The following is a 113,173-nucleotide window of genomic DNA, read 5'->3' as shown; positions in this document are numbered from 1 at the left end:
GACACAGGTAGAAAAGCCCGCCGGGCAGGTTCAGGGCCGTTGTCGCATGGTGCCAAGTGAAGCCGGTAATCTGCCAGCCGGTCACCAACAGCACGATCAAAAAGATGACGCTCGCCAAAGTGGCCAGACGGCGAATGGCTTCGCGGAACCTGCCGGGTCGAACGATCAGGTCGGTGATCCCGGCCTCAAAATGCGAGCCGCGCGCGAATCCCGAGATGATGCCGATGAATGTCACCCAGACAAGAATAAGTCGTGGCAATTCTTCGGACCAACGGGGCGTCACACCCAGCGCATAACGCGAAAAGACAACCCATGCGACAATCACGGCCAATGCGGCGACGCCGATTCCGCCAAGACTGCGCGCGAACCAATCCAACCTTTCAGAAAGACGTTTCATTCTTTGCCCTTTCCCTTCAGCGGGACACAGAGCTGGCATTCGTCGCAATAAGCAGCAACGACGACCCACTCGTCCGACAGGACCTCGACCTCATGCACGACACCGGGGGGAAGGCGCAGCGCACTCCCCTCGGTCATGAAATACTCCTGCCCGCCTGCGCGCAGCACGGCCTCGCCTTTCAGCGTGAGTGTCACCTCGTCTCGGGGATGGGCATGGGGCACGCTGCGCGCGCCCTTTTTGCCCGTCGTTACCGATAGCTTGATGAACCCCTCGCCCCGTTCCTTTGGTGAGAACAGAACCTTCTGGCTGAAGTCGTATAGCTGGATAGGCTCGACTTGTTCGAGCTGACGAAGTTCGGGCAAGCGCTGACTCATTGGCGATATTTCTCCATCAGTGCCATCAGGTCTTCGCCGAACACGGCCGAGTTCGCGTCCCAGACGGGCTTAACGGCAGCCTCGAAGGCAGCCTTGTCGACATCGTTGAACTCCATGCCCTTTTCCTTGAGCTTGGCGATCATCTCTGCATCTGAATCCGCGACCATCTGGCGCTGCTTTTCGCCCCATTCGTGGGCAGCGGCTTCGACGATCTGCTGATCTTCGGGCGAGATCTTGTCCCAGACCGGTTTCGACAACACCAGCGAGGCTGCGCCCCAAACGTGCTGGGTGTTCGAGACGTATTTCTGAACCTCGAAGAAGGACGAGGACCAGATGATCGACAGCGGATTTTCCTGAGCATCGAAGACGCCCTGCTGAAGCGCCGAGTAAAGCTCACCGAATGCGAGCGGAGCGGGTTGTGCGCCCATCACCTCGAACGTCTCCAGACGAACTTTGTCTGGCGTAACGCGAATCTTGAGCCCTTCAAGGTCAGCCGGGACTACGACGGGCCGCTTCGAGTTGGTCACGTTGCGGTAGCCATTTTCCCACCATGCAAGTACCTTGATGTTTTTGTCTTCGAGCAGCCCCGCCAAAGCAGTGCCAAGTTCGCCATCCAGTGCCGCAAAGGCCTTCTCGCGCGACGCCCATGCATAGGGCATCTCAATGATGCCAAGCTTGGGCTCGATGTTCTGGAAGGACCCTGCCCCAATAATGCCGCCCTGCACTGCACCAAACTGCAACCCTTCGATCATGTCCTTTTCGTTGCCGAGCTGGCCACCGGGGAAGACTTCAATATTGACGCGGCCTGCGGTCTTTTCACCAACTTCCTTGGCAAAACCCTGAGCTGCGACGTTCCAACTATGCCCGTCAGCAAGAACGTGGCCAATGCGGATCGTTGTTTGTGCCGCCGCCGGTCCCGCAAGACAGATGGCGGTAGCGGACAGCATTGCCGCAACGCAACCGGCACGAAAGGCGCTCGAATCTGACATGATCTTCTCCCGTTGGTGTGTGGTTATTCGCCCGTTTCAACCATCACCGACGGCCGATATCAAATAGCCGCAAGCAATGTTTCAAATGCGATTTCACTATGGATCAATATTGATCGCTTAAAATTTAATCAGAATAATCTGCCGGATCTTAGGGCGCCACGCATGGGACTGTGGGAACCACAAAGTTCGTGCAGCCTTTCCTTTTGCGCAAGATGACTAGGCCATACACGTGATCAGTATCGTCCATCGCTCTGTTTGATTCCGTAGCCATAGCAAGAAGCACTCAGAATACTTCTGCAAATCGAATGCTTCCTTCGGTCCGGCGGTCATAACCCTGGCACGAATCCGCAAGGATCACGCTACAGGCAGTATAGTTGTTTTCAGATTTTGCCCGTCACCGCAGGATTGAAATGCTTGTCACCTAGACCCCGTCGCCCCCGCACGTATGGCTATAAAAATCACGCCAAAGCGGGTCTTTTCATGTTCCGGTCGAGATTGAAGATCGATTCTTGCTCCAAACTGTTCAGCAATCTGGCGAACGATAGCAAGACCTAAGCCAGTTCCACCCGCGCCCGCGTCCGCACCGCGCTGGAAGCGCCTGAAAATATTCAGCCGCTCCTGTGGGGGGATGCCTGGTCCGTCGTCTGTCACTGCCAGCTCGACCTCGGTCTCCCTCCGCACAACAGCTACATCAATTACAGTACCCACACCCCCATGACGCATGGCGTTGTCTACCAAATTTAGCACGATTTCACGGCACATGGATTCAGCACCCTGAACGAAGGCCGGTTCAGGTGGCAGAGAAAACCCAATGTCACACCGCTGCCGTTCGTTCATCATCAATAGCTCGGGCACCATACGCTCGACTAAAGCAACGAGATCGAAGCTGGCGAATTCAGCCCCAAACATATCGGCTTCGTTCCGACTGTAGATCAGGAGCTGTTCCGCAAGTCGGGCCAGAGATCGGGTATCCTCGACTAGCGCCGAAACTCGATTACGGATAGGACCGTCGGGCACATCGCGCTGTAGGAGCTGGGCGCGCAGTTGAAGTGAGGTCAGCGGCGAGCGAAGCTGGTGACTGGCATTGTCAATAAATTCGCGCTCATGCTCTATCGCCTGCCTGAGGCGGGAAACCAGCGTGTTCAAAGCCGTTCCGATTGAACGAAGGTCACTCGGCAGCATGGCACGGATAGGTGACAAGTCGGTCGCCGAGCGCATGTCGATCTGGTCTCGAAACTGCAAAAGCGAACGCAGACCGCGGCGCACCGCGATGAACGCTAATCCCGCCGCACCAACAAGCAACAAGCCCAGCCGCACAGCCGATGACGCAACCGTGGCAAGCATGGCTGCGTCGCGCTCGTTCCGGGTCATGCCCACATGAACAGTAATCCAGTCCGGCACCAGTGCATCCGCGCCGTAAAAGCGTAGCGATACCGCCCGCAGGCGCTGGCCGCGATACTCCATATCGCTAATGCGCGGCACGCCGGGCTCCAGCGCCGTCTCGTCGCCCGGAGGATGAAAATCTTCGTATCCGGTCAAGTAGGAGCGACTGGGTCCAATAATGCGGTAGTAGATCCTCTCTTGCGTAGTGTTGCGCAAGAGCGAGATGATCTCATCTTCGACCAAATCCCCATAGGTGCGGTCAACTGCTTCTGAAATGCTGATCGCCGAGGCCACAAGCATCTGGTCGTAGAGACGTTCAGTCGCGCGGCGGGCGTTCACCCAGGCTTCGGCCAGAAACGCCAGCACAACGAGGCTCAATGGCACAAGTAACCACAAAAGCACAGACCAGGTGACTGATAGCCGCCTGCCGTCTTTCATCCTGCATCCAGCATGTAGCCGAGACCGCGCGCGGTGCGCAGCTGACATCCGCTGCCCTCCAGCCGCTTGCGCAGACGGTGGACATAGATCTCTATGGCGTTGAGCGTCAACTCGTCATCAAAACCTGATAGTCTCACGGTGATGCGCTCCTTTGGCACTACACTGCCGGCATTCTCAACCAGCAACTGCAGCAACGCCCTCTCGCGAGCCGGCATATCCAAGACCACGCCATTTACTCGTGCGGCGCGGCTGACAGTGTCAAAGCTAAGCATACCAAGTTGGATTAGCGGCGCATCAACGCCGCCCACCCGACGAGAAAGAGCACGTATACGGGCCTCGAACTCAGCCAGCTCAAACGGCTTGGCCAAATAGTCATCGGCCCCAAGGTCGAGTCCACGCACCATATCCTGAACGCCGCCGCGAGCTGTCAAGATCAACACCCCCACGGCCTTACCTGAGCGACGAAGATGGCGCAAAAAATCCAGCCCGTCTTCATTCCCGAGGTTGAGGTCAAGCACGACTAAATCATAATCCGCGACCGCCGCCATATCGATGGCCTCCACCAAGGAAGCAGCCCAATCAACGCCGTGGCCCAGCCCTTCCAGAGAACGCTGGATGCCTGCAGCAATGCCGGAATTGTCCTCAACGATCAAACTGCGCATCGTTCTCCCTCTTCCGCGCGAGCTGCCTTGCGGCGGGCATTTCTTTATCAGTCATGAAAGCTGGATGAAAGAAACCTTGTGCTATCGAGGTGTCGGAGGAGGACGGCATCGCGATGACACCGCGACCGCCGGCCATGGAGGAACACCGTGGATCGTAGACAATTCATCGCTGCAATTGCTGCCGGACTAATGGCTCCGGCGTGCGCCCGTGCGAACGAGCCCATTGAATGGGTGGTACCCTTTCAGGAGGGCGGAGGCACCGATGTCTGGGCACGTTTTATGGCTGACTGGCTATCGGAAATCTTACCGCACAAGCCTGAAGTGCGGCTGCTTAATGTTTCGGGCGGAAACTCGACACGCGCCGCGAATTTTTTCGCAGCCGAGGCGCGGGATGATGGGCGAATGCTGCTGGGCACCACGGGGTCAACACAGTTTGCCGCACTTCTGGGCGACCGTCGTGTGCAATACGACTATGCCGATTGGCGCATCGTCGCAGCCTCGCCATCAGGCGGAGTAATCTATGTGCAGGCCGCGCTTGGGGTGAGCAGCATGGCCGAATTGGTGGCACTGGGGCGTGACGTGCATTTCGGCTCTATCGGTGCCGCGTCGCTAGATATTGTTCCATTGCTGGCGCTTGAGATGTTGGGTCTGAAGGTCAAAGTGCTATTTGGGTTGAACAGCCGCAATGCCGCCCGCGCCGGCCTTGTCGGCGGTGAGTTTGACTTGGATTACCAGACCACGCCCGGCTATCTGGCCCAGGTCCAGCCGCTTGTCGAGACGGGCCAAGTGGTGCCACTTATGTCTCTGGGTTCGTTTGACCGTCGTGGCCAACTGGCCCGCGATCCCGCTTTTCCGGACCTGCCAACATTTTCCGACGTCTACCGTCAGATCCACGGCAACGAACCCAAGGGAGCCGAATGGCAAGCGTGGCAGGCGTTGTTCCGCGCCGGCTTTACGAGCCAAAAGATGATTTTCCTGCCACGCAACGTGCCCGAGGCCCGTGCCTCGATGTTTCGCGATGCGTTTGCCCGCATGGGCGTCGACCCAAGGTTTCGTGCCGAGGCATCATCAGTACTTGGTCCCTATCCACTACTGACCGGGACTCAGGCGGATGAGGCATTGGAGTCGGCCATGACCATGGACCCTGAAATTCGCAACTGGACGCGCGAATGGCTTGAACGCCGGTTCCGCGTCACACCCTGAACATATCTAGGAGGACATAATGAAACTCAATCGCCGTGCCTTCGGCCTGATGGCCGCTGCCGTGATGACGGCGCTGCCCGCAATGGCAGCTGCGGAATTCCCTGAGCGCAACATTACTCTGGTTGTGCCCTTCCCGCCTGGCGGCGGAAACGACGCAATGGCGCGCATCATCGGCGATGCGATGACGCGCGTGATCGGCGCTAATGTCGTGGTGGAGAACAAGGCTGGCGCTGGCGGCGTGGTGGGAACCCAATCGGTCCAAAATGCCAAGCCGGACGGTTACACCCTGCTTTTGGGGCATTCCGGCACCATGGGCATAAACCCTCACGTCTATCCGGCGGCAACCTATCATCCCACCAAGGACTTCACGCCCGTCGGACTAATCTCGGAAATCCCGATGGCGCTCGTGGTGAACAAAGACCTGCCAGCGCAAGACGTAGCTGGGCTGATCGCACTCGCCAAGGAAAAGCCGGGCGAACTTTCTTATGCCTCTTCGGGCGTGGGCACCGGCTCGCATATGGCGGCCGAACTTTTCGCCCATGATGCGGGGATCGAGATCGCGCATATCCCGTATCGCGGCTCAGGTCCGGCGATGACCGATCTTCTGGGTGGACGAATTGACTTTCTGTTCGGAGTGATCCCGTCGTCCCATGCACAAGTCACGGCGGGCAAGGCGCGGGCGCTAGCCGTAACGGGCACGAAGCGTTCACCCACCATGCCCGAGGTGCCGACCATGCAGGAGGCCAGTGTTGAAGGCTATGAAGCTGCGCTGATTTATGGCCTGCTGGCCCCAGTCGGCACGCCTGATGAGGTGGTCACCAAGATCAATGGGGCGCTGAACATCGTATTGGCGGATCCGACTCTCCAGGAAAAGCTGGCTGTGGATGGTTCGGTTCCTCGCCCCGGCACACCCGAGGATCACAGCAAGGCACTCGACTCCGATCTTGAAAAATGGGGCGCGCTGATCCGCGACGCCAAGATCGAGATCAATTGAACTGACGCGCCCCGCTTTTAGCGGGGCCACCAATGGGAAATCACAATGACTGAGAAACCCTCTTCCGTCGCGGGACTGGGCAAGGTCCGCCTGTCGCAAGACCGCGTCGCCGGGCTGACCCTGATCGCGGTCTCGGCCTTCGCGCTATGGGCATCTTCCGACCTTGAAACCGGCACATTGCGCTTCATTGGACCCGGGATGATGCCGAAGCTTCTGGCCGCACTGGTAGGAGTGACCGGCACTATCCTGCTGGTGCAATCCTTTCTGATGTCTGGCGAAGCGATGCCCCGCATTCCGCTGCGTGGGCCACTCTGTGTGTTGGGTGGTATTCTTGCCTTTGCGCTCACGGTGCAATCGGTGGGCTTCGCGATAGCAGCACCGCTGCTGGCAGTTATCGCTGGGTTGGCCGACCGCGACATGCGCTGGATCGAGCTTTTGGGCTTCGCTGCTTTCATGACTATCGGCTGCATCCTAGTGTTTAAAGTCGGGCTGAGCTTGCCGATCCCAGTCCTGATCATCCCCGGCATCATCCAGTATTGAGGAGGAGCGCATGGATCTCTTGAGCAATCTCGCTCTGGGCTTTTCGACAGCAATGTCGTTACAAAATTTAGGACTTGCTTTCATCGGCTGCCTCGTTGGAACGCTGATCGGCATCCTGCCAGGGGTAGGTCCCATCGCCACCATTACCATGCTCTTGCCAATCACCTTTGGCATCGATCCGGTGGGCGCGCTGATCATGTTGGCCGGCATATACTACGGCGCGCAATATGGTGGCTCGACCTCGGCCATTCTGGTCAACATTCCTGGTGAGGCAGGATCAGTAGTGACCGCACTCGATGGCCACGCAATGGCGAAGAAGGGCCGAGCCGGTGCCGCGCTGGGGATATCAGCAATCGGCTCGTTCATCGCTGGCTGCGTCGCTACCGTCGTCATCGCCGCCCTTGCGTTGCCGCTGACTGACTTGGCACTTCGTTTTGGTCCAACCGATTATTTCGCATTGATGGTCATGGGATTGGTCTTTGCAGTGGTGCTGGCACATGGCTCGGTGTTGAAGGCCGTGGCAATGATCTGCCTGGGCATCCTTTTGTCCACAATCGGCTCGGATCTGGAGACCGGTCAGGCCCGGATGACGTTCGGTTCACTGCATTTGGCAGACGGGATCGATTTTGCGGTGCTGGCCATGGGAATCTTTGGCTTTGCCGAGGTACTTCGCAATCTTGAGGGTGGCGAGCAACGTGACGTGATCAAGGGCACCATGGGTCCCTTACTGCCGACGCGAGACGAGATACGGCGCTCTATCGCACCGATCCTGCGCGGCACTGGGCTTGGTTCGGTCTTGGGCATGCTTCCGGGCAATGGCGCAGTTCTGGCTCCGTTTGCATCCTACACACTGGAAAAAAAGCTTGCGAAACGTCCACAGGATTTTGGCAAAGGTGCCATTGAGGCGGTGGCTGGACCAGAAGCCGCAAACAATGCTGGCGCACAAACCAGCTTCATCCCTCTGTTGACGCTGGGTATTCCCCCAAACGCGGTGATGGCAATCATGGTCGGCGCGATGATGATCCAGGGCATCGTGCCCGGACCGCAGGTGATGACCGAAAGCCCCACCCTGTTTTGGGGCATGATCGCCAGTATGTGGATCGGCAACCTGATGTTGCTCGTCATCAACCTGCCCATGGTCGGCATGTGGGTGCGATTACTGAAGGTGCCCTATCGACTTCTCTTCCCTGCGATCCTGATTTTTTCCTGCATCGGTATCTATTCCATCGACAACAATCCAATGGATGTGGTCTTCACTGGTGCGTTCGCCTTCGCAGGCTACCTGCTGATCAAGATGGGCTTTGAACCGGCTCCACTGCTACTTGGTTTTGTGCTGGGCCACCTGATCGAAGAAAACCTGCGCCGCGCAATGCTGTTATCGCGGGGCGAGTTGTCGACCTTTGCCGAGAACCCAGTCAGCCTAATCCTCTTGATTGTATCGGTCGGACTTCTGGCCCTATCGGCACTGCCGTCGCTACGCGCCAAACGCGAAAAGGTCTTTGTCGAGGACTGAGCGATGGTTGCCAATCCCCACAGGCCATAATCAGCCAAATCGTCAAAATCCAGATCGTCGCGATTACGACTTGTTGGTGGGCCATAATCCAACCAGACAAGCGATCTGTCGCTGATACGCGGCCTGCCCTTTGGAGTCCTGCGGCTAAAGATAAACCCTCCCGGCAACCAAATCGGGCCGGTAGGGTCGCATTAAGACGCGTAATCTGCGGCTGACTTTGCTCCGCACGCGACATGTTATCAGAGCAGACTGATGGGTGCCTACTACTCGTCGTCAACTCCGGGAAACTGGGCATAGATCTTAATCGCGGCTCGACCAGTTCAACGAGAGATATGGGGTCGATTTTTTCGCCTATGATGCAGGGATTGGCCACGCGGTGCCAGTCGTTTAGGCGACCGAACTTCATCTCGATGTGGCTGCGCCGGCGAAATCGGCGTTTGGCATGTTTGACCGGTGCCTATCATAAACTGCATCCTCGGATGCAACACATAATCCGAAGCAACGCCGCCGGACAGGTGTAATCATTCGCCTGTCCGGCACTCAGAAGGAAGCGCTGTGGCATGGGTCTGTGTCGGAGTACCGTTTCGTATTCGGTCCGCCCGTTCTCAGGGAAACGGTCCCCTGGACTATCCTCTGTTCCTCCGAACTCACCCGCAGACTCCTCGCGGACCTATGAGTTCTCAGGTATGTTGCATCAATCATGAGTAATGTCGGATCGGCCGCGCCATCAGCTAAACCAAGCATCCTTCGGGCAAACATCTCAATCTCACTCCACCGTTTCCGGACGTTATAGAGTGTCTTCGCTGCGCCGAATTCCTTGGGGGCGTCATACCAAGGTAAAGCATTGAGCTTCATAAAGATTATCTCACCCAGCACTTTGTGGCCGTCGATGCAGGGCGTGCGGTAAGACTTTGGAAAGAACAAATCGAGCCGCGCCATCTGCTCATCACTGAGCCAGAACAGATCAATCATAATTCACCTCAAGAAGAAGGCGTCCGGAAAAGATGCGATCATTCAGTATTTGGCGCTAAATTCTGCGCCGCCACTCCAAGATCGATCTCCAGACCCATTTGATCCATCTAAGAGAATAGATCCGTTCCGCCAGTCCAATGAAATCGCACCAGTTATTTTTAAATAATCTGAATCCAAAACGGTGCATTCCCCTTTTATAACGCGATCTAGCTCCAACGGACGATTCATAATGACAAAAGAGCCGTTTTGGCAAAAGGAGTCCTCCTTTCCGTCAAACGACGCTTTGATGACATGGTAAATCTCGACACCACCTAATTCCTGCGGAAGCACGGCTTTTTTGTACCCACCATTGTCCACCCAATATGGAATGGCGGCAGAGGCGACCTGATTGTTTGACGATCCATCGGCGGCCAGCCACTCGGAAACCGCGAATGTTCCGCCTTTCGGTCGCGAGACGGCCCTGCCCTCGGGTGTCATTACTCCGACCGCTTGCCCGTCGGAGGAAATCAGAACGTCCGGTCGCTTGGAAACGTCCCACATGATCAAAGCAACAATGATGGCCATCCCGCCAACCATCCGTCGAGCGATTATTTGTCGCGCCCCATAAACCGGCGACAAAACCACCAGAATTGCGCCCACGCCCATCAATGGCAGAACCGAGTGTGGCGGAGCCTTGATAAGTGTGGTCGCACCGCCGGTGTTGGCTACGTATTCGGCGACGACCAGCATCCATTTTGCACCTAATCCCATGCACCACAAGGGAAGGTCCGACAAACCGAAAGGTGCGAGCACCGCTGCAATTGCGCCGCATGGCATCACCACCAGACCAATCACGGGAACGACAAGAAGATTGGCGAAGACTCCGTAATGGGAAACCCGTCCGAAATGAGCGGCGGCGATAGGAGATGTCGAAATACTTGCGACCAGTGACGAAACCAGAAGCAGGGTGACTGGCTTCAGCCACCATGGCAAACGGGGCGCGATTTTCTGCCATGGCTCTGCCGCGAGGATCAAAGCGACCGTTGCCGCGAAGCTCATCTGAAAGCCGGGGCTGACTAATGCCTCGGGCGTTATGACCAGAATAACGACGGCGGCGACGGCTACTGTCCTTAGCGAAATTGCCCTTCGATCGGACATGATGGCGATCAGCATCACGGCCACCATGATGAACGAGCGCGTCGTGGCGACATCGCCTCCGGACAACCAGAGATAGCTGGCGGCGGAAAGGAAAGCGGCAGCGGCGGCGTATTTGTGCAAACGACTGCTCGCAAGGCCAGCCAAACCAAGAACCATCGCGCCCAGATACCGGATTGCCGCGTAAACAAATCCGGTCAACATGCTCATGTGCAGGCCGGAAATCGAAATGATGTGAAAAAGATTGGAGGCCCGCATGACTTCGTTCGTGTGCTCGGCAATGCCCGAACGATCCCCCGTCATCATGGCGGATGACACGGCCCCTGCCTGCCCGCCGATAGCCTCTTTCATCGCTACCGACAGCCTCATCCGCAGTCGATGCAGCGCCAGCGCACCTCCGGCATCGGGCGGGGCGATCGTCATGACGGGTGTCCGAGAGTAGCCAATAGCGCCGAGGTGCTCGAACCAGGCCACGCGCCGGAAATCGAATCCACCCGGCTCGGCCGGTACTTGGGGTTTATCCAGATGGGCGGTCAGCATCACGCGCTCGCCCGGAACCGGCAAAGGATCATCGACGAACAACGACACACGGACGCGGCGCGGCACGCGTTCGGGGGCGACGTCATCCAGAACCAGTTGATCCAGCGTCAGCCGGATTCGATCACGTGACGAGCGATCAATTCCAACCACCCCCCCTCGACCGCGCCATAATAGCGAAAACCCAAAACCGGAGCGGAAACCAGATGGGACCGGAGTCCGATCATTTCCATGCCGAAGGCGACTGACGCAACCGCGAGCAGACAAATCCGCAACCGATCGGCTCGGGTCCATTCGATGCGCCCCGCATTCGCCAGCCCCGACACGATCCGGATCGCGACCAACGTGGCCACGATCAGCAGCAAGCCCCCGGCATAGGTCCGGAAACCCGGTTCGAAACGCAGCAGGAACCAACCGCCGATACCGAGCGACATCCAGAAAGGTATCCACGGCAGCATCCCCGCACGGATGGAAACCGAACTGCGCCAAGGCGTGAACGCATGGCGACGGACCGCGGCATCTTGTCGGGACCGCGTAGGCAATGCCGACCCTGTTTCAACGGTGATGTCCACCGAATCTTGTCCTTATCCGACAGCTTGCGTATCTCTGTCGGCAAGATTGGCGCGCCGTGCTTACCAAAGCCTTAACGGTGATCGCCAAAACCCATGTTTCTTGAATGACTGGCTCTGCTATGACCGATTCCCGTCCCGTTGTGACCCGCTTTGCCCCCTCTCCGACCGGCTACCTGCATATCGGGGGCGCGCGGACGGCCCTGTTCAACTGGCTTTATGCGCGTGGTCGTGGCGGTAAATTCCTGCTGCGTATCGAAGATACCGACCGCGCGCGTTCGACGCCCGAAGCGACCGAAGCCATCCTGAAGGGCCTTGAATGGCTTGGTCTCGACTGGGACGGTGAGCCGGTAAGCCAGTTCGAGGGCCGCGAACGTCACGCCGAAGTCGCGCGCGAAATGCTTGCCAATGGCACAGCCTACAAATGTTTCTCGACCCCCGAGGAAATCGAGGCTTTCCGAGAAGCCGCCCGTGCCGAGGGAAAGTCGACCCTGTTCCTGTCGCCGTGGCGGGACTCGGACCCGGCGACGCATCCCGATGCTCCGTTCGTGATCCGCTTGCGGGCCCCGCGCGAGGGGCAAACCGTCGTGCGCGATGCCGTTCAGGGCGACGTGACTTTCGGTAACGACCAGTTGGATGACATGATCCTGCTGCGCTCGGACGGGACGCCGACCTATATGCATGCGGTCGTGGTCGATGACCATGATATGGGCGTCACGCATATCATCCGCGGCGACGATCACCTGACCAATGCCGCGCGCCAGATCCAGATCTATCAGGCCATGGGCTGGGAGATTCCGACCTTCGCCCATATCCCGCTGATCCACGGCCCCGACGGCAAGAAACTGTCCAAACGTCATGGCGCCGTTGGTTTGCACGAATATGCGGCAAGTGGCTATCCTGCAGCGGCAATGCGCAATTATCTGGCGCGTCTGGGCTGGAGCCACGGCGACGATGAATTGTTCGGTGACGCGCAGGCGAAAGAGTGGTTTGACCTTTCTGGAATCGGCAAGGCTCCTGCCCGGCTTGATTTCAAGAAACTGGAACATGTCAGCGGTTATCATATCGCCGGGATGGATGACGGGCAGCTCATGCAGGAAATCACGGCCTATCTTAAAGAAACCGGCGCTCCGGCGCTGACCGAGCTGCAGGCTTCGCGGCTTGTTCCCGCGCTTTCCTCCCTGAAGGCGAAAGCCAAGACCCTGCCCGCGCTTCTGGATCAGGGCCATTTCGCATTGACCCAACGTCCAATGGAAATTGAAGAAAAGGCCGCAACGTCACTTGATACGGTATCCCGTGGTATACTGTTTGAATTGACTGCCGCACTGCAGAATGCTAGCTGGAGCCGCGACGACCTCGAGGCAACCGTCAAACAGATTGGCGAGTCGCACGGGCTGGGTCTTGGCAAGATTGCGGCGCCGCTTCGCGCCGTCCTTGCCGGTCGCAGTTCGACCCCGAGCGTATTCGATATGATGTTGGCACTTGGCCGGGAGGAAACCCTGGCCCGGATGCAAGATCACGCGGGCTGATTGCCCGCCCCATTTTCCGGTGCCAACCGGAGACAGGCGTAGAAGGAGAGAGGGATATGGCAGATAGCAAATCCGCGAAACTGCTGGTCGAGGGAAAAGAGATCGAGCTACCGATCCTCAGCCCGACCGCAGGCCCGGATGTCTTGGACATCCGCAAACTTTATGGTCAGGCGGATGTCTTCACCTATGACCCCGGCTTCACCTCGACCGCGTCCTGCGACTCGACCATCACCTATATTGACGGTGACAAAGGTGAATTGTGGTATCGCGGCTACCCGATCGAGCAACTGGCTGCTGAATCGCATTACCTCGAAGTCTGCTATCTGCTGCTTTACGGGGAACTGCCGACCGAAGCGCAGCTGGTCGATTTCGAGACCCGCGTCACGCGCCACACCATGGTGCATGAGCAGATGCACAACTTCTTCCGTGGTTTCCGCCGGGACGCGCACCCGATGGCGACGATGGTCGGTGTTGTGGGTGCGATGTCGGCCTTCTACCACGACTCGACCGATATCGCGGACCCGCTGCAGCGCGAGATCGCCTCGATCCGCCTGATCGCGAAGCTGCCGACGATTGCGGCCATGGCCTATAAATATTCGATCGGTCAGCCCTTTGTCTATCCGCGCAACGATCTGGATTACGCGTCGAACTTCCTGCATATGTGCTTCGCCGTTCCGGCCGAGCCGTACAATGTCGATCCGGCTCTGGCCCGCGCCATGGACCGCATCTTCACGCTGCATGCCGATCACGAGCAGAACGCCTCGACCTCGACCGTCCGTCTGGCCGGTTCGTCAGGCGCGAACCCCTTCGCGTGCATCGCCGCTGGCATCGCCTGCCTCTGGGGTCCGGCACATGGCGGCGCGAACCAGGCATGTCTGGAAATGCTGCGTGAAATCGGTTCGGTTGACCGCATTCCGGAATACATCGCCAAGGCCAAGGACAAGAACGATCCGTTCCGCCTGATGGGCTTCGGTCACCGCGTCTACAAGAACTTCGACCCGCGCGCGAAGGTCATGAAGGAATCGGCGGACGAAGTTCTGGAACTGCTGGGCGTCCACAACAACCCGACCCTGCAAGTCGCCAAAGAGCTTGAGCGCATCGCGCTTGAGGACGAATATTTCGTCTCGAAAAAGCTTTATCCGAACGTCGACTTCTATTCCGGCATCATCCTCGAGGCGATGGGCTTCCCGACCTCGATGTTCACGCCGATCTTCGCGCTATCGCGCACCGTCGGCTGGATCTCGCAGTGGAAGGAGATGATTGGCGATCCGCAAAACAAAATCGGTCGTCCGCGCCAGCTTTATGTCGGCGCTGACAAGCGCGACTATGTCGATCTCGACAAGCGCTGAGTTCAAAACAAACCTAATGACGGCCCCGGATATTTCCCGGGGCCGTTTTACATTCACCGGCGAATACAGGGCCTTGCGCGGGAACATCCTCAATGCGACACATCCGGCATGACTGACGCATCGAAAATCGCGCTGATCACCGGCGCTTCGCGCGGCATTGGTGCCGCAATGGCAGAACTTCTGGCCGTGCGTGGCTGGCACATCATCGCGGTGGCCCGAACATCCGGTGCGCTCGAGGAACTGGATGACCGCATCCGCAAGGTCGGTGGTTCGGCCACGCTCGTTCCCATGGATGTGGGCCAGCCCCAGGCAATGGTCCAGATGGCCGAGGCCATAGCCGGTCGCTGGGGCGGCATCGACCTTTGGGCGCATTGCGCGATCCATGCGGCACCGCTGGCGCCTGCGGGTCATATCGACGCCAAGGACTTCCAGAAATCCGTCGACCTGAATGTGGTTGCCACGCGGGGGTTGATCACCTTGTTCGAGCCCCTTCTGCGCGAACGCAAGGGAACGGCATTGTTCTTCGACGACCCGCGCGCAGGGCAGAAGTTCTTTGGCAGCTACGGCGCAACGAAGACCGCGCAGATCGCGCTTGCCCGTAGTTGGCAGGCCGAATCCGAGTCCGTCGGACCTCGCGTTGTGATCGCGAAGCCAGCCCCCATGCCTACGGCGACACGCGCGCGATTCTTCCCCGGCGAGGATCGCGCCCGACTGAGCCCCTGTCGGGTCGAGGCCGAACGCATCCTGGCCGAAACCCTGTAATCCCGTCTCCGGCTTGCGGCATATCGTCTGAAAAAACCGCAGGCCGATCACCAACAACCCGCGACCTGCCGCGCACGCTTGCCAATCTTGCGCGCGGTGACTAGATAGGCGCGTCGCAGAATGAAAGGCCCCGTGGTGGAAAACGTCGTCCTTACCGTGCATCTGATCCTTGCTGTCTTGCTGATCGGGGTCGTGCTGCTGCAACGGTCCGAAGGCGGCGGCCTTGGCATGGGCGGTGGCACCGGTGGTGTCATGACCGGCCGTCAGGCTGCAAACGCGCTGTCGCGCGCAACCTGGATCCTTGCCGGTGCATTCCTTGTCACCTCGCTGACTTTGACCATCATCGCGGCAAAGAACTCGTCGGGCGGCTCGATCGTCGATCAGCTGAACATTGGCGGTGAGCGTCAGGAACAACCGACAACCAACCTGCCGGGAATTGGCGATTATGCCCCGCCGCCGGCGGCTGGCCAGCCCATCATGCCGCCCGTTCCGGGTGGTGTTCCGGCTCCTGCCGAAAGTGGTGCGGCGACGACCGAACCGGTGACTCCGCCTGCCGCTCCGGCTGCGGAAACACCCGCCCAGCCCGCTCCGGCGGCAGAGGCTCCGGCAAAAGCCAACTAACACAATACATTGGGGTGCATCGCGCACCCCACCACGACAGCTAGCGGTCCGTTGCGGCCACAGGACTTTTCGGTTATAATTCGAGTCCCGTGATGCCGGCCAGATTCGGGCCGCGTTTTCTATTTTTTTACTCACGGGGGCCTCGATGGCGCGCTATATCTTCATCACCGGCGGTGTGGTTTCTTCCCTTGGAAAAGGGCTGGCATCGGCGGCGCTGGGGGCCCTGTTGCAGGCACGCGGTTACACGGTTCGCCTGCGCAAGCTTGATCCCTACCTGAACGTCGACCCCGGTACGATGTCGCCATTCGAACATGGCGAGGTTTTCGTCACCGATGACGGCGCGGAAACCGACCTTGATTTGGGCCATTACGAGCGTTTTACCGGCGTTTCGGCACGCAGGACGGATTCGGTTTCGTCGGGCCGGATCTATTCGAACGTGCTCGAAAAGGAACGCAAGGGTGCCTATCTGGGCAAGACCATTCAGGTCATCCCGCACGTCACCAACGAGATCAAAGACTTCCTGTCCGTCGGCGAGGACGAAGTTGATTTCATGCTGTGCGAGATCGGCGGCACGGTCGGCGATATCGAGGGCCTGCCTTTCTTCGAAGCCATCCGCCAGTTCTCGCAGGAACGTCCTCGCGGACAATGCATCTATATGCACCTGACGCTGCTGCCCTATCTGGCGGCCTCGGGCGAGTTGAAGACCAAGCCGACGCAGCACTCGGTCAAGGAACTGCGCTCGATCGGCCTGCAGCCTGACGTTCTGGTCTGCCGCAGCGAGCATCCGATCCCGGAAAAAGAACGCGCCAAGATCGCGCTATTCTGCAATGTCCGCCCCGATGCCGTCATTCCGGCTTACGACCTGAAGTCGATCTACGAAGCGCCGCTGGCCTATCACCGCGCCGGTCTGGATCAGGCGGTTCTGGACGCGTTCCAGATCAGCCCCGCTCCGCGCCCCGATCTGACCCGTTGGGAAGACGTGATGGATCGCCTGTCGCATGCCGAGGGCGTGGTCAAAGTGGCCATCGTCGGCAAATACACCCAGCTTGAAGACGCCTATAAGTCGATCTCGGAGGCCCTGACCCATGGCGGCATGGCCAACCGCGTCCGCGTCCGGACCGACTGGGTCGATAGCGAGAAGCTGGAAGGCGAAGGCGCGCATCTGCTGGACGGCTATAACGGCATCATCGTGCCGGGCGGCTTTGGCGAGCGTGGCACCGAAGGCATGGTCGCTGCAGCAAAATATGCCCGTGAGAAAAAAGTCCCCTATCTGGGGATCTGCCTTGGCATGCAGATGGCGGTGATCGAGGCAGCGCGCAACCTCGCCGACATGCCCGACGCTGGCTCTGAGGAGTTCGATCATGAAGCAGGCGAGACCCGCTTCACCCCCGTCGTTTATCACCTGAAAGAATGGGTGCAGGGCAACTACACCGTCCAGCGCAAGCTGACCGACGACAAGGGCGGCACCATGCGTCTAGGCGCCTATACCGCCGTTCTGAACCCCGGCTCGAAGATCTCGGAGATCTATGATGGCGCGCTGGAAATCGAGGATCGCCATCGTCACCGCTACGAAGTCGATGCGAAATACCGCAAGCAACTCGAAGATGCGGGTCTGAGCTTCTCGGGCATGTCCCCCGACGGTCGCCTGCCCGAAGTGGTCGAATATGCCGATCACCCGTGGTTCATCGGCGTCCAGTCGCACCCCGAACTGAAGTCGAAACCTTTCGAGCCCGCCCCTCTGTTCGCCGGTTTCGTCCGCGCGGCGATGGAAAACGAACGTCTGGTCTGACCAGCGCATCTGGGCCAGAATGTCGGGACCAAATTAAGGTCCCGACCATGCGCCTCGCCCTGATCCTTGCCCTTTGCGCCGGCCCAGCCTTGGCCGACGCGCCCTTGTTCCTGCTGGACCAATCCAGTCTGCCATTCGATCTTGGCCCCGGCGCGCCCCAAAATTCGCCGGCGCGGCAAAGCAATTCGCCCAACTCGGCAGCGAATTCCTCGGCCAATTCGGCGAACGCTTCCTCAAGCTACGCAAACTCTCCCCAAAACCCCGCCAATGAGAAGCGTGTGATCTTTACCGGCGACGGAGACGTTGTCGGCTATTACGCACCCAGTTCGCAGGGCACGCTGAACCTTTTCGACATCAACGGAAAGCGGGTTGCCTATCGTCCGCGCGGCAGCAAAAGCCTGTTCTCGAGCCAAGGCAAATGGTGTGGCACGGTCGCTGGATCGCAAGGCGGCGGCTTTGCCTTCGGAATTATACGTTCTTGCTCGAACCTGTTCTGATTACACGGTTTTGACACATGAATGTCACATCCTACCGATAGATCGCGCCTAACTGATCAGGAGAATGTAATGCAGGACGAAACCCCCACCGATTGGCTGCGTGCCGAACTGCAAGATACACTCGACGAAGACTACGAGATCGAACTCGAGGACGCCGCCCTGTCGCTCGAAATCTCGCGCATCTACCGCGAGAAGCATCCCAACCAGATGATCCGCGCCGATTACTTCCGTGAACTGCTGCGCCTGCAATCCGAACTGATCCGGCTGCAGGACTGGGTCAGCTATCACAAGGAAAAGGTCGTGGTGATTTTCGAGGGCCGCGACAGCGCAGGCAAAGGCGGCGCGATCAAACGCATCAGTCAGCGCCTGAACCCGCGCGTCTGCCGCGTCGTCGCATTGCCCGCGCCCTCGGATCGCGAAAAATCGCAATGGTATTTCCAGCGCTACGTCTCGCATTTGCCTGCGGGTGGTGAAATCGTGCTATTCGACCGCAGCTGGTATAACCGCGCCGGTGTCGAGCGTGTGATGGGCTTCGCCAGCGAAACCCAGGTTGACCAGTTCTTCGACGACGTTCCCGAATTTGAGCGGATGCTGGTCCGTTCGGGTATCCGGCTGGTGAAATACTGGTTCTCGATCACTGATGAAGAACAGCAGATGCGCTTCCTGATGCGTATCCACGACCCGTTGAAACAGTGGAAACTGTCTCCGATGGATCTGCAATCCCGCGTCCGCTGGGAGGATTATACCAAGGCCAAAGAGGAAATGTTGATGCAAACCAACATTCCCGAGGCGCCCTGGTATATTGTCCCCGGTAACGACAAGAAACGCGCTCGCCTGAATTGCATCAGCCACCTGCTGGATCAGTTCCCGTACGAGGACGTCCCCCACGAGGAAGTTGCCCTGCCGAACCGCGTCTTCAATCCGGACTATGAACGCGACGTTCTGCCGCCCGAGCTTTTCGTTCCCCAGCGTTACTGATCCCCTTGTCCTTGCCCGCCAGACTGGCATGCTGGCGGCAAGGATTAACGCAGGTTCACCATGCCCAAAGCCTATTGGATCGGCCACGTCACTGTAGATGACCCCGCCGCCTATCAAGCCTACCGACATGCCAATGCGGCCGCCTTTGCAAAATTCGGCGGTCGTTTTCTGGTTCGCGGCGGTGAACAGGAACCGCTCGAGGGTAAATTGCGCCCCAGAAGTGTCGTGATAGAATTTCCCGATCTGGTCTCGGCCCGCGCCTGTTATTCAAGCCCGGAATATCAAGCCGCATTGCGGTTGAGACAGAATTGCTCGATTGCCGATCTCGTCATCGTCGAAGGCTATGACGGTTGACCTTGGGTTATCCACAGATAAAGGCTAAATGGACTTTTATTGTCTTTAGCTCTGTAGCCTAGTCATCTAATATGAAGGCATGTTTCGAAATCTACTGAGCCGTCTTTTTTCAGATGCTTCCGATCGCGCCTCACTTCCGTCCGAGGATGCCGAGGTCGCCGTTGCGGCATTGCTTGTGCGTATCGCACGCTCGGATGATCGCTACTCCGAGAATGAAAAAGGCCGTATCGAAACTGTCCTTGCCCGTCGTCGCGGTCTGGATCACGCCGAAGCCGCCGAACGTCGCGCCGCAGCCGAGATGATCGAGGCCGAGGCCCCCGACACCGTCAGGTTCACCCGCTCGATCAAAGACCGCGTCGCCATTGACGACCGGCAGAACGTCATCGCCGCCCTGTGGGAAGTCGCCTATGCCGATGGCCGCCGCAGCGCCGAGGAAGAATCAATGATTCGCCTGATCGCCGGCTTGCTCGGGGTGAATGACCGCGATTCAGCCTTGGTCCGTCAGCGGGTGCTGGACGACTTGGGAATTTCAGGCCAATAGCAAGGCACGCTACGTCTTGGCCCGCTTTTTAAGCAGGTAATCGTTGCAAACCTTCTCCAGATCACGCCTCATCGAATATATGAGCCAAGACCAGACCCATCCCAAGAATATGAGCCAGAACCAAGATTCCGAAGTCCCGGTCATCGAGATCCGGAACCTGCACAAGGCCTACGCCCAGCTCGAAGTCATTCGCGGCGTGGACCTTGTCGCCAAACGCGGCCATGTCGTCAGCCTGATCGGATCGTCCGGTTCAGGAAAATCGACGCTTCTTCGCTGCTGCAACCTGCTCGAGGACAGCCAGCAGGGCGAGATCGTCTTTTCCGGCGAACCCGTGCGCTGGAAGGGTACGGGCGCGGCCCGTGTGCCAGCCGACCGCGCTCAGGTCACCCGCCTGCGCACCAATCTGTCGATGGTGTTCCAGCAGTTCAATCTTTGGTCACACCTGACCATTCTGCAAAACGTCATGGAAGCGCCGGTGCATGTGCTCAAGCGCGATCCGGCGCAGGTCGAAGAGCGTGCCCGCCAGTTGCTGGCGAAAGTCGGGATCGGCGACAAGGCCGATGCATGGCCTGCCCAGCTTTCGGGCGGTCAGCAGCAACGTGCAGCCATTGCCCGCGCCCTGTGCATGGAGCCCAAGGCCCTGCTACTGGACGAACCGACCAGTGCGCTTGACCCCGAATTGCAGCAGGAAGTCGTGCGCGTCATCAAGGATCTCGCCGCCGAACATCGTACCATGTTGCTTGTCACCCATGACATGCGCCTTGCCGCCGATGTCAGCGACCACGTTGTCTTCCTCCATCAAGGCCGGATCGAGGAAGAAGGACCGCCAGCGCAGCTGTTCAGTGCGCCGCGGTCCGAACGTCTGCGCCAGTTCCTTAGCGCGACCATGGCCAATTAAGAATCCAACAGGAGAATAAAGAGTGAAAAAACTGATGCTTGCAGCGGCTGCACTGGCCCTGACCGCCGGTATGGGCATGGCGCAGACCGTGCGTATGGCAACCGAGGGCGCCTACCCTCCCTACAACTTCGTCAATGACAAAGGCGAGTTGGACGGGCTGGAAATCGAGCTTGGCAACGAACTTTGCAAGCGCGCCCAACTGGAATGCACCTGGGTCAAGAACGACTGGGATTCGATCATCCCGAACCTTGTCAGCTCGAACTATGACACCATCATGGCGGGCATGAACATCAACGAAGAGCGCAAGAAAGCGATCGACTTCACCGATCCCTACACGCCCCCGATGCCCTCGGCCTATATGGCGCTGAAAGCCGATGCCGATATCGAAGGCGGCGTGGTCGCGGCGCAAACCAACACCATTCAGGCCAGCCATGTCGCCTCGACCGGCGCGACCCTCCTGGAATTCGCCACCGGCGAAGAAACCATCGCGGCTGTCCGCAACGGCGAAGCTGACGCGGTCTTCGCCGACAAGGACTTCCTTGCGCCGTCGGTTGCCGAATCGAATGGCGAGCTTGTCTGGGTCGAAGGTCAGGACAATGTCGAGCTGGGTGAGGGCATCGGTATGGGTGTGCGGAAATCCGACACCGAGCTGAAGGAAAAGTTCAACACCGCCATCAAGTCGATGAAAGAAGACGGTTCGTTGAACGCCATGTTGAAAAAATGGTTCGGCGAGAGCGCGCTGCAGTTCTAAGCTGAAGCGGAAACGAATAGGCCTGCGCGACCGACGCCGCGCGGGCCCGATTGGAGTGCCCGATGTTCGCCACATGCGCCGACCCTAAGACGCTCGAAGGGCTTGCATGGCTGTTGTGCTACCTGACCTCGGGTAAGCATATGCTTTTCTACCTTTCCTTCGGCACCGTGATCCTGCTTCTGGCGATCACTGCCCCCGTGGCCTTGCTGTTCGGCTTCGGCGGGGCCCTCGCTTCGCGCTCACGCATCGCGCCGCTGCGCTGGTTTGGTAAAACCTACACCTCGATGGTGCGGGGCGTTCCTGACATCATCTTCTTCCTGTTCGTGCCGATCGCACTCGATCAGGCATTCGAATGGATGAGGGCCAAGGTCTATTGCGACCCGAGCGTGCCGATCCGTCAGGGCAATGACTTCGTGGTCTGCCCTGCGGCCAAGCTGCCGCTATCAAGCTCGGCCGAATGGGTGCATCAATCCTACGGCGTATTTCTGGCCGTCATCGCCTTTGCCATTGTCTTCGGCGCATTCGCAGCGAATGTCCTTTACGGTGCCATGAATGCCGTACCCAAGGCGCAACTGGAAACGGCCGAAGCCTATGGCATGTCTCCGCGGCAGGTCAGCCGCCGCATCCTGATCCCGCAAATGTGGACTTACGCCCTGCCCGGCCTCGCGAACCTTTGGATGATCCTGATCAAGGCAACGCCATTGCTGTTCGTGCTGGGTGTCGAGGACATCGTCTACTGGGCCCGCGAGTTGGGCGGCGCCAAGACCAGCGCCTACAGCTATCCCCATCCGGACTGGCGGCTTTATTATTTCCTTGGAATTCTTGTGTTCTACCTGTTGATGACATGGGGCTCGGAGCGGTTCTTCGACCGGATCCGCGCACGACTATCCGCCGGACAGGCCACGATGGCTGGCGAGGCCATGCGAAAGGCCCCGCAATGAGCCAATGCCTTCAAACGCTGCACGATTACGGCCTGCGCGCCATCGGCATCGGCGAGCGACTGCTGCCACGCACCGATTTCACCCTGTGCGAACAGTTCGTGCTGATCGGCTCGGGGCTGATCTGGAACGTCTATTTCGGTGCATTGGCGCTGTTTATCGGGTTCTTTCTTGCCAATGCCTTGGCCGTCGCAAAGGCCAGTTCGCATCCGTGGCTGCGCAAACCCGCCGAGTGGTTCATTTTCCTGTTCCGCGGCAGTCCGCTGTTCATCCAGTTCTTCATCGCCTACGAGGCCTTGGTGCAACTGCCCCGTGCCGGCATCGATATCTTCGGCATCACCGTCCAGACCAGTTGGATGACACGTGCATGGGCTGGCGCGCTTCTGGTGTTGGTCCTGAACACCGCCGCCTATTCGGCCGAAATCTTCTACGGTGCATTGCGCAACCTGCCCAAAGGCGAACTTGAAGCAGCGGACGCCTATGGCATGACCGGTTGGACCCGCTATCGCCGCGTCGTTTGGCCGACCGCCATGCGGCTTGCTTGGCCCGCCTATACCAACGAGGCGATTTTCCTGTTCCACGCGACGACGCTGGTGTTCTTTTCCAGCTTCCCCGCGTTCCAGCAACAGGGCGACAGCCTATATTACGCAAGCTATTTCGCCGATAAGACCTTCAACCCGTTCGTGGCTTATCCCATCGTCGCCGGTTATTTCATCCTGCTGACCCTGTGTCTCATTTTGCTTTTCGGAATCGTCAATCGGCGGCTGAACCGCCATCTGCCCGGCGCGGTGCGGAAGATCCGTTACCGGCCAAATCTTATCAGGTGATCCATGGACTGGTTGCGTGACCATCCCGAAGTCAAGACAATCCGCGTTGCCGCCGCCGATCTGAACGGAGTCGCCCGCGGCAAACGCACCCCAGCAAGATTTGCCGACAAGCTATTGACCGAAGGAACAAAATTTCCGTTCTCGGTTCTGAACATGGACATCTGGGGCGAAGATGTCGAAGACAGCCCACTTGTCTTTCAGGCCGGAGATCCGGACGGGCTTCTTCTACCGACCGAGCGCGGCTTCATGCCGATGCCTTGGCTCGAAGCTCCGACCGGACTGCTGCCGCTCTGGATGTTCCACACGGATGGCACGCCCTATGACGGCGATCCGCGTCAGGCATTGGCCCGGGTCGTTGACCGCTACAAGGCCGCAGGCCTAACCCCCGTCGTCGCGACCGAGCTTGAATTCTTCCTGATCGACGATTCAGGCGGGCAATTGCGCGTCCCGCCAAGCCCGCGCTCTGGCAAACGCCGCACCGGAGCCGAGACGCTCAGCCTGCGCGCTCTGGACGCTTTCGACAGGTTCTTCACCTCGCTTTATGATGCCTGCGAGGCAATGGATATCCCTGCCGACACCGCGATCTCCGAGGCCGCTCCGGGCCAGTTCGAGATCAACATGATGCATCAGGCCGACCCGCTGAAAGCTGCCGACGATGCATGGCTGTTCAAACTGTTGGTCAAGGGGCTTGCCCGCCGTTACGGCTTCGCCGGTTCTTTCATGGCCAAACCCTATGAAAGCTGGAGCGGCTCGGGGATGCATATGCATTTCTCGATCCTTGATAAGGACGGAAAGAACATCTTCGACAACGGCGGCGACGAAGGCTCTGACCAGCTTCGCCATGCCGTTGCGGGCTGTCTGGCGGCAATGCCGGGTTCGACGCTGGTATTCGCTCCGCACGAGAACAGCTACGACCGGCTTGTGCCGAACGCCCATGCACCGACCGGCATCGGCTGGGCCTACGAGAACCGGACTTCGGCAATCCGCATTCCCTCCTCGGGTCCGAAAGCCCGCCGGATCGAGCATCGCGTCGCAGGCGGAGACGTAAACCCCTATCTTACGGTCGCCGCAATTCTCGGGGCCGCTCTGAACGGGTTGGAAGACAAGATCGACGCACCGCCCCCCATCAAAGGCAACGCCTATCAGCAGGGTCTGGCCCAATTGCCGACATCATGGGGCGAAGCCATCGACGCTTTCGATAACTGTCCACAGATCAAGCGTATATTCCCGGCACATCTGATCGAAAACTTCGTCATGACCAAACGGCAGGAACTGCATTACATGGCAGAACTCTCGGACGACGAGACCGTGGAACTTTATCTGGATACTGTCTGACAGTTCCGGCCAGTTCCGCGAAATTGGGATGGCGACCCCGCCAGGACTTGAACCCGGAACCATCCGCTTAGAAGGCGGATGCTCTATCCAGTTGAGCTACGGGGCCGTGCCGCCTTGATAGCGGGTCGGGGCGGGCTGTGCAACTCGGTTGCTGTTGCAATCCGAGTTACCATTATCCCGCCTTTACAACCGCTTGGCCAAACGTTTATGCGGCCCGCGAAAGCGAAAGGGTCATGTAGACGCTGTTCGGGTCCAGTCGGTAGCTACCGAAGGGGCCGCATTCGACAAAACCCACGCGCTCGTAAAGCTTTCGGGCAGGCAGGAACATCGGTTGCGATCCTGTCTCGAGGCTAAGGCGTGCAAAGCCCGAGCGACGCGCGTGATCGATCATCCGCTCGACGACAATGCGGGCAAGGCCGCGACCGCGTTCCTCGATCAGGACATGCATGGATTTGACCTCGCCGTGATCCGGACCCAGACGCTTGATCGCCCCCATGCCGACAGCGCGCCCACCATCGCGCAGGACGAAAAATGCGATGTCCGGATGCACCAGATCTTCGCGCGGCATCATGTGGATGGATTCAGGCGGGGTGTCCGCGTGCATATCCAAAGTATGCCGCTGGAACAGCAGTTCCAGATCGTCGGTCAGCGGACTCTCCAGCGCCAGAATCAACGCACCATCCTGTTCGATTTGCTCGCTCATCGTCATTCCCCGTTTCTCTCGAACTGCCATAGCAGAGGCCCATCCGCCGCAGAAGCCCGCTATGCGATGCCTTTGGCTAGTCCACCGAAAAATAAGGATATCCGCCGCGTAACAGACAAGTGAGGCCGAAGATTTTCCCCGTCTCATCCCCGACAAGGGAAATCCGGTTCACAAGCTGACCCAGCGCGGAAAATCCTTCGGGCCAAGACCGCCTCGCGCGACGGCGGTGAACTTGCCGGTTCGGCGGTCGAACGATACCTCTGGCCCGAACCGGGGAGATGCCATGTCGATCGCTATCGAAAACATGACCAAAAGCTTCGGCGGCACTTCGGTGTTGCGCGGGATCGACCTGACCGTCGAAACCGGCGAGCTGGTTGCGCTGCTTGGTCCTTCGGGGTCCGGTAAAACCACGCTGCTGAAAATCATCGCCGGTCTGGAATGGCCGAATTCGGGCGGATTGAACGTGAACGGTCAGGACTGGCTTGGCCTTGCCGCACAGGACCGCCGGATCGGTTTCGTCTTCCAGCATTACGCGTTGTTTCCGCATATGAGCGTGCGTGACAATATCGCCTTCGGCCTGACAGTTCGTCCGCGGGCCGAACGTCCGGGAAAATCCGTGATCGCGGCCAAGGTCGAAGAACTTCTGCACTTCCTGCAAATAGATCATCTGGGCGACCGCTATCCGGCACAACTCTCGGGCGGGCAACGCCAGCGGGTAGCGCTTGGACGTGCATTGGCGATCCAGCCGACCGTCCTGCTGCTGGACGAACCGTTCGGCGCTCTGGACGCCGCTGTTCGCCGCGACCTGCGCGCTTGGTTGCGCCGCGTCCACGAGGAAACCGGATCGACGACGATCTTTGTGACCCATGATCAGGAAGAGGCCTTTGAACTGGCCGACCGCGTCGTGGTCATGGGCGAAGGCCGGATCGAGCAGATCGGCAATGCCGATCAAATTCACGACCATCCCGCCTCGCCCTTTGTCGCCCGCTTCATGGGGGCAACAATCGAACTGCCGATCATGCTGAGCGCAGGTCGGGCCGAAGCCGTGGGCCTTGACGCGAGCCGCCTGCCCCGCCGCGCCTTGCCCGACGGACCGGCGACCTTGTTCATCCGTCCCGCCGACCTGACTCCGGTCAGCGATCCGTCGGGGCGTTGGCAAGTCAGCCGTTGCGCCAGCAATGGCGCGATCCTGCGGCTGGAACTGACCGACGGCGCTCAAACCATCCCCGTGGACCTGCCCCGCCGCGCACCCGAGGCCAAGGGGCTGGAGCGCGGCGTCCACGTCACGCTGCGACCCGAGGCGGCCGCTATTTTTTCCGGTCCCCGCCAGATGCAAACGCAGGCTCAAACAACCGAATTCGCCCGCAAGGAGAAGTCCCTATGATGATCACGAAACTCCGCGTTGCCGCGCTGGCGCTGATGGTCGGCGCGACGCCCGCATTGGCGCAGGACAAGATCCTGAACGTCAGCTACGATATTGCCCGCGAGTTGTTCGAGGCGCTGAATCCGGAATTCCAAGCCTATTGGAAAGAGAAAACCGGCAAGGACGTCACCATCGATCAAAGCCATGCCGGTTCGTCCAAGCAGGCGCGCGCAATCCTCGAAGGGCTTCCGGCCGATGTCGTGACCTTCAATCAGGAAACCGATGTGGACGTGCTGGCCAAGAACGGGCTGGTCGCCGAAAACTGGCGCGAGGCCCTGCCGAATGGCGCATCGCCCTATTACTCGCTGCCGGCATTCCTTGTCCGCAAGGGCAACCCCAAGGGCATCAAGGACTGGTCGGATCTGGCCCGCGACGATGTGCAGTCGATCTTCCCGAACCCCAAGACCAGCGGCAACGGGCGCTACACCTATCTGGCGGCCTATGCCTATGCGCTGCAAGAAAACGGCGGAGATCAGGCCAAGGCGCAGGAGTTCGTCGGCAAGATCTTTGCCAATGTGCCGGTCTTCGACACTGGCGGGCGCGCGGCGACCCAGACCTTTGCCGAGCGTAACATGGGTGACGTCCTAATCACCTTCGAGGCCGAGACCCGCGGCATCGCCAAGCAATATGCCGATCAGGGCTTCGAGGCCGTCACCCCCGCGACCAGCCTTTTCGCCGCTTTCCCGGTCGCCGTCGTGACCGAGAACGCCGAAAAGAATGGCTCGCTCGAGGTTTCCACCGAATACCTGAAATGGCTCTATTCGCCCGAGGCGCAGGAAACGCTGGCCGAGAATAACTTCCGCACCACCGACAAGGACGTCTCCGCCAAACATGCCGCCGACTTCCCCGAGGTCAAGCTTCTGACTGTCGATGACGTCTTCGGCGGCTGGGCCAAGATCAACTCCGAGCATCTGGCCGAGGGCGGGATTCTGGACAAGGTCTTCGTCAACAAATGACCGTCGCGGCCATCAAGCCGAAGCGCGTCCTGCCGGGGTTCACCTTGAGCCTCGGCACGACGCTGCTTTATGTGGCGCTGGTCATCCTTATACCGGTGATCGCGCTGATCCTGAAAGGCGCCCAGATCGGGCCTGCGCAATTCTGGGCCATCGTCACCTCGCCGCGCACATTTGCGGCGCTGCGCGTGACGGTGACAGCCGCAGCATTGGCCACGATCTTCAACGCCTTTTACGGTTTGCTGATGGCTTGGGTGCTGACCCGTTACGAGTTCCCCGGCAAGCGCATTCTGGATGCGCTGATGGATATTCCCTTCGCCCTGCCGACCGCTGTCGCGGGCATCTCGCTGACCGCGCTTTATTCCGCAAACGGCTGGTTCGGCACATATCTGGCCGGGACCGGTATCGAGGTCGTCTACACGCTGGCCGGGGTTACGCTGGCCATGGCTTTTACCTCGACGCCATTCGTCGTTCGCGCGATCCAACCCGTGCTGGAAGACCTTGATCCCGCCTTGGAACAGGCAGCGATGACGCTGGGCGCAAGCCCTTGGCAGATCTTCCGCCGCGTGGTGCTGCCTGCAATCTTTCCGGCATGGCTGGCGGGATCGACCGTCGCCTTTGCCCGCTCGCTTGGCGAATTCGGCGCGGTCGTCTTCATCGCGGGCAACCTGCCCTTCAAGACCGAGATCGCCGCGCTTCTCGCCTTCATCCGGCTCGAGGAATACGACTATCAGGGCGCGGCCGCCATCGCGCTGGTCCTGCTTGCGCTGGCCTTGGTGCTGCTGATCCTGTCGAACTGGCTGCAATTCCGGTCCGCGCGCCATCTGGAGGCCCGCTCATGAGCGTGACTGCCCTGACCCATGCCCCCGGCCAAAGTCGGACTGTCCCGCGCCTGTTGATCGGTCTGGCCTTTGTCCTGACCGCGATCTTTGTCGTGGCTCCCCTTGTTTTCATCTTCTGGCGCGCCTTCGCCGAGGGATGGGGCACTTATGTCGCCAATATCACCGATCCGACAACGCTTCACGCCATCGGTCTGACCACGTTGGTGGCGCTGATCGTCGTGCCGGTGAACATAGGCTTCGGCATCGCCGCCGCATGGGCCATCGCGCGCTTCCGCTTTCCCGGTCGCAAATTGCTGATGACGCTGATCGAGATCCCCTTCTCGATCTCTCCGATCATTGCGGGGATCTGCTACCTGCTGCTTTACGGTCGGCAAGGGTTGCTTGGCCCGTGGCTGGCCCATCACGACCTGAAGATCATGTTCGCCCTGCCCGGCATTGTTCTGGTCACCATGTTCGTCACGGCGCCCTTCGTCGCGCGCGAAGTTCTGCCCTTGATGCAGGCCCAAGGATCAGAACAGGAAGAGGCCGCCGTCACGCTGGGAGCCAAGGGCTGGCAGGTCTTTTCGCGCGTCACCTTGCCGAATATCCGCTGGGCCCTGCTTTACGGGGCTGTGCTTTGCACCGCACGCGCCGTGGGCGAATTCGGCGGCGTCTCGGTCGTGTCGGGGTCGATCCGCGGGCAGACCAATACCCTGCCCCTGCAGATCGAATTGATGTTCAACGACCTGAACACGACCGGAGCCTTCGCCGCCGCCTCGACCCTGACGGTGATCGCACTTGTCGTACTTGTGATCAAAGCGACGCTCGAGAGCCGCCGTTAAAGCAATATCTTGCGCCGCTTTGCCTGTGGACTTGAATCCCTCGCACGCCTAGGCTGTTTTCATGGACGCCGCGACCAAGGAACACCTCTCGGATTGCCCCGAACTGCCGAAGCCACGCAGCTTTTGGCAGCGGATAGCTGATCGTTTGGCGGCGATCGTGGGCGCGCGCCGCGCGGTCACGCCGCCGGAAAGGTCGGTGGCTTTCACCATCGCCGTCATCGCGCTTGGCGCAAAGCTCGCGAAAGCTGATGGTGCCGTCGCCCGATCAGAGGTTGCCGCCTTCCGGCGCGTCTTCATCATCCCCCGCGCCGAGGAAAAAAACGCCGCCCGCGTCTTTGATCTGGCGCGGCAGGACGTCGCAGGCTTCGATGCTTGGGCGCAGCGCATCGCAGCGATGTTCCCCGCGGGTGATCCGGTTCTGACCGACGTCATCGAAGGGCTCTTCGTCATCGCCGTCGCCGATGCCGACCTTCATGAAGCCGAAATCATCTTCATCGACGAGGTCGCCCGCATTTTCGGGCTAAGTCCCGCACAAGTCGCGACAATTCGCGCCCGCCATGATCGCAGCAACGGCTGCCCCCCTTGCGAGGTGCTGGGAATTTCGCCTGAAACGCCCCTGCCCGAGGCCCGCAAACGCTGGCGCGATCTGATCCGCGAGGCCCATCCCGACCGCGCCATTGCCCGTGGTTTACCCCCCGAAGCCATCCGCTTGGCCGAGGCCCGCACCCGCGCCCTGAACGAGGCATGGGACGCATTCCGCAATATGCACAGCCTGCGCACCGCCTGAGGCAGGGAACCGCGGCCACCGCTTTGCCGTTTCCAGATCACTCGATCGAGGAGACTACCCATGCAGAAACTCGCCGCGTACATTCTTGCTGGCACAATGGTTGCAGGTCTGGCCGTGGCCCAGACACCCTACGAGCCGCCGCCGTCGGATGAGCCGCAGAGCAATCTGGAAAGCGATATCGAAAGCGGCATTCAGGGCTTCATGGAGAAGTTGCTGAACGAAGTACAACCGCATCTTGACCAGCTTGGCCGCGATCTGAACGACACGGTCAACAGTTTCAGCCCGGTGCTGGATCAACTTGGCGGGCTGATGGATGATGTCGGGAATTATCAGGCCCCCGAGCGGCTGGCGAATGGTGATGTCCTGATCCGCCGCCGACCGGATGCCCCGCCTCCACCGCCGATCGGTAACACGCTGCGCGATCTGATGGCCCCGCATCATGGCGCGCCGCCGACCGAAGCCGCACCGTCCATCCCTGAACAGCCCCAACCCCAACAGGACGAGCCGAAAGAGCCGGATATCGAGCTTTAGGGCGTAAAGCTTTCAACCCATTCGACAAGTTTCGGAAGGCTATCAGATTTCTGGTCATAGCCGTCCAGAATTGTCTGCCGCGCCGCTGATCTGAGGCGCGCAGAATCTTGGGTCAAGGCTTCGATCAAGGCTGTCTCCAGCGCAGGCTGATCGAAGAACGGCACCAGCCGGCCGTTTTCTCCGTCGCGGATCAGTTCGCGCACAGGCTCGGTATCCGAGGCGACGATATTGCAGCCCGCAGCCATTGCCTCGGTCAGTGACCAGCTCAGGACGAAGGGATAAGTCAGATAGCAATGCGCGCGCGCGATCTGCAATAACGACAGATATTGCGGATAAGGCACGCGACCCAGAAAATGGATGCGCTCAAGATCCAGTTGGCCGTCGAGTTCGGCCAGCATCTTGGCTTTCCAGCTTTCGGCATCGCGCGGCAAGCCGCCATAGCTGACGCCGTCACCGCCGATCAGAACCACCTGCGCGTCGGGCCTCACGCGCATGACCTCGGGCAAGGCACGCATGAACCGGTGAAAGCCTCGATAGGGTTCCAGCGAGCGCGAAACATAGCTGAGCACCTCGTCCTGCGCGGACAGCACCCTGCCATTGGGCAGTTCCAACCGTGCCGAGGGATCGGGCCGCACCTTGTCCGTGTCGATCCCGTCATGGATCACGGTCAGTTTTTGACGCAATTCGGGCGGAAAGCTGTCGGCCTGATATCGCGTCGGTGACAGTCCGGCATCGGCCTGAACCAGCCCCTGAATCAAATGGGCCGAACGCGCCAAAGTGCTGACCCGACCTTCATCGCTATCGGGCGTGATCTCGGGATCGAAGCCGACATCCTGACCTCGGGTGCGGTACAACAGTTCAGCATAGACCAGAAGCTTCGCTTCGGGCCAGATCTCGCGCAGAAACAGGGTTTCGCCCCAGCCGGAGTGACCGAATATCAGGTCGGGAACGTAGCCGTGCCGATCCCGTAAGGCACGACACCCACGCGCCGCAAGCCAACCGCGTTCGGAATATTCCGCATAGGTTCTGGCCAGACCGCGTACCGGATTCTCCGCAGGCGGTGCCTTGTAGCGCACCGTCCGTACTGGCGAGGGCCGGTTGTTGCGCTCATCCGTCAGGGCAAGGACTTCGTGGCCGCGCGCAACAAGGGCCGGAGCGAGATGCAGGAATTGCCCCGGAAAATTCTGATGAACCAGTAGGATCTTCATCAGCCTTGCCCAAGAAACGCGGCTTCCATCAGATGACGGGTGTAATCGCTTTTGGGTGCGTCAAAGACCTCATCCGTGGTCCCCTGCTCGACAACCTCGCCCGCGCGCATGACCATGATCTGGTGCGACATGGCGCGAACCACGCGCAGGTCATGGCTGATGAACAGGAAGGCCAGACCGTGTTTACGCTGCAAACGGCGCAGTAATTCGACGATCTGGACCTGCACAGTCATGTCAAGCGCACTGGTCGGTTCGTCAAGGACAACCAGTTTCGGGTTCAGGATCATCGCCCGCGCGATGGCGATCCGTTGGCGCTGGCCGCCGCTGAACTCATGCGGATAGCGGTGCATGGTGCCGGGGTCCAACCCCACCTCGCGCATGATATGATCGACCATTTCGCGGCGGTCCCGCCCCTTTTCGACTCCGTGGACACCCAAACCTTCCGAGATGATCTGCTCAATGGTCATACGGGGCGATAGGCTGCCGTAAGGGTCTTGGAACACGATCTGCATGTCCCGCCGTAGCCCGCGCAACTCTCGTCCAGAAGTAGCCGAGATGTCACGACCCATATACAGGATCGGCCCGTCGCTTTCGATCAGACGCATGATCGCCAGCGCCAGCGTCGTCTTGCCCGAACCGGATTCCCCCACTACCCCCAATGTCTCGCCCGCACGGACAGACAATGTGGCCCCGTTCACCGCTTTTACATGTCCGACCGTCCGGCGCAGGAAACCGCGCTTGATCGGAAACCAGATTTTCAGATCGCGCGTCGCCACAACCTCGGCTGCATCGGGCGCAATGGGATCCGCGCGACCTTGCGGTTCGGCGGCCAACAGCATGCGGGTATACTCGTGCTGCGGATTGGCAAAGATCTGCTCGACCGGACCTTGCTCGACGATCTCGCCACCCTTCATAACGCAGACGCGGTCGGCTATCCGACGCACCAGACCAAGGTCATGGCTGATGAACAGCATCGACAACGCCTCGGCAGCCTTCAACTCGGCCAAAAGGTCCATGATCTGGGCCTGAATGGTCACGTCCAATGCCGTCGTCGGTTCATCCGCGATCAGCAGTTCGGGACCGTTTGCCAAGGCCATCGCGATCATCACGCGCTGGCGTTGCCCACCCGAAAGCTGATGCGGATAATCGGCCAGCCGCGTTTCGGGATCGCGGATACCGACCCGCGTCAGCAAGTCGATGATCCGCGCCCGCGATTTGTCGCCCCGCAGGTCCTGATGCAGCTCAAGGCTTTCGGCCAGTTGCTGTTCCAGCGTATGCAGCGGGTTCAGCGAGGTCATCGGCTCTTGGAAGATGAAGCTGATGTCGTTGCCGCGCACGTTGCGCAGGTCGGTTTCCGAGGCCCCGACCAGTTCGCGTCCGTCATAGCGGACCGAGCCGGAAAGCTGCGCCGCCTCTCCCAGCAGGCCCACCGTCGAAAGCGCGGTAACCGATTTGCCCGAGCCGGATTCACCGACCAGAGCCACCGTCTCGCCCTTGCCAACGGTAAAACTTACGCCTTTGACAGCCGGCACCACGTTTCCGTCCTGCCTGAAGCCGATCCGCAGGTCTGTTACGTCAAGAACCGGCGTCATCGGAAGGTCTTTCTTGGGTCAAAGGCGTCGCGGATACCTTCGAAGATGAAGACCAGAAGCGACAACATAATGGCGAATGAAAAGAACGCGGTGAAGCCAAGCCACGGCGCTTGCAGGTTCTGTTTCGCCTGCAACGCCAACTCGCCCAGAGACGGGGCCGAGGTCGGCAATCCGTAGCCAAGATAATCCAGCGCCGCCAAAGACGAGATCGTTCCGGTGACGACGAAAGGCAGCATCGTCAAGGTCGCGACCATCGCGTTCGGCAGGATGTGGCGGAACATGATCGTTCTGTCCGTCACGCCCAAGGCACGCGCCGCGCGGACATATTCGAAGTTGCGCGCGCGAAGGAACTCGGCCCGGACCACCCCGACCAATGCGGGCCAGCCGAACAGGATCGAGACAAAGACCAACAGCCAGAAGCTTCGGCCAAGGATCGCGAATAGGATGATAATCACGTAAAGCGAAGGGGTTGAGCCCCAGATCTCAAGCATTCTCTGGAAGATCAGGTCGGTGCGCCCGCCGAAATAGCCCTGCACCGCGCCCGCCGAAATCCCGATGACGGAACTGACAACAGTGACGATCAGCGTGAACAGGATCGACAACCGGAAGCCATAGATCACACGTGCCAGAACATCGCGCGACGTGTCATCCGTACCCAGCAGATGCGTGCTGTCCGGCGCACTTGGGGCAGTCCCGACATTGTTGATGGTGCGATAATGGAACGGGATCGGCGGCCATAACATCCAGCCTCTATCGACCTGCTCACCAGCGATCATGCCGGTTTCGCGGGCTTCTTTCTCGACCGCTTCGGGATCGTCCCAGCATTCCTGCCGTCCGCCCGTACGGATCAGGCATTGTACGCCGGGATCGGTATAAATCGCTTCTGTGCCGAAATCGCCGCCGAAGTTGGTCTCGGGGTAAAAGCGATAGGCCGGAAAATAGAAGCTTCCCTTGTAATTCACCACGATGGGTCGGTCGTTGGCGATCAACTCGGCGAAAAGCGAGGCGACGAAAAGGATCGAGAACAGGATCAGCGACCAGAACGCGCGCTTGTTCCGGCGGAAACTGCGCAGCCGACGCCGGTTGAGTTCGGACATCGCCATCAGCCTGCCCTCTTTTCGAAGTCAATTCGCGGATCGACCAGCACATACATCAGGTCGGACAGGATGCCGATCAGCAGCCCCAGCAGACCAAAGACGTAGAGCGTGCCGAAAATCACCGGATAGTCGCGTTGGACGGCGGCTTCGAAACCTAGGCGGCCCAGCCCGTCCAGCGAGAATATTGTCTCGATCAGGATGCTGGAGCCGAAGAAGACGCCCAGAAACAGCGCCGGAAAGCCCGCGATCACGATCAGCATGGCATTGCGGAAAACGTGACCGTACAGCACCTTCCGCTCGGTCAGGCCCTTGGCGCGGGCGGTCATGACATATTGCTTGTTGATCTCGTCAAGGAAGCTGTTCTTGGTCAACAGCGTCAGGGTCGCGAAGCTGGAAATCGAGGTCGCGATCACCGGCAGCGTGATGTGCCACAGATAGTCCTTTACCTTCCCGAACAGGGAAAGATCGGCAAAGTTGTCGCTGGTCAGGCCGCGTAACGGGAAAATCTGCCAATAACTTCCGCCGGCAAAGACCACCATCAGCAGCACCGCGAACAGGAAGGCGGGGATCGCGTAACCGATAATAATCGCGCCCGAGGTCCATGTGTCGAAGGGCGTGCCGTTCTTGACCGCCTTGCGAATACCCAGCGGGATCGAGATGATATAGGCGATCAGCGTGGACCACAGACCAAGCGTGATCGAGACGGGCATTTTCTCGATGACTAGATCCACCACCGAGATCGAGCGGAAGAAACTGGTTCCGAAATCGAAGCGCAGGTAATTGCCCAGCATGACCATGAAGCGTTGAGCCGCTCCGATCTTTTCCTTGGTGCAATCGGGTGATTTCAAGTCAGGCTCACCCTGATGGTCGGCCGTGCAGGTGATGCGGGCAAAACCCATCTGCACTTCCAGCTGATCCAGAAGTTCGGGCGGGATGCCGCGCGCGCCGGCATATTCGGTGGCCTGCGATTGCTGCGTGTCTCCGCCTGCCCCAGCGATGTTGCGAAAGGCATCGCCTTCGCCCTGCACACGGGCGATGACTTGCTCGATCGGGCCTCCGGGGACAAATTGAGTCAATGTGAAGTTGACCAGCATGATGCCGATCAGCGTTGGAATGATCAGCAGCAATCGCCGCAGGATATAGGCTGCCATGCGCCTTTCTCTTGTCTTATTCTGCCGGGCCGGATCAGCGCATCGCGCCGGATTGTTTCAGCTTTTCAGCCTTATCCGCGTCATACCACCAGAAATCAAGTTCACCCAGCGCATAGGCCGGCATGTTCTGGGGATGGCCGAAAATATCATAGTAAGCCAGCGTATAATCCGCTTTGTACCATTGCGGCACCCAGAAACGCAGCGCCCTGAGCGACCGGTCCAGCGCGTGGATGGTCGTATCCATCTGCTCCTGCGTCGTCGCTTCGATGCCTTTCCGGATCAGCGCGTCGATCGCGGGATTGGCCAACCCCATCGGGTTGAACACGTCGCCGGTATTCTCGGAACCAAAGACCTGCTCGGTCCCGCCGCTGATATAGAAGCTTTGGCCCAGACTATCGGTCACCATATCGAAATCATGGCTGCGGGTGCGGTTGGTCATCTCGGCGTCGTCGACACGCGCGTTGACGGCATCCACACCCAAGGCGCGCAGGTTCTGCACATAGGGGTTGATGATCCGGTCGAAACTTTGGTTGTCGTTCAGGATCTCGAGTTTGAGAATTTCACCCTTTGAATTGCGACGCAGCCCGTCAGGACCGACCTTCCAGCCGGCCTCATCCAGCAAAGCCGAGGCCTTGCGCAGGTTGCCGCGATCAAGCTGCGTCTTGCCCGCGACCGGCTGGAGCACCGCATCATCGGTCAGCACGCTAGGCGGCAGGTCTTTCGCCAAGGGCTTCAGCAGTTCCAACTCGGCTTCCGAGGGCTTGCCGGTCGCGGCCAGATCGCTGTTATCCCAGAACGAGTTGACGCGTGTGTTCAACCCGTAGAACAGGGTTTCATTCGACCATTCGAAGTTGAAGACCAGCCCGATAGCCTCGCGGACACGGACATCTTGAAACTTCTCGCGGCGCAGGTTGAACACCCACGCTTGCCCCGTCGCGATATCGCCGCGCGGCAGCATCTCCTGCTTGACTGTGCCGTTCTTCAGCGCTGGAAAGTCGTAGCGTGTCGCCCAATGGATCGAGGACACCTCGTTACGGAAGGTGTAGACGCCCGCCTTGAATGCTTCGAAGGCGCTGTCGTAGTCGCCGAAATATTCCAGCCGGATGCGGTCGAAATTATGCCGCCCGACATTGATCGAAAGATCCTTGCCCCAATAATCGGGGTTCCGCTTGACCGTCATCGAGCGGCCCATCTCGGCCGTGTCGAATACGTAAGGCCCCGATCCCAGATAGGGCTTGTCCGAGGACTGCTCGATGTCGCGCTTGTTCTTGCGGAAATCCTCGCGCGAGAAAACGATCTGGCTGCCGACCTGCTGGATCACGTCGCGGCGGGGATAGCCGGACTGGAACATGAACTTGATGGTGTGATCGTCGATCACTTCGGCCTTGGCGACCATCTTGGCTATGCCGGTGCGGTAGGATGACAGACCCTTGTCGCGCAGCAACTCGAACGAGAACAGCACGTCATGAGCCGTCAGCGGCGTCCCGTCCGAGAACTTCGCCTCGGGGCGCAGATGGAAGATCACCCAATCGCGGCTTTCGGGGTATTCGATGGTTTCGCAGAGCAGGCAATAGGACGAACCGCGCTCGTCCGATGCATCCTCCATCAGCCGTTCCAGCATGATCACGGACAGGGAACCGGCGCGGCCGCGATGGGTGAACGGGTTGTAGCTGTCAAAGCCGCCCATCGCCCATTCCGAAATCTCGCCGCCCTTCGGCGCGTCCGGATTCACATAACGCAGGTGCTTGTAATCAGCGGGCAGTTCGGGCGTGCCGAATGTGGCGATCCCGTGCGACACGATGGTTTTCGATTGGGCGGGCTGCGTGGTTGCTGCGGGGGTTACGGAAGGTTGCTGCTCCTGCCCCATCGCAAAGCCAGGCAATAGCGCCAGAAGCGCAACCATCGGGGCATGTCGCAGCATATGCATCGTCATCGGGTCTTGCTGATCCTCTTGTCTTGTCCGGCCCGGACCTTGGGCCGACTTGCCGACAGGCTATCAGTCGGCCCGCATGGTTCAACATGCAAATGCGTGATCCGCGTAGCAAATTCCGAGAATAGCAAAAGGGCGCCCATAAAGGACGCCCTGCAAATGCCCTGTCCTGATGCAGTTACGGCATGGATTGCAGATAGGCGATCAGATTTGCGCGATCTTCGACCTTGGGCAATCCGGCGAAGGCCATCTTGGTGCCTTTGACGACGGATTTGGGATTGGTCAAGAATTCTTGCAGCGCTTCGGGGGTCCAATCGCCGCCATGGGCTTTCATGCCATCCGAATAGCCGAAGCCGCCGATGCTGGCGACCGGACGACCGACGACGCCGTTCAGGTGCGGTCCGGTGCCGTCCGAGCTGTCAAGCTTGTGGCAGGCCTTGCATTTGCCAAAGACCTTCTCGCCCGCTGCAGCATCGGCCGAGGCCAGAACGGTCGCAAAATCCGGCCCCTCTTCCTTGGCTTCGCCTTCTCCGCCTGCCGCGGCCTCGACCGGAATGGTATAGGCCTGCGCGTGCTCTTCGCCCTCGACATGGTGGCCCGAGGGGCCGACATGGAAAATGCCCGATGCTGCCCAGTTCATCAGCAGAAGGAACAGAAGTGCCCCAATAAACGCTCCGGCTGTCTTCGTGATGGTCATCGTATCGAACATATCTGCGGATCCCTGTTGCGGTCTGTCCGTGGAACAGGGGTATCTAGGCGCTTTTGTTCTATCCGATCAAGGTATAGTTGTGCCTTCGCATGGAACGGCCGGAACTGTGTGCATTGCCCGCAACGGCCCGAATTGAGGCTTCGACATGACCAAAAACGTGATCGCATTCCAGGGTGAACCCGGCGCCTACAGCCATCAGGCCTGCCGATTCTATCGGCCCAATATGGAGGCAATGCCCTGCCGCACGTTCGAGGACACGATCGACGCCGTCCGTCAGGGCCGCGCCGAGCTTGCCATGCTGCCGGTCGAAAATTCGACCTATGGCCGCGTCGCGGACATCCACCACCTTCTGCCCGAAAGCGGGCTGCACATTGTCGATGAGGGCTTCGTGCGGGTCCGAATCGGACTGCTGGGCGTTCCCGGCACCCGAATCGAAGACGTGACCCAGGCCATGAGCCATCCGGTCCTGCTGGGGCAATGCCGCGGCTTCCTGCGCGAACATGACATCCAGGGCATCGTCGGTGCCGATACCGCCGGTTCTGCCATGGAGGTCGCGCGCCGTGGCGAGAAATCTCTGGCCGCACTTGCAGCGCCGCTGGCGGCCGAAATCTACGGACTGGACGTTCTGGCCTCGGGCATCGAGGACCGCCAGAACAACACGACCCGCTTCCTGATCATGGCGCGGGAGCCCGACTATTCGCGCCGCCAGAATGCTCAGGGCGGCGACGTCATGATGACGACCTTCGTGTTCCGCGTCCGCAACATTCCCGCCGCGCTTTACAAGGCGATGGGGGGCTTTGCGACGAATGGCATCAACATGACCAAGCTGGAAAGCTACATGGTGAACGGCATTTTCACCGCGACGCAGTTCTACGCCGATATCGAGGGTCACCCCGAGGATCCGCCAGTCGCCCGCGCGCTGGAGGAGTTGCGTTACTTCACCTCCAGCCTCGAGATTCTGGGCGTATATCCGTCCGACCCCTTGCGGGCCGAACAGCAGGCGCTTGGCGACTGATCTGCCCGAACCGACCGGTCAGCCCAGTTGGCCGGTCGCCGCGCGCCCGACGAAATCGCCGATGCGCTGCGCGAATTTCCGATCTATCTGGCCACGGCTCAGTTTCGCCGTCTGAAGCAGCAAACGCGCCTTCATCCCGCGCGGACGGACATCGACTTCGAAGATCAGCCGCGATTTGCTGAGCGACAGGGGAATGACCGTCATCACGATGCCCAAATCGAACATGTCCGATGTGCCGGAAAGCACCAGCTTTTCGGGAGGCGCGTTTTCGACCACCGACAAATCGACATCGCGTTGCTTGCCACGCCAATCAAAACCGATTGCCCATGATTCGGCTCCGGTTTTGCCTGTTCGGCGGACCATCGCACCGCGCCGCAGCAAGAGCCGTTCGAGCTTTGGGAAATCACTAACCGCCGCAAACAGATTCTCTGCGGAGATGTCGGTATCCTCGCGAGTAGAAAACTTCATTATTCACCAAGCCGGAAGGGGAGACGCCTTTGTTAAACGCAATGCGTCGATCCAATGCAAGGCTACGGGGCATGGTGAGGCGATATTCGCCGAAATACAATCTGGGATTGTTCAAAACGGTTCAATCCGGCAAGTACCGGCAACGCACTGCGCAGTTCTTAATCTTCTTTAATTTCCGGCTTAGCCGGTGCGTTTTATGCTAACCCGAGGCAACGACTGACATCTGATCGCCACAGAACGCTCTCGCAAGCCCGAGCGCCGGTACCATGCCAACGCGGAACGCAGGCGTCTTTAGGCGGTGGGGCAGATGGCATGTCTTTCGCGTCCTCGGCCACCTTTCAGCGCGACATTCCCGAGTTCGCCCGCGCGGTTTCCACCTCGATCCGTCAGGCCGATTTCGCCCTTAAGCGTCATGCCGTCCCCAACGCTCGACGTCGTTGCTGCATGTGCAAAGATGCGTCCCGCGACCTTGCCCGATTGATTTGTCACGAGAATGCGATTTTGGCGACGCGGAACCGCTTGCATCCCGCGCGCCACCCGCCTATCTAGGCCCCGAGAGGTTGGCGCGGGCGAGCGCCTCGCCAACTCGGTCAGGTCCGGAAGGAAGCAGCCGTAACGAGTCCCGTTTGGGTCGTTGTCCAGCCTCTCACCTAGATCCCCTTTGCGGATCTCAGCCACCAAGCGACCCAAATCCAGGTCAGAACGAGCGAATCCCATGCCCGATACGCCGCAGATCATTTGCCTCGGCGCAATGTTGTGGGACGTCATCGGCCATAGTCCGGTTTCATTGCGCCCTGGCGACGATGTGGCCGGACGCATCCATCAGCGACCGGGCGGGGTTGCCCTGAATGTCGCCGTTGCACTGGTCCGGCACGGGCTGTCGCCCTCGATCCTGTCGGCGGTCGGGCAAGATTCCCCTGGAGAGGCGCTGATCGCGGATACCCGACGGTTGGGCGTCGCGACCGACCTGCTGTGGCGGGGCGGACCGTTGCCGACCGATCTTTATATGGCAGTCGAAACTCCTGACGGGCTATTCGCCGCAATCGCCGATGCCCATGGCCTTGAGGCCGCCGGTCCTTCGATTCTCGCCCCCTTACAGGACGGACGGCTGGGAAGCGACGACAACCCGTGGCAGGGCACGGCTGTCATCGACGGCAACCTGACCAAGCAAACGCTGGCGATGATGGCAAAGGCCCCGTTTCTGGCACGCGCTTCGCTGCGCATCGTTCCCGCCAGCCCCGACAAGGCCGACCGGCTTGCGCCGCTTCTCGACCATCCCAATGCGGTCTTCTACATCAATCGCGCCGAGGCCGAGGCCATCGCCGGTCGCCCGTTCTCTGGCGCGGTCGACGCTGCCGAGGCAGTCGTGGCGATGGGCGCGGCCCGAGTCATCGTCACGGATGGCCCGCAACCTGCCGCCGATGCAGTGGCAGGGCAGCCAACCGTCAGCCATTGCCCGCCCCAAGTCACCACCCGACATGTCACCGGCGCGGGGGATGCATTCCTTGCAGCGCATCTTGCCGCCGAACTGAGCGGGTTTGACCGCAATGACGCGCTTGATCGGGCCATTCAAGCCGCTGCCGCACATATTACGGCGCCCCCCGAAACTGGAAAGGATACCGCATGAAGGACCTGCTGGTCTTCGCCCCGGAAGTCGCAAACGCCCTGTCTCAAGGCAAACCGGTCGTTGCACTGGAATCGACCATCATCACCCACGGCATGCCTTATCCGCAAAATCTTGAGGTTGCGCGGCAAGTCGAAGCAACTGTCCGCGAAGCAGGTGCAACCCCCGCGACCATCGCGATCATTGCCGGAAAAATCCATATCGGCCTTGATGACGCGACGCTCGAGACGCTGGCATCGACCCCTGGCAGCGAAGTCATGAAACTGTCTCGTGCCGATCTGGCCGCTTGTCTTGCATTGGGCAGAACGGGCGCGACCACCGTCGCCGCAACGATGATCTGCGCCAATCTGGCCGGCATCGGTGTCTTTGCCACCGGCGGTATCGGCGGCGTCCATCGCGGTGCGGAACTCAGCTTCGACATCTCGGCAGACCTGCACGAACTGGCCCGCACGCCGGTTACGGTCGTCGCGGCGGGCGCGAAAGCGATCCTCGACCTGCCCAAAACGCTGGAGGTTCTGGAAACTCTGGGTGTTCCGGTCATCGCCGTCGGGCAGGATCAGCTTCCCGCCTTCTGGTCGCGCGAATCCGGCCTTGCCGCGCCGCTGCGCATGGATGATCCCGCCCAGATCGCCGCCGCCGCGCGGTTGCGCAAGCAGATCGGGCTTGAGGGCGGCCAGCTGGTCGTGAACCCGATCCCTGAAGCCGCCGAAATTCCGCGCTCGGTCATGATCCCCGTGGTCGAACAGGCTTTGGCCGAGGCTGCCGCCCAAGGCATCGCCGCGAAGTCCGTGACGCCGTTCCTGCTGCAACGCATCTTCGAATTGACCGAGGGCCGTTCGCTGGATGCCAATATCGCGCTTGTTCTCAACAATGCTCGTGTAGCAGCACGGATCGCCGCCGCAATGGCCTGACCTTACGCAAACAGGGCTGGCAGATTCACCGAATCGCGCTGGCCCAGATTTGCGGCGTGATACTCCATGAAGCGTTCGGCAGCGCCGCGACCCGCCTCGCGCAGATCGTCCAGCATTCCGGGCTTCGGGATGACCTTGGTCTTGGCGCTTAGCGACGTCATCATGAAGTCGTCCATCACCATGTGAACCAGCACGTTCTTCATCGGTCGTCCGGTCAACCGCCCTTCATCATCCAGCCGCTTGACGAAACTGATCGCCCGCAACTCGCGCAGAAGCGAGGCGTTGAAGCTGATCTCGTTGATGCGGTCCTGTATCTCGACCGGACTTTGCGGAACATTGTCGCGCAGCATCGGATTGATCGTGACGATGACGATATCGCGCGGCAATTCCGGCGAGAATAGCGGAAACAGCGCCGGATTGCCGGAAAATCCGCCATCCCAATAGGATTCGCGCCGACCCGTCATCGGATCATCGATCTCGACGGCCTGAAACAACGTTGGCAAACAGGCCGAGGCGAGAATGGCCTCGACAGTCACCTCCTCGCCGCCAAACACCCGAATCCGGCCCGTGCGGACATTCGTGGCACTTACGAACAGCTTCGGACCCGTACCCCGCCCCAGTTCGGGATGAGGCATGGCGCGCAGGATTGCATCCAGCGGATTGCTGTAGAATGGCCCGCAATCATAGGGGCTGAAAACGCGGGTAAATCCTTCGAGCCACGCCATGGGCGAGATGATCTCGCTAAGACGCTGCATCGCGCGAGGGATGGGGAACAACCCGTCCATCCAGCGCGCCACCCGATTATCGCTGACCTGACCGATCTGCGACCAGACATAGTCCAGATTTTCCAGCGCGGCATCGCGCCCGATCCGTCCGGGTCCACATGCCAGCCCCGCAGCCAAGGCGGCCCCGTTCACCGCCCCTGCCGAGGTGCCGCTAATTCCCGCGATTTCGACGGTCTTTTCTTGCAGCAGACGCTCGATCACGCCCCAAGCGAAGGCGCCATGCGCTCCCCCACCCTGCAATGCCAGATTGATGCGCGTCGTCGCCATGTGACCCCCGCCATTATGCAGATGCAGCATACACCGCTGCATCGCAGCATCAAACGACAGGTTGCGACAATTGCGTGATCGCGCCGGAGATCGTCCGGCGCGACGGGAATAAAGTCAGTCTTCTGCGTTCGCCTCGGCGCGCGATTTACCGGCGACGTCCAGCGCCAGCGTCGCAGCCATGAACGCGTCAAGGTCACCGTCCAGCACGCCCTGCGTATCCGAGGTCTCGTGCGAGGTCCGCAGATCCTTCACCATCTGGTAGGGATGCAGGACGTAGGAGCGGATCTGGTTGCCCCAGCCCGCATCGCCCTTGGCGGCGTGCTGGGCGTTGATCTCGGCATTCCGCTTGTCCAGTTCCATCTGGTAAAGGCGCGATTTCAGCGCGGCCATGGCGTTGGCGCGGTTCTGGTGCTGCGATTTCTCGGACGAGGTCACCACGATTCCGGTCGGAAGGTGGGTGATCCGCACCGCCGAGTCGGTGGTGTTGACGTGCTGCCCGCCCGCGCCAGACGAACGATAGGTGTCGATACGGATTTCGTTATCCGGCACGACGATCTCGATATTGTCATCAACGACCGGATAAACCCAGATCGAGCTGAAGGACGTGTGCCGACGCGCTGCCGAATCGTAGGGCGAGATCCGCACCAGACGATGTACGCCCGATTCCGATTTCAGCCAGCCGTAGGCATTGGCGCCCGAGATCTTGTAGGCAGCGGAACGGATACCCGCTTCTTCGCCGGGAGTTTCGGACAGAAGTTCGACGTTATAGCCTTTCTTCTCGGCCCAACGAACATACATCCGCGCCAGCATGCTGGCCCAGTCTGCGCTTTCGGTACCGCCAGCGCCCGCGTTGATCTCGAGGAAGGTATCGTTGCCGTCGGCCTCACCGTTCAGCAGGGCCTCGAGCTCCTTCTGGGCCGACAATTCGGCCAAGGACTTCAATGAAGCCTCGGCATCGGTCACGATTTCCGCATCGCCCTCGGCCTCGCCAAGCTCGATCAGATCGACATTGTCGGACAGTTCGGTTTCGATGCGGCGATAGGTTTCGACCGCGTCGCTCAGTTTCTGGCGATCCCGCATCAGCTTTTGTGCGCGCGCCGGATCGGACCAGATATCGCCCGCCTCGATCATGGCGTTAAGCTCTTCCAGCCGATGCGGAGCGGTTTCCCAGTCCAAACGCTGGCCGAGCAGCTTCAGCGACTTACGGATCGCATCAATGGTGGCTTGGGTCTCGGCGCGCATGGGCACTTCTCTTTCGGAAACGGAACACGGATCAGGGCAAGACAGATAGCGCGAGGCCGGGCCACCCGCAAGCGCCCGGCCCCAAAAGCTACGCCTAGTAAAGCCCACCCGATGAAAGAGTGCCGAAATCGGCTTTCTTCGGAATGACCTTTTTCTTGCCGGTCGAGGTCGTGACCGCCCTGCCCTGATCTCTGCTCTTTTCGGTGTAAAGCGGCAGCGTTGCCGGATCGGCCCGCTCAAAGCCTCCGTCGACGACCATGCCCAGACCGCTCAGATCCTGACCATCGCGGAAATATTCGGCGATGACATTGTCGCCCTTGGCGTCAGGACCAAGAATCGCGCCGGTGAAACGGTCGATGTTGACGAAATGCCCACCTGGCGGAACGCGGAAGTCGGTACCGCCGAATTCCTTGATGGCTTCCTTCATGAACTCGTTGAAGACCGGCACGCACATCGTGCCGCCATAGGCGCTGTCACCCATCGAGCGCGGCTGGTCGTATCCCAGATAGCAACCCGCCACGATGTTCGAGGTAAAGCCGATGAACCAGACGTCCTTGGCGTCATTCGTGGTCCCGGTTTTGCCCGCAATCGGCACCGGAAGGCTAACGCCGCGACCCGAACCACGCTTGACCACGCCTTCCATCATCGAAGTCAGCTGATAGGCGGTGATCGCGTCCATCACCCGCTCGCGGTTCGACATGATCGAGGGTGCGGCCCCCGCAGGCAGATTGGCATGATCGCAGGTCAGGCAGTTCCGCTGGTCGTGGCGATAGATCGTCCGGCCCCGACGGTCCTGCACGCGGTCGACCAGCGTCGGCTCGACCCGCTCGCCGCCATTCGCGAACATCGCATAGGCCGCAACCATCTTGAACAGGGTTGTTTCCTGCGCGCCAAGACTATTGGCAAGGAACGGTGACAACCGGTCGTAAACTCCGAATTTCTCGGCATATTTGGCGACCGTGCTCATTCCGATATCCTGCGCGATCCGGATCGTCATCAGGTTTCGCGATTGCTCGATGCCGGTCCGCATCGGCGTTGGCCCATAGAAGCGCCCCGTCGAGTTTTTCGGTGTCCACAACCCTTCCGGCGTGTTCACGGTGATCGGTTCGTCGACAATGATCGTCGCGGGGGTAAAGCCGCTGTCCAGCGCCGCGGCATAGACGAAGGGCTTGAAGCTGGACCCCGGCTGCCGTTGCGCCTGCGTCGCGCGGTTGAAGACCGAGCTTTGATACGAGAACCCACCCTGCATAGAGATGACGCGACCGGTGTTCACGTCCATCGCCATGAAACCGCCTTCAATCTCGGGGACCTGACGCAGTGTCCAGCGGATGAAGCTGCCATCGTCATCCCCGACCATGCGCCGCACCAGAACGACATCCCCGACCGAGAGCAGATCCGACGCAACCTTGGCCTTTGGCCCAAGCCGACCATTAGCCTCACGTTTGCGGGCCCATTGCACGTCCTTCGCGGGGATTTCGGCGGTGCCCTCCTCGCCCTCGATCCCGATCTGAGCATCGCTTTTGCCCAGCGACAGGACCACGGCGGGATACCAGCCCTCGATGTCGCGCGGGACTTTGCTGCCCGCCAAGGCGGCGCGCCAGTCCTTTTCCGTGCCCAGTTTGTCTTCGGGAATGCGGACGCGCGTCCCCCTCCAGACACCGCGACCGCGGTCGAAACGCTCCAGCGCGCGTTGCAGCGCACGGGCGGCAATTTCTTGCAGTTTCGGTTCGATGGTCGAGCGGATAGCCAGACCACCGCCGAAGAACTCATCCTCGCCAAATTCGCGCGACAATTGCCGGCGGATTTCGTCGGTGAAGTAGCCACGTGGCGGAAGTTGCTTCTGGAAGGACGGGAAGTCGCCGTTCTGCACCGATTTCAGCGGCAACTCGGCTTCCGAGCGATAGGTCGCCTCGTCGATATAACCGTTCTGCCACATCTCGCGCAGAACGTAATTGCGCCGTTCCGTGACCCGCTGCTTGGCGCGCACCGGATGATACCGCCCCGGAGCCTGCGGCATCGAGGCCAGCGTCGCCGCCTCGTGCGGCGCAAGTTCGGCCAATGACTTGTTGAAATAGGTCTGTGCGGCGGCGGCCACACCGAAACTGTTCTGACCCAGAAAAATCTCGTTCAGGTAAAGCTCAAGGATCTGGTCCTTGGACAACGTCTCCTCGAGGCGGGTGGCAAGGATCAGTTCCTTGATCTTGCGTTCGATGCTGCGATCGGAACTGAGCAGGAAGTTCTTCATCACCTGCTGCGTGATCGTCGATGCCCCGCGCACGCTTGAGCCGCCGGACTTCACGGCCTCGACCATGGCACCCACCATCCCGCGCGGATCGAAACCGTGATGGTGGTAGAAATTCTTGTCTTCGGCGCTGACGAAGGCCTCTTTGACGAGTTCGGGAATTTCGTCGATCGGCACGAAAATCCGCCGCTCTTCGGCGAATTCGTCGATCAGGCGTCCTTCGCTGGAATAGACCCGGCTGATGGTCTTGGGCGAGTATTGCGCAAGCTGTTCGTGACTCGGCAAGTCACGGGAATACATCCACAACACCCCACCGACCGTGAGCGCAATGAACACCAAGCCGGTCACGATCCACGCGAAGATCGCACCGAAGAACGAGAGAACGAAGCGGATCAACGGGGTTATGCCTCTGGGAATTTCTGGAACATCTTAGTCCCGGTAAGCGTCGGCGTCAAAGCGACCTTGCCATTACTGGCGCGAAAGGCCCGCGCGGATGACGTCATCCTGAGCCCAGTCCGATATCGCGCGGGCGATGGATTGGGAAGTATGCCTGCGCCATTCGGGATCGAACAGGTTGGCGCGATCGTTCGGGTCGGTCAGAAAACCAAGTTCGATCAACACCGAAGGTATATCGGGCGATTTCAGGACCGAGAATGCCGCCCCTTGCATCGGACGACGATGAAGCGCCACTCCGGCCTGATTCAGCGCGGCGACCAGAAACTTGGCGAATGTTTCGGATCTGGGTTGGGTTTCAAGCCGCGCCAGATCCATCAGGACCACGGCAACCTCGTCATCCGTGCCGGACAAATCAAGCCCGCTGACAAGATCTGCGCGGTCATGTCGCAGAGCCAGTTCCCGCGCGGCACGTCCGTCGGCATCCTGATTCCAGTAATAGATCGACATGCCCGCCGCCTCTCCGGCAGGCAGGGCATCCGCGTGGAGCGAGATCAGCAGGTCCGCCGACGCTCCGCGCGCAATGGTCATGCGCTGCTCCAGCGGGATGAAGCTGTCATCCGTGCGGGTAGGATAGACCTCGAAACCCGCGCGGGTCAGGACATCCGATAATTCGCGGGCAAATCCCAGCATCACGGCCGCTTCACGGATCGCACCGACCTCGGCACCCGGATCGTGGCCGCCGTGACCGGGGTCAATCGCGATGCGCAAGGGCCGGTCTCCGGTCCGTCTTGCTTCCAGTTTCGCCACATTCGACGGCTGCGGCAGATCACGCAGCGCGGAAAGCGCATTGCCCCGGGTCACGAAATCCTTTTGTGGCACCGGTTCGATCCGCAAGCTGACCAGCGCCCCGCTTGCCCCGCCTTGAGCCGGCTTCTGGATCGCGGTGCGCAAGGCATAAGGTCCGGCCAGTTCGACCACCATCCGCGACCATCCGGTCCGGAAACGCCCCCAGCGCAATGCGCGCACCGCATCCCGCCCAGGAACGGCGTCAGGATCGGTTCCGGAAAAGTCGATTTCGCGGAAATCCACGATCAGACGTGGCGGGCCATCCAGAAAATAGACCCGATACGGCACCGGATGGCTGATCGCCAATTGCAGATCAAGCGGGCGTGGTTTGCCTCGATCCTTGCCCTCGGCGATGATCGCCGAATGGGCAAGGTCCAGCCGCGCAAGGGCCGAGCGTTCCTGCGCCAATGCGGGCAGCGCCAGCAGCAGCAGAAAGGCGGCCCAAAGCCATCTCATCTTGTAGCCATGAATGCTGCAAGGCGGTCCAGCCCCTCCTGAATTCCGGCAGTCGAGGCCGCATAGCTGAACCGCAAGGTCCGCGCGCCGCGTATGGGATCGAAGTCCAGACCCGGCGTCACCGCCACGCCCGCCCGATCAAGGATCTCGGCGGCGAATTTCAGGCTGTCATCCGTCAGATCGGAAACATCGGCGTAGATATAGAATGCCCCCTCGGGCGGAGCGATCCGCGTGAAACCGATCTGTGGCAGGCGCTCAAGCATCAAGCGCCTGTTTTCTGCGTAAACAGAAAGGTTTGCATTGGCTTCCTCTATACATTCCAATGCAGCCAGCGCGGCAAACTGGCTGGCATGCGGCGGGCAGATGAACATATTTTGCGCGATCCGCTCGACCGTGCGGATATGGCTTTCGGGGACGACCATCCAGCCGACGCGCCAACCGGTCATGCTGAAATATTTCGAGAAGCTGTTGATAACGAAAACGTCGTCCGTAACCTCAAGCGCGGAATGGAAGCCCGCGCCATAATCAAGCCCGTGATAGATCTCGTCCGAGATTACCGCCATGCCCAGTTCTGCAGCACGCGAGGTCAGGGCCGCCAACTCATCCTTGCGCAGAACCGTGCCCGACGGGTTTCCGGGCGAGGCAAGGATCAGCCCCTGCGCGTCTTTCGGCAGATCATGCGGACGCGGTTGATAGCGATCCTCGGGGCGGGTCTGGATACCGACCGGCCGTAACGACATGGCGCGCAGGATCTGGCGATAGCTGGGATAGCCCGGCTCGCCCAGTGCGACACGCTCTCCGGCATCGAAAAGCGCCGAGAATGCAAGAATGAACGCGCCGCTGGAACCGGGCGTCACCACGATCCGGGCGGGGTCCAGGTCAAGACCGTACCAACGCCGGTAGAGTCCCGCGATCCCTTGACGCAATTCTGGCAGGCCAAGCGCGACCGTATAGCCAAGCGGTTGATCCAGCGCGGCGGCAAGCGCCTTGCGCGCGCCCAGAGGCGCCGGAGTCGATGGTTGTCCGACTTCCATGTGGATAATGTGGCGACCGGCCGCTTCCGCGCTGCGAGCAGCCTCCATCACATCCATGACGATAAAGGGATCGACCTGCCCCCTGCGCGATTGTCTCATGCCTGCCTCGGTGTTTTTGGGGGTATCACAACTTGGGCGGGCGCGGTCAAGCATCAGCGGTCAACCCCGCGTGAATGCAACCAGCCGTGATGCAAGGATGCTTGCAACCCCTGCCCCAAAGAGACAAGCTTTTGCCGAAATGAAAGGACACCGGATGAAAGCCATTCTGACCGCGGCGGCCCTTGCCGCGACCACCCTGCCCGCCTTGGCATTCGACCCCGCCAGCATGACGGAGACCGAAAAAGCAGCCTTCGGCGAAGCGGTGCGCGAATACCTGATGGCGAACCCGAATGTGCTGGTCGAAGCGATCAACGTCCTTGAAGAGCGCCGCGTCGCTGACGAATCCAAGAATGACAAGCTTCTGGTCACGAACAACCGCGAAGCTATCTTCAACGACGGCCATAGCTGGATTGGCGGCAATCCGGATGGCGACATCACGATGGTCGAGTTTGTCGATTACCGCTGCGGCGTCTGCAAAAAAGTCCATCCCGAGCTTGAAGAGCTGATCGCGGCCGATGGCAATATCCGCTGGATCGTCAAGGAATTCCCGATCCTGACACAGGAAAGCGACCTCGCAGCGCGTTTCACCGTGGCCGTGCTGCAAGAGGCCGGAGCCGAGCCATACAAGAAGGCGCATGATGCGCTGATGGAGTCGCGCGGTCCGGTCAATCTGGAAACTCTGGGCAAGCTGGCCGACGAACTGTCTGTCGACCGAACCGCAGTCCTAAACCGGATGAACACCGAAGAAGTCTCGGCCGTTTTGCGCAAGAACCATCAACTGGCCGAGCAGATGCGCATCATGGGCACGCCGACCTTCATTATCGAAGGGGAAATGCTGCGCGGCGTTCCGGCCGATGGCCTCGACGGTGCGATCGCTCGCGCACGGACCGCAAAGAAGCAAGGCTGAGCCGAAATTTTCGTGCCGCGCCTTTTGCGGGCGCGGCACGGATCGTTCCAGTGGTGTGACGTCTTACTCGGCTGCCTGAGCAGCCTCGGCGGCGGCCAGTTCGGCGGCTCGTTTCTCGACCAGCTCGACGATGTGATCGACCATCTGATCGTTCGACATCTTATGGTCCTGTTTTCCGGTCAGATACACCATCCCCGATCCGGCCCCGCCGCCGGTGAAACCGATATCGGTCATCAGAGCCTCGCCGGGGCCATTCACCACGCAACCGATGATCGAAAGGCTCATCGGAGTCTTGATATGCTCGAGCCGCTTTTCGAGAACCTCGACGGTCTTGATGACGTCGAAACCCTGACGGGCGCAGCTGGGGCAGGAAATGATCTGAACGCCGCGCGTACGCAGGCCAAGTGACTTGAGGATCTCGAAGCCGACCTTGACCTCCTCGACCGGGTCCGCCGAAAGGCTGACGCGGATCGTGTCGCCGATCCCCATCCACAGCAGATTGCCAAGTCCGATGGCCGATTTCACCGTACCGGCGACAAGGCCACCTGCTTCGGTGATGCCAAGATGGATCGGGGCATCGGTCGCGTCGGCAAGTTGCTGGTAAGCTGCGGCGGCAAGGAAGACATCCGAGGCCTTTACGCTGATCTTGAATTCGTGGAAATCGTTGTCTTGCAGCAACTTGATGTGATCGAGGCCGGATTCGACCATCGCATCGGGGCACGGCTCTCCGTACTTCTCAAGCAGATGCTTTTCAAGGCTGCCCGCGTTCACGCCGATCCGGATCGAACAACCGTGGTCCCTTGCGGCCTTGATGACCTCACGCACGCGGTTGGCATCACCGATATTGCCGGGATTGATCCGGAGACAGGCAGCACCAGCCTCGGCCGCCTCGATCGCGCGGCGGTAGTGAAAGTGGATATCAGCGACGATGGGAACGGGGCTTTCGCGGCAGATCTCGCGTAGGGCGCGGGTCGAGGATTCGTCGGGTGTCGAGACGCGAACGATATCCGCTCCGACATCGGCGGCACGGATGATCTGGTCAAGCGTGCCGCGGACGTCGCTGGTGTCCGTGTTCGTCATGGTCTGGACACTGATCGGGGCGTCACCACCCACCGGCACGCGCCCGACCATGATCTGGCGGGATTTGCGCCGTTCGATATTGCGCCAAGGACGGATCGGGTTAAGCGACATGGCGAGGGCCTTTTGCAGCGCGAAATCTTGTTGCGTCAGACATAGGCTGATGCGCGCCGGGGAACAACCCGGCGCGTCGGTTTCACGGCAAGCAAATAAGTGTGCGCCTAGTCCTCGACCTCGGCGGTCGAGGCCGTCGGGGCGGCCGAAGCCACCGCGATCATCGAAGCAAGCTCGGGATCCTTGGCAGGGTCGGCCAATGCGAATTTGGCCGTCACCGCCTCAGGAGAAAGTTCGACATTCTTGACGATCTTAGGCCCCGGCGCAGCAGGACCATAGGTTTGACCGTTCACCGCAAAATAGACCGCGCCGGAATTGCCGGTGCGAAGGACGGGTGCGGCTTCCAGCTTGGGCAACGCGAAGCGTTCGCCCGCATCCATGGTTTTTTCCAGCAGCACCGTTCCGTCCGCCGAGGTAACACGCACCCAGGCCGGTCGGGCAGCCAGCAATTCGACGCCCGCGAGATCCGGAGCCACCGTCCGAACCGCCGCCAGTTTTTGCGGCATTTCCGGTCCAAAGACCTGATCCGCCACCGCCGATTGCGCAGGACTGGTCGCAGCGATCCGTGTTTCGGGCTGCATCGCCGGCGATTTCAGCCCCGGATCGATCGCCGAAATCGGACCGTCACGCGCGACCAGAACCGGCACCTCAAGCGCCTGCGGACGGTAAGTACGGTCGATCCCCTCGGGGCGCGGCAGATTCACCTGCGCCGAATCGACGGTTTCAGGCTCGGCCGCGTCTTGCACGGGATCAAGCGAAGCGATGACGCCGGGCGCTTGCTCACCGGGGGTCAGATTGACCTTCTGGACCTCTTGCAGGACCGACCATCCGCCGTAGCCCAGCCCGCAAGCCAGCACCGCCATGACCAGAAACGAGCCGATTGCGCGCGGCTCGATCGAGGACCACATGCTCTCGGGTTTGGGTAGGAAAATCGGATGCGGGTTGGCCAAAGCCTCGGCCGGATCGGAGGGACGGCGCTGGGGTTTGGGTCCGGACGCCGCCGGAGCCATGCCATGCGTCGGCTTGAAGCCCGATTCCTGACAAAAGCGCCGGAAGGTCCAGTCGGAATCCATGCCAAGATAGCGCGCATAAGAGCGCACGTACCCAGCGATAAAGCTGGGTGCGTCAAAAGCCGAGATGTCGCAATTTTCGATTGCGGCAACATAAGATGCCCGGATCCGCAACTCGCGCTGCACGTCCAATAGCGACTTGCCCATCGTGGCGCGTTCGCCCCGCATCAGGTCGCCGAGCCGAATTTCGGCTTCTTCCGAGCCTGGCGGGTTCACCGCCTGTTCATCATGCTGCATTGGGGAACTCCCCCTCAGCCCGATCATTCCGCCGCCCCATTGTTTTTCTTACTGCCCTAGCCTTCCGAATCGGAAGGTTGCCACAGCTTCATTAATAGAAGGTTATCACGGGCGCGAGAGGTTATCACCCCTCAACAACTCTCAGGCAACGTTCGATGAACGGTTGAGCTTGCACTGCGACCACAGCGCATCCATTGCCCGGACAAGAGCATCAATTTCATCCGGCGTGTGAACCGGCGACGGCGTGAAGCGCAAACGCTCGGTTCCGCGCGGCACGGTCGGGAAGTTGATCGGCTGCACATAAATACCGAAATCGGCAAGAAGCATATCGGACAATGCCTTACAGTGAACCGGATGACCGACATGCACCGGAACGATGTGGCTGCCATGATCCATGATCGGCATGCCCAGACCGCGCAGGCGCATCTTGAGAATGCGGGCGTGCAATTGCTGCTTGTCGCGCAGCGCCTGCCCCTCGGCGGTTTTCAGGAGCGCGATCGAGGCAGCCGCCCCCGCAGCCACCGCCGGCGGTATCGAAGTCGTGAAGATGAAGCCGGGTGCGTATGACCGGATCGCATCCACCATCTTCGCGGTTGCGGCGATATAACCGCCGAATACACCGAATGCCTTGCCCAACGTGCCGTTGAAAATATCGATACGGTCGGCCAGATTGTCGCGTTCAGCGACACCACCGCCACGCGGACCGTACATGCCCACGGCATGAACCTCGTCCAGATAGGTCAGCGCATTGAATTCGTCGGCCAGATCGCAGATCGCGGCGATGGGACCGAAATCACCGTCCATCGAGTAAATCGACTCGAACGCGATCAGTTTGGGGGCGTCCGGATCGTCGGCCTCAAGCAATTCACGCAGATGGGCCACGTCATTGTGACGGAAGATGCGCTTAGCGCCGTCGAAACGCTTGATCCCCTCGATCATCGAGGCATGGTTCAACGCATCAGAATAGATGATCAATCCGGGGAACAACTTGCGCAGCGTCGAAAGTGTCGCGTCGTTGGCGATGTAAGCACTTGAGAAGACAAGCGCGGCCTCTTTGCCGTGCAGATCCGCGATCTCGGCCTCAAGGCGCTTGTGGTAAACCGTAGTGCCGGAAATATTGCGCGTCCCGCCCGAGCCTGCGCCGGTCGCGTCCAACGCCTCGTGCATGGCGTTCAGGACTGCGGGATGTTGGCCCATGCCCAGATAGTCATTGCCACACCAAACGGTGATCTGTGTCTCGGTTCCGTCGGGACGGGTCCAGATCGCATGCGGAAACGCGCCCTTACGCCGCTCGATATCAATGAAAGTCCGGTAGCGGCCTTCCTCATGCAGCTTCCCGATTGCCTGATCGAGGGCGGCCGAATAGTCCATCTGCGTCCCTTGCCTTGCTAGAACGTGCTTGCTTGGGAGATCTTTGCATGATCCCGCGGGTGTTGACTTGATACGTGTCAAACCAACGGAAATATAGAGGCAAAATGTCGCATTACGACCATGGGACCACTGGATTTCTCTGAGAAATTCAATCGAGAAAGGCAAAATATGCAGGATAATACAAGAATCGGCGAAGTTCTTTCAACGCTCGACAAAGGTCTGCCACAGGCCTTGCAGCGGCTGTTGGAGTTCCTGCGCATCCCTTCGATCTCGACCGATCCGGCACATAAAGGCGACGTCCGGCGCGCCGCCGAATGGCTGCGCGACGAACTGGCTTCACTCGGGTTCGATGCCTCGGTCCGCGACACGACCGGCCATCCGATGGTCGTCGCGCATTCGCCAAAAGGTGACCGCAGAGCGCTGCTGTTCTACGGCCATTACGATGTCCAGCCGGTCGATCCGCTGAATCTTTGGGACCGCCCGCCATTCGAACCGGAAGTTCAGGACGCGCCCGCGGGCAAGGTCATCCGTGCGCGTGGCGCGGCAGATGACAAAGGGCAGCTGATGACTTTTGTTGAAGCCTTCCGTGCGTGGAAAGAGGTCCATGGCAGCCTGCCCACCGATCTGGTCCTGCTGTTCGAAGGCGAGGAAGAATCCGGCTCGCCCAGCCTTCGCCCCTTCCTGCACGAGAACGCCGACGAGTTGCGCGCAGGAATCGCGATGATCTGCGACACCAGCATGTATGCGGACGGACGCCCCGCCATCACCACGCAATTGCGCGGCTTGTACGGGGACGAGATCATCATTCGCGCCGCCGACCGCGACCTGCATTCGGGCAGCTTCGGAGGGCTGGCCGCAAACCCGATCCAGTTGCTGGTCAACGCGTTGGCAACGGTCAAGGACGCGAAGGGTCGCGTGACGCTGCCCGGTTTTTACGACGGCGTCGAAGATCTGTCCGACGAATTGCGCTCGGATTGGGATGATCTGGGCTTCGATCCCTCGGAATACCTGTCGCGGGTCGGTTTGAGACATCCCGTCGGCGAAACCGGCCGCACCGGACTCGAAATGGTCTGGAACCGGCCGACATTCGAGATCAACGGCATCACCGGCGGCTATACCGGAGACGGCTTCAAGACGGTCCTGCCCGCCGAGGCACGCGCCAAGGTCAGCTTCCGCCTGACCGGAACGCAAGATCCGCAAAAAATCCGCGAGGCCTTCCGCGCGCACATCCGCAACGCCCTGCCCGATGATTGCACGGTTGAATTCGAGGCTCATGGCGCAAGCCCTGCCAGCCGGATGGACATCTCGGACCCTGCCTTCGGCTTGGCCAAAGCAGCATTGTCGGACGAATGGAGCCGCGAGGCCGCCTATATTGGTGCGGGTGGATCAATCCCCATTGCCGGAGACTTCAAGGAAATCCTCGGTATGGATTCGATGTTGATCGGATTTGGACGCGACGACGACCGCATCCACTCTCCGAATGAGAAATACGACCTCGACAGCTTCGCCAAGGGCGCGCGCAGTTGGGCACGTATTCTGGCCGCGCTGACCTGAAGCAAGCGGCAAACGGTGCAAGACCTAGATCAGCGGCCCATTTCGGGCCGCTTTTCGCTGCAATCCCTACGGCTTTTCCCAAATTCCCGCAGGCATCTTGGGCAAACCTACGGATTGGTCACATTTTTTCTTGTGCAAATTATACAAATAACCAACCTGAGGGCATTGCATTCATGAAAGGAATCACCGCGATGAAATATGGTTTCCTCGCTCTGGGACTGCTTTCTTTCTCGGCATGCTCGAACGATCCGGCGGATTACGAAACGCCGGTCGTCACTGTCAAAACCGAGGCGGGTGACGTGACCTGCCAGCTTTATCGCCGTGACATGGTGCTATGGGATCGCGCATTGACCAAACCCGCCACGCTGAGCGACGAGGCCGCCAACGCAGCCTGCCGAAACGAAGGTGGGCGTGAACGAAATGCCGGAACTCCAGCCGAAGGACCGGCGACCGAGACGACCACGACGACAGCGCCGCTGTAACAGACCAAGATCCGGCTTGCGCGGGCTGATCATCTGAGCGTGTCGGTGACATAGATTTGCCGATTATAACGCTCAACTATGCAAAACACCTCTCGCCCCGTATCGCACCCCATCTATCCGTGGTAACGCCCGCTGGTTATCTAGCAGGCGTAAGGGCGCGGATTTATGAACAACTCGGACAGGACCACTCCGCGTCAGGCAAAGGAGTGGGTGCAGATATTGGCAAAGTACCGAGAGCCAAGCACGCGTCGCAGCATAATCGAGTTGGTGGTAACAATCGTCCCCTTCGTTGCACTTTGGGTGCTGGCCTGGGCCTCGCTGGGCATCAGCTATTGGCTGACCTTCGGCATTGCACTGATCAACGGGCTGTTTCTGGTTCGTCTGTTCTGCATCCAGCACGATTGTGGCCATGCCTCGTTTTTCAAGAACCGTAACGTTCAGGACTGGGTCGGCCGCTGCCTTGGAGTGCTGACGCTGACGCCCTATGACGTTTGGAAGCGCACCCATTCGCTGCATCACGCCCAGCACGGCAATCTTGACCAGCGCGGCATCGGCGATGTGATGACCCTGACGGTCGCAGAATATCACGGTCGCAACAGGCTCGGTCGTTTGATGTACCGGCTGTATCGTCATCCCTTTGTGCTGTTTGTACTGGGGCCAGCCTATCTATTCTTGCTGCAAAACCGCCTGCCCATCGGTCTGATGCAATCAGGACGCCAGTTCTGGATTTCTGCGCTTGGCACCAATGTCGTACTGGCGCTGATTCTGGGCCTGATGTTGTGGCTGGCTGGCCCGATGCCGGTTCTGCTGATCTTCCTGCCGACGACGATACTGGCCGGTACGATCGGTGTCTGGCTGTTCTACGTCCAGCACCAGTTCGAGGACACGCATTGGTCCAAGGGTGACGACTGGCAGTTGCACGAGGCTGCCTTGGCCGGTTCGTCGCATTACGTCCTGCCCCAGCCGCTGCGCTGGCTGTCGGCGAATATCGGCATCCACCATGTCCACCACTTGTATAGCCGCATCCCCTTCTACCGCCTGCCCGAGATCCTGCGCGACCATTCAGAACTTGAATCGGCGCAACGACTGACGCTGCTTGAAAGCCTGCGCTCGGTAAACCTGCACCTTTGGGACGAAAAGCTGTGCCGCCTGATGTCGTTCCGCGAGGCCCGTCAGCTATACGGAGCACGGTAACATATCGGGGCGGTGCCAACCACGCCGTCCGTGTGAACAGTAACGACGCTGCATCGACACCCGCATTCCGAATGCTCGATAAAAGCGGGTGTCGATCCTATGCCTAAGAAAAGTCATGAAGAGTACTGATCTGATCGAAGAGGCCATAACAAAGTGGTGGGGCGAGCGTTGCAAAGAACCGATCACTCCGGATCCAAACGACCCAAGCGACCCCGGATGTCCGACCTGCAATGCCTGGGTCCAGTTTGATGCGCTTTGCGAGGCCGCAGGAGGCAGCCTGCCCTCGAATTGTGAATAAAAAGACGAACCTGCCCTATACAAAGATCATGGTAGCTCGCCGTTCAACTCCTCCCTCAAGACGCCGCACGTCAAAGACGGGACATGCCGGCGACAGGTAAGCTCTTGCAGACGATTCCGTTCGCAAAACAGGCTATGCCCCGCACGTCGCCGGTCAGCGATCCGAAATACTTCTCCAGCCGAGCCATCATCAGCGACGTGACGTATCTGCCCATCAGCCTTGGGGGCCAACCAAGCATGTCCCTGTCCTGCCAGACCAGCAATGAACCACGCCGCTTCAGCGCGTCCGCCGTTGGGCCCGGACCAATGGCGCCTTGACGGCGCACCATTTGATTTCCGGTTTGTCGTCCGGTTGCGGGCAGGTGCGGGTTTCGTCATCCCGTGGCGATTAACCTACGGGGTTCATTTGAGAAATCCCGTAGGTCGGCGAATGTTAAGATAACACCTAGGAAATGAGCGTTCTTGTTGCGTGTAACAAATACGATTTCCAATCACCGCAGTAGTGGATCACATAACGATATGATCTTACGAGATTTAGTGGCGCACCCGAGAGGATTCGAACCTCTGGCCTCTGCCTTCGGAGGGCAGCGCTCTATCCAGCTGAGCTACGGGTGCATCGCCCTCGCTGCTTAGCCGCATTCGTGCGGCGCTGCAATGGGTGTCAGGCGAAAAGCTCGCGACAGAATGACAGTCCGTCCACCAAAGCGTCAACTTCGGCGCGGGTATTGTACATTGCGAAGCTGGCACGGGCGGTGGCGTTGACGCCGTAGAACTCCATCAGGGGCATTGCACAATGCGAACCGGCCCGGACGGCAATGCCGCGCTTGTCCAGAATCGTCGAGATGTCATGGGCATGCGCCCCTTCCATCGTCATCGAGAAGATCGCACCCTTGTCTGCCGCGTCGCCCTGCACGTTCAGCCAGTTGAGGCTGCGCAAACGTTCACGGGCATAGTCGCGCAAGACTTTCTCATGCGCAGCGATGTTCCCCATGCCAAGGTCCATCAGGTATTCCAGCGCGGCGCCAAGGCCGATCTGGTTGACGATGCCGGGGGTGCCTGCCTCGAACCGGAGGGGCGGATCGGCATAATCGACGCTATCGCGCGTGACAGTGCGGATCATGTCGCCGCCACCCATGAAGGGGCGCATCTCGGCCTGACGCGCGCGGCTGATCCAGATCGCCCCCGAACCCGAGGGGCCGTAAAGCTTATGACCGGTGATGCAGTAGAAATCGACACCAAGGCTGGCCACATCGACCGGCATATGGACCGAGGCCTGACTTCCATCGACCAGCACCGGCACATCGGTCCCGCGCGCAATCGCGGCCACATCGACCACGGTGCCGGTCACGTTCGACATATGGGTGACGGCGACCAGCTTGGTCTTGGGACCGACGGCGGCCAGCACCTTTTCGGGCGGCAGTGAGCCATCGGCTTCAGGCTCGACCCATTTCAGCACAACGCCCTGACGCTCGCGCAGGAAATGCCACGGCACGATATTGGCGTGATGCTCCAGCACCGAGACAATGATCTCGTCGCCAGCCTGCAGACGCGGCGCGGCCCAACCATAGGAGACAAGGTTGATCCCTTCGGTCGCGCCCGAGGTGAAGATCACCTCGTCTTCATGCGGAGCATGCAGGAAGCGCGCGATGATCGAGCGCACGCGTTCGTAATTCTCGGTCGCGAGGTTCGACAGGAAATGCAGCCCGCGATGGACATTGGCATATTCGTCGGAATAGGCGCGGGTTATGGCCTCGATGACCTGTCGGGGCTTCTGGGCCGAAGCGCCATTGTCCAGATAGACCAGCGGGCGGCCGTTCACCTGCCGCCCGAGGATCGGGAAATCGGCGCGGATTTTTTCAACATCGAAGCTCATGGCGCAACCTCCGGAAGGATGCCAAATGCGGCGGCGATCACCGACAGAACGGTCGCCACCAGAAAGACCCCGCCGATCAGCCCCAACGCCACCTTGGGCGTGCTGGTGAAGCCGTGCAGGGCCTTGGTCATTGCGATAGTCAGATAGATCGACAGGCCGAAAGCGACCAGCGACATCAACGTGGCGGTCGGCGGCACCAGCAGCATGAGAACCACTTGCATGGCTTGCAGACCGACAAGGATCAACTCGACCCAAGCGATGAGCAAAAGCGCGTCTTCGAACTCACCCTGACCGCCAAAGGCGCGGCCAATCACGGTCACCGCACCCGCCGAAATGGTCATCGCCGCGAATTGCAGGCCAGCCAAGGTCACAGGCGACGACAGAATCGCCGACAAAGCGTCATCCGCAGGAACGGGGAACATGACGCGGGCGAGTCCGGCCAGCAGGCTCGACAACGTCGCCGCCAGCATCAGCACCATCCATCGCTCACCCGAAGTCAGTTCCAATCCGCGCAAGACCTCGACGGCATGGGCGGGGTTCCTGAGCGTCAGGACCATCAGATCGCCAAGATCGGTGAATTTCATCTTGTCCTCGTCAAAGCGCTTATTCCGGCGCCCCATATCACGAGAAAACCAAGGCCCGCCAGCACTCGCGTCAGCATCAAGGCCGTACCCGGCCCGATCAGTCCCGCCACCAACCCCGAAAGCAGCATCGCGGGAGAAACCGCCAACAGCGCCCAGAACAGCGCAAGGCGGGATTGTTGGCCATCAAGCCCCCACGGTGTCAACCGCGACAGGCCCTGAACCAGCGCCGCCAACGCATAGGCCAGCAGCGGCAGCATGAACATCACTGCCAGAAGCGCCCCGCCCATCCGCGCCTGCAACGGAACCGAGGGGTCAAGCTGCGCATCCCGCGCGTGTTGCGGTGCCTGCGCGATCCAAAAGACCAGCATAGCAGTCATCAGGATCGCGATCAGCGCCCGGTCGGGCAGACCGCGCAAGGTGTTGACCACCCTGCCCGGCGCCCACCAGCTTTCGATGATCCGCGGCAGGATTCCTTCGCGGGTCATCGTCTGTCTCAGGCCGAAGCGCGGCTGGTCAGCCACTCGTCCAGACGGGTCAGGATATCGCCGCGCAGGCGGTCATCCTCGATTTCCTCAAGCGCATCGGCGAGGAAGGACAGGACCAGCAGAACCACCGCCTGTTCCTTCGGCACGCCGCGCGAGCGCAGGTAGAACATCGCGGTTTCGTCCAGCGCGCCGGTCGTGGAACCATGCGAGCATTTCACGTCATCGGCATAGATTTCCAGCTCGGGCTTGGCGAGGAACTGGCTGCCCTCATCCAGCAGAAGCCCTTGGCTGATCTGGTAGCCATCGGTTTTTTGCGCGCCGGGCTTCACTAGGATCTTGCCTTGGAAGATGCCGTCCGCGCCGTTCTTCAGCACCTTCTTGAACACCTGACGGCTTTCGCAACGCTCGGCGGCATGGGTGATGAAGACGGTGTCGTCGTGATGGAAGCGGCCTTCGGTGCCGTCGCCCAGAACGGCGGCGGCGATATGGGCCACGGCGTCATCGCCAAGGATCTCGATCACGCCTTCATTGCGCATCATGCTGCCATTGACGGACAGCGTGAAGGATTTGAACAGCGCGCCTTCGCCCACACGGGCGAAGATATGCGCGATACCGATCTTGGCGTCATCCGCGCGTTTGGAAGCGATGTGATGGAAGCGGGCTTCCTTATTCACCTCGACCTCGATCGCGACATTCGAGCGTGCGGCAATGCCACCGGTTTCCAGCAGCGTCAGTTCCGAACCTTCTTCAAGGCGGATGACGTGGCGGATGATGACATCGGCATCCTCGGCCTCGCGGCGATACAGGATATGAACCGGACGCGAGACCTTGCCGGTCACGCGGATCAGCACGCCATCGTTGGCGGCCAGCGTGTTCAGCACGGCGAAGGGACGCTTCACCGGGTTCTGACCCGCCGTTTCCAGCTTGCCGTACAGATCCGAGGCCCAGTGATCGCCCGATGCATCGGCAGCGGCCAGCGTCGAGACCTCAAGCCCCTCGCCTTCCAGCGCGTCCGAAGCAGCCGCGTCAAAACGGCCATCGACGAAGACCAGCTTCAGCTGCTCGATATCATCAAACAGCGTCGATTGGCGCGAGGTGAAGGCCAGCGGCTGCGCCACCGGGTCATTGAAAGCCGCCGGATCAGTATAGCGCCAGTATTCGTCGCGCTTGCCGGGCAGGCCCATCGCGTTCAGGCGTGCTGCCGCGTCAGTACGGGCCGCAGCGGTGAAGCCGCCTTTCGGCAGGTCGAGTTCCGCCAGACGGGCCTCGAGCGCCGTCCCGGCGGGACGGGCTTTGGCCGCGGGCGTCTGGGCGGCAAGAATAGCCGTATCCGCCATCAGCCAACCTCCGCCAGCAGGTCGCCATAGCCGTTCTTTTCGACTTCCAGCGCCAGTTCCGGGCCGCCGGTCTTGATGATGCGACCGTTCGACATGATGTGGACGACATCCGGTTTGATATGGTTCAGCAGGCGCTGGTAGTGGGTGATGACAAGGAAGCTGCGCTCGGGCGAACGCAGCGCGTTCACGCCTTCGGCCACCAGACGCATTGCATCGACGTCCAGACCCGAGTCCGTTTCGTCAAGGATGCACATCTTGGGTTCCAGCATCGCCATTTGCAGGATCTCGTTGCGCTTCTTTTCGCCGCCCGAGAAGCCGACATTGACCGGACGCTTCAGCATCTCGGCGTCGATCTGCAGGGCTTTGGCCTTTTCACGCACGACTTTCAGGAACTCGCCCGAGGACAGTTCTTCCTCGCCACGCGCCTTGCGCTGTGCGTTCACCGCGGTGCGCAGGAAGGTCAGGTTGCCGACGCCGGGGATCTCGACCGGGTATTGGAAAGCAAGGAACAGGCCCGCCGCGGCGCGCTCTTCCGGCTCCATGTCCAGCAGGTCGTGATCGTAAAGCGATGCCTCGCCCTCGGTCACTTCATAGCCGTCGCGGCCCGAAAGGACATAGGACAGCGTCGATTTTCCCGAGCCGTTCGGCCCCATGATCGCATGGACCTCGCCCGCCGGGACGGTCAGATCGACACCCTTGAGGATCTGCTTGTCCTCGTCCTCAAGTTTGACGTGCAGGTTCTTGATGTTCAGCATTATTCTTACCTCAGTCGATGGTGTGGCGGTGCCGGGCCCCGACACCATCAAAATGAATTTCCAGAACGGCCTTGCCGTCCTGCGAGTTGCCGCGTCCCTTGGGGACGCGGCACGGGATCACCCCACGGAACCTTCCAGCGAGATCGCGACCAGCGATTGCGCTTCCATGGCGAATTCCATCGGAAGCGCCTGAAGGACCTCGCGGCAGAAACCGTTCACGACCAGTGCGACGGCCTCTTCCTCGTCCATGCCACGGGCGCGGCAATAGAACAGCTGGTCATCATCGACCTTGCTGGTCGTCGCCTCGTGCTCGACGCGGGACGAGGTGTTCTTGACCTCGATATAGGGCACGGTATGCGCGCCGCATTGATCGCCGATCAGCAGGCTGTCGCATTGCGTGTAGTTGCGGCTGTTGGTGGCCTTGGGGTGCATGGACACGAGACCGCGATAGGTGTTCTGCGCCTTACCGGCAGAAATCCCTTTGGAAACAATGCGCGAGCGGGTGTTCTTGCCAAGATGGATCATCTTGGTCCCGGTATCGGCCTGCTGCATATTGTTGGCGATGGCGATCGAGTAGAACTCGCCTTGGCTTTCCTCGCCGCGCAGGATGCAGGACGGGTATTTCCAAGTGATCGCCGAGCCGGTCTCGACCTGCGTCCACATGACCTTCGCCCGCGCCTCGCGGCAATCCGCGCGCTTGGTGACGAAGTTGTAGATGCCGCCCTTGCCTTCCTCGTCGCCGGGGAACCAGTTCTGGACGGTCGAGTATTTCACCTCGGCGTCTTCCAGAATGACGATTTCAACTACAGCGGCATGCAATTGGGCCACGTCACGCTTGGGCGCGGTGCAGCCTTCGAGGTAGCTGACGTAGCTGCCTTTGTCGGCGATGATCAGCGTGCGCTCGAACTGGCCGGTGTTCTCCGCGTTGATGCGGAAATAGGTCGACAGTTCCATCGGGCAGCGCGTACCCGGCGGGATGTAGACGAAGGAACCATCCGAGAAGACCGCCGAGTTCAGCGTCGCGAAGAAGTTGTCCGATTGCGGCACGACCGAGCCAAGGTATTTCTTGACCAGTTCGGGATGCTCGCGGATGGCTTCCGAGATCGAGCAGAAGATGACGCCAGCTTTCGCCAGTTCATCCTTGAAGGTAGTGCCGACCGAGACCGAGTCGAAGACCGCATCCACGGCGACCTTGCGGGCCTCGGCCGGGGTTTCGTCCGCGCCTTCGACGCCAGCCAGTAGCATCTGCTCTTTCAGCGGAATGCCCAGCTTTTCGTAAGTCGCCAGCAGCTTGGGATCGACCTCGTCCAAGGACTTCGGCTTCACTTCCATGCTTTTCGGGCGGGCGTAGTAATACTGGTCCTGATAATCGATCTCAGGATAGTTCAGCATCGCCCATTTGGGTTCCGTCATGGTCTGCCAGCGGCGGAAAGCCTGTAGGCGCCATTCGGTCATCCATTCCGGCTCTTCGTTCTTGGCCGAGATCAGTCGGACGATATCCTCGTTCACGCCTTTCGGCGCGTATTCCATCTCGATCTCGGTGTCCCAGCCGTATTTGTAGGACCCCATGTTCTGGACGGTCTCGACGGTCTCGCGGTCTACGCCTTCGCGCACCTCGATTTCGTCGCTGATCTCAACAGCCATCTCAAACCCTTCCTGCGGTCGCCCGCGATTCATTCCTTTGCCGCCAGCGCTCATATGCCGCCAGCCAGGCTTCTGCAAAACGCATGACGTCCCGATCATCCGTCGTCGGACCGATCGAGACGCGGATTGCATCGCCCGCCCATTCCGTCGCGATCCCCATGGCCGTCAGCACTGAACTGGGCCGCACCTTGCCCGAGGAACAGGCCGAACCCGCCGAAACGGCAAAACCGGCAAGATCCATCTGCATCACCTGCGTCTCTCCGCGCCAGCCGGGCGTCAGGATCGACAATGTGTTTGGAAGGCGACGGGATTCGCGTCCCGGGAATGTAACCATTTTTGCGCCAGATTCCAGTGCGGCCATCAGCGAATCGCGGATGCCCGAAATTTTTTCTCCGATACCTTGATCCAGATCATGTTGTGCCGCTTTTGCGGCAGCCGCGAATCCCATGATGCCGATCAGGTTTTCGGTGCCAGCACGGCGGCCTTGCTCTTGCCCGCCGCCTTTCAGTTTGGCCTGAATGTCAGTGCCGCGCTTGACGATCAAAGCACCGATTCCACGTGGGCCGCCCAGCTTATGCGCGCTGACGATCCCCGCCTCGATCCCCAGCCAATTGAAGGCGAATGGGATCTTGCCAAAGGCCTGAGTCAGGTCGCTGACCGCCAGTCCCTGCGGCAGGTCCTGAATGACGCCGGTTTCGGGGTTCGCAAGTTGTAGCGCCGAGCGCGCCGGATCGGTCACGGTCACCTTGCCGTCATGGCCTACCGCCAGTTCCGATTTGCACCAAGCCAGAACGGCAGCATGTTCGACACCTGCACAGGCCAGTCCCCGCCCCTCCATCACCAACGCCGCGGATTCCGTCGCCCCCGAGGTAAAGATCACATCCGCCCCTTCGGCCCCCAAAGCCGAAGCGACATCCTCGCGCGCCTTTTCAAGTGCGGATTTCGCCGCGCGCCCCTCGGCATGAACCGAGGAAGGGTTGCCCACGATATTCGTCGCATCCAGCATCGCATCGCGCGCTTCTGGGCGCAGCGGAGCGGTTGCGTTCCAGTCCAGATATACTCGTTGTGTCATGCGTCCACCTCTGCACCGAACAGGACCGGCCCGATCAATGCGTCCGCGATGCGCTCGGCCAGACGCCGCGCCACATCAGCCTTGGCCATACGCGGCCACTCATCCGCGCCACTGTCAGAAATCAGCGTCACGGCGTTTTCGGTTCCCCCCATGATGCCGGTCGCCGGGCTGACATCATTGGCGACGATCCAATCCGCCCCCTTGCGAAGGCGTTTTGCCGTCGCATGGGCAATCACGTCATTCGTTTCCGCAGCGAAGCCCACGACAAGTTCCGGTCGGCCGCATTCAAGCTGGCTGATCCATGCCAGAATATCGGGATTCTCTGCGAATTCCAAAGTCGGAGCCTGCCCCGCCGCGTTTTTCTTGATCTTGCTGCCCTGCGCGTTCAGCACATGCCAATCCGCAACCGCTGCCGCCATGACCGCAGAATCCGCAGGCAAAGCAGCCTCGACAGCCGCACGCATTTCCTTTGCGGTTTCGACCCGGATCACATCGACCCCGTCAGGGGGAGGGATTTCCGCCGGACCGGTTACAAAACTGACCCGCGCCCCCATATCACGCAGCGCCTTTGCGATTGCCGTGCCCTGCGCCCCACTGGAACGGTTCGCGATGTAACGCACCGGATCGATCGGCTCATGCGTCGGCCCCGAGGTCACGATGATATGCTTGCCCGCCAAACGGTGATCTTCGGGCGAAGGGACGACTGCCTCAAGCGGCAAGCGCAGCGGCCTTTCCCGCCCCAGCATCCGCCGGATGGCGTCCATGATCACCTCGGGTTCGGCCATCCGGCCGGGGCCGTATTCGCCGCAGGCCATATCGCCTTCGTCCGGCCCGACGAAATGGATGCCGTCCTGTTGTAGCAGGTCGCGGTTCCGCTGCGTCGCCGGATGCAGCCACATCCGTACATTCATCGCCGGAGCGATCAGGACCGGCTTGTCCGTCGCCAACAGCAATGTCGAGGCCAGATCGTTTGCCATTCCGCCAGCCATCCGCGCTATCAGATCGGCCGTTGCAGGTGCAACCACGACCAGATCGGCGTTTCGCGACAGTTGGATATGTCCCATTTGGGATTCGCGGGTCAGGTCGAACAACTCGGTGTGACACGGAGCCTCGGCCAGACTGGACAGGGTCAATGGCGTCACGAATTGCGCTCCGGCGCTGGTCAGCACTGGTTCGACCGCGATACCCTCGCGCCGCAACAAGCGGATCAACTCGGGTATCTTGAAGGCGGCGATCCCGCCCGCGACGATCAGCAAGACGCGGCTGTCCGGCATGTGGCACCCCTGTGGTTTGGCATTGCCCTGCACATAGGCCGAATGCGCCTGTGCGGCAAGGAATTGCACCCATTGACGTTCCATCAAACGATGGCGCGGCCCAAAAATTCGAAAGCGATCCGTCAGTGTCTCAGCCCTCTGGTCAGCGCGTCTGGACCAAACCTGACAAACCACAGGTCTCGCCTGCACAAACCAAACGCCGACCCGATGGCATTAACCTTCCGTTAAATCCGCCGGACTACATCTTGCGAACGTGTCCGATGCCGGAGAAATCATGGCGGCAATCGCCTATACTGTGGCCTTCGAAGGGGTCGAAGCCCGTTTGGTCGAGGTGCAATGCTCGGTTTCGCCCGGATTGCCCGGATTCGGTATCGTTGGACTGCCCGACAAATCTGTCAGCGAAGCCCGAGAGCGTGTCCGCGCCGCCTTCGCTGCCATGTCGATTGCCCTACCCTCGCGTCGGCTGACCGTGAACATGTCCCCCGCTTCGCTTCCGAAAGAAGGCTCGCATTTCGACCTGCCCATCGCGCTGGCGATACTGGCTGCGCTCGAAATCATCCCCATCGAGGCGCTCGGCGACACTTTGTCGCTGGGTGAGCTGGCGCTGGACGGGCGTCTTTCTCCGGTTGCCGGTGCGCTGCCGGCGGCAATGGCCGCCGCTGAGCACGAACGCGCATTGATAGTTCCCCACGCCTGTGGCCCCGAAGCCGCATGGGTCGGGGCGGTTCCGGTGTTCGCTCCGCGCAGCCTGCGCGAGGCCGTCGATCACCTGAACGAACGCAGCCCGCTGCCCCGTGCCACTCCGGGAGAGGCACACGATCGCGACATTTTCGACGATCTCTCCGAGGTGAAAGGGCAAGAGCGGGCGCGACGTGCCGTCGAAATCGCCGCTGCTGGCCGTCATCACCTGCTGATGGTCGGGCCTCCGGGCGCGACGAAAACCATGTTGGCCCGTAGGATACCCGGCATCCTGCCGGACCTGACGCCACAAGAGGCGCTGGAAACCTCGGTCATCCACTCTGTCGCGGGGCTGCTGAAGAATGGCGGAATTTCGCGCGAAGCTCCGTTCTGCCAGCCTCACCACTCCGCGTCGATGGCAGCTATCGTCGGCGGAGGACGACAGGCCGGACCGGGACAGGTCAGCCTCGCCCATAATGGCGTCCTGTTCATGGACGAACTGCCCGAGTTCGAGCGGCGGGTCATCGACGCGCTGCGCGAACCGATCGAAACCGGAGAAATCCATGTCGCGCGCGCAAATGCCCATGTGCGCTATCCTGCCCGTTTTCTGCTTGTTGCGGCGGCCAATCCATGTCGCTGCGGCAATCTGGCCGACGCGGCGCAGGCGTGTTCGCGCGCGCCGGTGTGTGGCAGCGATTATCTGGGCCGGATTTCAGGACCGATGATGGATCGTTTCGACATGCGGATGGAGGTGCCGCAAGTCTCGCTAGAGGAAATCCAGATGCCCGGTCGCGGAGAAAGCACCGCCTGCGTCGCAAAACGTGTCGCTGCCGCGCGGGAACTGCAATCGCATCGGTTTGCCGAACACCCGCATGCCCGCGTCAATGCGGATGCGAGCGGCGCGGATCTCGAGAAAATCGCGCCGCTCGACGCGGATTGCCGTGAATTGCTGACACGCGCCGCCGCACGATTCGGGATGACGCCGCGCGGCTATCACCGCATTCTGCGCGTCGCTCGAACCATCGCGGATCTAGATGCCTCGCCCGAGGTGAAACAGCCTCATCTGGCCGAGGCATTGTCGTTCCGCCTTGTCTTCGGCAATCCCGACTGATCAGCCCCGCTCGGCCAGACGGCGCTCGATCGCATCCCAGATCAGGGCTGCCGCATTAATGCCGTCAAAGCGTTCGAGTTCCTGAATGCCCGTCGGAGAAGTGACGTTGATCTCGGTCAGCCAACCATCGATCACGTCGATACCGGTAAAGATCAGCCCTTTTTCGCGCAGGACCGGACCGATGATGGCGCAGATCTCATGTTCGCGCTCTGTCAGGCCGATTTTTTCCGGACGGCCCCCGACATGCATGTTCGAGCGCGCTTCGCCTTCGGCGGGCACACGGTTGATCGCACCGACCGGTTCGCCATCGACCAGAATGATCCGCTTGTCGCCCTTGACGACGGCTGGCAGGAACTTCTGCACGATGATCGGTTCGCGGTTGATACCTGCGAATGTCTCGAACAGCGAGGAAAGGTTGGGGTCATTGGGCCGGAGGTGGAAAATCCCTGCCCCGCCATTTCCGTAAAGAGGCTTGACGATAATATCGCCATGCTTGGCGCGGAACGCCCGCATCTGATCAAGATCGCGAGTGATCAGGGTCGGCGGCGTAAGGTCCGGAAAATCCAGCACAAGCAGTTTCTCGGGGCAGTTCCGGACCCAGAACGGATCATTCACCACCATCGGATTGGGATGGACCCGCTCAAGCAGATGGGTGTTGGTAATGTAACCCATGTCGAAGGGCGGGTCTTGCCGCAACCAGACCACGTCGAAATCGGTCAACTCGACCTCGGCCCAGTCACCGAATGTAACGTGGTTGCCTTCCTCGCGGCGAAGGGTGACGGGACGGCCCTTGGCGATGATCTTGCCTTCGACATAGCTCAGCCGGTCGGCAGTATACTGGAACAGCCTGTGCCCACGCGCTTCGGCCTCAAGCCCCAACCGGAAGGAACTGTCCGCATTGATCGAGACATTCTCGATCGGGTCCATCTGGAGGGCAACGTAAAGGGTCATGCTTTCTGCTCCGGCTCAGTTCAGCGCGAGTTGTCGCCTGATGCCGCCAGCTTTGCAAGCGTTCGCCCTCAGGTCAGGCCAAAGGCATTCTCGATAATCCGGACCCGCCCGATCTGGTCAACCGATGCGGCGTCGAAACGCATCGGTGTAAGCGTACCACTGGCTAGCCCCGCGCAAAACTCGGCAGCCGCAGACAGAATACGCTCGACCTGACGGTATTCTATCCGCTCGACGGCAACCGAATGCTGCGCCGATTTCTTGACCTCGACGAAAACATATTCATCGCCGCAACGCAGGATCAAATCGATTTCTCCAGATTTTCCCCGCCAACGCGTCTCGACAAGGGCGTAGCCGCGATCAAGGTAATCCCGACAAACCGCATCCTCTGCCATGCAGCCACTGGCGTGGGCGATCTGACCTTTTGCCTGTCGCGACGGCGATACAACGCGCGCTTTATCCATCCGCCTCCCGCTTCATTTCCAGTGCCAGTGCATAGACTTCGCGCCTTGGCTGACCAAAGCGCGCCGCGACCTGACCGGCAGCTTCCTTGACCGGCATATTGCCCAGCAACCCTGCGAGCGCAGAACGCAAGTCCGTTTCCTCGACCGGTTTTTCTTCAGGATGGCCGAACAGAACCACGACTTCACCCCGAAGCCCTTCTTCAGGGATACGTTCAAGCAATTCCGCCGCCATTCCGCGCATCACTTCCTCGAATTTCTTGGTCAACTCCCGGCAAATGACGGTATCCCGATTCGGCTCAACCTCGCAAATATTCTCCAATAATTGCTTAACCCGACGCGGGCTTTCGAAGGCGATGACCGTGGCCTCGACCGAGATCCAGCTTTCGACCCATTTCTTGCGTGCCGCTGCGGTCGAGGGGGGAAACCCGACGAACAGGAAGCGATCGCTGGGCAGACCCGATACCGAAAGCGCGGCCAGTGCCGCAGACGGACCGGGAAGCGCCCGAACGATAAACCCCGCTTCGGCCACGTCGCGCGCCAGCCGGTAGCCCGGATCAGCCACCAGCGGAGTCCCCGCATCCGACGAATATGCGACAACCTGTCCGGCCTCCAGCGCCTGCATGATTGCCGGACGTGCCCGATCCGCATTGTGGTCGTGATACGAGATCATGCGCCGCCCCCTGACCGCGACCCCATGGATGTCCAGAAGATGGCGCAGATTGCGGGTATCCTCGGCCGCCAGCACATCGGCAGTGTTCAACACATCCAGCGCACGCAGGGTTATATCGCGTGCCGAACCGATCGGCGTTGCCACCAGATACAGCCCCGCCTCGGGCGGCTTGTCCGAGATGCTCAGCGAAATCGCCCGAGGAGCAGCTCCCGTTCCATGTCCGCTTTCGCTCATCCGATCAGCCCTTTCCGATTGCCAGCTGCGCCACTCCGGCACGTTGCCAAGCCCCCGATATGACAATAACCTGCCAAGGTTAACACCCCCAGCCCGCAGCAACAGGGAATCATGCCATGACCGTCACGACTTCGAGCCACGGCAGCTTCGGTTTGCGCCGTCCACTCGCCTGTATCACAGCCTTCGCATCGGCCATGTTCCTGACCGCTTGCGAGCCGATCGCGACGGCCACCTCGGGCCCCTCGACGGGCCAGATGATCGACCCTTCGAAACCCGTTCCGGTTGCAATGCTGGTCCCCGGTGGCGCTGGAAGCGGCGATCTTGACTGGCTTGCGCGGTCGCTGACGAATTCCGCCAAGATGGCTGCTGCCGACGCGCAGGGCGCCACGATCGACCTGCGGATCTACGATTCCGGCCAGGATCCCGGCACGGCGGTCGCCAAGGCCAATCAGGCCGTCGACGAGGGAGCCAAGATTATCCTTGGACCGTTGTTTGCGGAATCCGCCAATGCCGTGGGACTTGCGATGGCCCCGCGCGGCGTGAACGTGATCTCGTTCTCGAACAACGCCGATATTGCTGGCGGCAACGTTTTCGTACTGGGCACGACCTTTGCCAACACGGCCGACCGGCTGGCGAAATACTCGGTCAAGAACGGCAAGCGCCGCATTCTGGTCGTGGCCGAGGATGACGCCGCGGGACAAATCGGCTCGCGCGCGATCCAGCAGGCCATCCAACGCAACCGCGGCACGGTTGCGGGCGTCGCGAACCACGCGCTGTCGCAACAGGGCATCGACGAAGTCGTCCCGAACATCCGCCAGGCAGCGCAATCAGGCAATGTCGATGCGATTTTCATGACCGCCAACCAAGGCGCTGTGCTGCCCTATCTGACGGATTCACTGGCCGATTCAGGGATTACCTCAGCCACGGTGCAGATGATGGGCCTGACCCGCTGGGATCAGCCCGCGTCGCGCCTGTCCCTGCGCGGCGTTCAGGGCGGCTGGTTCGCCCTGCCCGACCACCGCTTGAAACCGCAATTCGACCAACGCTATCGCGCCGCCTACGGCGAGGCTCCGCATGAACTGGGCTCGCTGGGATATGACGGCGTGGCAGCCATCGCCGCGCTTGCCCGCGCCGGTAAACGCAATGCTTTGACCACCGCAGGCCTGACCCAGAACGCAGGCTTCCAGGGCATCACCGGAGCGTTCCGCCTGCGGCGCGACGGCACCAATGAACGGGCGCTTTCCATTGCCACCGTGCGCAACAACAGGGTCGAAATCATTGATCCCGCGCCTAAAAGCTTTGGCGGAGTCGGGTTCTGATTTTGAACGACGCCACTGCTGAAAAGCTTCCGCAAAGTGCTCCGGCCCTGCCCGGAGCACATTCCCTTTTCTCTCCCGAGACGTTCCTGCCCTATCTGACGTCCGAACTGGGCCAGATTTCCGAGCCTCGCGCCATCCGCACTCGGACCGTCGCGATCCTTTCCGAGGCACGGACCAGCGCGATGGCCGATATCGTCGCGGGCTTCCAGTCCCATCCCCGTGCCGCGCGTGAAACAGTTCGCGCCATTGCCAGCCTGACGGACGCCACGGTAGTGGCAATCCACCATGTGGCGACGACGATCTTGCACCCGCAGACCAATCCGACCGATGCCGAGCGTCTGGCGGTTCTGGCTATCGGCGGTTACGGGCGAGCAGAAATGGCCCCGCAATCGGATGTCGATCTGCTGTTCCTGACACCGTGGAAGGTCAGCGGCTGGGCCGAAAGTGTCGTTGAATCGATGCTATACATGCTGTGGGATCTGAAGCTGAAGATCGGGCAGTCGACGCGCTCGGTCGATGATTGCCTGCGCCTTGGCGCGGGCGATATCACCATCCGCACCAGCCTGCTGGAGCATCGTCTGGTCTGTGGCTACGCGACCACGGCCGAAACCCTGCGCGAGCGTCTTTGGACCGAGCTTTTCGACAAATCCGTACCGGAATTCATCGAGGCAAAGCTGGCCGAACGCGCCGAGCGTCACCGCCGTCAGGGCGGTCAGCGCTACGTTCTCGAGCCCAATGTCAAAGAGGGCAAGGGCGGGCTTCGCGACCTGCAAACCCTTTACTGGATCGCGAAATACATCCACCGCGTCGACCGCGCCGTCGAACTTGTCGATCTGGGCTTTTTCACCAAAGAAGAGCACCTGACATTCTGGCAGGCCGAGGATTTTCTCTGGGCGGTTCGCTGCAACATGCACCTGATCGCCGGACGTCCCAGCGACCAGTTGACCTTCGACATGCAGGTCGAGGTCGCAAAGGCCATGGGGTATCGCGATCAAGGCGGACGTCGCGCGGTCGAGATCTTCATGCAGGAATATTTCACCCACGCGACCCGCGTCGGCGAGTTGACGCGGGTGTTCCTTGTCGCGCTCGAGGCGCGCCATCTTTACAAGGCTCCGCTGCTGAACGGCATCTTCAGCCGCCGCAAGCGCTTCAAACCCGGATTCAAGATGGATCGCGGGCGGCTGAACTATGTCGATGAAAAGCAGTTCCTGTCGGATCCGCTGAATATTCTGCGCCTGTTCGAAGAGGCTTTGCGCACCAGCATCCTGCTGCATCCCGACGCGATGCGGGCGGTTGCGGCCAACCTGAACCTGATCGACGACCGCGTCCGCCAAGACCCCGAGGCCGTGCGGATCTTTCTGGATCTGCTGCTGAAGCACGGCAATCCGGAACGATCATTGCGGCGCATGAACGAATTGGGCGTTCTGGCGGCCTTCATCCCCGAATTCGCGCCGGTCGTCGCGATGATGCAGTTCAACGTGTACCACCACTACACGGTGGACGAGCATCTGATCCAATGCGTCGCGGCCCTGTCCGCCATCGAGCGGGGCGAAGAGATCGACGATCTGCCCACGGTCAGCCGGATCATGAAGGGCAAGATCAACCGCCGCGTCATCTATCTGGCGGTGCTGCTGCACGATATCGGCAAGGGCCGGACCGAAGACCACTCGATCCTTGGCGCACGTCTCGCGCGCCGCATCTGCACCCGTTTCGGCCTTGAAGCGGACGAAATCGAAACCATCGAATGGCTGATCCGGAACCATCTTCTGATGTCCGACGTCGCGCAAAAGCGCGACATATCCGACCCCCGAACGCTGCGTGACTTTGCCAAGCTGGTCAAAACCAGCCGCCGTCTGGATCTGCTGACCGTTTTGACTGTCTGCGACATTCGCGGCGTCGGTCCGGGGACTTGGAACAACTGGAAAGCGGTACTGCTGCGCACCTTGCACGGCGAGACCGAACGCGCACTGAAGAACGGCCTAGAGGATCTGAACCGCGACCGCCGCATCGGCGAGGCCAAGCGCTCGCTCAGGCATCTTTTGACCGCCAAAGGCTGGGAACCGAAGGCAATCAAGGGCGAACTGGGTCGGCATTACGAGAATTACTGGCCCAGCCTTTCGACCGGCACCCAGTTCATATTTGCCGATCTGTTGCGCGATCTGGCCGATGATGAAATCCGTATCGACCTGCATCCGGATGTGGACCGCGACGCGACCAGCGCCGCCTTTGTGCTGGCGGACCATCCCGGCATCTTCTCGCGGCTTGCGGGGGCATTGGCACTGGTCGGCGCGAATATCGTCGATGCGCGGACCTATACCACCAAGGACGGATTCGCGACGGCCGTGTTCTGGCTGCAAGACAGCGACGGCCACCCCTATGACGCAGAACGTCTGCCCCGCCTGCGCAAGATGATCGAACGCACGCTGGGTGGCGAGGTCGTCCCGCGCGAGGCCTTGGCGGGACGCGACAAGCCGAAAAAGCGCGACAGCGCCTTCCGCTTCCCGACCCACATCACCTTCGACAACGAGGCATCCGATGTCTACACCGTCATCGAGGTGGACACCCGAGACCGTCCCGGACTGCTTTACGACCTGACCCGTACCTTGGCCGACAACCACATCCAGATTGCCAGCGCGGTGATCGCGACCTTCGGGGCGCAGGTGGTCGACACCTTCTACGTCAAGGACATGTTCGGGCTGAAGCTGCACCAACCGCAAAAGCGCGAGGCGCTCAGCAAGAAGCTGCAACAGGCGATCAAGGACGGAACCGAGCGCGCCGAGAAAGCCCAGCGGGTCCTTGGCGGCTCGTTCTGAGATCACGGAAAGTACAGAATGCAACCGATCAGACTAATCCGGGGCTTCCTCTCGGTCGGAGCCTGGACGCTGGCAAGCCGCGTTGTCGGCTTTATCCGCGATGTGATGATTGCAGCCTATCTGGGCACTGGCCCGGTGGCGCAGGCCTATATCGTGGCCTTCACCCTGCCAAACATGTTCCGCCGCTTCTTCGCCGAGGGTGCGTTCAACACCGCTTTCGTTCCGATGTTTGCCAAACGGCTCGAAGCAAATGACAATCCGAAAGGCTTCGCCGAAGAAGCGTTTTCGGGACTGTTCACGGTCGTTCTGGTCGTCTCGCTGATTGCGCATCTGCTGATGCCATGGCTGGTCCTTGCGATGGCGGCAGGCTTTGAGGGAGACGAGCGCTTCGGTCTGGCGGTGATCTATGGCCGGATCTGCTTCCCCTATATCCTGTTCATCTCGTTGACGGCACTGCTGTCGGGATTGCTGAATGCAGGCGGCCGGTTCATCGCCGCGGCGGCAGCGCCGGTCCTGATGAACTTCATCCTGATTGCGGCGATGCTGCTGGCCGACCGGAACGGTTGGGATATGGGCAAGGCGATGGCCTGGTCCACGCCGATCTCGGGTCTGGCGCAACTGGCAACGGTGTGGTGGGCCGCAAAGCGCATGGGATTTCCCTTGCGGCTTCGCCGCCCACGGCTTTCGCCTGACATGAGGCGTCTTCTTGCCGTGGCCGCGCCTGCCGTTCTGGCCGGCGGCGTTGTCCAGATCAACCTGCTGGTCGGGCGTCAGGTCGGTTCGTTCTATGACGGGGCCATCGCATGGTTGACCAATGCCGACCGGCTATACCAGCTTCCGCTGGGCGTTGTCGGCATCGCCATCGGGATCGTGCTGCTGCCTGATATCTCGCGCCGCCTGAAAGCCGGAGACACCGACGGTGGCCGCCACGCCTATAATCGCGCAACCGAGTTCGCTCTGTTCCTGACCATCCCCGCCGCTGTCGCGCTGGTGATGGCAAGCTATCCCCTGATTTCGGTCCTGTTCAAACGCGGCGCCTTCCTTGAGGCTGATGTCGGCCCGACCGCTCTGGCATTGGCGATCTATGGTCTAGGGCTTCCGGCATTCGTTCTGCAGAAGGTCCTGCAACCGCTCTACTTCGCCCGCGAGGACACCCGCAGCCCGTTCCGCTTTGCGGTCTGGTCGATGGTGGTGAACGCGGCTCTGGCTTTGGGGCTGGCTCCGTTCATCGGCTTCTCGGCAGCAGCTTGGGGAACAACGATTGCGGGTTGGACCATGGCAGCGCAGCTATGGCGCGGCACGCGCGCCTTTGGCGAGGCCGCCCGTCTGGACGAGAGGCTGCGCCACCGCCTGCCCCGCATCGTCCTTGCCTCGGCCATCATGGGGGTTGGGATCTGGGCCACGACGACTGTGCTGAGCGATATGCTTTACCAATCCGGCACACGTTATCTTGCGCTGATCATTCTGGTGGTGGCGGGAATGGCAACCTATGCGATCTCGGCCATCGTCCTTGGGGCTGTGCGCCCCTCGGACCTGAGGGCAGGCTTCAAGCGTCAGCGTTGACGGATCTGTTGCATGACCCGGGCGATCCCGCCCGGGACCAGCACGAACGACATCAGAAAACCGGTACAGAAACCGGCGATTTCGGCGATCCATGTCGTATTGCCGTCCTGAAAGATCACACCAAAGACCAGCTGGAACGCCAGCAGCATCCCGATCAGCGTGAAAGCCCGTAGCCGGTTGGCATTTTCCTGACCAAGCCGCGTCCACAGCAGAAAAGTAAAAGCGCCGACAAACCCGTAGACCGCAGGGTATCCGCCGATCAGCGGTTGAAACCGGAACTGCGGGAAAAGCCCTGCGAACAGGGTGTAGATCAGCGCCGCTCCGACTGACGAACCGAAGAACAAGGCAAGCACAGCCCAGGTCCGGAACTGGTTCGCGATCAGGTTTCCAAGTGCCAAACAAAAGACAATGACAAAAACCGCATGCATCAGCGACAGATGCACGAAGGAATAGGTCAGGATACGCCAGCTTTGGTCGAAGATGATCGTCCGCATCTGCCATAGCTGCAGGACCATCTCGGGGATGAAGGCGGTGCGCTCGGCGGCGACCTGACGCATGGCCAACCCCGCCCCCGGTGCATTTCCACCGACAAAGCCGATCTGCGCCAGACCGAAGACCGCCTCGCAGGCGATCATGGGCAGAACCAATGCCCATACCACGGCAGGAACGGGATTGAGCGGGGATTCGTCGTAACCGGGGCGCATCGTCTTCCTCATCCTTAGCTTGGGCGGTTGCGCCCGGACGGGTCAACGGGTAAGCCAGCCTCCGGGATTTTCCAAGCAGGTAGTGCCATGACCACGAGCTTCGCTCCGCGCATTTTCTCCGGCATCCAGCCCTCGGGCGGCTTGACGCTGGGGAATTATCTGGGCGCGCTGAAACGTTTCGCCGAATATCAGGGCAAAGGCTCTGAGACGATTTACTGCGTTGTCGACCTGCATGCCATCACTGTCTGGCAAGACCCCGAGAAGCTGCGTCACAATACACGCGAAGTCGCAGCCGCTTTCCTGGCCTCGGGCGTGGACCCCGAGGTTTCGATCCTGTTCAACCAAAGTCAGGTTGCCCAGCATGCCGAACTGGCATGGCTGTTCAATACCGTTGCACGGGTCGGCTGGATGTACCGGATGACCCAGTTCAAGGACAAGGCGGGCAAGAACAGCGAGAACTCCAGTCTTGGATTGCTGGCCTACCCCTCGTTGATGGCAGCCGACATTCTCGCCTATCACGCCACCGCCGTTCCGGTCGGCGAGGACCAGAAGCAGCATCTGGAATTGACCCGCGACATCGCGACGAAGTTCAACCATGACTATAACACCGAGTTCTTCCCGATCACGCAGCCGCTGATCGAAGGGACGGCGACCCGCGTCATGTCTCTGCGTGACGGCAGCAAGAAGATGTCGAAATCCGACCCCTCGGACGCGGCACGGATCAACCTGACCGACGATGCCGACGCCATCGCGCAAAAGATCCGCAAGGCGCGCACCGATGCCGAGCCGCTGCCGGGAACGATGGACGGCCTGAAAGACCGTCCCGAAGCCCGCAACCTTGTGAACATCTTTGCCGCACTGACCGGCGAAACCGCCGATCAGGTTCTGGCCCGCTTCGAAGGGCAAGGTTTCGGTGCGTTCAAGCCCGCTTTGGCCGAGGTTGCCGTGGAAACGATGGCCCCGATCACCGCGAAGATGACCCAGTTCATGGCCGACCCTGCCGAGATCGACCGAATCATGGGACGCGGTGCGGATCAGGCCGCAGCGATCGCACAGCCTATCGTCGAGCGCACCAAAGAAATCATGGGCATGATCCGTTCGCGCTAAGCGGTAAGAAAATCAGGCTTTTCCGCGCGGGATGTGCTAGCATCATCCCGTGCGAGAACGGATAGGACAATGACGGACCCCTTGTCCCGGTTGCTCGGCGACCGCCCTTGGCTATTGGCCGATGGCGCGACCGGGACCAATCTTTACAATATGGGCCTTGCCCCCGGCGACGCCCCCGATCTGTGGTGCGAAAGCCATCCTGACCGCGTGCGCGAATTGCATCGCCAGATGATCGCCGCAGGCGCGGACATGATCTTGACCAACAGCTTCGGGGCAAATGCCAGCCGATTGCGCCTGTCCGGCGCCGAGGGACGTGTCGCCAGCATCAATCACGCCGCTGCCCGCCTTGCCCGCGAGACGGTGGCCGAGGCAGATCGTCCGGTCATCGTCGCAGGCTCGATCGGGCCGACCGGCGAGATCATGGCTCCCGTTGGTCGTCTGACCGAAGCCGAGGCGACCCGACTGTTCACCGAGCAAGCCGAAGCGCTGAAAGAAGGCGGCGTCGACATCCTGTGGATCGAGACGGTCAGCGCAGTCGAGGAACTACGTGCCGCCGCCCGCGCTGCGCAAGCGGTTGGCCTGCCCTGGTGCGGCATGATGAGTTTCGAACCCGGTGGCCGCAGCATCATGGGCGTCAGTCCTCCGCAACTCGCCACGCTGGTCGAACGCCTGCCCCATCCCCCGATCGCTTACGGCGCGAATTGCGGTACCGGTCCGGCCGAATTGCTGCTGGCGATCTCGGGTTTTTCCGCGGCGGGTTCCGAGCGTCCGTTGATCGCCAAACCGAATGCCGGTGTGCCGCGTTTTCAGGATGGCGGGCTGATCTATGATGGCACGCCCGAAGTAATGGCCGAATTCGCTGTTCTGGCCCGCGATATGGGCGTCCGCATTATCGGTGGTTGCTGTGGAACAACGCCCGTACATCTGGCGGCAATGCATGAAGCACTCATCAATCGCGTATCCGGCGGGCGCCCGTCGACCGAGACGATCTCATCGCGGATTGCCGGCGCGATGGCCGACCGCTAAGTCATCGAGAAAGTGGTTCGACCACAGCCCGACGACGCGCGTGACCGGACTGTCCTGTGGTATGCGCTTTTCGGCCCGCCTTGGCGGCAGCGCGTCAGGGAACGGCCAATTTCGGTTCCCGACGGCTAGAACAGCGACAGTTGATCTCCGGCACGGGGCGGCGGGCCGAACAGGCTGCAATCCAGAACCGGAGGCTCGCGCTCAAGGCCCAGACGGCGGCGAGCCAGTCGGAACCGCTGGTGTAACAGATCGGCCTCGACCCCCTCGCCGCGCATCCGTGCACCGAATCGCGGATCGTTATCCCGCCCGCCCCGCATCGCCCTGATCCGCGACATCACATGTTCGGCCTTGCCGGGATGGTGACGTTCAAGCCAATCCCTGAACAATGGCGCGACCTCGAGCGGCAGTCGGATCGGAATCATGCTGGCCGAATTAGCGCCCGCATCACGCGCGGCCTGCAAGATCCGCTCCATCTCGTATTCGTTCAGAACGGGGATCATCGGCGCGGCGATCACGCGGACAGGTACTCTGGCTTTTGCCAATGCTTCGACCATCCGCAATCGTGTCGCCGGAGCAGGCGCGCGCGGTTCAAGTTTGCGGGCCAGATCGGCGTCCAATGTGGTGATCGAAACTCCGGTACTGACCAGACGACGGGCCGCCATCTCGGACAGCAGCGCGACATCGCGCAGGACCGTCGCCCCTCGCGTCACCAGACTCAGCGGATGGTTCCACGCCGACAGAACCTCAAGACAGCCGCGCATGATGCCCATCTTGGCTTCAAGTGGCTGATAGGGATCGGTATTTGTTCCAAAGGCAATCGGAGCAACCGCATAGCTGGGGCGACCGATCTCGGCCGCGAGAAGCTCGGGGGCGTTCGGTTTGGCGGTCAGTTTGGTTTCGAAATCCAGCCCCGGCGATAGCCCCAGATAGGCATGGCTAGGACGCGCGAAGCAGTAAATGCAACCATGCTCACAGCCCCGATATGGGTTGACCGACCGGTCAAACGGAATATCGGGCGAGTTGTTGCGGGCGATGATGGATCGCGCCCGCTCGTTTGCGACCTCGGTCCGCAGAATACCCTGATCCTCGGGGATGTCCCAGCCATCATGCTCGCGACTGCTCTGGTAAGGCTCGAACCTTCCTGCGGGGCGGGTATCAGCGCCACGGGCACGCAGGATCTGATCCGGGTTTCTGGGCGGCAGGGTCATGCGTCCAGAATACCGAACCAATGAGAACATTTCAAGAACAAAGATCCTCACCTTATCGTCAGGTCATTGCCCCTTCCGATTTGGCCGGTTCGGTCACATAATCAGGGTATTGGAGGGTGCCATGCCGCTTCCGCATTTCCTGATCCTGATCGTCGCGGTGATCCTGACCGGAGCACTGACCATCTGGATTGCAGCGTCCATCGGAATACCGCTGTATGTTCTGGGCGTTGTCGCCCTGACCGCAGCCGCCATCGTACATTTCGCAACGCGCGTGGATCACTAGCCTTTACGCGCCGCCGCGCGACCATGCCACGACCTGCAGCCATCCGGCTAAACTTGCGATGGCAAAAAAGACAGGTTCACAGTTTCACGCCAGTCTTCACAATGAGCCTAATTCCGCTCGTCCGCAGGTCGCGCCCGAAGCGCCCTGTACACTTGGCACAACTCTTTCGAACCCAAAGAAAGTTAAGTTCAGGTCATGTCTCAACCGCTGAACCTCGTCTCGATCGTCTGCCCTTGCTACAACGAAGAAGATGGCCTGAACGAGTTTGTCTCGAAGATCGGTCAGGTGATGAAGCCGACCGGCCAGCCTTACGAGATCGTTTTCGTCAATGATGGCAGCACGGACGGCACTCTGGGCGTCATGCGCGCGCTTGCTGCAGCCGAGCGCAACATCACCATCGTCAATTTCTCGCGCAATTTCGGCAAAGAGATCGCGCTGACCGCAGGTCTTTGCCACGCGACAGGCGATGCGATCATCGCCATCGACGCCGACCTTCAGGATCCACCGAACCTGATCCCCAAGTTCATCGAGAAATACCTTGACGGTTATGACGTGGTCTATGGCCGCCGGATCGAGCGTCAGGGCGATAGCTGGCTCAAGAAAGCGACCGCGCACGGTTTCTATCGCGTCATGCGCCGTCTTGGTCCGGTCCCCCTGCCCGAGAATGTCGGCGATTTCCGTCTGATGAGCCGCCGCACCGTTGATGCGCTGATGCGTCTTCCCGAAGCGCACCGTTTCATGAAAGGGCTTTTCGCATGGGTCGGTTACCGCTCGTGCGCGGTAGATTATGTTCGCGAACCCCGTTTCAGCGGCTCGACCAAATGGAGATACGGCCAGCTTCTGAACCTCTCGATCGAGGGGATCACGTCCTTCACCACCGTGCCCTTGCGGCTGACGACCTATCTTGGTTTCTTCATCGCGCTGTTTGCCTTCGCGGGCGGTGCCTTTTACCTGATCCGCACCTTACTGTTCGGCGACGAGGTTCAGGGTTTCCCGACCCTGTTCCTGACAATCCTGCTGTTGGGCGGCGTGCAATTGATCGCATTGGGGGTCATTGGCGAATATCTGGGTCGCGTCTTCAACGAAACCAAACGACGCCCGCTGTTCCTGATCGACGAAATCAGCTGGTCCGAGGCGGGTGCGACACGCCGCAAGGATCGGGATGCGTTCCTGTTCGGAATCCCCAGCGTCCTACCGGAAACCACCGTGCCCAACCCCGCACTTATGGGCGAGACCGTGTTACCCCTTCTGAGTGCGGAAAATCGCACGCGATGACAGGATGTAATTGACCACCGAGGCGAGGCCGATGGACAAGGCAAGCGCAATGGACAGCGGCAAGCCAACCATCCCGAATCCTACAAGAAGCACGGCTCGCAATAGATAAACCAGCACGCTCCACAGCATGAAGGCCAGATATTTTCGCGCCAAGCGAGATTGGCCGGCGGATTTGAAGGTGATGTGGTCGTGCCAAAAGAATACCGCCGTCGCGCTGAACAGCATCGCCAATCCCAAGGCGAGTTCAGGCGACATGCCAAGAAACTTGGCAGCCAGCATGGTGATTGCATAATCAACCACCGCCCCCATGGCCGAGCCGCTGGCGAATATTCCGTATTTTTTCAGATGGCTGCTCATTCCGGCCGGTATTTCATTCTTATCGGTTTTCCAACTCGGCATCCCAATAAAGGAAGTCCATCCAAGTCTGATGCAACTGGTCCGCAGCACCAGGTAAACGCATGGCTGCGGCATCAAGCTGATAGGCGGTCGGGACAAAAGGTTCGCGCAACAATTTCAGTCCGGCCTGAGACGGCGTTTTGCTGCCCTTGCGCAAGTTATCCTTGCTGCAGCACGACACGATATTCAGCCAGTTCGACTGCCCGCCTTTGCTGCGCGGCACGATATGGTCAAAAGTCAGGTCGCGGGCCGGAAAGCGTTTGCCGCAATACTGGCAGCGAAATTCGTCACGCAGAAAGACATTATAGCGCGTAAAGGCGACGTGCTTGCGCTTGCGATAGGTCTTCAACGCAATGACTGATGGCACCTCGTAATCGCGTGCAGCCGTGCGGATCTGGACGTTGTCATAGGCTTTCACCTGCACAACCCGATCCTGAAACACCGAGACAATCGCCTGCTGCCAAGTGCAAACCGACAGCGGCGCATAGCTGAGCGGTTGCATGTCGGCATTCAGGATCAAGGTCCGCAGGTTCTGCAAGGGGACGTTCATGCGTCACCTCCTGCGGCTTGCCTGCAGCAATTAAAAAGGCGCGTGAGGAACACGCGCCCGATGGAATCTTCCGGATTTGCAAACGAACTGGATACCCTGATGCGTACACAGATCTCGGCCCATTCGAAGCCAAAGATCGCCTGCCTGCGTAAGCCTAACCGCTCACGCGTTGTGGGAGTTCGGAAATAACCAAGGTCGTCCAGCATGGGCCCTCTGCATTATCTGCCCGGAAACTTGTCGGAACGTCTTGAGGCCGACTATATATCGTGACCGCAAGCTGACAAGCCCCTGAATATATGTCCTGCCGGATGATTAATCCGATTGCGTGACATCGCCGTGACAGGTGTGCAATCGCAAGATCCTAATCTCGCGACGGAAGTCGCAACAGAAACGATCCATTCGCAACGACTTGGCCAAATCAGCCAGCAGCAGATTAGCGTTGATGGGCGTATTCGGCACAAGGCAAGCTGGCACAATCCCCGTTCTGGTGGCAGGATTAATCGCATGAGGCAGCCACCCCCCATCATTGGTACGCTGGAAACCGCACTTTATGCCCGCGATCTGGTTGCCGCTTCAGATTTCTGGGTCAAAATCATGGGATTGCAGCAAATCGCCTACCAACCCGGAAGGCACGTCTTCTTCCGCTGCGGTGCGCAGATCCTGCTTGTGTTTGACCCCGACGCAACCCGCAAGCCGCCTGCGGCTGACAGCCGTCTGCCCGTACCGTCACACGGAACCGACGGCGAAGGGCATTTCTGCATCGCGATAGACGGAGGAACCATCCTGCATTGGCGCGACCACCTGACCGCGAATGGCGTGGCAATCGAGGCCGATTTCGAATGGCCTCAGGGTGGGCGGTCAATCTATTTCCGAGATCCGGCGGGCAATTCGATCGAATTGGCCGAGCCCCGGATCTGGAACAAGGAATGAAGGGGGATCAGCGGCGAGCGCGCACCACGACCTTCTGAGCTTTTGGCTGACGCATCGCTACCACCAGCAAGCTGACGGGAATGAAAGCGGTCAGGGCCACAAAGATCAGATCCATCGCAACATCTCCTCACTACGTAAGGATAAGTTAATCCCCAACTTCCATACTTCAAGGTCAAACTGACCCAAGCGGAAGTTACCCTGCGGAAAGTCGCTCGTTCAGGAATTGCAGCGCCGCCGACAACCCGTCCTGCGAGATGCCATGCGGGGTGTTCTTCATGACATGGGTATAGACGGTGAACCCGTTTGCGACCAACGCATCCGCAGCCAAGCCCATGCTTTCGAACGGCACGACAGGATCCTGATCGCCATGCGCCAGAAGAACCGGCGGGCGGGTCTTGACGTCGCGGGCCAAAGCCTCGGGGTCGAGCAGACGGCCCGAGAAACCGACGACGCCGGCGATTTCCTGTGCGCGACGGGGGGCGACCTCCAGCGACATCATCGTCCCCTGCGAGAAACCGACCAGCGCCAACCGTGCCGGAGCGATGCCCTCGTCGGAGATCACCTTGTCCAAGAACGCATTGATATCGGCAAAGGACTGTTCCGCCGACGAACGCGCCTGCTCGGCGGTCGAGCCGTCCATCCACGGGATCGGAAACCACTGGAAGCCCATCGGATTGTTAATGCAGCGTTCGGGCGCGTCCGGTGCGTAAAAGGCCGTGCGCGGCAGATGCGGCTGAAGCGGATCGGCTAGCCCCAACAGATCGGCCCCGTCGGCACCGTAGCCGTGCAGGAATACCACGACGGAATCCGCCTTGGCAGGCCCTTTGCGTTTCGACTTCAATTCGCGTGTCATCTGACCCCCTCGCGTCCTTTTGCTAAGCGGTAATAGGCCCACAGGGCCCTTGCCGCAACCGCGCGCCAAGGCCGCCACGGCTCGGCCAAGGCGACCAACGCGGCCGGAGCGGGACGTTCGGGCAGGTCGTATAGCAATCGGGCAGATTCCGCCAAGGCAAGGTCGCCAGCCGCAAACACATCCGCCCGACCCAACGCGAATTTCAGATAGATTTCAGCGGTCCAGCGCCCGATCCCCGGCAAGGCGGTCAGCGCAGTGATGGCATCTTCGTCGGGAAGTTCGCGCAAGCTGTTCCAATCCATCCGCGCCTCGGCAATGCCGCGCAGATATCGGATCTTGGGACGGGACAGGCCGACGGCCCGCAATGCATCATCGTCTGCCGCGGCGATCCCCGCCTCGTCCGCAAGTCCGGCTGCCGCCATGCGCGCAACTATCGCATTGGCCGCGTGGGTCGAAATCTGTTGCGAAACGACCGCGTCCCTGATCGAGACAAACCCCTCGTCCCAGCGGCGCAGCGGCAACGGCCCGATTTCCGGCAAGGCACGCGCCCAGACCGGACAGACACGCGCAAGATGCGCCGCGCCTTCCTCAAGATCCGAGGCGGCGCGAATCACGCGCATCACTCGTCGTTGCCAATCTCGCTGGCCAAGCGTGCTTCTTCTTTCAGGCGGGTCTCATAGGCCATCGAGATGTGGCGGCGCAGCGCCGCCTCGGCCCGCTCGCCGTCATGCGCGGCAATCGCATCGACGATTTCCTGATGCTCGCACAAGGTGACGGTATCACGCCCCTTGGCCGCCAGAGTCGTGCGCGCCATCAGCGCCATGCTGCGATGCACAAGGTCAAGCTGCTGAACCAGATAGCGGTTATGCGACGCCAGATGGATCTGATGGTGAAAGCGCCGATTTGCCCGCGACAAAGCCTGCGGATCGCCCAGAATGGCGCGGTCTTCCTCGACCATGCCAGCCAGAACGCGCACCTCCTCGGGGGTGGCGTGGCGGGCAGCCAGACGCGCCGCCAGTGCCTCCAGCTCGGTCCGGACGGTGTAAAGCTCGGCCAGCTGGTTATGATCCAGCGTCGCCACGATCAGGCTGCGCCCGTCGCGCTTGAGCATGGACTGGGTTTCCAGCCGCTGCAAAGCCTCGCGGACCGGCGTGCGCGACACGCCAAAGCGCTCGGCCAACTCGGATTCGACCAGCCGGTCACCGGGACGGTAAGTGCCACTGTCGATGGCGGAAAGGATCAGGGAATAGGCGTCTTTCATACGCGCACGATCTGTTGTCCCGCATGGGATTGCAAGCGTCCTGCCGCAGGCTTAGGCAGCTATCATGGAATTTAATCACGTCACGACCTGGATCTTCGATCTGGACAACACGCTCTACGCGCCCGAGATGCGGCTTTTCGACCAGATCGAGAAGCGCATGAATGCCTATGTCATGCGCGAATTGCACATGTCCGAGCCCGAGGCCAGTAATCTGCGGCAGGCTTACTGGCGTCTGCATGGCACGACATTGTCGGGTCTGATGGCGGAACACAGCATTGATCCAATGCCTTACCTGCGCGAAGTCCACGACATCGACCTGACCCATCTGACGCCCTCGCCCGATCTGGCCGCGCTGATCACCGACCTGCCGGGGCGCAAGATCATCCATACCAATGGCGATACCGAATATGCCGCTCGCGTGCTCGCCGCCCGGGGGCTAAATATCTTCGACGAGATCCACGGCATCGATACCACGGAATTCCACCCCAAGCCCGACCCGCGCGCTTATGCCGCAGTCATGCAGCGCTCGGGTTTTGATCCGGCTACAGCTGCAATGTTCGAGGATGACCCTAGAAACCTAGAAGTCCCGCATTCGCTGGGAATGCGTACGGTTCTGGTCGGGGCCGGCCGACACGGGCCCGACCAGTTGATCCCCGAATTTGATCATGGCGCACATGTCCATCACCGCACCATGGACCTGACCGCCTTTCTGCACTCTCTTGCCCAGACGCGGCAACAGCGCCAGAATTGACCTGTCGCACCCGCAAAGGAACGCAGCATGGCCGCCACTCAACTCGACCCAGCCGAAGCCCGCTCTGAGGCGCGCATTGCCGCAGGGCTATTCCTTGCCGTTCTGGTCCTGATCGTGATCGCGGCGCTTGCGACCGCGATCTGGGGTCTGGCCGCGCTGACCCTGATCGCTCTGGCGGGTACTGTCACGATGTTCGGCATCCTGATCGCTTACGCTGCGGGCTTCTGACCGGACCATGGAAAATACCGAGATTTTCGTCTCAGGCGGCGGCATTGCCGGCCTGATTGCAGCCGCCGCATTCGGCACGGCTGGCCATCAGGTAACCTGTGTCGACCCCGCCCCTCCGGTCACCGAGGAAGCCGCCGCAGGTTCGGATCTGCGCAGCACGGCATTCCTGCATCCCTCGATTGCAGTGCTGACCGCTGCTGGCCTGTGGGAACGGCTCGCGCCACATGCAACGCCGCTGCAAATCATGCGGATCATCGACGCGGGCGGAAAGCTGTCGCAGGCCCGTCTGACGCGCGACTTCGACGCCTCGGAGATTTCGGACCAACCCTTTGGCTGGAACCTGCCCAACTGGCTTCTCAAGCGCGAGATTTCGGCCCGCCTCGCCTCGCTGCAAAATGTCCGCTTCCTGCCCGGAACCGGAACCGCCAGCATTGTCGCCCGCGACACCGAAGCGCTGGTGACACTGACGGACGGCACGCGCCTGCGCAGCAAGCTGGTGATCGGGGCCGATGGTCGCAACTCGCCGGTGCGACAGGCGCTTGGCATTGGCGCCCGCACGCTGCGCTACGGCCAGAAGGCGTTGGCCTTTGCCGTCACGCATGAACGACCGCATGGCAATGTCTCGACCGAGATCCACCGCTCGGGCGGACCGTTTACCTTGGTCCCCCTCCCCGATCGCGACGGAAAGCCGTCCTCGGCAGTCGTCTGGATGGAGCGCGGACCCGAAGTCGCCCGCCTCGCCGCACTCTCGCCGGACGATTTCTCGACCGAACTCAATATCCGCTCGGCAGGAGTGCTGGGCCGGCTGACGCAAGCGACACGTCTGACCGAATGGCCGATCATCAGCCAGATCGCCGACAGCTTCACCGGTCCGCGCACCGCCTTGATCGCCGAGGCCGCCCATGTCGTCCCACCGATCGGAGCGCAGGGCCTGAATATGAGCCTTGCCGATCTCGCGTCGCTGATCGACCTGTCGGCAGGCAATCCCGGCAGCCAGACTTCGCTTGACGCCTACAACCGTCGCCGCCGCCCCGAGGCGATGGCCCGCCTGCTTGGCATCGACGCGCTGAATCGTACCAGCATGATCTCGTCCCGCCCCTTGCGCGATCTGCGGGCCGCGGCCCTGGGCAGCCTCTATGCCGTTGCACCGGTCCGTCGGGTACTGATGCGCGCGGGGCTGGGCGTCAGCTGAGCGCTGGTGGCTACATCTCGTAAAAACCCGCGCAACTGCACGGTAAAGCACACCATTCCCTGTGGCATGCCGCCGCGCAATCTGCCATTCAGATAGAATGGCAAGATCCATCACCGCCTTCACCTGCACGGCCTGCGGCGCCAGCCACCGGAAATGGTCCGGTCGCTGCGAGACCTGCAACGAATGGAACAGCATCATCGAGGAAGCGCCCCTGTCGCAAGGGCCGGGTCGCGGCCTTGGATCGCTCAAGGGTAAGCCGGTCCCGCTATCGGGCCTCGCGACGCAGGAAGCCCCCCCTGCCCGCGCCCATTCCGGCATCGCGGAATTTGACCGCGTCCTTGGCGGCGGTCTTGTTCCCGGCTCGGCCATCCTTGTCGGCGGTGATCCGGGCATCGGGAAATCCACGCTTCTGCTACAGGCCGCCGCTGCCTTCGCCCGCAACGGCCAGCAAGCCATCTATTTCTCTGGCGAGGAAGCCAGCGCACAGGTCCGTCTACGCGCCCAACGGCTGGGCCTTGGCGACGCGCCTGTTCGCCTTGGCGCAGAAACCGCCTTGCGCGATATCCTGACCACGCTGGATGTCGAACGCCCTGACGTCGCGATCATAGACTCGATCCAGACCCTTTGGTCGGACCAGATCGAGGCCGCTCCCGGCTCGGTCGGGCAGGTCCGCGCCAGCGCGCATGAGCTGACCACCTTCGCCAAGCGGCGCGGAACATCGGTCATTCTGGTCGGGCATGTCACAAAGGAGGGCCAGATCGCCGGCCCCCGCGTCGTCGAGCACATGGTCGACACCGTCCTTTACTTCGAGGGTGAGCGCGGCCACCAATTCCGCATCCTTCGCGCCCACAAGAACCGTTTCGGTCCGGCCGACGAGATCGGCGTTTTCGAAATGACCGGCGGCGGACTGTCCGAAGTCGCGAACCCTTCGGCCCTTTTCCTGTCCGAGCGGGGCCAGCCAAGCGCCGGATCGGCGGTCTATGCCGGGATCGAAGGCACTCGTCCTGTCCTTACCGAAGTCCAGGCGCTTGTTGCACCTTCGACACTGGCCAGCCCGCGCCGGACCGTTGTCGGTCTGGACTCCGGCAGGGTCTCGACCATCCTTGCAGTGCTTGAGGCACGCTGCGCCGTCCCGTTCGCGGGTCTCGACGTTTTTCTCAATGTTGCCGGAGGGATGCGCGTCAACGAGCCCGCAGCGGATCTGGCCATCGCGGCCGCGCTTCTTAGCGCGCGCGAGGACATCGCTCTGCCAGCTGAGGCGGTCATTTTCGGCGAAATCAGTCTTTCGGGGGCGCTACGTCCTGTCGCACAAACCGAAAACAGGTTGAAAGAAGCGCAAAAACTTGGTTTTTCACGTGCAATCCTGCCCGCGTCCACCAAGGTCGAGGGCGTATCCGGTATGCGGGTCGACCGTGTTTCGGATCTGACAAGTTTCGTGGGCGAGACATTCGGTGCCGGATGATCTTGTCCCTCAATCGCGGGGCACACCGCAAAAGGGCGTGACATGGACGGTTTCACCATAATCGACGGCATCGTGGCGGCCGTGATCATCCTCTCGGCGATCCTTGCCTACGCGCGGGGCTTCGTTCGCGAATCGCTGGCCATCCTCGGCTGGATCGGCGCGGCGGTGCTCGCGTTCATCTTCGCTCCGGCGGCAAGGCCGATGATCGCGCAAATCCCCGGCCTGAACAAGTTTCTCGCCGACAGTTGCGAGCTTTCGACCATCGCGGGCTTTGCGGCCGTCTTCGCGCTGGCACTGGTGCTGTTCTCGATCATCACGCCGCTTTTCTCGTCGGTCGTGCAGCGCTCGGCGCTTGGCGGCATCGATCAGGGCATGGGCTTCCTGTTCGGGGTAGCGCGCGGCATCCTTCTCGTGGCGATCGCGTTCATCGTCTATGACCGCGTGATGTCCGAACAGGATCTGGCCATCGTCGACAACTCGCGCTCGGCGCAGGTTTTCGAACGGATGACCGGCCAGATGGACGAGCAGATCCCGCATAACGCGCCGGAATGGGTCGTTTCGCGCTACGAGCAACTGGTGCGTGGCTGCATGTCGACCCAGCCAGTCGATGCGAACACCACGACGCCTGCGCCTGCCAACGGCACAACCCCAGCGAATTAAGGCGACAAAGCGTCGCATGACCCATTCGTGACATTAAATGCGCCCCGTCGGTCCGGCGGGGCGTGACTTCACCCGCACGAGTCCCTATGTTAGCGGCACTCGCGCCACATATTTAGCCCTCCCCTAGCCCAAGAGCCGGTGATGATGCAGCCATTCCTTGCCCATCCCTTCGATTCCGACCGCCTGCATGAAGAATGCGGTGTTTTCGGCGTAATCGGTGTCACGGATGCGGCCAACTTCGTCGCCCTCGGCCTGCACGCGTTGCAGCATCGCGGACAAGAAGCTGGCGGCATTATCTCGCATGACGCGGAACAGGGCTTTAACAGCGCCCACCGTTTCGGCTACGTCCGCGACAATTTTACCAAACAAAGCCTGATGGAGACCCTGCCGGGTTCCCTCGCCATCGGTCACGTCCGCTATTCGACTGCCGGCACCAAGGCCGCGACCGCGATCCGCGACGTGCAGCCCTTTTTCGGCGATTTCTCGATGGGTGGCTGCGCCGTTGCCCATAACGGCAACATCACCAACGCCATGGCGCTGCGCAAGGAACTGATCGAGCGTGGCTCGATCTTCCAGTCCAGTTCGGATTCCGAATGCATCATCCACCTGATGGCGCGTTCCATTCAGCGCAACATCCCCGAACGGATGAAAGACGCGCTGCGCCGCGTCGAAGGCGCGTTCTCGGTCATCGCCATGACCCGCACCAAGTTGATCGGCGTGCGCGACCCGTTGGGCGTGCGCCCCCTGGTTCTGGGCAAGATCGGCGACGAGGGATATGTCCTCGCCTCGGAAACCTGCGCGCTGGATATTATTGGAGCCGAATTCCTGCGCGAGATCGAGCCCGGTGAAATGGTCGTCATCTCGAAGGGCGAGGTCGAAAGCTCGCGCCCCTTCGGTCCCTCGACCGGCCGTTTCTGCATCTTCGAGCATGTCTATTTCTCGCGCCCGGACTCGATCATCGGCGGTCGTTCCGTCTATGAGACCCGCCGCCAGATCGGCGTCGAACTGGCCCGTGAATCCCCGATCGAAGCCGACCTCGTCTGCGCCGTTCCCGATAGCGGCACGCCTGCCGCAATCGGCTTCGCGCATGAAAGCGGCATTCCGTTCGGCATGGGGATCATCCGCAACCAGTATATGGGCCGGACCTTCATCGAGCCGACCGAACAGATCCGCAACATGGGCGTACGTCTCAAGCTTAACGTCAACCGCGCGCTGGTCAAAGGCAAGCGCGTCATTCTGGTGGATGACTCGGTCGTGCGCGGGACCACCTCTCGCAAGATCAAGGACATGATCCTTGACGCTGGCGCGGCCGAGGTCCACTTCCGCATCGCCTCGCCGCCGACCGCATGGCCCTGCTTCTACGGCGTGGACACGCCCGACCGCGGCAAGCTTCTGGCAGCCCAGATGTCGGTCGAGGAAATGCGCGAATGGATCGGCGTCGACAGCCTCGCATTCGTTTCGCTAGACGGACTTTACCGCGCTGTTGGCGAAGCGCGCGGACGCAACGCGGCCAACCCGCAATATTGCGACGCCTGCTTCTCGGGTGACTATCCGGTTGCACCATTCGACCAGTTGGAACGCGGCTTCCGGATGAAGCCCAACTCCGAAACCTCGGGCGTTGAAATCACCGGCCACGCTGCCGAGTAAGGCGGCGTTCGGCCAAAGGCCGGACAAAAAAGGCGGAGGCTCGATGCCTCCGCCTTTTTTATTCCCTAAACCCGTCCGGCAGATTCGGGCAGGATTACCATGAACTGGCTGCCCTTGCCTTTCTGGCTCTCGATCTTCAGCCGCCCGCGATGACGGTTGATGATGTGTTTGACGATTGCCAGACCCAACCCCGTTCCGCCCTGCTCCCGCGAGCGGTGTGTATCGACACGGTAAAAACGCTCGGTCAGGCGCGGCAAATGCAGCGCCTCGATCCCCTCGCCCTCATCCGCGATCGTCACCATCCATGCCGGCCCGCGCAGGACCGGCTCGTGTTGCAGCCGCTCCAGCACGACCCGCACCACTCCACCGCTGGCCCCGTATTTCACGGCGTTCTCGATCAGATTGTGAAAAACCTGCACCAACTGGTCGGTATCGCCCGGAAGCATGACCTGTCCCGACGTACCGACCTGCTCAAGCGACACGGATGCGCTTGTTGCCGATGGGGAAAGCGTCGTCACGACCGAACGCAGCAACGCCGCCAGATCGACACTTTCGACGGGGCGACGGCGTTCGTCCTGCTCGACACGGCTCAGTGACAACAGCTCACCGATCAGCCGGTTCATCCTGCCCGCCTCGCGCCCCATGATCTCTAGGAAACGGTCATGCGCCGCCAGATCGTTCCGGGCTGGTCCACGCAATGTTTCGATAAAACCCATCAACGCAGTGAGGGGCGTACGCAGTTCATGGCTGACATTGGCCACGAAATCGCGTCGCATCTGTTCGGTTTCTTCATCGCGCGAACGGTCCTCGATGGTCACGCTCGCCGCGCGGTTTCCCGAAATTTGCAGCGGAGAAACCAGAACCTGACACAGCATCTTGCCGTTACGCGTCTGCATCGTCGCATTCAGCCGTGCCTGCTCGCCACCGGCAAGCACCGAATCCAGCGCAGTATTCACCTCGGGATGCCGCAACAGCGTCACGAATGGCCGATTGGCAGGGACCGGCCCTAGCAATGCCTCCATGGCGTCATTGCCGCCGATCAGCCGCGCCTCCTCGTCGACGACAACCATCGGCACCGGAACGGCGGATAGAAGCTGATCCAGCAAATCAGGCATTTCGAGCCGCCGTCATGCCCGCACGAAAGCGGGCGGCATTGGCGCGGTAGCCTTCCGCCGATTTCAGCAGCTTGGCCCGCGCCTCGTCGTCAAGCTCGCGCACGACCTTTCCCGGAGCCCCCATGACCAGAGAACCCGGAGGGATTTCCTTTCCTTCGGTGATCAAAGCGCCTGCGCCAATCAACGAACCCGCCCCGATCCGCGCACCATTCAGAATGATCGCGCCCATGCCGATCAAAGCCCCATCCCCGATGGTGCAACCATGCAGGATCGCGCGATGACCGATGGTGCAGTTCGCGCCGATGGTCAGGGGGCAACCGATATCGGTGTGGCAGACGGTCAGTTCCTGAACGTTCGAATTGCGGCCGACACGGATTTCCTCGTTATCGCCGCGCAAGACCGATCCGAACCAGACGCTCGCGCCTTCCTCCAGAACGACCTTGCCGATCAACTGCGCATCAGGCGCAACCCATGCATCATCCGCCATTTGCGGGGCAATTCCGTCCAAGTCCCAGATCATCTACCATCTTCCTCCATCAGGCGGCGTACAAACGGGCCAAGCCCGACCTGACGCGGACGGCGCAGCCGCTCGGCGGTCAGGATCGACTTGAGCGCCTCGGCGCTTTGATCAATATCTTCGTTGACGATGACATAATCATATTCGGCCCAATGACTGATCTCGTCGCGGCTTTTCTGCATCCGTCCGGCGATCACTTCGGGGGCGTCCTGCCCGCGCGAGATCAGGCGGCGCTCAAGCTCGGCAAGGCTTGGCGGCAGCACGAAGATCGAGATGACATGGTTTCCCAAAGCCGAGGCGCGGATCTGTTGCCCGCCCTGCCAATCGACATCGAACAAGGTATCGCGGCCCGCGCGCATCGCGTCTTCAACCGGTTCGCGCGGCGTGCCGTAAAGATTGCCGAACACCTCGGCATGCTCCAGCATATTTCCGGCAGCAACCATGGCGCGGAATGTGTCGGGGTCGCGGAAATAATAATGGTCGCCTTCGACCTCACCCGGTCGCGGCTTGCGCGTGGTCGCGGAAACGGAAAAGCGCAGGCTGGAATCCCATTCCATCAAACGCCGTGCCAATGTGGATTTTCCTGCCCCCGAAGGCGATGAAAGAATGATCAGAAGCCCGCTGCGATCCATGGTCCCGATCTCCTTTGTCGTGCTCGGTCGGTCTTAATTCGCGGCCTGAATGGCGCAGCGCGGGCATCATGGTCAACCCCCGCTCCGCAACGGCAAATCATATTAACCTTCTGTCAAGAATTCTCTCTGCGAACGGGCTTGAATGCGTTAGGTTGGTGACGTCGTATCTGTTTGTTTCGGTTTGTTGGTTAGGTGGGTAAACACGATGTCAGATAATCACGGCCCGGATGGGATCCGGGGCGAAGTTGTGCCGAGACGCGATGTCCGGCGCAACGATAAACTTTTTCGCATCGCGGATTACGAACCTGTCCAACCCGAGCGCATCGTCAGCGATCTTCGGAGCTATTGGGACGGCCTGCGCGGCAACCGCTCCGTACCGACCCGTGACGAGATCGACCCCCGCGCCTTCCGACCCGCGCTTGATTTCGCTTTCATTCTGGAACGCATCGCCCCCGGAGCGGCCCGATTCCGTCTGGCGGGACGGCACCTGATCGACGTGATGGGCGTAGAAGTCCGCGGCATGCCGATCTGTGCGCTGTTGAATCCGGACTCGCGCGGACGTCTGTCGGACGTGTTGGAAAGTGTCTTCCGCGGCCCGCAGATCGCCGAGTTACACCTTGAATCGGCCGTCGGCTACGGCCGACCCCATCTTCGCGGAACGATGCTATTTCTGCCGCTGCGTTCGGATCTGGGCGATGTGAGCCGCGTGCTTGGCTGCCTTGTCACCAAAGGTGAGATCGGCCAGACATCGCGGCGCTTTGATCTGGTTCGTGACCGGGTCTTTCCCGTCGTTCACGGTGCAAAAACCATCGAACCGTCCCCCTCGCCCACCCGATTTGCCGAACTTGCTCCGGCTCGTGGCCGCATCTTCGAAACAGCAACCCCCGAGGAACGGCGAGCGAAATTCCGTGTCATCACTGACGGGATCGAAACGTCGATCAACGCTCACAGGATGTAAAAAAGGGCGGTGATGACCTCGCCGCCCTTTCCAATAATGTTACTGAGTTCAGCTCGCCTTTGCTTGCTGCGCGGTGTCGACACGACGACGGCGAAGTTCCTCAGCAACGAGGAAAGCCAATTCCAATGATTGGCTTGCATTCAGGCGCGGATCGCAGGCGGTATGGTAGCGATCCGACAGATCTTCGTCGGTAACGGCGCGGACACCGCCGGTGCATTCCGTCACGTCCTTGCCGGTCATCTCGAAATGCACGCCACCCGGGATCGAGCCTTCGGCGCGGTGGACTTCGAAGAACTCGCGGACTTCGCGTAGGACCGATTCGAAGGGCCGCGTCTTGTAACCAGAGGCCGACTTGATCGTGTTCCCGTGCATCGGATCGCAGGACCAGACGACATTGGCCCCCTCGGATTGCACGGCCTCGATCAGGCGCGGCAGGTGATCGCCAACCGAGCCCGCCCCGAAGCGCGCAATCAGCGTCAGACGCCCCGGCTCGTTTTCGGGGTTCAGTTTCGCGATCAGCGTTTTCAGGTCGCTATCCGAGATCGACGGACCGCATTTCAGACCGATCGGGTTCTGGACGCCACGGGCGAATTCGACATGCGCGCCGTCGATCTGACGGGTGCGGTCGCCGATCCAGATCATGTGGCCCGATCCGGCGACCGGCAGGCCCGTGGTCGAGTCGATCCTTGCCAGCGATTCCTCGTATTCCAGCAGCAAGGCCTCGTGGCTGGTGTAGAAATCGACTGAATTCAGCACATGCGCCGTGGCCGAGGTCACGCCAGCAGCCGCCATGAAGGCCATCGCATCGCTGATGCGGTCGGCGATGTCGCGGTACCGCGCGGCCTCATCGCCACCGGTAAAGTCGCTGATCCAGCTTTGAACGCGGTGGATATCGGCATAACCCCCCGTCGAGAATGCGCGCAAAAGGTTCAGCGATGCGGCGGCCTGCGTATAGGCCGACAGCATCCGTTGCGGATCGGGGATGCGGGCCTCGGGGGTGAAGTCGAAGCCGTTGATGATATCGCCGCGGTAGCTGGGCAGTTCGGCGTCACCCACCTTCTCCATCGCAGCCGAACGCGGCTTGGCGAATTGACCGGCCATACGGCCCACCTTGACCACGGGCAGTTGCGCGCCCCAGGTCAGCACGATCGCCATCTGCAGCATCACCTTGAAGGTGTCGCGGATGTTGTCGGCCGAGAATTCCGAGAAGCTTTCGGCGCAATCGCCGCCCTGCAACAGGAACGAGCGACCAGCGGCCACCTCCGCCAAGGAAGCTTTCAAGCGGCGCGCCTCGCCAGCAAAAACCAGCGGCGGGAATTTCGCAAGCTGCGATTCGACCGCCTCAAGTGCAGCCATATCCGGATAATCAGGCATCTGGACGCGGGGATAGGCGCGCCAGCTACGCTTGTCCCATGTTTGGGTTGCGGAACCGGTTTTCTGCTGTGCCATTATCCTGTCCTCCTGACAAACGGTCATTGGGGTATAATGCGTCGTCGAACCGAGGAAAAGCCTTGCGCGCGCCCGCGCGGACTGCTGATCTGCGCTGATTTCGAGACACAGCCGCATATGCCAGACATGGATCCAGCCTCTTTCCCTGCCCAAGGTCCGGTGCAGCCGCGACCAAATCGATACTATTTCCTTTTACTTGAACGCTTTACGATGATCTCCTTCGCTGCCGCGATTGAACCGCTGCGTCTGGCGAACCGGATTGCGGGGCGGACACTTTATGAATGGCGGGTGATCGGGGAAAATGCCAAATTCGCCACCTGTTCGAACGGCACCCGCGTCATGCTGGATAGCGGCCTGACCGAAACCCGCCGCGAGGATACGATTCTGTTATGTGGCGGCATCGACATTACCCGCGCCGCGACACGTCCGGTACTGGCATGGCTGCGCCGTGAGGCCCGTCGCGGCCCACGCATGGGGGCACTTTGCACCGGTTCATGGGTTCTGGCCGAGGCCGGACTTCTGCAAGGCAAACGCGCGACAATCCATTGGGAAAACCAGGACGGCTTTTCCGAGGAATTTCCCGATGTCAGCCTGATCCGCACGGTCTTTGTCGACGACGGCAGCCGTCTGACTGCGGCGGGTGGCACGGCAGCCATCGACCTGATGCTGCACCAGATCGGCCGCGACCATGGCAGCGATCTGGCGAACCGTGTTGCCGACCAGATGATCCATACCTCGATCCGATCCGAAGGCGACCACCAGCGCCTGTCTATCCCGACCCGCATCGGGGCGCGCCATCCCCGTCTGGCGCAGGTCGTGGCGCGCATGGAAGCCAATATCGAGGAACCGATCAGCCCCGCGCGTCTGGCGCTTGACGCGGACATGTCGCCCCGACAGCTAGAGCGGCTGTTCGCGCGGTATCTCGGCCGCTCGCCCAAGCGCTATTACATCGAAATCCGTCTGGAGCGCGCCCGCAACCTGCTGATGCAGACCGAAATGAGCGTGATCGAGATCGCGCTGGCCTGCGGCTTTGGTTCGGCAGGGCATTTCTCGAAATGTTACCGCGCGACCTTTGGCAGTTCACCCTACCATCAGCGCAGCGGATCCGGTTCTGCTACAAATTAGGCATTTCCTTTCACGGAATTGCATCAATTCGTCGGTTTCAACCGACATTCTGCCGCTGTTGCGCACTTTTCTTTTCCTCGAGGCCCTTATAGCTTGCCGAACAGGACTAAAGTTCTACTCAGGGAGACTAAAAATGAAAAAACTTCTTCTGGCCAGCGTAGCCGGTGCGATGTTCGCCGGTGCCGCGGGCGCCGAGGATATCAAGCTGGGCATTTCGCTGGGCCTGACCGGCCCGCTGGAATCCATTGCCCCGGCCATCCAGAAAGGCGCCGAACTGGCAATGAAAGAAGTTACCGACAGCGGCAAACTTCTGGACGGCTCGAAGATCGCTCCTGTGGCCGCCGACAACACCTGTGTCGATGCCGCCGCGTCCGTTGCTGCTGTCGAACGCCTTGTGACCTCGGAAGGTGTCAAGGGCATCATGGGCGGCATGTGCTCGGGCGAGACCATCGCCTCGCTGGAAAAAGTCGGCGTGCCGAATGGTGTCGTGATGATCTCGCCCTCGGCGACCTCGCCGGCGCTTTCGACCATCGACGACAAAGGCTTCTTCTTCCGCACCGCACCCTCGGACGCGCGGCAGGGTGAAGTCATGGCCGACATCGCGCTAAGCCGCGGCGTCAAAAGCGTTGCTGTGACCTACACGAACAACGACTACGGCAAAGGTCTGGCCGATAGCTTCGCCAATGCCTACAAGGCAAAAGGCGGCACGGTCACCATCGTTGCGGGCCATGACGACGGCAAAGCCGACTACTCGGCCGAAGTCGCGGCGCTGGCTGCTGCCGGTGGCGATGCGCTGGTCGTGGCTGGCTACGCCGACCAGGGCGGCTCGGGCGTGATCCAGGGTTCGCTGGATACCGGCGCGTTCGAAACCTTCGTGCTGCCCGATGGCATGGTGAACGACGTTCTGGTGACGAAATTCGGCACCGCGCTGGAAACCTCGTTCGGTCAGAACCCCTCGGCTGAAGGCGACGGCCACGACAAATTTGCCGAACTGGCAAAAGCTGCCGGATTTGACGGCACTTCGGCCTATTCGGGCGAAGCTTACGATGCGGCCGCGCTGATCATGCTGGCAATGCAGGCTGCCAAGACTTCGGACCCCAAGGTCTATAAAGACAAGGTCATGGAAGTTGCGATCGCTCCGGGTGAAAAGATCTATCCGGGCGAGTTGGCGAAAGCTCTGGAACTGATTGCCGCAGGTCAAGATGTCGATTATGTCGGCGCAACCGCGGTCGAACTGGTCGAGCCGGGCGAAAGCGCCGGTGTCTACCGCGAAGTCGATTTCAAGGGCGGCAAGCTGAACGTTATCGGGTTCCGCTGATCGACCCCACATGTTGCGGGAGGCCCGGATTCAATCCGGGCCTTTTGCCTGTTATAACTACCCCTCATGGGGCAATAATCTTCGCGGAAACAGCGAAGTCTGGGGAGACTACATGATCCAGGTCCATGACCTGCACCGCCATTTCGGAGGGTTCCGCGCCGTGGACGGTGCCAGCCTGACGATCGAGACCGGTTCGATAACCGGCCTGATCGGCCCGAACGGTGCAGGGAAATCCACGCTTTTCAACGTCATCGCGGGCGTCCTGCCGCCGACCTCTGGTCGCGTCATCATGGATGGCGAAGACATTACCGGCCTTCAGCCGCATCAACTGTTCCACAAGGGCCTGCTGCGCACGTTCCAGCTGGCCCATGAATTTTCGTCGATGACCGTACGCGAGAACCTGATGATGGTTCCCGGCGCGCAGACCGGCGAAGGTCTGATGAACACATGGTTCCGCCGAGGCCGCATCCGCGAGGAAGAGCGCGCCCTTCGCAAGAAGGCGGACGAAGTCCTTGAATTTCTGACGATCACCCATGTCGCGGATGAGAAGGCGGGCAATCTCTCGGGCGGCCAGAAGAAGCTTCTGGAGCTGGGCCGCACGATGATGGTCGATGCCAAGATCGTCTTCCTCGATGAGGTCGGCGCGGGTGTGAACCGCACGCTTCTGGGCACGATCGGCGACGCCATCGTGCGTCTGAACAAGGAACGCGGCTATACTTTCTGCGTCATCGAACATGACATGGACTTCATCGGCCGCCTTTGCGATCCAGTGATCGTCATGGCGCAGGGCAAGGTTCTGGCACAGGGTTCAGCCTCCAGCATCATGCAGAACGAGGCGGTGATCGAGGCCTATCTGGGCACCGGCCTGAAGAACAAAGTGGCGGCGGAAGTCGCCGAGGAAGCCAATTTCGGCGAAAGCCATGGTGCGCAGCCCGGCCTTGGGGCCGAGGCCGGTCAAGGCGGCGACGGCAAGCCTGCGGGGGATCTGTAATGGCTGAACCCTATCTAAGCGCTAGCGCGATGCGCGGCGGCTATGGCAAGGCCGACATCCTGAACGGCTGCACGCTGACCGTGGATCAGGGCCAGATCGCCGTGATCGTCGGCCCGAACGGCGCTGGCAAATCCACCGCGATGAAGGCCGTTTTCGGGATGCTGAACCTGCGCGAAGGCGCGGTGAAACTGGGCGGCGAAGATATCACCCGCCTGACCCCGCAGGAACGCGTCCACAAGGGCATGGGCTTCGTGCCGCAGACCCACAATATCTTCCCGACCATGACGGTCGAGGAAAACCTTGAGATGGGTGCTTTCATCCGCACGGATGATTACCGCGAAACCATCGAACAGGTCTATCACCTCTTCCCCGCCGTCGCCGACAAGCGCAAGCAGAACGCGGGCGAGTTGTCCGGCGGTCAGCGCCAGCAGGTCGCCGTTGGCCGTGCACTGATGACCAAGCCCCGTCTTCTCATGCTGGACGAGCCCACCGCGGGCGTCAGCCCCATCGTCATGGACGAGCTTTTCGACCGCATTATCGAGGTCGCCCGCACCGGCATCTCGATCCTGATGGTCGAACAGAACGCCCGCCAAGCGCTTGAGATTGCCGATATCGGCTATGTCCTTGTGCAGGGCGCGAACCGCTACACCGACTCTGGTAAGGCCCTGATGGCCGATCCCGAGGTCCGACGCACGTTCCTTGGGGGCTGACATGGACTTTCTTAACGCCCTTGTGGCCATCCTCAACTTCGTGGTGATCCCCGCCGCCGCCTATGGCGCGCAGCTTGCGCTTGGCGCGCTTGGCGTCACACTGATCTATGGCATCCTGCGTTTCTCGAACTTCGCGCATGGCGACACCATGGCTTTCGGCACGGGTCTGGTGATCCTTGTCACTTGGGGCCTGCAGGCGCTCGGCATCAGCCTTGGCCCACTGCCGGTCGCCCTGCTTGCGCTGCCCATCGGCATCGCCCTGTGTTCGGCCTTCGTGCTGGGCACGGATCGCGTCGTCTATCGCTTCTATCGCAAGAAGAAATCCGACTCGATCATCATGGTCATGGCCTCGGTCGGCGTGATGTTCGTGATGAACGGCCTGACCCGCCTGCTGATCGGCGTAGACGAAATCCGCTTCGACGACGGCGCGCGGTTCCTGATCAGTGTGCAAGATTTCAAAGCTTGGACCGGTCTGACCGAAGGTCTGGCCCTGCGCCTCAGCCAAGCGCTGACGCTGGTCGTGACCGCTTTGTGCTGCTGGGCGCTGTTCCGCTTCCTGAACAAATCGCGCTCGGGCAAGGCCATGCGTGCCTATGCCGACAATGAGGATCTGGCGCTGCTGTCGGGCATCGACCCGGAACGCATCGTGCGCCTGACATGGATCATCGCGACCGCTCTCGCGGTGACGGCTGGCACGCTTTACGGCCTCGACAAAAGCTTCAAGGCTTTCAACTACTTCCAGATTCTGCTGCCGATCTTTGCCGCAGCCATCGTGGGCGGCCTTGGCAGCCCGATCGGCGCCGTCGCGGGCGGTTTCATCGTCGCCTTCTCCGAAGTGGCCGTGACCTATCCGTGGAAAAAGATCGCGACGTATCTGGGCTTCCAGCCCGAGGGTCTGCTGCAACTGCTGTCCACCGAATATAAATTCGCGGTCAGCTTCGTCATCCTTATCGTCGTCCTGCTGTTCCGGCCCACAGGCCTGTTCCGCGGCAAAGCCTATTAAGGGAGGGGCTGACACATGTCGAATACTCGTCAAGCTGACGCCCATGGCCGCTGGCGCGCGCCGATTGTCTTCCTGCTGATCGCGGCGCTGTTCATGCTGGAAGGCACGACGCGCAACGCGCTGTTCTCGGGCAGCTGGAACTCAGCGCTGGCTATCCTAAACATGGGCCTGATCTCGGCTGTCATGGCTTTGGGCGTGAACATGCAATGGGGCTATGCGGGCCTGTTCAACACCGGCGTTGTGGGCTTCCTTGCCCTTGGCGCATTGGGTCCGGTTCTGGTCTCAACCGCGCCGGTCCAAGGTGCTTGGTCCGCTGGCGGGCTGCGCGTTCTGCTGGCACTGGCCGTTGGTCTGGGCACGCTGGCGCTGGCCACGCAGGTCTGGAAACGCGTAAAGGCTCCGCTGAGCTTCATCCTGATACCGCTGGTGCTGCTGGTCGGCTGCGTCCTTTACCGCTTCCTCTTCGATCCCGCCGTCATGGCGATCGAGGCGAACAACTCCGCCTCGGCCGGCAACATCGGCGGCCTCGGCCTGCCGGTCCTACTGTCATGGCCCGTCGGCGCGCTTTTCGCCGCCGCTGCCGCTTGGGGTGTGGGCAAGGTCGCTCTGGGCCTGCGCTCGGACTATCTCGCCATCGCCACACTCGGCATCGGCGAGATCATCGTGGCCGTCCTGCGCAACGAGGAATGGCTCGCGCGCGGCGTCAAGAACATGTCAGGCATCCCGCGCCCCGTCCCCTATGAGCTGGATCTGCAAAACAATGCCGGTTTCGTCGCCAAGGCGGCAGCATGGGGCATGGACCCGGCGACCGCCTCGGCGATCTGGGTCAAGCTGCTCTATGCGGGCCTGTTCGGAACCGTGCTGCTGGGCCTGATCCTGCTGGCCGAACTTGCGCTGAAATCGCCTTGGGGCCGGATGATGCGCGCGATCCGCGACAACGAAACCGCCGCCGCCGCGATGGGCAAGAACATCAAGGGCCGCCATCTGCAGATCTTCGTCATCGGCTCGGCCGTGATCGGTCTGGCGGGCGCGATGATGGTGACGCTGGACGGGCTGCTGTCTCCGGGCGGCTTCAACCCGCTGCGCTACACCTTCCTCGTCTGGGTCATGGTGATCGTCGGCGGTTCGGGCAACAACTGGGGTTCGGTCCTTGGCGCGGTGCTGATCTGGTTCCTCTGGATCAAGGCCGAGGTCTGGGGTCCGGAACTGATGAACCTTGTCACCATGCCCCTGCCCGAGGGCGCGCTGCGCCAGCACCTGCTGGATAGCGCCCCGCATATGCGCTTCGTCGCGATGGGCCTGACACTACTGCTGGTGCTGCGCTTCGCCCCGCGCGGTCTGGTTCCCGAAAAGTGAGGTGGTCGGGGGCAACGCCCCCGCGCCGGTTTTGCCCCTCGACGGGGCGAAACCGGCGACCTTTCCGATCAAGAGCCGCATAAGAGAGCAGCTTTTCGCGGCTTACACTTCTACCCTCAGGCGATGCTCCGGCCCGATGGTCTGCCACCGCGCCGGCTCGATATTCGTGCCGACCGGATAAATCGGGGCAGCAGTCGGCACCGAAAGCGAAGCACGCTCGAACCGTTCGGCGGGATGGGAAACCGGAACTGCCTCAAGCAGGCGTCTGGTATAGGGATGTGCGGGACATGACAGCACCGACAGCGCCGGACCTTGCTCGACGATCGTGCCGCGATACATGACTAGAATACGGTCCGCGACACGTTCGACCACGGCCATGTCATGCGAAATGAACAGCAACGCCAGATCCTCGTCGCGTTTCAGTTCCTCCAGTAAGGTAAGGATCTGGGCCTGAATCGCGACGTCCAGCGCCGAGACCGGTTCATCCGCAATCAGCACCTTGGGGCGAAGGATCAATGCCCTTGCGATGCAGATACGCTGGCGTTGCCCGCCCGAGAACTGGTGCGGATAACGATCCAGACTGTCCTCGGGCAATCCGACACGTTCGACCAGCGCCGACAAACCCTCCTCCTCGACGGCGAGCCCACGGATCCGCAGCGGTTCAGACAGGATTTGGCGGATCGACATGCGCGGGTCCAGCGCCGCATAGGGATCCTGAAAGATCATCTGGATATCGTCTCGCGCTGCCCGCAACGCCTGACCGCCAAGAGAAAGCAGATCGCGACCGGCCAGCACCGCCCGCCCCTCATCCGTCGGGATCAGGCGCAGCAGCGACTTGGCAAGCGAAGATTTTCCGCAACCGCTTTCACCGATGATGGCCACGGTTTCGCGGGGGTGAAGATCGAAACTCACGTCCTCGACCGCATGCAGATTCGCGACATGGCGGCGAAGAATGCGCGAGCGGACCGGAAAGCGTGTCGTCAGGTGACTGACAGACAACACCGGAGGCACTGCGGCAGATGCGTCGTTCAATGTCGCAGTCGCTGCGTGGCGGAACTTTGGTGCCGCATCCAGCAACTTGCGGGTATATTCATGCGCGGGCGCATCGAAGACCCGACCGACCGGACCTTCCTCGACGATGCGGCCGTAGCGCATGACCGCAACCCGGTCCGCGATCTCAGCCACCACGCCCATATCATGCGTAATAAACAGCACGCCCATGCCGGTCTGCTGTTGCAGGTTGCGGATCAGGGCCAGAATCTCGGCCTGCACGGTCACATCAAGCGCGGTCGTCGGCTCGTCCGCGATCAGGATGTCAGGCTCGCATATCAGCGCCATGGCGATCATCACGCGTTGGCGCATCCCGCCTGAAAGCTCGTGCGGGTATTGGTCGAAACGGCGCAGCGGATCGGTCATCCGCACCTTTTCCAGCATCGCAACCGCACGCGCCTTGGCCGAGCCGTCGTCAAACGGCTGGTGTTGGCGAACCGCCTCGACCAGTTGCGCCCCGACCGTCAGAACCGGATTCAGCGAGGTCATCGGGTCCTGAAAGATCATCGCGATCCTCGCCCCCCTGATCCGCCGCATCTGGCGTTCGTCCAGCAGGGCAAGATCGACCGATGGCTGGCGCGCCGTGGTCAGCAGGATGCGCCCGGCCGTGACATGACCGCCCTGCTGGTCGATCAACCGCATGACGGATTTAACCGTCACCGACTTGCCCGAGCCGGACTCTCCGACCAAGGCCAGAATCTCGCCCCGATCAAGCCGCAGCGAAAGATCATGGACAACTGCTGTGCGATCCGCCCCGAAGGCGATGTCGAGATTCTGGATCGACAGCAAAGGCTCATGCATGGTCATGGCGGCGCATCCTTTCGGTTCAGGCGTCGGGCCGGTCGGCCCAGACACGGATTTCCAACAACGAATCCCGACGCGACGCCGACATTTCGACCACCGACAAGCCCGGGGGCATGCCCTCACCCACCCATTCGTTCCAGATCGGGACGAAATCCGGCCATTGCGCGATATCCGCGATCCAAAGTTGCGCATAGATCAGGCCGCTCCGCCCGCTGCCCATCTGCGTCAACAGATCGTCGATCACGCCAAGGATCGCGCGGGTCTGACCCTCGAAAGGTAGCGACTTGTCGGGTGCCGTCAGGCAGGCCGAGGCGATATCGCCCGCAGCCGAACCAAGGAATATCTTCGGCCCCCAGCTATCGATGCGTCCGGTTTTCTGGATCGTCATGCTGCGGCTTCCTCGCGATAGGCGACGGCGACGATTTCCAGCAGCAGGTCGGGCCGGTAAAGCTCGCCCGAAACGCAGGTGCGGGCGGGCGGGTTCGCCGCATCGACCCAACCGTTCCAGACCGAATTCAGCGCCGCGAAATAACGCATGTCCTTGAGCCAGATGGTGACGGTGAACAGGTCGGACTGCCCGATGCCGGCCTCGGCCATCAACTCGTCCAGACGGGCGATCACGTCGCGCGCCTGTTCCTTGATATCACCATCCAGATTGCGCGGCTGGAGCCCGATGAAATGGGTCCAGTTTCCGGTCTTGCAGACAAGCGAGCGGCGTGCGCCATCCATGGTTTCGGTGTGGGTGCGGGTGGTCAACGTCGTTCTCCTTGTCAGTGGGATTTCAGCTTGGGGTCGAATTGGTTACGCAAGGCATCGCCAAGCAGGTTCAGGCCCAGAACCGTCAGAAAGATCGCAAGGCCGGGGAACAGCGCCATCCACCACGCGCTAGAGATGTAGGCGCGGGAATCGGACAGCATCCCTCCCCATGTCGGGATCGACGGCGGCACGCCCAGCCCGAGAAAACTCAGCGAGGATTCCGCGATGATCGCATTGGCCATAGCAAAGCTGGTCATCACGATGATCGACAGCGTGACATTGGGCAGGACGTGATGACGGATGATGAACCCGTCCGAGGCGCCCAAGGTGCGCGCCGCCATGATGAATTCGCGGTCGCGCAGCGCCATGGCCTCGGCACGGGTCACGCGGCAATAGGGAATCCAGCGTTGCGCGGTCAGCGCGATGATGACGATCGCAAGGCCCTGACCGACGAAGGCGACGATCGCGATGGCCAGCATCAAGGGAGGGAAAGACCAGAAGATCTCGACGACCTTCTGGATCGCGCTGTCAATGCGCCCACCGAAATAGCCCGCGACGACACCAAGCGCCACGCCTACGACGCTGGCGAAAAGCGCCACCGAAAGCGCGATGATCAGCGACACGCGCGAGCCGTAGATGATCCGGCTCAGGATATCGCGCCCGACATGATCGGTTCCCAGAACATTAGGACCGGTCCAGTCAGGCGGCATCATGGCGACCATCAGATCCTGCGCGTTGGGTGGATGCGGGGCAAGCCAGGGGCTGAACAGCCCCATGACCAGCAGCGCCGCGACCGTGGTCAGGCCGAAGCCCGCCTTGAAGCCCGACAGGTGGCGATAGCTGCGGCGAAAACGCTGCCACTGGCTCGGACCCGCGGGAATGGAATTGCCTGTTGTCATCGTCATCTCAGTTGATCCGGATACGGGGGTCGATGAGGGTGTAGAGCAGGTCGATCAGCAGGTTCACGAGGATAAAGATGGCGGTGTAGATCAGCACCAATCCGATGATCAGCGGATAGTCCCGCGAGGAAATGCCCTGGATCAGCAGGCTGCCGATGCCGGGCCATGCAAAGACCGTCTCGACGATCATCGCCCCCGACAAAAGCGCCCCGAACTCCAACCCGATGATGGTGACCACGCCGACCAGCGCATTGCGAAAGGCGTGGCGCCACAGGATACGCATCCCGCCCAGGCCCTTAGCGCGGGCGGTCATCACATAGTCCTCGCGCAGGGCCTCCTGCACCGACGCGCGGGTCAATTGCGTGATGATCCCCGTCATGTTCGTGCCAAGCACCAACGCGGGCAGCGCCAGATGCTTCAGCGCGCCCCAGAACGCATCCATCCGACCTTGCAGCAGCGCATCCAGCAGCAGGAAGCCCGTCATCGTCTCGAGCCCCATGCCCCAAGGCGCGCGGCCACCGGACGGTAGCAAGTGCCAATGTCCGGCAAAAAGCAGGATCAATAGGATACCGATCCAGAAATTCGGCATCGAGATTCCGGCGAAGCTGAAGGTCGAGGTGAAACTGTCCCAGAACGAGCCGGGCCGTGCGGCCGCCAGAACCCCCAGCGGAATGCCGATCACGACCGCAACCAGCGTGGCGGCAAGCGCAAGTTCAATTGTTGCGGGCAAGCGCTCAAGCACCAGTTCCATGACCGGCATCTTGTATTTGAACGACGTTCCGAAATCGCCTGTCACCGCATTCCCGAGGAAGTTCAGGAACTGCGTCAGCGGCGGATCATCAAGTCCCCATGCCTCGCGGATACGGGCCTTGTCCGCATCGGATGCCTCGTCCGAGATCAGCATGCTGACCGCGTCTCCGGGCGCGAACTGCATCAGGGTAAAGACCACGGCCGCGACCACGACCAGCACGGGAACGGCACCGGCAAGGCGGCGTATGGCAAATAGCAGCATCGGCTGTCCTTTGGTTCAGGGACGGGCCGCCCATAGGCGACCCGGATGCGGCGATCAGTTGACGAAGACTTCCCAGCCATTCACCTGATCGGCCGGACGAGGCTTGAAGCTGATTTCCTTCGAGACACCCCAGGCCATCTTGTGCTGCCACATGAAGGCCGCAGGCGCCGCATCGACAAGGTGACGTACCGCAGCCTGCATCTTCTGGTCGCGTGCCGCCGGATCGAATTCGGAACGCTCGGCCGCCAGCAGGGCGTCAAGCTCGGGGTCCGAGAAACCGATGCGCGGCGAGCCTCCGGTCGCGAAATACTGGTGCAACGCCCGCGAAGGGTCGATCATCGAACCGCGGCCCATGTAATAGAACGGCACCTTGCCCTGCTGGACATTGGCCCAGAGCGTCGCCCATTCTGGCGTATCCAGCGTCACCTTGAAGCCTGCGGCCTCAAGCATCGGGACCATCGCCTCGGTGATCTGCCGGTCGGCGGTGTAGCGTCCGACGGGGGTGGACAGCGTCACCTCGACGCCCTCCAATCCGGCCGATTGCAGCAATGCGCGAGCCTTTTCGGGGTTGTAGTCATAGGCGCTTGTGAATCCGGCATCGTGACCGATCTGACCGGCGCTGACGGGACCGTTCAGCAGATCCGCCTGCCCTTGCAGGATCGCGCGGACGATGGCCTCGCGGTTGATCGCATGGGCGACGGCCTGCCGCGCTTCCTTGCGATCCCATGGATGTGTCTTGGGCGACATTGCCAGAAACATCATCTCGACCGAGTTGGTCGTGGCGATCTGGGCATTGGGCATGTCTGCCACTCGCGCCATCAGCTGGGGCGGCACGGATTGCGCAATCTGGACCTCGCCATTGGCAAGCGCGGTCACGCGCTGCTCGGGCTCGGGCATGATGCGGTACATGATCTGCGCCGGATTTTTGGGCGACAGCATCGGATGCCCGTCATTGCGCGAGATCACGATATGCTCGCCGATGCTGACCTCATCCAGCTTGTATGGCCCCGCACCGAACGGCGCGTCCTTGAACATCGCCTCGCCCAACTGATCGTAAAGCGCCTTCGAGGTCACGGCGACTCCGGCCAGATTGTCAGGCACGGTCGCGTCGGGGGTGGCCGTGGTGATGCGAACGGTGCGGTCGTCCAGCGCCTCAACCTTGCTCCAACCCGCGACGAGATAGGATTTCCCCGAAGACGGATTCTTGCCCAGATAGTCGATCGAATGAACGATATCCTGTGCCAGTACCGGCTCGCCATTATGGCGCTTGGCCCCCTCGGGCAGACGGATTTCCCATGTCAGCGGATCGACCGACAGCACCGACTCGGCCAGATAGGGCACGAAGGCATTCTTGTCGAAATCATAGCGCGTCACGCAGCCATAGACCTGACACCAGACATTCGACAGCAGGACGACCGGATCGGCATAGGGGTTATGTCCCGAGATCGTCTCGGTGATCGCGACTGCAATCCGTGCGTCCGTCGGCGTCTGGGCCAAGGCCCCCGTGGCAGCGGCGGAAACCGCCACGCTTGCAAGCAAAGAGAGAAGCGTTTTCTTCATCATCGTCAATCCATAAGGGCCATGTCTGTTGACAGGTCTTTGATTTCATTTTGAACTTGCTTCGCGCAGCGGTTTGCGTGAATGTGTAAGTGAACGCTTACTTACTTGTGGTAAAGAAAAAATGCCGTCCCGAAACCGTTTCGTCGGATCAATGCACGTCTCGCGCACAGAGATTGGTCAAACCGCTTATCTTTTGCGCAAATGAATGAGGTTTCGATGCAGAACGTCACTGAACAACACGCCAAAGACGCATCAGGCGGGGTCGCGCAGCGTCTGCTTGCCGCAGCGACGACCGAATTCCAGCTGCACGGCTATCAGGGCGCCAGCGTCTCGCGCATCATCGAGGCGGCCGATTGCAATGTCCGGATGATCTACCACTATTTCGGGAACAAGCTGGGGTTGTACCGCGCTTGCATCGAACGGGTTTACGAAGGCCTTCGTCAGGCCGAGGCCGAAGCCAGTTTCTGGGATCTACCACCCGAACAGGCGATAGCCGAACTGACGCGCTTCACCTTCGACTATATGGAAGCGCATCCCGAATTTCAGGGCATGATGCGAATCGAGAACATGTCGGACGGCGTACATGTGCGCGAACTAGTCGCCGTGAACAAACGTGCCGAGACACTTTTCCACGCCATCGACAACGTTCTGGATCGGGGCGCGAACGAGCGCGTCTTCACCCATCGACCCGATCCCGGCCAGCTTTACCTTTCGATCCTTGGGCTGGCGACGATCCATATCGCCAACCGCCATACGATGGGTGTCGTCTTGGGACGCGACCTGTCCGACCCCGAATTTCTGTCCGCAAGGCGCGACGAGGTTGTGCGGACGATCCTCGCTTCATTGACAGGTTCCCCCCAATGACCGGTGCCGTCACCACCCCGCATCCGCTGGCAACCGAAGCCGGCATGGCCGTATTGCGCAACGGAGGAACCGCGCCAGAGGCATTGATCGCCGCGGGCGCTGTCCTTGCCGTCGTTACGCCACATTTCTGCGGCCTTGGCGGGGACGCTGTCTGGCTGGTCACTGATCGGAACGGAGACCGCCGAACCTTTCTGGCCATCGGTCAGGGGATCGAGCGGGAGATACCGCAAGCCGAGCCGCCCCTGCGCGGTCCCGGCGCGATCCTGACGACAGCAGCTGTCGTCGACGGGTGGCGACACGCGCTTGATTACGCAAGGGAAAACCTCGGGGGCAATTGCCGGTGGGAGGATCTGCTTTCGCCTGCCGTCGATCTTGCACGAAACGGTTACGCCGTGACCAAGTCGCAAGAATTCTGGACCCGCCATCGCGCGAACGAAGCACCGAACTGGCATGGCTTCGGAAGGATATTCCTTGACGCAGGCGAACCGCTTGCCGCCGGAACCATGCTGCGGCAACCGGAACTCGCGCATAGCCTCGGCCTGCTGGCAGAACGTGGTGCGCAGGAATTCTACTCCGGTTCGCTTGCAGGCCGTATCGTAGAGGGATTGAGGGAATCGGGTGCCATTATCGGTCGCGAGGATCTGCGCCGTACCCGAACGCGCGAAACAAAGCCGCTTTCGCTGCGCTACCGCGATGTCACCCTGCTGGCCCCCCCGCCCCCGACCCAAGGGCTTACGACATTGCAGATCATGGGCATTCTTGCGCATTTCGATCTGTCATCGCTATCAGCCGGAAGCCCCGAGCATCTGCATCTTTGCGTCGAAGCCGTGAAGCGCGCGTTTCGCGACCGGAGCGCAATTGCGGATCCCGCCTTCATGCGCGTTACGCCTGACCACCTGCTTTCTCCAGAGCATCTGCAAGCGAAGGCAGCCGAGATTTCACCGGAACGGGCGCTTGTCTGGCCGGAGCGCTGGCAGCATGGCGATACGGTCTTTCTTGGCGCGATGGACGAGCAAGGCAATGCTGCGAGCGTGCTGCAAAGCACCTATTTCGACTGGGGCAGCGGTGTGGTGGCGGGCGATACCGGTATTCTGTGGCAGAACCGAGGCGCAGCCTTTTCGGTCGATCCAAGCCATTGCAATGCCTTTGCGCCCGGCAAGCTGCCGTTCTACACGCTCAATCCCGGCATCGCATTGCGCGACGGCAAGCCTGCTTTCGTATATGGCACCCAAGGAGCGGATGGCCAACCACAGACATTGTCCGTCCTGTTGACGCATCTCATCGACTTTGCCGAGCCACCCGCCAAGGCATTGGCAGCGCCCAGATTCCTGTTGGGCCGGACCTTCTCGGATAGCCGCGACAGCCTGAAGATTGAGGAAAATGTCGGAACCGGGACGATCTCCGCGCTGCGTCGCCTTGGCCACGAGATCGTCACCATCCCTGAGCTTAGCCCCCTCGCCGGACAAGCGGGTGTGGTGTTGGGCGGGACTGCCGCACATGACCCGCGCGAATGATCGCGAATCGAAAGGGACCCGAAAGGGTCCCCTTTTTTACGCCGCCGTCAGGCTGACGGGTGTCTGGTCGCCAAGCGCAAAGCGCCGCAGCACCTCGGGGTAAAGCCGGTGTTCTTGCACCAGTACCCGCGCCGCAAGCTGATCCGGCGTGTCGTCCGGCAGGACCGGCACCACTGCCTGACCAAGAATCGGACCCGCGTCCAGTTCCGGCGTGACCAGATGGACCGAGGCTCCTGCCTCGGCATCCCCCGCCTCGATGGCGCGCTGATGGGTGTGCAGGCCGGGGTATTTCGGCAAAAGCGAGGGATGGATGTTCAGCATCCGCCCCTCAAACCGCTGCACGAAGTCCGGCGTCAGAATGCGCATGAAGCCTGCAAGGCACAGGATATCCGGCTGCGCGGCAAGAATCGGCTCGATTAGCGCGGCCTCGAAAGCTGCGCGATCGCCTTTGTAGGCACGATGATCGACCGCGAAGGTCGGGACGCCCATCGCGGCGGCCTTGGCGAGGCCACCGGCATGGGGATCGTTCGAACCGACGATGACGGCGCGGGCGGGATGGTCACCGGTCATCGATTCGACCAGCTTCACCATATTCGATCCGCCGCCCGAGATCAGAATCGCGACGCGTTTCACCGCAGCTTGCCGTTGTAGCGCACACCCTCGCCCGGGACGACCTGCCCAAGGCGGACAACCGTCTCGCCCTCGGCTTTCAGCAGGGCTTCCAGCGCCTCGGCCCGATCAGCCGCAACCGCAAGGATCATGCCGATGCCGGAGTTGAAGGTCTTCAGCATCTCGGCCTCGGCGATGTCGCCGGCCTCGGCCAGCCAGTCGAAGACCGGCGGCAGGCTGAAGCTGTCCAGATCGACCTCGGCAC

Annotated in this window: 110 protein-coding genes, 2 tRNA genes and 1 other RNA gene (2 of these 113 cut by a window edge); 56 read left to right on the top strand and 57 right to left on the bottom strand. The window is 60.8% G+C overall.

From position 1 onward, the window contains the following. The 5 genes from GL286_RS14325 to GL286_RS14305 form a co-directional block, all read right to left on the bottom strand. A protein-coding gene (locus tag GL286_RS14325; RefSeq protein WP_155096249.1) for a TRAP transporter small permease crosses the window boundary here: on the bottom strand, nt 1–397 show its 5' portion. The gene continues 59 nt to the left of window position 1, outside the view; the window shows 397 of its 456 coding nt (coding positions 1–397); the start codon lies at nt 395–397; its stop codon lies beyond the left edge, outside the window. Continuing rightward, complete coding sequence (locus GL286_RS14320) at nt 394–759, bottom strand: cupin domain-containing protein (protein ID WP_246184958.1); 366 nt, start codon at nt 757–759, stop codon at nt 394–396. The genes GL286_RS14325 and GL286_RS14320 overlap by 4 nt, the downstream gene beginning before the upstream one ends. A gap of 8 nt (nt 760–767) precedes the next feature. Continuing rightward, on the bottom strand, nt 768–1,760 hold the full coding sequence (locus GL286_RS14315) for a TRAP transporter substrate-binding protein (protein ID WP_155096247.1): 993 nt from the start codon (nt 1,758–1,760) through the stop codon (nt 768–770). 417 nt (nt 1,761–2,177) lie between these two features. Further along, nucleotides 2,178–3,581 carry a sensor histidine kinase gene (locus GL286_RS14310; protein WP_170295204.1) on the bottom strand — a complete coding sequence of 468 codons (1,404 nt, stop codon included), beginning with the start codon at nt 3,579–3,581 and terminating at the stop codon, nt 2,178–2,180. Further along, entirely contained in the window at nt 3,578–4,243 is a 666-nt protein-coding gene (locus GL286_RS14305; RefSeq protein WP_155096245.1) for a response regulator transcription factor, read from the bottom strand. The genes GL286_RS14310 and GL286_RS14305 overlap by 4 nt, the downstream gene beginning before the upstream one ends. Before the next feature lie 321 nt (nt 4,244–4,564). Here GL286_RS14305 and GL286_RS14300 point away from each other — a divergent pair, with 321 nt between their 5' ends. From GL286_RS14300 to GL286_RS14285, 4 genes are read left to right on the top strand one after another with little or no spacing between them, the layout of a single operon-like run. Continuing rightward, nucleotides 4,565–5,446, top strand: a complete 882-nt coding sequence (locus tag GL286_RS14300) for a type 2 periplasmic-binding domain-containing protein (protein ID WP_155096244.1) — start codon at nt 4,565–4,567, stop codon at nt 5,444–5,446. A gap of 19 nt (nt 5,447–5,465) precedes the next feature. Beyond that, nucleotides 5,466–6,440, top strand: coding sequence for a Bug family tripartite tricarboxylate transporter substrate binding protein (locus tag GL286_RS14295; protein ID WP_155096243.1), 975 nt, complete (start codon nt 5,466–5,468; stop codon nt 6,438–6,440). A 45-nt stretch (nt 6,441–6,485) separates the two neighbouring features. Next, nucleotides 6,486–6,980, top strand: coding sequence for a tripartite tricarboxylate transporter TctB family protein (locus tag GL286_RS14290; RefSeq protein ID WP_155096242.1), 495 nt, complete (start codon nt 6,486–6,488; stop codon nt 6,978–6,980). A 10-nt stretch (nt 6,981–6,990) separates the two neighbouring features. Next, nucleotides 6,991–8,493, top strand: coding sequence for a tripartite tricarboxylate transporter permease (locus tag GL286_RS14285; RefSeq protein ID WP_155096241.1), 1,503 nt, complete (start codon nt 6,991–6,993; stop codon nt 8,491–8,493). 540 nt (nt 8,494–9,033) lie between these two features. Here GL286_RS14285 and GL286_RS14280 read toward each other — a convergent pair. Genes GL286_RS14280 through GL286_RS22870 form a run of 3 tightly spaced genes read right to left on the bottom strand, consistent with a single transcriptional unit; the run spans nt 9,034 to nt 11,708 of the window. Beyond that, nucleotides 9,034–9,465: a transposase gene (locus GL286_RS14280; protein ID WP_155096240.1), complete on the bottom strand. Its 432-nt coding sequence runs from the start codon at nt 9,463–9,465 to the stop codon at nt 9,034–9,036. A 42-nt stretch (nt 9,466–9,507) separates the two neighbouring features. Next, entirely contained in the window at nt 9,508–11,289 is a 1,782-nt protein-coding gene (locus GL286_RS14275) for a ComEC/Rec2 family competence protein (protein WP_170295203.1), read from the bottom strand. Continuing rightward, nucleotides 11,247–11,708, bottom strand: a complete 462-nt coding sequence (locus GL286_RS22870) for a hypothetical protein (protein WP_170295202.1) — start codon at nt 11,706–11,708, stop codon at nt 11,247–11,249. Before GL286_RS22870 ends, GL286_RS14275 begins: the two co-directional genes overlap by 43 nt. Nucleotides 11,709–11,827: 119 nt before the next feature. Here GL286_RS22870 and gltX point away from each other — a divergent pair, with 119 nt between their 5' ends. The 14 genes from gltX (at nt 11,828) to GL286_RS14205 (ending at nt 24,874) form a co-directional block, all read left to right on the top strand. Further along, on the top strand, nt 11,828–13,234 hold the full coding sequence (gene gltX / locus GL286_RS14270; RefSeq protein ID WP_155096238.1) for a glutamate--tRNA ligase: 1,407 nt from the start codon (nt 11,828–11,830) through the stop codon (nt 13,232–13,234). A 56-nt stretch (nt 13,235–13,290) separates the two neighbouring features. After that, nucleotides 13,291–14,583 carry a citrate synthase gene (gltA, locus tag GL286_RS14265; protein WP_155096237.1) on the top strand — a complete coding sequence of 431 codons (1,293 nt, stop codon included), beginning with the start codon at nt 13,291–13,293 and terminating at the stop codon, nt 14,581–14,583. Between the two features lie 108 nt (nt 14,584–14,691). Continuing rightward, on the top strand, nt 14,692–15,345 hold the full coding sequence (locus GL286_RS14260) for an SDR family NAD(P)-dependent oxidoreductase (protein ID WP_155096236.1): 654 nt from the start codon (nt 14,692–14,694) through the stop codon (nt 15,343–15,345). A 120-nt stretch (nt 15,346–15,465) separates the two neighbouring features. Further along, nucleotides 15,466–15,966: a preprotein translocase subunit SecG gene (gene secG / locus GL286_RS14255; RefSeq protein WP_155096235.1), complete on the top strand. Its 501-nt coding sequence runs from the start codon at nt 15,466–15,468 to the stop codon at nt 15,964–15,966. A 145-nt stretch (nt 15,967–16,111) separates the two neighbouring features. Continuing rightward, nucleotides 16,112–17,755, top strand: a complete 1,644-nt coding sequence (gene pyrG, locus GL286_RS14250; RefSeq protein ID WP_155096234.1) for a CTP synthase — start codon at nt 16,112–16,114, stop codon at nt 17,753–17,755. A 47-nt stretch (nt 17,756–17,802) separates the two neighbouring features. After that, nucleotides 17,803–18,252 carry a hypothetical protein gene (locus GL286_RS14245; protein WP_155096233.1) on the top strand — a complete coding sequence of 150 codons (450 nt, stop codon included), beginning with the start codon at nt 17,803–17,805 and terminating at the stop codon, nt 18,250–18,252. A gap of 69 nt (nt 18,253–18,321) precedes the next feature. Beyond that, nucleotides 18,322–19,230: a polyphosphate kinase 2 gene (ppk2, locus tag GL286_RS14240; RefSeq protein WP_155096232.1), complete on the top strand. Its 909-nt coding sequence runs from the start codon at nt 18,322–18,324 to the stop codon at nt 19,228–19,230. Nucleotides 19,231–19,290: 60 nt separating this feature from the next. After that, a complete protein-coding gene (locus GL286_RS14235) occupies nt 19,291–19,584 on the top strand; it encodes a DUF1330 domain-containing protein (protein WP_155096231.1) in 294 nt (97 codons plus the stop codon). Nucleotides 19,585–19,663: 79 nt separating this feature from the next. Next, nucleotides 19,664–20,125, top strand: a complete 462-nt coding sequence (locus GL286_RS14230) for a tellurite resistance TerB family protein (protein WP_155096230.1) — start codon at nt 19,664–19,666, stop codon at nt 20,123–20,125. Between the two features lie 79 nt (nt 20,126–20,204). Continuing rightward, nucleotides 20,205–21,023 (top strand): ABC transporter ATP-binding protein, encoded by an 819-nt coding sequence (locus GL286_RS14225; protein WP_281352126.1) that lies wholly within the window; start codon nt 20,205–20,207, stop codon nt 21,021–21,023. A 22-nt stretch (nt 21,024–21,045) separates the two neighbouring features. After that, nucleotides 21,046–21,774: a transporter substrate-binding domain-containing protein gene (locus GL286_RS14220; RefSeq protein WP_170295201.1), complete on the top strand. Its 729-nt coding sequence runs from the start codon at nt 21,046–21,048 to the stop codon at nt 21,772–21,774. 62 nt (nt 21,775–21,836) lie between these two features. After that, nucleotides 21,837–22,715, top strand: a complete 879-nt coding sequence (locus GL286_RS14215; protein WP_155096229.1) for an ABC transporter permease — start codon at nt 21,837–21,839, stop codon at nt 22,713–22,715. Beyond that, complete coding sequence (locus GL286_RS14210) at nt 22,712–23,539, top strand: ABC transporter permease (RefSeq protein ID WP_155096228.1); 828 nt, start codon at nt 22,712–22,714, stop codon at nt 23,537–23,539. Before GL286_RS14215 ends, GL286_RS14210 begins: the two co-directional genes overlap by 4 nt. Nucleotides 23,540–23,542: 3 nt before the next feature. Then, the gene (locus tag GL286_RS14205; protein WP_155096227.1) at nt 23,543–24,874 is read left to right on the top strand and encodes a glutamine synthetase family protein; all 1,332 of its coding nucleotides are present in this window, start codon (nt 23,543–23,545) and stop codon (nt 24,872–24,874) included. A 29-nt stretch (nt 24,875–24,903) separates the two neighbouring features. Here the strand turns inward: GL286_RS14205 and GL286_RS14200 are convergent. After that, nucleotides 24,904–24,980 (bottom strand) — tRNA-Arg (locus GL286_RS14200). 99 nt (nt 24,981–25,079) lie between these two features. Then, the gene (locus tag GL286_RS14195) at nt 25,080–25,577 is read right to left on the bottom strand and encodes a GNAT family N-acetyltransferase (RefSeq protein ID WP_155096226.1); all 498 of its coding nucleotides are present in this window, start codon (nt 25,575–25,577) and stop codon (nt 25,080–25,082) included. A gap of 283 nt (nt 25,578–25,860) precedes the next feature. Here GL286_RS14195 and GL286_RS14190 point away from each other — a divergent pair, with 283 nt between their 5' ends. The 6 genes from GL286_RS14190 to GL286_RS14165 all read left to right on the top strand — a co-directional run bounded on the left by GL286_RS14190 (nt 25,861) and on the right by GL286_RS14165 (nt 30,934). Beyond that, nucleotides 25,861–26,961, top strand: coding sequence for a sulfate/molybdate ABC transporter ATP-binding protein (locus GL286_RS14190; protein WP_155096225.1), 1,101 nt, complete (start codon nt 25,861–25,863; stop codon nt 26,959–26,961). Next, a complete protein-coding gene (locus tag GL286_RS14185) occupies nt 26,958–27,956 on the top strand; it encodes a sulfate ABC transporter substrate-binding protein (protein WP_211596345.1) in 999 nt (332 codons plus the stop codon). Before GL286_RS14190 ends, GL286_RS14185 begins: the two co-directional genes overlap by 4 nt. Beyond that, nucleotides 27,953–28,795 carry a sulfate ABC transporter permease subunit CysT gene (gene cysT, locus GL286_RS14180; protein WP_155096224.1) on the top strand — a complete coding sequence of 281 codons (843 nt, stop codon included), beginning with the start codon at nt 27,953–27,955 and terminating at the stop codon, nt 28,793–28,795. The genes GL286_RS14185 and cysT overlap by 4 nt, the downstream gene beginning before the upstream one ends. Beyond that, a complete protein-coding gene (cysW, locus tag GL286_RS14175; RefSeq protein ID WP_155096223.1) occupies nt 28,792–29,616 on the top strand; it encodes a sulfate ABC transporter permease subunit CysW in 825 nt (274 codons plus the stop codon). Before cysT ends, cysW begins: the two co-directional genes overlap by 4 nt. A 61-nt stretch (nt 29,617–29,677) precedes the next feature. After that, nucleotides 29,678–30,403, top strand: a complete 726-nt coding sequence (locus GL286_RS14170; RefSeq protein ID WP_155096222.1) for a molecular chaperone DjiA — start codon at nt 29,678–29,680, stop codon at nt 30,401–30,403. A 60-nt stretch (nt 30,404–30,463) separates the two neighbouring features. Then, nucleotides 30,464–30,934 (top strand): hypothetical protein, encoded by a 471-nt coding sequence (locus GL286_RS14165; RefSeq protein WP_155096221.1) that lies wholly within the window; start codon nt 30,464–30,466, stop codon nt 30,932–30,934. Here GL286_RS14165 and GL286_RS14160 read toward each other — a convergent pair. The 6 genes from GL286_RS14160 to GL286_RS14135 all read right to left on the bottom strand — a co-directional run bounded on the left by GL286_RS14160 (nt 30,931) and on the right by GL286_RS14135 (nt 38,621). Further along, nucleotides 30,931–32,142 carry a glycosyltransferase family 4 protein gene (locus tag GL286_RS14160; protein ID WP_155096220.1) on the bottom strand — a complete coding sequence of 404 codons (1,212 nt, stop codon included), beginning with the start codon at nt 32,140–32,142 and terminating at the stop codon, nt 30,931–30,933. The two genes, GL286_RS14165 and GL286_RS14160, sit on opposite strands and share 4 nt — an antisense overlap. Further along, the gene (locus GL286_RS14155; RefSeq protein ID WP_155096219.1) at nt 32,142–33,734 is read right to left on the bottom strand and encodes an ABC transporter ATP-binding protein; all 1,593 of its coding nucleotides are present in this window, start codon (nt 33,732–33,734) and stop codon (nt 32,142–32,144) included. The genes GL286_RS14160 and GL286_RS14155 overlap by 1 nt, the downstream gene beginning before the upstream one ends. After that, entirely contained in the window at nt 33,731–34,837 is a 1,107-nt protein-coding gene (locus GL286_RS14150) for an ABC transporter permease (RefSeq protein ID WP_155096218.1), read from the bottom strand. The genes GL286_RS14155 and GL286_RS14150 overlap by 4 nt, the downstream gene beginning before the upstream one ends. After that, nucleotides 34,837–35,982 (bottom strand): microcin C ABC transporter permease YejB, encoded by a 1,146-nt coding sequence (locus tag GL286_RS14145; protein WP_155096217.1) that lies wholly within the window; start codon nt 35,980–35,982, stop codon nt 34,837–34,839. The genes GL286_RS14150 and GL286_RS14145 overlap by 1 nt, the downstream gene beginning before the upstream one ends. A 34-nt stretch (nt 35,983–36,016) precedes the next feature. Beyond that, entirely contained in the window at nt 36,017–37,915 is a 1,899-nt protein-coding gene (locus tag GL286_RS14140) for an extracellular solute-binding protein (RefSeq protein WP_155096216.1), read from the bottom strand. Between the two features lie 175 nt (nt 37,916–38,090). Beyond that, complete coding sequence (locus GL286_RS14135) at nt 38,091–38,621, bottom strand: c-type cytochrome (RefSeq protein WP_155096215.1); 531 nt, start codon at nt 38,619–38,621, stop codon at nt 38,091–38,093. 145 nt (nt 38,622–38,766) lie between these two features. Here GL286_RS14135 and GL286_RS14130 point away from each other — a divergent pair, with 145 nt between their 5' ends. Next, nucleotides 38,767–39,636 (top strand): prephenate dehydratase, encoded by an 870-nt coding sequence (locus tag GL286_RS14130; protein WP_155096214.1) that lies wholly within the window; start codon nt 38,767–38,769, stop codon nt 39,634–39,636. Between the two features lie 18 nt (nt 39,637–39,654). On the opposite strand, the gene GL286_RS14125 is transcribed toward GL286_RS14130, so the two are convergent. After that, nucleotides 39,655–39,999, bottom strand: coding sequence for a hypothetical protein (locus GL286_RS14125; RefSeq protein ID WP_246184957.1), 345 nt, complete (start codon nt 39,997–39,999; stop codon nt 39,655–39,657). A gap of 659 nt (nt 40,000–40,658) precedes the next feature. On the opposite strand from GL286_RS14125, the gene ffs reads away from it, so the two are divergent. From ffs to GL286_RS14110, 3 genes are all read left to right on the top strand, one after another. Then, nucleotides 40,659–40,755, top strand: an RNA gene (gene ffs / locus GL286_RS14120) — signal recognition particle sRNA small type. A gap of 64 nt (nt 40,756–40,819) precedes the next feature. Further along, entirely contained in the window at nt 40,820–41,731 is a 912-nt protein-coding gene (locus GL286_RS14115) for a PfkB family carbohydrate kinase (protein ID WP_155096212.1), read from the top strand. Next, complete coding sequence (locus tag GL286_RS14110) at nt 41,728–42,639, top strand: pseudouridine-5'-phosphate glycosidase (RefSeq protein WP_155096211.1); 912 nt, start codon at nt 41,728–41,730, stop codon at nt 42,637–42,639. Before GL286_RS14115 ends, GL286_RS14110 begins: the two co-directional genes overlap by 4 nt. A 2-nt stretch (nt 42,640–42,641) precedes the next feature. Here the strand turns inward: GL286_RS14110 and GL286_RS14105 are convergent, their stop codons facing one another. The 5 genes from GL286_RS14105 to GL286_RS14085 all read right to left on the bottom strand — a co-directional run bounded on the left by GL286_RS14105 (nt 42,642) and on the right by GL286_RS14085 (nt 50,006). Next, complete coding sequence (locus GL286_RS14105) at nt 42,642–43,691, bottom strand: patatin-like phospholipase family protein (protein ID WP_155096210.1); 1,050 nt, start codon at nt 43,689–43,691, stop codon at nt 42,642–42,644. 114 nt (nt 43,692–43,805) lie between these two features. Next, nucleotides 43,806–44,933, bottom strand: a complete 1,128-nt coding sequence (gene prfB / locus GL286_RS14100; protein WP_155096209.1) for a peptide chain release factor 2 — start codon at nt 44,931–44,933, stop codon at nt 43,806–43,808. 94 nt (nt 44,934–45,027) lie between these two features. Then, a complete protein-coding gene (locus GL286_RS14095; RefSeq protein ID WP_155096208.1) occupies nt 45,028–47,571 on the bottom strand; it encodes a penicillin-binding protein 1A in 2,544 nt (847 codons plus the stop codon). Between the two features lie 72 nt (nt 47,572–47,643). Next, the gene (locus tag GL286_RS14090; RefSeq protein WP_155096207.1) at nt 47,644–48,873 is read right to left on the bottom strand and encodes an N-acetylmuramoyl-L-alanine amidase; all 1,230 of its coding nucleotides are present in this window, start codon (nt 48,871–48,873) and stop codon (nt 47,644–47,646) included. Next, entirely contained in the window at nt 48,870–50,006 is a 1,137-nt protein-coding gene (locus GL286_RS14085; RefSeq protein WP_155096206.1) for a pyridoxal phosphate-dependent aminotransferase, read from the bottom strand. The genes GL286_RS14090 and GL286_RS14085 overlap by 4 nt, the downstream gene beginning before the upstream one ends. Before the next feature lie 154 nt (nt 50,007–50,160). On the opposite strand from GL286_RS14085, the gene GL286_RS14080 reads away from it, so the two are divergent. Next, a complete protein-coding gene (locus GL286_RS14080) occupies nt 50,161–50,913 on the top strand; it encodes a DsbA family protein (RefSeq protein ID WP_155096205.1) in 753 nt (250 codons plus the stop codon). Nucleotides 50,914–50,976: 63 nt separating this feature from the next. Here GL286_RS14080 and ispG read toward each other — a convergent pair whose 3' ends face one another. The 3 genes from ispG to hemA all read right to left on the bottom strand — a co-directional run bounded on the left by ispG (nt 50,977) and on the right by hemA (nt 54,782). Continuing rightward, nucleotides 50,977–52,104: a flavodoxin-dependent (E)-4-hydroxy-3-methylbut-2-enyl-diphosphate synthase gene (gene ispG / locus GL286_RS14075; protein ID WP_155096204.1), complete on the bottom strand. Its 1,128-nt coding sequence runs from the start codon at nt 52,102–52,104 to the stop codon at nt 50,977–50,979. A 107-nt stretch (nt 52,105–52,211) separates the two neighbouring features. After that, nucleotides 52,212–53,438 (bottom strand): helix-turn-helix domain-containing protein, encoded by a 1,227-nt coding sequence (locus GL286_RS14070; RefSeq protein WP_155096203.1) that lies wholly within the window; start codon nt 53,436–53,438, stop codon nt 52,212–52,214. A 114-nt stretch (nt 53,439–53,552) separates the two neighbouring features. Then, the gene (gene hemA, locus GL286_RS14065) at nt 53,553–54,782 is read right to left on the bottom strand and encodes a 5-aminolevulinate synthase (RefSeq protein WP_155096202.1); all 1,230 of its coding nucleotides are present in this window, start codon (nt 54,780–54,782) and stop codon (nt 53,553–53,555) included. A 168-nt stretch (nt 54,783–54,950) separates the two neighbouring features. Here hemA and GL286_RS14060 point away from each other — a divergent pair, with 168 nt between their 5' ends. From GL286_RS14060 to GL286_RS14050, 3 genes are all read left to right on the top strand, one after another. After that, nucleotides 54,951–56,336, top strand: coding sequence for a dipeptidase (locus GL286_RS14060; protein WP_155096201.1), 1,386 nt, complete (start codon nt 54,951–54,953; stop codon nt 56,334–56,336). Nucleotides 56,337–56,509: 173 nt separating this feature from the next. Continuing rightward, the gene (locus GL286_RS14055) at nt 56,510–56,818 is read left to right on the top strand and encodes a hypothetical protein (protein WP_246184955.1); all 309 of its coding nucleotides are present in this window, start codon (nt 56,510–56,512) and stop codon (nt 56,816–56,818) included. 165 nt (nt 56,819–56,983) lie between these two features. Further along, nucleotides 56,984–58,012, top strand: a complete 1,029-nt coding sequence (locus GL286_RS14050) for a fatty acid desaturase (protein WP_155096200.1) — start codon at nt 56,984–56,986, stop codon at nt 58,010–58,012. 368 nt (nt 58,013–58,380) lie between these two features. On the opposite strand, the gene GL286_RS14045 is transcribed toward GL286_RS14050, so the two are convergent. From GL286_RS14045 to coaBC, 10 genes are all read right to left on the bottom strand, one after another. Then, on the bottom strand, nt 58,381–58,638 hold the full coding sequence (locus GL286_RS14045; protein WP_155096199.1) for a hypothetical protein: 258 nt from the start codon (nt 58,636–58,638) through the stop codon (nt 58,381–58,383). A gap of 209 nt (nt 58,639–58,847) precedes the next feature. Further along, nucleotides 58,848–58,924 (bottom strand) — tRNA-Arg (locus GL286_RS14040). Nucleotides 58,925–58,970: 46 nt separating this feature from the next. Next, entirely contained in the window at nt 58,971–60,182 is a 1,212-nt protein-coding gene (locus tag GL286_RS14035; protein ID WP_155096198.1) for a cysteine desulfurase, read from the bottom strand. Further along, on the bottom strand, nt 60,179–60,766 hold the full coding sequence (locus GL286_RS14030) for a Yip1 family protein (RefSeq protein WP_155096197.1): 588 nt from the start codon (nt 60,764–60,766) through the stop codon (nt 60,179–60,181). The genes GL286_RS14035 and GL286_RS14030 overlap by 4 nt, the downstream gene beginning before the upstream one ends. Then, entirely contained in the window at nt 60,763–61,251 is a 489-nt protein-coding gene (locus GL286_RS14025; RefSeq protein ID WP_155096196.1) for a hypothetical protein, read from the bottom strand. Before GL286_RS14025 ends, GL286_RS14030 begins: the two co-directional genes overlap by 4 nt. Nucleotides 61,252–61,259: 8 nt before the next feature. Next, on the bottom strand, nt 61,260–62,588 hold the full coding sequence (locus GL286_RS14020; protein WP_155096195.1) for a SufB/SufD family protein: 1,329 nt from the start codon (nt 62,586–62,588) through the stop codon (nt 61,260–61,262). Further along, nucleotides 62,588–63,343, bottom strand: a complete 756-nt coding sequence (sufC, locus tag GL286_RS14015) for a Fe-S cluster assembly ATPase SufC (RefSeq protein WP_155096194.1) — start codon at nt 63,341–63,343, stop codon at nt 62,588–62,590. The genes GL286_RS14020 and sufC overlap by 1 nt, the downstream gene beginning before the upstream one ends. Before the next feature lie 117 nt (nt 63,344–63,460). Further along, nucleotides 63,461–64,987 (bottom strand): Fe-S cluster assembly protein SufB, encoded by a 1,527-nt coding sequence (gene sufB / locus GL286_RS14010; RefSeq protein WP_155096193.1) that lies wholly within the window; start codon nt 64,985–64,987, stop codon nt 63,461–63,463. A gap of 1 nt (nt 64,988) precedes the next feature. Then, the gene (locus GL286_RS14005; RefSeq protein ID WP_155096192.1) at nt 64,989–66,059 is read right to left on the bottom strand and encodes a cysteine desulfurase family protein; all 1,071 of its coding nucleotides are present in this window, start codon (nt 66,057–66,059) and stop codon (nt 64,989–64,991) included. Continuing rightward, entirely contained in the window at nt 66,056–67,333 is a 1,278-nt protein-coding gene (coaBC, locus tag GL286_RS14000; RefSeq protein ID WP_155096263.1) for a bifunctional phosphopantothenoylcysteine decarboxylase/phosphopantothenate--cysteine ligase CoaBC, read from the bottom strand. The genes GL286_RS14005 and coaBC overlap by 4 nt, the downstream gene beginning before the upstream one ends. A gap of 274 nt (nt 67,334–67,607) precedes the next feature. Here coaBC and GL286_RS13995 point away from each other — a divergent pair, with 274 nt between their 5' ends. Continuing rightward, on the top strand, nt 67,608–69,122 hold the full coding sequence (locus tag GL286_RS13995) for a YifB family Mg chelatase-like AAA ATPase (protein WP_155096191.1): 1,515 nt from the start codon (nt 67,608–67,610) through the stop codon (nt 69,120–69,122). Here the strand turns inward: GL286_RS13995 and gshB are convergent, their stop codons facing one another. From gshB to rsmI, 3 genes are all read right to left on the bottom strand, one after another. Next, the gene (gshB, locus tag GL286_RS13990; RefSeq protein ID WP_155096190.1) at nt 69,123–70,073 is read right to left on the bottom strand and encodes a glutathione synthase; all 951 of its coding nucleotides are present in this window, start codon (nt 70,071–70,073) and stop codon (nt 69,123–69,125) included. Nucleotides 70,074–70,141: 68 nt separating this feature from the next. Further along, nucleotides 70,142–70,534: a YraN family protein gene (locus GL286_RS13985; protein WP_155096189.1), complete on the bottom strand. Its 393-nt coding sequence runs from the start codon at nt 70,532–70,534 to the stop codon at nt 70,142–70,144. After that, complete coding sequence (rsmI, locus tag GL286_RS13980; RefSeq protein WP_155096188.1) at nt 70,527–71,438, bottom strand: 16S rRNA (cytidine(1402)-2'-O)-methyltransferase; 912 nt, start codon at nt 71,436–71,438, stop codon at nt 70,527–70,529. Before rsmI ends, GL286_RS13985 begins: the two co-directional genes overlap by 8 nt. A 116-nt stretch (nt 71,439–71,554) precedes the next feature. Here rsmI and GL286_RS13975 point away from each other — a divergent pair, with 116 nt between their 5' ends. The 3 genes from GL286_RS13975 to murJ are packed head-to-tail and all read left to right on the top strand — an operon-like array spanning nt 71,555 to nt 77,133. After that, nucleotides 71,555–72,757 carry a penicillin-binding protein activator gene (locus GL286_RS13975; RefSeq protein WP_155096187.1) on the top strand — a complete coding sequence of 401 codons (1,203 nt, stop codon included), beginning with the start codon at nt 71,555–71,557 and terminating at the stop codon, nt 72,755–72,757. Continuing rightward, complete coding sequence (locus tag GL286_RS13970) at nt 72,754–75,570, top strand: [protein-PII] uridylyltransferase (protein ID WP_425496097.1); 2,817 nt, start codon at nt 72,754–72,756, stop codon at nt 75,568–75,570. The genes GL286_RS13975 and GL286_RS13970 overlap by 4 nt, the downstream gene beginning before the upstream one ends. 18 nt (nt 75,571–75,588) lie before the next feature. Next, entirely contained in the window at nt 75,589–77,133 is a 1,545-nt protein-coding gene (gene murJ / locus GL286_RS13965) for a murein biosynthesis integral membrane protein MurJ (RefSeq protein WP_155096185.1), read from the top strand. On the opposite strand, the gene GL286_RS13960 is transcribed toward murJ, so the two are convergent. Next, a complete protein-coding gene (locus GL286_RS13960; RefSeq protein ID WP_155096184.1) occupies nt 77,124–77,837 on the bottom strand; it encodes a rhomboid family intramembrane serine protease in 714 nt (237 codons plus the stop codon). The genes murJ and GL286_RS13960 overlap by 10 nt on opposite strands. Before the next feature lie 87 nt (nt 77,838–77,924). On the opposite strand from GL286_RS13960, the gene trpS reads away from it, so the two are divergent. Further along, complete coding sequence (gene trpS / locus GL286_RS13955) at nt 77,925–78,944, top strand: tryptophan--tRNA ligase (protein ID WP_155096183.1); 1,020 nt, start codon at nt 77,925–77,927, stop codon at nt 78,942–78,944. A gap of 69 nt (nt 78,945–79,013) precedes the next feature. Further along, complete coding sequence (bmt, locus tag GL286_RS13950; RefSeq protein ID WP_155096182.1) at nt 79,014–79,970, top strand: betaine--homocysteine S-methyltransferase; 957 nt, start codon at nt 79,014–79,016, stop codon at nt 79,968–79,970. 125 nt (nt 79,971–80,095) lie between these two features. Here the strand turns inward: bmt and GL286_RS13945 are convergent, their stop codons facing one another. Continuing rightward, entirely contained in the window at nt 80,096–81,178 is a 1,083-nt protein-coding gene (locus GL286_RS13945) for a PA0069 family radical SAM protein (protein WP_155096181.1), read from the bottom strand. 121 nt (nt 81,179–81,299) lie between these two features. Here GL286_RS13945 and GL286_RS22160 point away from each other — a divergent pair, with 121 nt between their 5' ends. Both GL286_RS22160 and GL286_RS13940 read left to right on the top strand, forming a co-directional pair. Beyond that, entirely contained in the window at nt 81,300–81,461 is a 162-nt protein-coding gene (locus tag GL286_RS22160; protein WP_170295199.1) for a hypothetical protein, read from the top strand. Nucleotides 81,462–81,656: 195 nt separating this feature from the next. Continuing rightward, the gene (locus GL286_RS13940) at nt 81,657–82,736 is read left to right on the top strand and encodes a glycosyltransferase family 2 protein (protein WP_155096180.1); all 1,080 of its coding nucleotides are present in this window, start codon (nt 81,657–81,659) and stop codon (nt 82,734–82,736) included. Here the strand turns inward: GL286_RS13940 and GL286_RS13935 are convergent. After that, the gene (locus tag GL286_RS13935) at nt 82,701–83,093 is read right to left on the bottom strand and encodes a GtrA family protein (RefSeq protein WP_170295198.1); all 393 of its coding nucleotides are present in this window, start codon (nt 83,091–83,093) and stop codon (nt 82,701–82,703) included. The genes GL286_RS13940 and GL286_RS13935 overlap by 36 nt on opposite strands. A gap of 19 nt (nt 83,094–83,112) precedes the next feature. Then, nucleotides 83,113–83,682: an HNH endonuclease gene (locus GL286_RS13930; protein ID WP_155096178.1), complete on the bottom strand. Its 570-nt coding sequence runs from the start codon at nt 83,680–83,682 to the stop codon at nt 83,113–83,115. 504 nt (nt 83,683–84,186) lie between these two features. Between GL286_RS13930 and GL286_RS13925 the strand changes: the two genes are divergently transcribed. Next, nucleotides 84,187–84,612: a VOC family protein gene (locus GL286_RS13925; RefSeq protein WP_155096177.1), complete on the top strand. Its 426-nt coding sequence runs from the start codon at nt 84,187–84,189 to the stop codon at nt 84,610–84,612. A 193-nt stretch (nt 84,613–84,805) separates the two neighbouring features. Here GL286_RS13925 and GL286_RS13920 read toward each other — a convergent pair whose 3' ends face one another. From GL286_RS13920 to GL286_RS13910, 3 genes are read right to left on the bottom strand one after another with little or no spacing between them, the layout of a single operon-like run. Then, entirely contained in the window at nt 84,806–85,465 is a 660-nt protein-coding gene (locus GL286_RS13920) for an alpha/beta hydrolase (RefSeq protein WP_155096176.1), read from the bottom strand. Continuing rightward, nucleotides 85,462–86,085 carry a DNA-3-methyladenine glycosylase family protein gene (locus GL286_RS13915; protein WP_155096175.1) on the bottom strand — a complete coding sequence of 208 codons (624 nt, stop codon included), beginning with the start codon at nt 86,083–86,085 and terminating at the stop codon, nt 85,462–85,464. The genes GL286_RS13920 and GL286_RS13915 overlap by 4 nt, the downstream gene beginning before the upstream one ends. Next, nucleotides 86,085–86,726, bottom strand: coding sequence for a GntR family transcriptional regulator (locus GL286_RS13910; protein WP_155096174.1), 642 nt, complete (start codon nt 86,724–86,726; stop codon nt 86,085–86,087). Before GL286_RS13910 ends, GL286_RS13915 begins: the two co-directional genes overlap by 1 nt. A 64-nt stretch (nt 86,727–86,790) precedes the next feature. Here GL286_RS13910 and GL286_RS13905 point away from each other — a divergent pair, with 64 nt between their 5' ends. The 6 genes from GL286_RS13905 (at nt 86,791) to purF (ending at nt 92,666) form a co-directional block, all read left to right on the top strand. Beyond that, complete coding sequence (locus tag GL286_RS13905) at nt 86,791–87,477, top strand: pyrimidine 5'-nucleotidase (protein WP_155096173.1); 687 nt, start codon at nt 86,791–86,793, stop codon at nt 87,475–87,477. Nucleotides 87,478–87,504: 27 nt separating this feature from the next. After that, nucleotides 87,505–87,705 (top strand): hypothetical protein, encoded by a 201-nt coding sequence (locus GL286_RS13900; RefSeq protein ID WP_155096172.1) that lies wholly within the window; start codon nt 87,505–87,507, stop codon nt 87,703–87,705. 7 nt (nt 87,706–87,712) lie between these two features. Continuing rightward, a complete protein-coding gene (locus GL286_RS13895) occupies nt 87,713–88,897 on the top strand; it encodes a UbiH/UbiF family hydroxylase (RefSeq protein WP_155096171.1) in 1,185 nt (394 codons plus the stop codon). 97 nt (nt 88,898–88,994) lie between these two features. Next, complete coding sequence (gene radA, locus GL286_RS13890) at nt 88,995–90,359, top strand: DNA repair protein RadA (RefSeq protein ID WP_155096170.1); 1,365 nt, start codon at nt 88,995–88,997, stop codon at nt 90,357–90,359. A gap of 42 nt (nt 90,360–90,401) precedes the next feature. After that, a complete protein-coding gene (locus GL286_RS13885) occupies nt 90,402–91,019 on the top strand; it encodes a CvpA family protein (protein ID WP_155096169.1) in 618 nt (205 codons plus the stop codon). A gap of 144 nt (nt 91,020–91,163) precedes the next feature. Next, nucleotides 91,164–92,666: an amidophosphoribosyltransferase gene (gene purF, locus GL286_RS13880; RefSeq protein ID WP_155096262.1), complete on the top strand. Its 1,503-nt coding sequence runs from the start codon at nt 91,164–91,166 to the stop codon at nt 92,664–92,666. 65 nt (nt 92,667–92,731) lie between these two features. Here purF and GL286_RS13875 read toward each other — a convergent pair whose 3' ends face one another. From GL286_RS13875 to gmk, 3 genes are read right to left on the bottom strand one after another with little or no spacing between them, the layout of a single operon-like run. Further along, on the bottom strand, nt 92,732–93,781 hold the full coding sequence (locus tag GL286_RS13875) for a sensor histidine kinase (RefSeq protein ID WP_155096168.1): 1,050 nt from the start codon (nt 93,779–93,781) through the stop codon (nt 92,732–92,734). After that, complete coding sequence (locus tag GL286_RS13870; RefSeq protein WP_155096167.1) at nt 93,774–94,301, bottom strand: gamma carbonic anhydrase family protein; 528 nt, start codon at nt 94,299–94,301, stop codon at nt 93,774–93,776. Before GL286_RS13870 ends, GL286_RS13875 begins: the two co-directional genes overlap by 8 nt. Beyond that, the gene (gmk, locus tag GL286_RS13865) at nt 94,298–94,930 is read right to left on the bottom strand and encodes a guanylate kinase (protein WP_155096166.1); all 633 of its coding nucleotides are present in this window, start codon (nt 94,928–94,930) and stop codon (nt 94,298–94,300) included. The genes GL286_RS13870 and gmk overlap by 4 nt, the downstream gene beginning before the upstream one ends. 205 nt (nt 94,931–95,135) lie before the next feature. Between gmk and GL286_RS13860 the strand changes: the two genes are divergently transcribed. Further along, nucleotides 95,136–95,888 (top strand): PAS domain-containing protein, encoded by a 753-nt coding sequence (locus GL286_RS13860; protein WP_155096165.1) that lies wholly within the window; start codon nt 95,136–95,138, stop codon nt 95,886–95,888. A gap of 48 nt (nt 95,889–95,936) precedes the next feature. Here the strand turns inward: GL286_RS13860 and GL286_RS13855 are convergent, their stop codons facing one another. Further along, complete coding sequence (locus GL286_RS13855) at nt 95,937–97,337, bottom strand: class II 3-deoxy-7-phosphoheptulonate synthase (protein WP_155096164.1); 1,401 nt, start codon at nt 97,335–97,337, stop codon at nt 95,937–95,939. A 117-nt stretch (nt 97,338–97,454) separates the two neighbouring features. Between GL286_RS13855 and GL286_RS13850 the strand changes: the two genes are divergently transcribed. From GL286_RS13850 to GL286_RS13825, 6 genes are all read left to right on the top strand, one after another. Continuing rightward, entirely contained in the window at nt 97,455–98,462 is a 1,008-nt protein-coding gene (locus tag GL286_RS13850; protein ID WP_155096261.1) for a GlxA family transcriptional regulator, read from the top strand. A 133-nt stretch (nt 98,463–98,595) separates the two neighbouring features. After that, nucleotides 98,596–99,780: an ABC transporter substrate-binding protein gene (locus GL286_RS13845; protein WP_155096163.1), complete on the top strand. Its 1,185-nt coding sequence runs from the start codon at nt 98,596–98,598 to the stop codon at nt 99,778–99,780. Between the two features lie 112 nt (nt 99,781–99,892). After that, on the top strand, nt 99,893–100,771 hold the full coding sequence (locus GL286_RS13840; protein WP_155096162.1) for an ABC transporter ATP-binding protein: 879 nt from the start codon (nt 99,893–99,895) through the stop codon (nt 100,769–100,771). Further along, nucleotides 100,771–101,481, top strand: coding sequence for an ABC transporter ATP-binding protein (locus GL286_RS13835; protein ID WP_155096161.1), 711 nt, complete (start codon nt 100,771–100,773; stop codon nt 101,479–101,481). The genes GL286_RS13840 and GL286_RS13835 overlap by 1 nt, the downstream gene beginning before the upstream one ends. A gap of 1 nt (nt 101,482) precedes the next feature. Further along, nucleotides 101,483–102,484 carry a branched-chain amino acid ABC transporter permease gene (locus GL286_RS13830; protein ID WP_155096160.1) on the top strand — a complete coding sequence of 334 codons (1,002 nt, stop codon included), beginning with the start codon at nt 101,483–101,485 and terminating at the stop codon, nt 102,482–102,484. A 15-nt stretch (nt 102,485–102,499) separates the two neighbouring features. Next, nucleotides 102,500–103,840, top strand: coding sequence for a branched-chain amino acid ABC transporter permease (locus tag GL286_RS13825; protein WP_155096159.1), 1,341 nt, complete (start codon nt 102,500–102,502; stop codon nt 103,838–103,840). Nucleotides 103,841–103,942: 102 nt separating this feature from the next. Here the strand turns inward: GL286_RS13825 and GL286_RS13820 are convergent, their stop codons facing one another. From GL286_RS13820 to GL286_RS13795, 6 genes are read right to left on the bottom strand one after another with little or no spacing between them, the layout of a single operon-like run. Next, nucleotides 103,943–105,697: an ABC transporter ATP-binding protein gene (locus GL286_RS13820; RefSeq protein WP_155096158.1), complete on the bottom strand. Its 1,755-nt coding sequence runs from the start codon at nt 105,695–105,697 to the stop codon at nt 103,943–103,945. A 19-nt stretch (nt 105,698–105,716) separates the two neighbouring features. Continuing rightward, complete coding sequence (locus tag GL286_RS13815; protein WP_155096157.1) at nt 105,717–106,082, bottom strand: Rid family hydrolase; 366 nt, start codon at nt 106,080–106,082, stop codon at nt 105,717–105,719. After that, a complete protein-coding gene (locus GL286_RS13810; protein ID WP_246184954.1) occupies nt 106,079–106,450 on the bottom strand; it encodes a RidA family protein in 372 nt (123 codons plus the stop codon). The genes GL286_RS13815 and GL286_RS13810 overlap by 4 nt, the downstream gene beginning before the upstream one ends. A gap of 14 nt (nt 106,451–106,464) precedes the next feature. Continuing rightward, nucleotides 106,465–107,355 carry an ABC transporter permease gene (locus tag GL286_RS13805; protein WP_246184953.1) on the bottom strand — a complete coding sequence of 297 codons (891 nt, stop codon included), beginning with the start codon at nt 107,353–107,355 and terminating at the stop codon, nt 106,465–106,467. 1 nt (nt 107,356) lies between these two features. After that, on the bottom strand, nt 107,357–108,361 hold the full coding sequence (locus tag GL286_RS13800; protein ID WP_155096156.1) for an ABC transporter permease: 1,005 nt from the start codon (nt 108,359–108,361) through the stop codon (nt 107,357–107,359). Nucleotides 108,362–108,415: 54 nt separating this feature from the next. Then, the gene (locus tag GL286_RS13795) at nt 108,416–109,921 is read right to left on the bottom strand and encodes an ABC transporter substrate-binding protein (protein WP_155096155.1); all 1,506 of its coding nucleotides are present in this window, start codon (nt 109,919–109,921) and stop codon (nt 108,416–108,418) included. Nucleotides 109,922–110,137: 216 nt separating this feature from the next. On the opposite strand from GL286_RS13795, the gene GL286_RS13790 reads away from it, so the two are divergent. Together GL286_RS13790 and GL286_RS13785 are read left to right on the top strand one after the other, a co-directional pair. Beyond that, nucleotides 110,138–110,785: a TetR/AcrR family transcriptional regulator gene (locus GL286_RS13790; protein ID WP_170295196.1), complete on the top strand. Its 648-nt coding sequence runs from the start codon at nt 110,138–110,140 to the stop codon at nt 110,783–110,785. Further along, entirely contained in the window at nt 110,782–112,299 is a 1,518-nt protein-coding gene (locus GL286_RS13785; RefSeq protein ID WP_155096153.1) for a gamma-glutamyltransferase family protein, read from the top strand. Before GL286_RS13790 ends, GL286_RS13785 begins: the two co-directional genes overlap by 4 nt. A 36-nt stretch (nt 112,300–112,335) precedes the next feature. On the opposite strand, the gene purN is transcribed toward GL286_RS13785, so the two are convergent. Both purN and purM read right to left on the bottom strand, forming a co-directional pair. Beyond that, the gene (gene purN, locus GL286_RS13780) at nt 112,336–112,932 is read right to left on the bottom strand and encodes a phosphoribosylglycinamide formyltransferase (RefSeq protein WP_170295195.1); all 597 of its coding nucleotides are present in this window, start codon (nt 112,930–112,932) and stop codon (nt 112,336–112,338) included. Continuing rightward, nucleotides 112,929–113,173: the end of a phosphoribosylformylglycinamidine cyclo-ligase gene (gene purM, locus GL286_RS13775; RefSeq protein WP_155096152.1), read on the bottom strand. Its footprint extends 802 nt past the window's final position; only the last 245 of its 1,047 coding nucleotides appear in the window; its start codon lies beyond the right edge, outside the window — the gene reads right to left on this strand; its stop codon occupies nt 112,929–112,931. Before purM ends, purN begins: the two co-directional genes overlap by 4 nt.

The organism is Paracoccus aestuariivivens, from assembly GCF_009711225.1.
GTDB lineage: Bacteria > Pseudomonadota > Alphaproteobacteria > Rhodobacterales > Rhodobacteraceae > Paracoccus > Paracoccus aestuariivivens.
This window is presented reverse-complemented; position numbering and strand designations above follow the sequence as displayed.

Bases quoted from the DNA above. Each gene is read 5' to 3' on its own strand.
- GL286_RS14105 (WP_155096210.1), bottom strand. From the start codon at position 43,691: ATGGCGACGACGCGCATCAATCTGGCATTGCAGGGTGGGGGAGCGCAT.
- GL286_RS14050 (WP_155096200.1), top strand. From the start codon at position 56,984: ATGAACAACTCGGACAGGACCACTCCGCGTCAGGCAAAGGAGTGGGTG.
- GL286_RS13985 (WP_155096189.1), bottom strand. From the start codon at position 70,534: ATGGATAAAGCGCGCGTTGTATCGCCGTCGCGACAGGCAAAAGGTCAG.
- pyrG (WP_155096234.1), top strand. From the start codon at position 16,112: ATGGCGCGCTATATCTTCATCACCGGCGGTGTGGTTTCTTCCCTTGGA.
- gltA (WP_155096237.1), top strand. From the start codon at position 13,291: ATGGCAGATAGCAAATCCGCGAAACTGCTGGTCGAGGGAAAAGAGATC.
- GL286_RS13830 (WP_155096160.1), top strand. From the start codon at position 101,483: ATGGACTTTCTTAACGCCCTTGTGGCCATCCTCAACTTCGTGGTGATC.
- GL286_RS13860 (WP_155096165.1), top strand. From the start codon at position 95,136: ATGTCAGATAATCACGGCCCGGATGGGATCCGGGGCGAAGTTGTGCCG.
- GL286_RS13900 (WP_155096172.1), top strand. From the start codon at position 87,505: ATGGCCGCCACTCAACTCGACCCAGCCGAAGCCCGCTCTGAGGCGCGC.
- GL286_RS14035 (WP_155096198.1), bottom strand. From the start codon at position 60,182: ATGAGCTTCGATGTTGAAAAAATCCGCGCCGATTTCCCGATCCTCGGG.
- GL286_RS14210 (WP_155096228.1), top strand. From the start codon at position 22,712: ATGAGCCAATGCCTTCAAACGCTGCACGATTACGGCCTGCGCGCCATC.
- secG (WP_155096235.1), top strand. From the start codon at position 15,466: ATGAAAGGCCCCGTGGTGGAAAACGTCGTCCTTACCGTGCATCTGATC.
- GL286_RS14080 (WP_155096205.1), top strand. From the start codon at position 50,161: ATGAAAGCCATTCTGACCGCGGCGGCCCTTGCCGCGACCACCCTGCCC.
- GL286_RS13805 (WP_246184953.1), bottom strand. From the start codon at position 107,355: ATGACGATGACAACAGGCAATTCCATTCCCGCGGGTCCGAGCCAGTGG.
- GL286_RS14160 (WP_155096220.1), bottom strand. From the start codon at position 32,142: ATGAAGATCCTACTGGTTCATCAGAATTTTCCGGGGCAATTCCTGCAT.
- bmt (WP_155096182.1), top strand. From the start codon at position 79,014: ATGACGGACCCCTTGTCCCGGTTGCTCGGCGACCGCCCTTGGCTATTG.
- GL286_RS14310 (WP_170295204.1), bottom strand. From the start codon at position 3,581: ATGAAAGACGGCAGGCGGCTATCAGTCACCTGGTCTGTGCTTTTGTGG.
- GL286_RS14115 (WP_155096212.1), top strand. From the start codon at position 40,820: ATGCCCGATACGCCGCAGATCATTTGCCTCGGCGCAATGTTGTGGGAC.
- GL286_RS22160 (WP_170295199.1), top strand. From the start codon at position 81,300: ATGCCGCTTCCGCATTTCCTGATCCTGATCGTCGCGGTGATCCTGACC.
- GL286_RS13895 (WP_155096171.1), top strand. From the start codon at position 87,713: ATGGAAAATACCGAGATTTTCGTCTCAGGCGGCGGCATTGCCGGCCTG.
- GL286_RS13945 (WP_155096181.1), bottom strand. From the start codon at position 81,178: ATGACCCTGCCGCCCAGAAACCCGGATCAGATCCTGCGTGCCCGTGGC.
- ppk2 (WP_155096232.1), top strand. From the start codon at position 18,322: ATGCAGGACGAAACCCCCACCGATTGGCTGCGTGCCGAACTGCAAGAT.
- GL286_RS14170 (WP_155096222.1), top strand. From the start codon at position 29,678: ATGGACGCCGCGACCAAGGAACACCTCTCGGATTGCCCCGAACTGCCG.
- GL286_RS14110 (WP_155096211.1), top strand. From the start codon at position 41,728: ATGAAGGACCTGCTGGTCTTCGCCCCGGAAGTCGCAAACGCCCTGTCT.
- GL286_RS13835 (WP_155096161.1), top strand. From the start codon at position 100,771: ATGGCTGAACCCTATCTAAGCGCTAGCGCGATGCGCGGCGGCTATGGC.
- GL286_RS14285 (WP_155096241.1), top strand. From the start codon at position 6,991: ATGGATCTCTTGAGCAATCTCGCTCTGGGCTTTTCGACAGCAATGTCG.
- GL286_RS13815 (WP_155096157.1), bottom strand. From the start codon at position 106,082: ATGACGATCCAGAAAACCGGACGCATCGATAGCTGGGGGCCGAAGATA.
- GL286_RS13960 (WP_155096184.1), bottom strand. From the start codon at position 77,837: ATGCGCCCCGGTTACGACGAATCCCCGCTCAATCCCGTTCCTGCCGTG.
- GL286_RS14085 (WP_155096206.1), bottom strand. From the start codon at position 50,006: ATGAGACAATCGCGCAGGGGGCAGGTCGATCCCTTTATCGTCATGGAT.
- trpS (WP_155096183.1), top strand. From the start codon at position 77,925: ATGACCACGAGCTTCGCTCCGCGCATTTTCTCCGGCATCCAGCCCTCG.
- GL286_RS13935 (WP_170295198.1), bottom strand. From the start codon at position 83,093: ATGAGCAGCCATCTGAAAAAATACGGAATATTCGCCAGCGGCTCGGCC.
- GL286_RS13840 (WP_155096162.1), top strand. From the start codon at position 99,893: ATGATCCAGGTCCATGACCTGCACCGCCATTTCGGAGGGTTCCGCGCC.
- GL286_RS14025 (WP_155096196.1), bottom strand. From the start codon at position 61,251: ATGACCCGCGAAGGAATCCTGCCGCGGATCATCGAAAGCTGGTGGGCG.
- GL286_RS14045 (WP_155096199.1), bottom strand. From the start codon at position 58,638: ATGGTGCGCCGTCAAGGCGCCATTGGTCCGGGCCCAACGGCGGACGCG.
- gshB (WP_155096190.1), bottom strand. From the start codon at position 70,073: ATGACCCTTTACGTTGCCCTCCAGATGGACCCGATCGAGAATGTCTCG.
- GL286_RS13870 (WP_155096167.1), bottom strand. From the start codon at position 94,301: ATGATCTGGGACTTGGACGGAATTGCCCCGCAAATGGCGGATGATGCA.
- sufB (WP_155096193.1), bottom strand. From the start codon at position 64,987: ATGGCTGTTGAGATCAGCGACGAAATCGAGGTGCGCGAAGGCGTAGAC.
- cysW (WP_155096223.1), top strand. From the start codon at position 28,792: ATGAGCGTGACTGCCCTGACCCATGCCCCCGGCCAAAGTCGGACTGTC.
- GL286_RS13930 (WP_155096178.1), bottom strand. From the start codon at position 83,682: ATGAACGTCCCCTTGCAGAACCTGCGGACCTTGATCCTGAATGCCGAC.
- GL286_RS14225 (WP_281352126.1), top strand. From the start codon at position 20,205: ATGAGCCAAGACCAGACCCATCCCAAGAATATGAGCCAGAACCAAGAT.
- GL286_RS14185 (WP_211596345.1), top strand. From the start codon at position 26,958: ATGATGATCACGAAACTCCGCGTTGCCGCGCTGGCGCTGATGGTCGGC.
- GL286_RS14070 (WP_155096203.1), bottom strand. From the start codon at position 53,438: ATGATCGGGCTGAGGGGGAGTTCCCCAATGCAGCATGATGAACAGGCG.
- GL286_RS14235 (WP_155096231.1), top strand. From the start codon at position 19,291: ATGCCCAAAGCCTATTGGATCGGCCACGTCACTGTAGATGACCCCGCC.
- GL286_RS14005 (WP_155096192.1), bottom strand. From the start codon at position 66,059: ATGACACAACGAGTATATCTGGACTGGAACGCAACCGCTCCGCTGCGC.
- GL286_RS14055 (WP_246184955.1), top strand. From the start codon at position 56,510: ATGAAAGGAATCACCGCGATGAAATATGGTTTCCTCGCTCTGGGACTG.
- GL286_RS13915 (WP_155096175.1), bottom strand. From the start codon at position 86,085: ATGCGCGTGATTCGCGCCGCCTCGGATCTTGAGGAAGGCGCGGCGCAT.
- GL286_RS14130 (WP_155096214.1), top strand. From the start codon at position 38,767: ATGACCAAAAACGTGATCGCATTCCAGGGTGAACCCGGCGCCTACAGC.
- GL286_RS14295 (WP_155096243.1), top strand. From the start codon at position 5,466: ATGAAACTCAATCGCCGTGCCTTCGGCCTGATGGCCGCTGCCGTGATG.
- GL286_RS14205 (WP_155096227.1), top strand. From the start codon at position 23,543: ATGGACTGGTTGCGTGACCATCCCGAAGTCAAGACAATCCGCGTTGCC.
- GL286_RS13785 (WP_155096153.1), top strand. From the start codon at position 110,782: ATGACCGGTGCCGTCACCACCCCGCATCCGCTGGCAACCGAAGCCGGC.
- GL286_RS14245 (WP_155096233.1), top strand. From the start codon at position 17,803: ATGCGCCTCGCCCTGATCCTTGCCCTTTGCGCCGGCCCAGCCTTGGCC.
- radA (WP_155096170.1), top strand. From the start codon at position 88,995: ATGGCAAGATCCATCACCGCCTTCACCTGCACGGCCTGCGGCGCCAGC.
- GL286_RS14155 (WP_155096219.1), bottom strand. From the start codon at position 33,734: ATGACGCCGGTTCTTGACGTAACAGACCTGCGGATCGGCTTCAGGCAG.
- GL286_RS13820 (WP_155096158.1), bottom strand. From the start codon at position 105,697: ATGACCATGCATGAGCCTTTGCTGTCGATCCAGAATCTCGACATCGCC.
- GL286_RS13885 (WP_155096169.1), top strand. From the start codon at position 90,402: ATGGACGGTTTCACCATAATCGACGGCATCGTGGCGGCCGTGATCATC.
- GL286_RS14020 (WP_155096195.1), bottom strand. From the start codon at position 62,588: ATGGCGGATACGGCTATTCTTGCCGCCCAGACGCCCGCGGCCAAAGCC.
- murJ (WP_155096185.1), top strand. From the start codon at position 75,589: ATGCAACCGATCAGACTAATCCGGGGCTTCCTCTCGGTCGGAGCCTGG.
- gltX (WP_155096238.1), top strand. From the start codon at position 11,828: ATGACCGATTCCCGTCCCGTTGTGACCCGCTTTGCCCCCTCTCCGACC.
- GL286_RS13850 (WP_155096261.1), top strand. From the start codon at position 97,455: ATGCCAGACATGGATCCAGCCTCTTTCCCTGCCCAAGGTCCGGTGCAG.
- GL286_RS13875 (WP_155096168.1), bottom strand. From the start codon at position 93,781: ATGCCTGATTTGCTGGATCAGCTTCTATCCGCCGTTCCGGTGCCGATG.
- ispG (WP_155096204.1), bottom strand. From the start codon at position 52,104: ATGTCGCTTAACCCGATCCGTCCTTGGCGCAATATCGAACGGCGCAAA.
- purF (WP_155096262.1), top strand. From the start codon at position 91,164: ATGCAGCCATTCCTTGCCCATCCCTTCGATTCCGACCGCCTGCATGAA.
- GL286_RS14305 (WP_155096245.1), bottom strand. From the start codon at position 4,243: ATGCGCAGTTTGATCGTTGAGGACAATTCCGGCATTGCTGCAGGCATC.
- GL286_RS13920 (WP_155096176.1), bottom strand. From the start codon at position 85,465: ATGACACGCGAATTGAAGTCGAAACGCAAAGGGCCTGCCAAGGCGGAT.
- GL286_RS13940 (WP_155096180.1), top strand. From the start codon at position 81,657: ATGTCTCAACCGCTGAACCTCGTCTCGATCGTCTGCCCTTGCTACAAC.
- GL286_RS14315 (WP_155096247.1), bottom strand. From the start codon at position 1,760: ATGTCAGATTCGAGCGCCTTTCGTGCCGGTTGCGTTGCGGCAATGCTG.
- GL286_RS14060 (WP_155096201.1), top strand. From the start codon at position 54,951: ATGCAGGATAATACAAGAATCGGCGAAGTTCTTTCAACGCTCGACAAA.
- cysT (WP_155096224.1), top strand. From the start codon at position 27,953: ATGACCGTCGCGGCCATCAAGCCGAAGCGCGTCCTGCCGGGGTTCACC.
- GL286_RS13925 (WP_155096177.1), top strand. From the start codon at position 84,187: ATGAGGCAGCCACCCCCCATCATTGGTACGCTGGAAACCGCACTTTAT.
- GL286_RS14125 (WP_246184957.1), bottom strand. From the start codon at position 39,999: ATGGTCCGCCGAACAGGCAAAACCGGAGCCGAATCATGGGCAATCGGT.
- GL286_RS14090 (WP_155096207.1), bottom strand. From the start codon at position 48,873: ATGAGATGGCTTTGGGCCGCCTTTCTGCTGCTGCTGGCGCTGCCCGCA.
- gmk (WP_155096166.1), bottom strand. From the start codon at position 94,930: ATGGATCGCAGCGGGCTTCTGATCATTCTTTCATCGCCTTCGGGGGCA.
- GL286_RS14135 (WP_155096215.1), bottom strand. From the start codon at position 38,621: ATGTTCGATACGATGACCATCACGAAGACAGCCGGAGCGTTTATTGGG.
- GL286_RS13845 (WP_155096163.1), top strand. From the start codon at position 98,596: ATGAAAAAACTTCTTCTGGCCAGCGTAGCCGGTGCGATGTTCGCCGGT.
- prfB (WP_155096209.1), bottom strand. From the start codon at position 44,933: ATGCGCGCCGAGACCCAAGCCACCATTGATGCGATCCGTAAGTCGCTG.
- sufC (WP_155096194.1), bottom strand. From the start codon at position 63,343: ATGCTGAACATCAAGAACCTGCACGTCAAACTTGAGGACGAGGACAAG.
- GL286_RS14195 (WP_155096226.1), bottom strand. From the start codon at position 25,577: ATGAGCGAGCAAATCGAACAGGATGGTGCGTTGATTCTGGCGCTGGAG.
- GL286_RS14260 (WP_155096236.1), top strand. From the start codon at position 14,692: ATGACTGACGCATCGAAAATCGCGCTGATCACCGGCGCTTCGCGCGGC.
- GL286_RS13995 (WP_155096191.1), top strand. From the start codon at position 67,608: ATGGCGGCAATCGCCTATACTGTGGCCTTCGAAGGGGTCGAAGCCCGT.
- rsmI (WP_155096188.1), bottom strand. From the start codon at position 71,438: ATGAGCGAAAGCGGACATGGAACGGGAGCTGCTCCTCGGGCGATTTCG.
- GL286_RS14230 (WP_155096230.1), top strand. From the start codon at position 19,664: ATGTTTCGAAATCTACTGAGCCGTCTTTTTTCAGATGCTTCCGATCGC.
- GL286_RS13855 (WP_155096164.1), bottom strand. From the start codon at position 97,337: ATGGCACAGCAGAAAACCGGTTCCGCAACCCAAACATGGGACAAGCGT.
- GL286_RS14190 (WP_155096225.1), top strand. From the start codon at position 25,861: ATGTCGATCGCTATCGAAAACATGACCAAAAGCTTCGGCGGCACTTCG.
- GL286_RS13975 (WP_155096187.1), top strand. From the start codon at position 71,555: ATGACCGTCACGACTTCGAGCCACGGCAGCTTCGGTTTGCGCCGTCCA.
- GL286_RS14165 (WP_155096221.1), top strand. From the start codon at position 30,464: ATGCAGAAACTCGCCGCGTACATTCTTGCTGGCACAATGGTTGCAGGT.
- GL286_RS13790 (WP_170295196.1), top strand. From the start codon at position 110,138: ATGCAGAACGTCACTGAACAACACGCCAAAGACGCATCAGGCGGGGTC.
- GL286_RS14030 (WP_155096197.1), bottom strand. From the start codon at position 60,766: ATGAAATTCACCGATCTTGGCGATCTGATGGTCCTGACGCTCAGGAAC.
- GL286_RS14215 (WP_155096229.1), top strand. From the start codon at position 21,837: ATGTTCGCCACATGCGCCGACCCTAAGACGCTCGAAGGGCTTGCATGG.
- GL286_RS13910 (WP_155096174.1), bottom strand. From the start codon at position 86,726: ATGAAAGACGCCTATTCCCTGATCCTTTCCGCCATCGACAGTGGCACT.
- GL286_RS14145 (WP_155096217.1), bottom strand. From the start codon at position 35,982: ATGGCAGCCTATATCCTGCGGCGATTGCTGCTGATCATTCCAACGCTG.
- GL286_RS13800 (WP_155096156.1), bottom strand. From the start codon at position 108,361: ATGCTGCTATTTGCCATACGCCGCCTTGCCGGTGCCGTTCCCGTGCTG.
- hemA (WP_155096202.1), bottom strand. From the start codon at position 54,782: ATGGACTATTCGGCCGCCCTCGATCAGGCAATCGGGAAGCTGCATGAG.
- GL286_RS14280 (WP_155096240.1), bottom strand. From the start codon at position 9,465: ATGATTGATCTGTTCTGGCTCAGTGATGAGCAGATGGCGCGGCTCGAT.
- GL286_RS13905 (WP_155096173.1), top strand. From the start codon at position 86,791: ATGGAATTTAATCACGTCACGACCTGGATCTTCGATCTGGACAACACG.
- GL286_RS13825 (WP_155096159.1), top strand. From the start codon at position 102,500: ATGTCGAATACTCGTCAAGCTGACGCCCATGGCCGCTGGCGCGCGCCG.
- coaBC (WP_155096263.1), bottom strand. From the start codon at position 67,333: ATGCCGGACAGCCGCGTCTTGCTGATCGTCGCGGGCGGGATCGCCGCC.
- GL286_RS14290 (WP_155096242.1), top strand. From the start codon at position 6,486: ATGACTGAGAAACCCTCTTCCGTCGCGGGACTGGGCAAGGTCCGCCTG.
- GL286_RS13795 (WP_155096155.1), bottom strand. From the start codon at position 109,921: ATGAAGAAAACGCTTCTCTCTTTGCTTGCAAGCGTGGCGGTTTCCGCC.
- GL286_RS14140 (WP_155096216.1), bottom strand. From the start codon at position 37,915: ATGACGATGCATATGCTGCGACATGCCCCGATGGTTGCGCTTCTGGCG.
- GL286_RS14150 (WP_155096218.1), bottom strand. From the start codon at position 34,837: ATGGCGATGTCCGAACTCAACCGGCGTCGGCTGCGCAGTTTCCGCCGG.